The sequence below is a fragment of the Pseudomonas sp. G5(2012) genome (genome assembly GCF_000408945.1).
GTDB classification, from domain to species: Bacteria; Pseudomonadota; Gammaproteobacteria; order Pseudomonadales; family Pseudomonadaceae; genus Aquipseudomonas; species Aquipseudomonas umsongensis.
Genome location: NZ_APIO01000059.1, coordinates 1 through 114,599 on the forward strand (window position 1 = coordinate 1; position 114,599 = coordinate 114,599).

105 protein-coding genes, 4 tRNA genes and 1 pseudogene (1 of these 110 running past the window's edge) are annotated in these 114,599 nt (G+C 59.1%); 50 read left to right on the forward strand and 60 right to left on the reverse strand.

Annotated elements, in window-relative coordinates:
- Positions 1 to 328: 328 nt before the first annotated feature.
- The 6 genes from msrQ to PG5_RS18140 all read right to left on the reverse strand — a co-directional run bounded on the left by msrQ (position 329) and on the right by PG5_RS18140 (position 6,308).
- Positions 329 to 949 (reverse strand): protein-methionine-sulfoxide reductase heme-binding subunit MsrQ, encoded by a 621-nt coding sequence (gene msrQ, locus PG5_RS18115; protein ID WP_042955491.1) that lies wholly within the window; start codon positions 947 to 949, stop codon positions 329 to 331.
- Complete coding sequence (gene msrP / locus PG5_RS18120) at positions 949 to 1,962, reverse strand: protein-methionine-sulfoxide reductase catalytic subunit MsrP (protein ID WP_020798576.1); 1,014 nt, start codon at positions 1,960 to 1,962, stop codon at positions 949 to 951. Before msrP ends, msrQ begins: the two co-directional genes overlap by 1 nt.
- 63 nt (positions 1,963 to 2,025) lie before the next feature.
- Positions 2,026 to 2,883 carry a CDP-diacylglycerol--serine O-phosphatidyltransferase gene (gene pssA, locus PG5_RS18125; protein WP_020798577.1) on the reverse strand — a complete coding sequence of 286 codons (858 nt, stop codon included), beginning with the start codon at positions 2,881 to 2,883 and terminating at the stop codon, positions 2,026 to 2,028.
- A 144-nt stretch (positions 2,884 to 3,027) separates the two neighbouring features.
- Entirely contained in the window at positions 3,028 to 4,044 is a 1,017-nt protein-coding gene (ilvC, locus tag PG5_RS18130; RefSeq protein ID WP_007909969.1) for a ketol-acid reductoisomerase, read from the reverse strand.
- A 45-nt stretch (positions 4,045 to 4,089) separates the two neighbouring features.
- Positions 4,090 to 4,581 carry an acetolactate synthase small subunit gene (gene ilvN, locus PG5_RS18135; protein ID WP_003176102.1) on the reverse strand — a complete coding sequence of 164 codons (492 nt, stop codon included), beginning with the start codon at positions 4,579 to 4,581 and terminating at the stop codon, positions 4,090 to 4,092.
- A 2-nt stretch (positions 4,582 to 4,583) separates the two neighbouring features.
- Positions 4,584 to 6,308, reverse strand: coding sequence for an acetolactate synthase 3 large subunit (locus tag PG5_RS18140; protein WP_020798578.1), 1,725 nt, complete (start codon positions 6,306 to 6,308; stop codon positions 4,584 to 4,586).
- Positions 6,309 to 6,708: 400 nt separating this feature from the next.
- On the opposite strand from PG5_RS18140, the gene PG5_RS18145 reads away from it, so the two are divergent.
- Complete coding sequence (locus PG5_RS18145; RefSeq protein ID WP_020798579.1) at positions 6,709 to 7,131, forward strand: DUF4124 domain-containing protein; 423 nt, start codon at positions 6,709 to 6,711, stop codon at positions 7,129 to 7,131.
- Positions 7,132 to 7,239: 108 nt separating this feature from the next.
- Here the strand turns inward: PG5_RS18145 and PG5_RS18150 are convergent, their stop codons facing one another.
- Genes PG5_RS18150 through mrcB form a run of 3 tightly spaced genes read right to left on the reverse strand, consistent with a single transcriptional unit; the run spans position 7,240 to position 10,665 of the window.
- Positions 7,240 to 7,575 (reverse strand): YqcC family protein, encoded by a 336-nt coding sequence (locus tag PG5_RS18150; protein ID WP_020798580.1) that lies wholly within the window; start codon positions 7,573 to 7,575, stop codon positions 7,240 to 7,242.
- The gene (locus PG5_RS18155; protein WP_020798581.1) at positions 7,575 to 8,324 is read right to left on the reverse strand and encodes a M48 family metallopeptidase; all 750 of its coding nucleotides are present in this window, start codon (positions 8,322 to 8,324) and stop codon (positions 7,575 to 7,577) included. The genes PG5_RS18150 and PG5_RS18155 overlap by 1 nt, the downstream gene beginning before the upstream one ends.
- Positions 8,325 to 8,340: 16 nt before the next feature.
- Positions 8,341 to 10,665 (reverse strand): penicillin-binding protein 1B, encoded by a 2,325-nt coding sequence (gene mrcB / locus PG5_RS18160; RefSeq protein ID WP_033044039.1) that lies wholly within the window; start codon positions 10,663 to 10,665, stop codon positions 8,341 to 8,343.
- A 115-nt stretch (positions 10,666 to 10,780) separates the two neighbouring features.
- Between mrcB and PG5_RS18165 the strand changes: the two genes are divergently transcribed.
- From PG5_RS18165 to PG5_RS18185, 5 genes are all read left to right on the forward strand, one after another.
- Positions 10,781 to 12,337: a bifunctional aminoglycoside phosphotransferase/ATP-binding protein gene (locus tag PG5_RS18165; protein ID WP_020798583.1), complete on the forward strand. Its 1,557-nt coding sequence runs from the start codon at positions 10,781 to 10,783 to the stop codon at positions 12,335 to 12,337.
- A gap of 90 nt (positions 12,338 to 12,427) precedes the next feature.
- Positions 12,428 to 12,772 (forward strand): pentapeptide repeat-containing protein, encoded by a 345-nt coding sequence (locus tag PG5_RS18170; RefSeq protein ID WP_020798584.1) that lies wholly within the window; start codon positions 12,428 to 12,430, stop codon positions 12,770 to 12,772.
- Positions 12,773 to 13,014: 242 nt separating this feature from the next.
- A complete protein-coding gene (locus tag PG5_RS18175) occupies positions 13,015 to 13,287 on the forward strand; it encodes a TfoX/Sxy family protein (RefSeq protein ID WP_007971093.1) in 273 nt (90 codons plus the stop codon).
- A 16-nt stretch (positions 13,288 to 13,303) separates the two neighbouring features.
- Positions 13,304 to 14,113: a Crp/Fnr family transcriptional regulator gene (locus PG5_RS18180; RefSeq protein WP_020798585.1), complete on the forward strand. Its 810-nt coding sequence runs from the start codon at positions 13,304 to 13,306 to the stop codon at positions 14,111 to 14,113.
- A gap of 311 nt (positions 14,114 to 14,424) precedes the next feature.
- Positions 14,425 to 14,742, forward strand: coding sequence for a Rieske 2Fe-2S domain-containing protein (locus PG5_RS18185; protein WP_020798586.1), 318 nt, complete (start codon positions 14,425 to 14,427; stop codon positions 14,740 to 14,742).
- Here the strand turns inward: PG5_RS18185 and sfsA are convergent.
- Both sfsA and PG5_RS18195 read right to left on the reverse strand, forming a co-directional pair.
- Complete coding sequence (gene sfsA, locus PG5_RS18190; RefSeq protein ID WP_020798587.1) at positions 14,739 to 15,452, reverse strand: DNA/RNA nuclease SfsA; 714 nt, start codon at positions 15,450 to 15,452, stop codon at positions 14,739 to 14,741. The genes PG5_RS18185 and sfsA overlap by 4 nt on opposite strands.
- Entirely contained in the window at positions 15,452 to 16,624 is a 1,173-nt protein-coding gene (locus PG5_RS18195) for a pyridoxal phosphate-dependent aminotransferase (RefSeq protein ID WP_020798588.1), read from the reverse strand. Before PG5_RS18195 ends, sfsA begins: the two co-directional genes overlap by 1 nt.
- 333 nt (positions 16,625 to 16,957) lie before the next feature.
- Here PG5_RS18195 and dksA point away from each other — a divergent pair, with 333 nt between their 5' ends.
- The 14 genes from dksA to PG5_RS18265 all read left to right on the forward strand — a co-directional run bounded on the left by dksA (position 16,958) and on the right by PG5_RS18265 (position 36,887).
- Positions 16,958 to 17,401, forward strand: a complete 444-nt coding sequence (gene dksA, locus PG5_RS18200) for an RNA polymerase-binding protein DksA (protein ID WP_008058386.1) — start codon at positions 16,958 to 16,960, stop codon at positions 17,399 to 17,401.
- A 202-nt stretch (positions 17,402 to 17,603) separates the two neighbouring features.
- The gene (gluQRS, locus tag PG5_RS18205; protein WP_020798589.1) at positions 17,604 to 18,500 is read left to right on the forward strand and encodes a tRNA glutamyl-Q(34) synthetase GluQRS; all 897 of its coding nucleotides are present in this window, start codon (positions 17,604 to 17,606) and stop codon (positions 18,498 to 18,500) included.
- 77 nt (positions 18,501 to 18,577) lie between these two features.
- The gene (locus tag PG5_RS34225; protein WP_003176118.1) at positions 18,578 to 18,754 is read left to right on the forward strand and encodes a hypothetical protein; all 177 of its coding nucleotides are present in this window, start codon (positions 18,578 to 18,580) and stop codon (positions 18,752 to 18,754) included.
- Positions 18,738 to 21,692 (forward strand): sensor histidine kinase, encoded by a 2,955-nt coding sequence (locus tag PG5_RS18215; protein WP_162276369.1) that lies wholly within the window; start codon positions 18,738 to 18,740, stop codon positions 21,690 to 21,692. The genes PG5_RS34225 and PG5_RS18215 overlap by 17 nt, the downstream gene beginning before the upstream one ends.
- 22 nt (positions 21,693 to 21,714) lie before the next feature.
- Positions 21,715 to 23,154 carry a sigma-54 dependent transcriptional regulator gene (locus PG5_RS18220; protein ID WP_020798591.1) on the forward strand — a complete coding sequence of 480 codons (1,440 nt, stop codon included), beginning with the start codon at positions 21,715 to 21,717 and terminating at the stop codon, positions 23,152 to 23,154.
- A 699-nt stretch (positions 23,155 to 23,853) separates the two neighbouring features.
- Positions 23,854 to 25,254 carry a polynucleotide adenylyltransferase PcnB gene (locus tag PG5_RS18225; protein WP_020798592.1) on the forward strand — a complete coding sequence of 467 codons (1,401 nt, stop codon included), beginning with the start codon at positions 23,854 to 23,856 and terminating at the stop codon, positions 25,252 to 25,254.
- A gap of 3 nt (positions 25,255 to 25,257) precedes the next feature.
- A complete protein-coding gene (folK, locus tag PG5_RS18230; RefSeq protein WP_020798593.1) occupies positions 25,258 to 25,743 on the forward strand; it encodes a 2-amino-4-hydroxy-6-hydroxymethyldihydropteridine diphosphokinase in 486 nt (161 codons plus the stop codon).
- Between the two features lie 365 nt (positions 25,744 to 26,108).
- The gene (gene panB / locus PG5_RS18235; RefSeq protein WP_020798594.1) at positions 26,109 to 26,909 is read left to right on the forward strand and encodes a 3-methyl-2-oxobutanoate hydroxymethyltransferase; all 801 of its coding nucleotides are present in this window, start codon (positions 26,109 to 26,111) and stop codon (positions 26,907 to 26,909) included.
- Positions 26,906 to 27,766, forward strand: a complete 861-nt coding sequence (gene panC, locus PG5_RS18240; protein ID WP_020798595.1) for a pantoate--beta-alanine ligase — start codon at positions 26,906 to 26,908, stop codon at positions 27,764 to 27,766. Before panB ends, panC begins: the two co-directional genes overlap by 4 nt.
- A 221-nt stretch (positions 27,767 to 27,987) precedes the next feature.
- Positions 27,988 to 29,652 (forward strand): glucose-6-phosphate isomerase, encoded by a 1,665-nt coding sequence (gene pgi, locus PG5_RS18245; protein WP_020798596.1) that lies wholly within the window; start codon positions 27,988 to 27,990, stop codon positions 29,650 to 29,652.
- A 159-nt stretch (positions 29,653 to 29,811) separates the two neighbouring features.
- Positions 29,812 to 31,749 carry an acetate--CoA ligase gene (gene acs, locus PG5_RS18250; protein ID WP_020798597.1) on the forward strand — a complete coding sequence of 646 codons (1,938 nt, stop codon included), beginning with the start codon at positions 29,812 to 29,814 and terminating at the stop codon, positions 31,747 to 31,749.
- Positions 31,750 to 31,786: 37 nt separating this feature from the next.
- Positions 31,787 to 32,656 carry an oxygenase MpaB family protein gene (locus PG5_RS18255; protein ID WP_020798598.1) on the forward strand — a complete coding sequence of 290 codons (870 nt, stop codon included), beginning with the start codon at positions 31,787 to 31,789 and terminating at the stop codon, positions 32,654 to 32,656.
- A gap of 166 nt (positions 32,657 to 32,822) precedes the next feature.
- A complete protein-coding gene (locus tag PG5_RS18260; protein WP_020798599.1) occupies positions 32,823 to 33,839 on the forward strand; it encodes a class I SAM-dependent rRNA methyltransferase in 1,017 nt (338 codons plus the stop codon).
- A gap of 93 nt (positions 33,840 to 33,932) precedes the next feature.
- On the forward strand, positions 33,933 to 36,887 hold the full coding sequence (locus PG5_RS18265; RefSeq protein WP_042955493.1) for a DUF748 domain-containing protein: 2,955 nt from the start codon (positions 33,933 to 33,935) through the stop codon (positions 36,885 to 36,887).
- A 233-nt stretch (positions 36,888 to 37,120) separates the two neighbouring features.
- Here the strand turns inward: PG5_RS18265 and PG5_RS18270 are convergent, their stop codons facing one another.
- Both PG5_RS18270 and PG5_RS18275 read right to left on the reverse strand, forming a co-directional pair.
- The gene (locus PG5_RS18270; RefSeq protein ID WP_020798601.1) at positions 37,121 to 37,474 is read right to left on the reverse strand and encodes a BON domain-containing protein; all 354 of its coding nucleotides are present in this window, start codon (positions 37,472 to 37,474) and stop codon (positions 37,121 to 37,123) included.
- Positions 37,475 to 37,785: 311 nt separating this feature from the next.
- A complete protein-coding gene (locus PG5_RS18275; protein ID WP_020798602.1) occupies positions 37,786 to 38,205 on the reverse strand; it encodes a pilin in 420 nt (139 codons plus the stop codon).
- A gap of 313 nt (positions 38,206 to 38,518) precedes the next feature.
- Here PG5_RS18275 and PG5_RS18280 point away from each other — a divergent pair, with 313 nt between their 5' ends.
- The 5 genes from PG5_RS18280 (at position 38,519) to PG5_RS18300 (ending at position 42,206) form a co-directional block, all read left to right on the forward strand.
- Positions 38,519 to 39,736: a type II secretion system F family protein gene (locus PG5_RS18280; RefSeq protein ID WP_033039523.1), complete on the forward strand. Its 1,218-nt coding sequence runs from the start codon at positions 38,519 to 38,521 to the stop codon at positions 39,734 to 39,736.
- Position 39,737: 1 nt separating this feature from the next.
- Positions 39,738 to 40,610: an A24 family peptidase gene (locus PG5_RS18285; RefSeq protein WP_020798604.1), complete on the forward strand. Its 873-nt coding sequence runs from the start codon at positions 39,738 to 39,740 to the stop codon at positions 40,608 to 40,610.
- Positions 40,607 to 41,230, forward strand: a complete 624-nt coding sequence (gene coaE / locus PG5_RS18290) for a dephospho-CoA kinase (protein WP_042955494.1) — start codon at positions 40,607 to 40,609, stop codon at positions 41,228 to 41,230. The genes PG5_RS18285 and coaE overlap by 4 nt, the downstream gene beginning before the upstream one ends.
- Positions 41,227 to 41,427 (forward strand): DNA gyrase inhibitor YacG, encoded by a 201-nt coding sequence (yacG, locus tag PG5_RS18295; RefSeq protein WP_020798606.1) that lies wholly within the window; start codon positions 41,227 to 41,229, stop codon positions 41,425 to 41,427. The genes coaE and yacG overlap by 4 nt, the downstream gene beginning before the upstream one ends.
- A gap of 218 nt (positions 41,428 to 41,645) precedes the next feature.
- Positions 41,646 to 42,206 carry a hypothetical protein gene (locus PG5_RS18300; RefSeq protein ID WP_020798607.1) on the forward strand — a complete coding sequence of 187 codons (561 nt, stop codon included), beginning with the start codon at positions 41,646 to 41,648 and terminating at the stop codon, positions 42,204 to 42,206.
- Between the two features lie 21 nt (positions 42,207 to 42,227).
- Here PG5_RS18300 and PG5_RS18305 read toward each other — a convergent pair whose 3' ends face one another.
- From PG5_RS18305 to PG5_RS18325, 5 genes are read right to left on the reverse strand one after another with little or no spacing between them, the layout of a single operon-like run.
- Entirely contained in the window at positions 42,228 to 42,545 is a 318-nt protein-coding gene (locus PG5_RS18305; protein WP_033039536.1) for a cytochrome C oxidase subunit IV family protein, read from the reverse strand.
- Between the two features lie 13 nt (positions 42,546 to 42,558).
- Positions 42,559 to 43,263: a heme-copper oxidase subunit III family protein gene (locus PG5_RS18310; protein ID WP_020798609.1), complete on the reverse strand. Its 705-nt coding sequence runs from the start codon at positions 43,261 to 43,263 to the stop codon at positions 42,559 to 42,561.
- 6 nt (positions 43,264 to 43,269) lie between these two features.
- The gene (locus tag PG5_RS18315; RefSeq protein ID WP_020798610.1) at positions 43,270 to 43,962 is read right to left on the reverse strand and encodes a cytochrome c oxidase subunit 3; all 693 of its coding nucleotides are present in this window, start codon (positions 43,960 to 43,962) and stop codon (positions 43,270 to 43,272) included.
- Positions 43,959 to 45,734 (reverse strand): cytochrome c oxidase subunit I, encoded by a 1,776-nt coding sequence (gene ctaD / locus PG5_RS18320; protein WP_020798611.1) that lies wholly within the window; start codon positions 45,732 to 45,734, stop codon positions 43,959 to 43,961. The genes PG5_RS18315 and ctaD overlap by 4 nt, the downstream gene beginning before the upstream one ends.
- Before the next feature lie 48 nt (positions 45,735 to 45,782).
- The gene (locus PG5_RS18325) at positions 45,783 to 47,243 is read right to left on the reverse strand and encodes a cytochrome c oxidase subunit II (protein ID WP_042955495.1); all 1,461 of its coding nucleotides are present in this window, start codon (positions 47,241 to 47,243) and stop codon (positions 45,783 to 45,785) included.
- 180 nt (positions 47,244 to 47,423) lie between these two features.
- On the opposite strand from PG5_RS18325, the gene PG5_RS18330 reads away from it, so the two are divergent.
- Positions 47,424 to 47,765 carry a hypothetical protein gene (locus PG5_RS18330; RefSeq protein ID WP_020798614.1) on the forward strand — a complete coding sequence of 114 codons (342 nt, stop codon included), beginning with the start codon at positions 47,424 to 47,426 and terminating at the stop codon, positions 47,763 to 47,765.
- A 20-nt stretch (positions 47,766 to 47,785) separates the two neighbouring features.
- Here the strand turns inward: PG5_RS18330 and PG5_RS18335 are convergent, their stop codons facing one another.
- Together PG5_RS18335 and PG5_RS18340 are read right to left on the reverse strand one after the other, a co-directional pair.
- On the reverse strand, positions 47,786 to 48,475 hold the full coding sequence (locus PG5_RS18335) for an energy-coupling factor ABC transporter permease (protein WP_020798615.1): 690 nt from the start codon (positions 48,473 to 48,475) through the stop codon (positions 47,786 to 47,788).
- A gap of 76 nt (positions 48,476 to 48,551) precedes the next feature.
- Positions 48,552 to 49,484, reverse strand: coding sequence for a LysR family transcriptional regulator (locus PG5_RS18340; RefSeq protein ID WP_020798616.1), 933 nt, complete (start codon positions 49,482 to 49,484; stop codon positions 48,552 to 48,554).
- Positions 49,485 to 49,604: 120 nt separating this feature from the next.
- On the opposite strand from PG5_RS18340, the gene PG5_RS18345 reads away from it, so the two are divergent.
- Positions 49,605 to 49,847: a DUF2790 domain-containing protein gene (locus PG5_RS18345; RefSeq protein WP_020798617.1), complete on the forward strand. Its 243-nt coding sequence runs from the start codon at positions 49,605 to 49,607 to the stop codon at positions 49,845 to 49,847.
- 13 nt (positions 49,848 to 49,860) lie between these two features.
- On the opposite strand, the gene PG5_RS18350 is transcribed toward PG5_RS18345, so the two are convergent.
- From PG5_RS18350 to PG5_RS18360, 3 genes are read right to left on the reverse strand one after another with little or no spacing between them, the layout of a single operon-like run.
- Complete coding sequence (locus PG5_RS18350; RefSeq protein WP_020798618.1) at positions 49,861 to 51,129, reverse strand: OprD family porin; 1,269 nt, start codon at positions 51,127 to 51,129, stop codon at positions 49,861 to 49,863.
- Between the two features lie 17 nt (positions 51,130 to 51,146).
- Positions 51,147 to 52,364 (reverse strand): benzoate/H(+) symporter BenE family transporter, encoded by a 1,218-nt coding sequence (locus tag PG5_RS18355; RefSeq protein ID WP_020798619.1) that lies wholly within the window; start codon positions 52,362 to 52,364, stop codon positions 51,147 to 51,149.
- On the reverse strand, positions 52,361 to 53,728 hold the full coding sequence (locus PG5_RS18360; protein ID WP_020798620.1) for an aromatic acid/H+ symport family MFS transporter: 1,368 nt from the start codon (positions 53,726 to 53,728) through the stop codon (positions 52,361 to 52,363). The genes PG5_RS18355 and PG5_RS18360 overlap by 4 nt, the downstream gene beginning before the upstream one ends.
- Positions 53,729 to 53,949: 221 nt before the next feature.
- Here PG5_RS18360 and PG5_RS18365 point away from each other — a divergent pair, with 221 nt between their 5' ends.
- From PG5_RS18365 to PG5_RS18380, 4 genes are read left to right on the forward strand one after another with little or no spacing between them, the layout of a single operon-like run.
- The gene (locus tag PG5_RS18365; protein ID WP_003228301.1) at positions 53,950 to 54,576 is read left to right on the forward strand and encodes a DUF1780 domain-containing protein; all 627 of its coding nucleotides are present in this window, start codon (positions 53,950 to 53,952) and stop codon (positions 54,574 to 54,576) included.
- Positions 54,573 to 55,100, forward strand: a complete 528-nt coding sequence (locus PG5_RS18370) for an MOSC domain-containing protein (RefSeq protein WP_020798621.1) — start codon at positions 54,573 to 54,575, stop codon at positions 55,098 to 55,100. Before PG5_RS18365 ends, PG5_RS18370 begins: the two co-directional genes overlap by 4 nt.
- A 52-nt stretch (positions 55,101 to 55,152) precedes the next feature.
- A complete protein-coding gene (locus tag PG5_RS18375) occupies positions 55,153 to 55,326 on the forward strand; it encodes a DUF3094 family protein (RefSeq protein ID WP_020798622.1) in 174 nt (57 codons plus the stop codon).
- Between the two features lie 60 nt (positions 55,327 to 55,386).
- The gene (locus PG5_RS18380; protein ID WP_020798623.1) at positions 55,387 to 56,685 is read left to right on the forward strand and encodes an NAD(P)/FAD-dependent oxidoreductase; all 1,299 of its coding nucleotides are present in this window, start codon (positions 55,387 to 55,389) and stop codon (positions 56,683 to 56,685) included.
- Between the two features lie 195 nt (positions 56,686 to 56,880).
- Here PG5_RS18380 and PG5_RS18385 read toward each other — a convergent pair.
- The 7 genes from PG5_RS18385 to rluD form a co-directional block, all read right to left on the reverse strand.
- Positions 56,881 to 56,957, reverse strand: a tRNA-Pro gene (locus PG5_RS18385).
- A gap of 95 nt (positions 56,958 to 57,052) precedes the next feature.
- A tRNA-Lys gene (locus tag PG5_RS18390) sits at positions 57,053 to 57,128 on the reverse strand.
- Positions 57,129 to 57,133: 5 nt separating this feature from the next.
- Positions 57,134 to 57,210, reverse strand: a tRNA-Pro gene (locus tag PG5_RS18395).
- A 9-nt stretch (positions 57,211 to 57,219) separates the two neighbouring features.
- Positions 57,220 to 57,295: transfer RNA gene (locus tag PG5_RS18400), tRNA-Asn, on the reverse strand.
- A 301-nt stretch (positions 57,296 to 57,596) separates the two neighbouring features.
- Entirely contained in the window at positions 57,597 to 60,161 is a 2,565-nt protein-coding gene (gene clpB, locus PG5_RS18405) for an ATP-dependent chaperone ClpB (protein WP_020798624.1), read from the reverse strand.
- A 263-nt stretch (positions 60,162 to 60,424) separates the two neighbouring features.
- Complete coding sequence (gene pgeF, locus PG5_RS18410; RefSeq protein WP_020798625.1) at positions 60,425 to 61,177, reverse strand: peptidoglycan editing factor PgeF; 753 nt, start codon at positions 61,175 to 61,177, stop codon at positions 60,425 to 60,427.
- Positions 61,174 to 62,136, reverse strand: coding sequence for a 23S rRNA pseudouridine(1911/1915/1917) synthase RluD (rluD, locus tag PG5_RS18415; protein WP_033040377.1), 963 nt, complete (start codon positions 62,134 to 62,136; stop codon positions 61,174 to 61,176). The genes pgeF and rluD overlap by 4 nt, the downstream gene beginning before the upstream one ends.
- A 151-nt stretch (positions 62,137 to 62,287) precedes the next feature.
- Between rluD and PG5_RS18420 the strand changes: the two genes are divergently transcribed.
- The 4 genes from PG5_RS18420 to PG5_RS18435 all read left to right on the forward strand — a co-directional run bounded on the left by PG5_RS18420 (position 62,288) and on the right by PG5_RS18435 (position 66,590).
- Entirely contained in the window at positions 62,288 to 63,310 is a 1,023-nt protein-coding gene (locus PG5_RS18420; RefSeq protein WP_020798627.1) for an outer membrane protein assembly factor BamD, read from the forward strand.
- Positions 63,311 to 63,446: 136 nt separating this feature from the next.
- Complete coding sequence (locus PG5_RS18425) at positions 63,447 to 63,680, forward strand: PP0621 family protein (protein WP_033040380.1); 234 nt, start codon at positions 63,447 to 63,449, stop codon at positions 63,678 to 63,680.
- Positions 63,670 to 65,256 carry a PAS domain-containing sensor histidine kinase gene (locus PG5_RS18430; RefSeq protein WP_020798630.1) on the forward strand — a complete coding sequence of 529 codons (1,587 nt, stop codon included), beginning with the start codon at positions 63,670 to 63,672 and terminating at the stop codon, positions 65,254 to 65,256. The genes PG5_RS18425 and PG5_RS18430 overlap by 11 nt, the downstream gene beginning before the upstream one ends.
- Before the next feature lie 2 nt (positions 65,257 to 65,258).
- Positions 65,259 to 66,590, forward strand: coding sequence for a sigma-54 dependent transcriptional regulator (locus PG5_RS18435; protein WP_020798631.1), 1,332 nt, complete (start codon positions 65,259 to 65,261; stop codon positions 66,588 to 66,590).
- Positions 66,591 to 66,692: 102 nt separating this feature from the next.
- On the opposite strand, the gene thiO is transcribed toward PG5_RS18435, so the two are convergent.
- The 7 genes and pseudogenes from thiO to PG5_RS18470 form a co-directional block, all read right to left on the reverse strand.
- Entirely contained in the window at positions 66,693 to 67,793 is a 1,101-nt protein-coding gene (thiO, locus tag PG5_RS18440) for a glycine oxidase ThiO (RefSeq protein WP_020798632.1), read from the reverse strand.
- A gap of 55 nt (positions 67,794 to 67,848) precedes the next feature.
- The gene (locus PG5_RS18445) at positions 67,849 to 68,250 is read right to left on the reverse strand and encodes a type IV pilin protein (RefSeq protein ID WP_020798633.1); all 402 of its coding nucleotides are present in this window, start codon (positions 68,248 to 68,250) and stop codon (positions 67,849 to 67,851) included.
- Between the two features lie 14 nt (positions 68,251 to 68,264).
- Positions 68,265 to 70,097: pseudogene (locus PG5_RS18450) on the reverse strand (pilus assembly protein); the annotation flags it as partial.
- Positions 70,098 to 70,200: 103 nt separating this feature from the next.
- A complete protein-coding gene (locus PG5_RS18455) occupies positions 70,201 to 70,671 on the reverse strand; it encodes a PilX N-terminal domain-containing pilus assembly protein (protein ID WP_033040389.1) in 471 nt (156 codons plus the stop codon).
- Positions 70,672 to 70,682: 11 nt separating this feature from the next.
- A complete protein-coding gene (locus PG5_RS18460; RefSeq protein WP_020798636.1) occupies positions 70,683 to 71,402 on the reverse strand; it encodes a prepilin-type N-terminal cleavage/methylation domain-containing protein in 720 nt (239 codons plus the stop codon).
- Entirely contained in the window at positions 71,399 to 71,848 is a 450-nt protein-coding gene (gene pilV, locus PG5_RS18465) for a type IV pilus modification protein PilV (RefSeq protein WP_020798637.1), read from the reverse strand. Before pilV ends, PG5_RS18460 begins: the two co-directional genes overlap by 4 nt.
- Entirely contained in the window at positions 71,845 to 72,318 is a 474-nt protein-coding gene (locus tag PG5_RS18470; protein ID WP_020798638.1) for a GspH/FimT family protein, read from the reverse strand. The genes pilV and PG5_RS18470 overlap by 4 nt, the downstream gene beginning before the upstream one ends.
- A gap of 67 nt (positions 72,319 to 72,385) precedes the next feature.
- Here PG5_RS18470 and PG5_RS18475 point away from each other — a divergent pair, with 67 nt between their 5' ends.
- Positions 72,386 to 72,898, forward strand: coding sequence for a GspH/FimT family pseudopilin (locus tag PG5_RS18475; RefSeq protein WP_020798639.1), 513 nt, complete (start codon positions 72,386 to 72,388; stop codon positions 72,896 to 72,898).
- A 4-nt stretch (positions 72,899 to 72,902) separates the two neighbouring features.
- Here PG5_RS18475 and ispH read toward each other — a convergent pair whose 3' ends face one another.
- The 6 genes from ispH to murJ form a co-directional block, all read right to left on the reverse strand.
- A complete protein-coding gene (gene ispH / locus PG5_RS18480) occupies positions 72,903 to 73,850 on the reverse strand; it encodes a 4-hydroxy-3-methylbut-2-enyl diphosphate reductase (protein WP_020798640.1) in 948 nt (315 codons plus the stop codon).
- 163 nt (positions 73,851 to 74,013) lie between these two features.
- On the reverse strand, positions 74,014 to 74,451 hold the full coding sequence (fkpB, locus tag PG5_RS18485) for an FKBP-type peptidyl-prolyl cis-trans isomerase (protein ID WP_173667185.1): 438 nt from the start codon (positions 74,449 to 74,451) through the stop codon (positions 74,014 to 74,016).
- A 7-nt stretch (positions 74,452 to 74,458) separates the two neighbouring features.
- Positions 74,459 to 74,971, reverse strand: a complete 513-nt coding sequence (lspA, locus tag PG5_RS18490; RefSeq protein ID WP_020798642.1) for a signal peptidase II — start codon at positions 74,969 to 74,971, stop codon at positions 74,459 to 74,461.
- The gene (ileS, locus tag PG5_RS18495) at positions 74,964 to 77,795 is read right to left on the reverse strand and encodes an isoleucine--tRNA ligase (protein WP_020798643.1); all 2,832 of its coding nucleotides are present in this window, start codon (positions 77,793 to 77,795) and stop codon (positions 74,964 to 74,966) included. Before ileS ends, lspA begins: the two co-directional genes overlap by 8 nt.
- Positions 77,796 to 78,746 (reverse strand): bifunctional riboflavin kinase/FAD synthetase, encoded by a 951-nt coding sequence (ribF, locus tag PG5_RS18500; protein ID WP_020798644.1) that lies wholly within the window; start codon positions 78,744 to 78,746, stop codon positions 77,796 to 77,798.
- 129 nt (positions 78,747 to 78,875) lie between these two features.
- Complete coding sequence (murJ, locus tag PG5_RS18505) at positions 78,876 to 80,414, reverse strand: murein biosynthesis integral membrane protein MurJ (protein WP_020798645.1); 1,539 nt, start codon at positions 80,412 to 80,414, stop codon at positions 78,876 to 78,878.
- Positions 80,415 to 80,666: 252 nt separating this feature from the next.
- Between murJ and rpsT the strand changes: the two genes are divergently transcribed.
- A complete protein-coding gene (gene rpsT, locus PG5_RS18510; RefSeq protein WP_020798646.1) occupies positions 80,667 to 80,945 on the forward strand; it encodes a 30S ribosomal protein S20 in 279 nt (92 codons plus the stop codon).
- 182 nt (positions 80,946 to 81,127) lie between these two features.
- On the opposite strand, the gene PG5_RS18515 is transcribed toward rpsT, so the two are convergent.
- From PG5_RS18515 to rplU, 5 genes are all read right to left on the reverse strand, one after another.
- Positions 81,128 to 81,592: a CreA family protein gene (locus tag PG5_RS18515; RefSeq protein ID WP_020798648.1), complete on the reverse strand. Its 465-nt coding sequence runs from the start codon at positions 81,590 to 81,592 to the stop codon at positions 81,128 to 81,130.
- Positions 81,593 to 81,603: 11 nt separating this feature from the next.
- On the reverse strand, positions 81,604 to 82,722 hold the full coding sequence (gene proB, locus PG5_RS18520; RefSeq protein WP_033041014.1) for a glutamate 5-kinase: 1,119 nt from the start codon (positions 82,720 to 82,722) through the stop codon (positions 81,604 to 81,606).
- A 137-nt stretch (positions 82,723 to 82,859) separates the two neighbouring features.
- Entirely contained in the window at positions 82,860 to 84,083 is a 1,224-nt protein-coding gene (cgtA, locus tag PG5_RS18525; protein ID WP_020798650.1) for an Obg family GTPase CgtA, read from the reverse strand.
- Between the two features lie 195 nt (positions 84,084 to 84,278).
- Positions 84,279 to 84,536, reverse strand: coding sequence for a 50S ribosomal protein L27 (rpmA, locus tag PG5_RS18530; protein WP_003281574.1), 258 nt, complete (start codon positions 84,534 to 84,536; stop codon positions 84,279 to 84,281).
- 35 nt (positions 84,537 to 84,571) lie between these two features.
- On the reverse strand, positions 84,572 to 84,886 hold the full coding sequence (rplU, locus tag PG5_RS18535; RefSeq protein WP_003176051.1) for a 50S ribosomal protein L21: 315 nt from the start codon (positions 84,884 to 84,886) through the stop codon (positions 84,572 to 84,574).
- 239 nt (positions 84,887 to 85,125) lie between these two features.
- Between rplU and PG5_RS18540 the strand changes: the two genes are divergently transcribed.
- The 3 genes from PG5_RS18540 (at position 85,126) to PG5_RS18550 (ending at position 87,070) form a co-directional block, all read left to right on the forward strand.
- Positions 85,126 to 86,094 carry a polyprenyl synthetase family protein gene (locus PG5_RS18540; protein WP_020798652.1) on the forward strand — a complete coding sequence of 323 codons (969 nt, stop codon included), beginning with the start codon at positions 85,126 to 85,128 and terminating at the stop codon, positions 86,092 to 86,094.
- A 169-nt stretch (positions 86,095 to 86,263) separates the two neighbouring features.
- Positions 86,264 to 86,605, forward strand: coding sequence for a zinc ribbon domain-containing protein YjdM (locus PG5_RS18545; protein WP_020798653.1), 342 nt, complete (start codon positions 86,264 to 86,266; stop codon positions 86,603 to 86,605).
- A gap of 207 nt (positions 86,606 to 86,812) precedes the next feature.
- A complete protein-coding gene (locus PG5_RS18550; protein WP_020798654.1) occupies positions 86,813 to 87,070 on the forward strand; it encodes a hypothetical protein in 258 nt (85 codons plus the stop codon).
- A gap of 124 nt (positions 87,071 to 87,194) precedes the next feature.
- Here PG5_RS18550 and PG5_RS18555 read toward each other — a convergent pair whose 3' ends face one another.
- From PG5_RS18555 to PG5_RS18565, 3 genes are all read right to left on the reverse strand, one after another.
- On the reverse strand, positions 87,195 to 87,812 hold the full coding sequence (locus PG5_RS18555; protein WP_020798655.1) for an FKBP-type peptidyl-prolyl cis-trans isomerase: 618 nt from the start codon (positions 87,810 to 87,812) through the stop codon (positions 87,195 to 87,197).
- Positions 87,813 to 87,933: 121 nt separating this feature from the next.
- Positions 87,934 to 88,224 (reverse strand): DUF6482 family protein, encoded by a 291-nt coding sequence (locus PG5_RS18560; RefSeq protein ID WP_020798656.1) that lies wholly within the window; start codon positions 88,222 to 88,224, stop codon positions 87,934 to 87,936.
- A gap of 135 nt (positions 88,225 to 88,359) precedes the next feature.
- Positions 88,360 to 88,848 carry a TIGR00645 family protein gene (locus PG5_RS18565; protein WP_007970904.1) on the reverse strand — a complete coding sequence of 163 codons (489 nt, stop codon included), beginning with the start codon at positions 88,846 to 88,848 and terminating at the stop codon, positions 88,360 to 88,362.
- Positions 88,849 to 89,007: 159 nt separating this feature from the next.
- On the opposite strand from PG5_RS18565, the gene PG5_RS18570 reads away from it, so the two are divergent.
- Entirely contained in the window at positions 89,008 to 90,837 is a 1,830-nt protein-coding gene (locus PG5_RS18570; RefSeq protein WP_020798657.1) for a hypothetical protein, read from the forward strand.
- A gap of 5 nt (positions 90,838 to 90,842) precedes the next feature.
- Here PG5_RS18570 and PG5_RS18575 read toward each other — a convergent pair whose 3' ends face one another.
- Together PG5_RS18575 and PG5_RS18580 are read right to left on the reverse strand one after the other, a co-directional pair.
- Positions 90,843 to 91,184 (reverse strand): hypothetical protein, encoded by a 342-nt coding sequence (locus PG5_RS18575; RefSeq protein WP_008058253.1) that lies wholly within the window; start codon positions 91,182 to 91,184, stop codon positions 90,843 to 90,845.
- 315 nt (positions 91,185 to 91,499) lie between these two features.
- Positions 91,500 to 93,938 carry a Lon protease family protein gene (locus PG5_RS18580; RefSeq protein WP_020798659.1) on the reverse strand — a complete coding sequence of 813 codons (2,439 nt, stop codon included), beginning with the start codon at positions 93,936 to 93,938 and terminating at the stop codon, positions 91,500 to 91,502.
- A 278-nt stretch (positions 93,939 to 94,216) separates the two neighbouring features.
- Between PG5_RS18580 and PG5_RS18585 the strand changes: the two genes are divergently transcribed.
- From PG5_RS18585 to PG5_RS18600, 4 genes are all read left to right on the forward strand, one after another.
- Positions 94,217 to 94,705, forward strand: a complete 489-nt coding sequence (locus PG5_RS18585; RefSeq protein ID WP_020798660.1) for a DUF3015 domain-containing protein — start codon at positions 94,217 to 94,219, stop codon at positions 94,703 to 94,705.
- Between the two features lie 96 nt (positions 94,706 to 94,801).
- Complete coding sequence (locus tag PG5_RS18590; protein ID WP_020798661.1) at positions 94,802 to 96,655, forward strand: DUF4105 domain-containing protein; 1,854 nt, start codon at positions 94,802 to 94,804, stop codon at positions 96,653 to 96,655.
- A 224-nt stretch (positions 96,656 to 96,879) separates the two neighbouring features.
- Positions 96,880 to 97,236 (forward strand): hypothetical protein, encoded by a 357-nt coding sequence (locus PG5_RS18595; RefSeq protein WP_020798663.1) that lies wholly within the window; start codon positions 96,880 to 96,882, stop codon positions 97,234 to 97,236.
- A 70-nt stretch (positions 97,237 to 97,306) separates the two neighbouring features.
- On the forward strand, positions 97,307 to 97,801 hold the full coding sequence (locus PG5_RS18600; RefSeq protein ID WP_020798664.1) for a GreA/GreB family elongation factor: 495 nt from the start codon (positions 97,307 to 97,309) through the stop codon (positions 97,799 to 97,801).
- Here PG5_RS18600 and gdhA read toward each other — a convergent pair.
- The 3 genes from gdhA to ettA all read right to left on the reverse strand — a co-directional run bounded on the left by gdhA (position 97,798) and on the right by ettA (position 102,803).
- Positions 97,798 to 99,135, reverse strand: coding sequence for an NADP-specific glutamate dehydrogenase (gene gdhA, locus PG5_RS18605; protein ID WP_020798665.1), 1,338 nt, complete (start codon positions 99,133 to 99,135; stop codon positions 97,798 to 97,800). The two genes, PG5_RS18600 and gdhA, sit on opposite strands and share 4 nt — an antisense overlap.
- Positions 99,136 to 99,377: 242 nt before the next feature.
- Positions 99,378 to 100,844, reverse strand: coding sequence for a fibronectin type III domain-containing protein (locus PG5_RS34940; RefSeq protein WP_020798666.1), 1,467 nt, complete (start codon positions 100,842 to 100,844; stop codon positions 99,378 to 99,380).
- A gap of 294 nt (positions 100,845 to 101,138) precedes the next feature.
- Complete coding sequence (gene ettA, locus PG5_RS18615) at positions 101,139 to 102,803, reverse strand: energy-dependent translational throttle protein EttA (RefSeq protein WP_020798667.1); 1,665 nt, start codon at positions 102,801 to 102,803, stop codon at positions 101,139 to 101,141.
- 345 nt (positions 102,804 to 103,148) lie between these two features.
- Between ettA and PG5_RS18620 the strand changes: the two genes are divergently transcribed.
- Positions 103,149 to 106,937: a bifunctional diguanylate cyclase/phosphodiesterase gene (locus tag PG5_RS18620; RefSeq protein WP_020798668.1), complete on the forward strand. Its 3,789-nt coding sequence runs from the start codon at positions 103,149 to 103,151 to the stop codon at positions 106,935 to 106,937.
- Between the two features lie 251 nt (positions 106,938 to 107,188).
- Positions 107,189 to 108,442 (forward strand): serine hydroxymethyltransferase, encoded by a 1,254-nt coding sequence (gene glyA, locus PG5_RS18625; RefSeq protein WP_020798669.1) that lies wholly within the window; start codon positions 107,189 to 107,191, stop codon positions 108,440 to 108,442.
- 122 nt (positions 108,443 to 108,564) lie between these two features.
- Here glyA and PG5_RS18630 read toward each other — a convergent pair whose 3' ends face one another.
- On the reverse strand, positions 108,565 to 108,804 hold the full coding sequence (locus PG5_RS18630; RefSeq protein ID WP_020798671.1) for a hypothetical protein: 240 nt from the start codon (positions 108,802 to 108,804) through the stop codon (positions 108,565 to 108,567).
- Between PG5_RS18630 and PG5_RS18635 the strand changes: the two genes are divergently transcribed.
- The 3 genes from PG5_RS18635 to PG5_RS18645 all read left to right on the forward strand — a co-directional run bounded on the left by PG5_RS18635 (position 108,803) and on the right by PG5_RS18645 (position 111,602).
- A complete protein-coding gene (locus tag PG5_RS18635; RefSeq protein WP_020798670.1) occupies positions 108,803 to 110,116 on the forward strand; it encodes a C4-dicarboxylate transporter DctA in 1,314 nt (437 codons plus the stop codon). The genes PG5_RS18630 and PG5_RS18635 overlap by 2 nt on opposite strands.
- A gap of 66 nt (positions 110,117 to 110,182) precedes the next feature.
- Positions 110,183 to 110,887 (forward strand): FadR/GntR family transcriptional regulator, encoded by a 705-nt coding sequence (locus PG5_RS18640; protein ID WP_020798672.1) that lies wholly within the window; start codon positions 110,183 to 110,185, stop codon positions 110,885 to 110,887.
- Positions 110,888 to 110,912: 25 nt separating this feature from the next.
- Entirely contained in the window at positions 110,913 to 111,602 is a 690-nt protein-coding gene (locus tag PG5_RS18645) for a GntR family transcriptional regulator (RefSeq protein WP_020798673.1), read from the forward strand.
- Here PG5_RS18645 and yjiA read toward each other — a convergent pair.
- The 3 genes from yjiA to PG5_RS18660 all read right to left on the reverse strand — a co-directional run.
- Entirely contained in the window at positions 111,599 to 112,570 is a 972-nt protein-coding gene (yjiA, locus tag PG5_RS18650; RefSeq protein WP_020798674.1) for a GTPase, read from the reverse strand. The genes PG5_RS18645 and yjiA overlap by 4 nt on opposite strands.
- A 163-nt stretch (positions 112,571 to 112,733) precedes the next feature.
- Positions 112,734 to 112,931 (reverse strand): YbdD/YjiX family protein, encoded by a 198-nt coding sequence (locus PG5_RS18655; RefSeq protein ID WP_008058222.1) that lies wholly within the window; start codon positions 112,929 to 112,931, stop codon positions 112,734 to 112,736.
- Between the two features lie 15 nt (positions 112,932 to 112,946).
- On the reverse strand, positions 112,947 to 114,599 hold the 3' portion of the coding sequence (locus PG5_RS18660) for a carbon starvation CstA family protein (protein WP_020798675.1). It continues 414 nt past the right edge of the window; the window shows 1,653 of its 2,067 coding nt (coding positions 415-2,067); its start codon lies off the right edge, out of view — the gene reads right to left on this strand; the stop codon is at positions 112,947 to 112,949.

Below are 114,599 nucleotides of genomic sequence, written 5' to 3' on the forward strand. Positions count from 1 at the left end.
GCGGTTGGTTAAGATCTTTCGTCTCAACCGAGGCGCGCATTCTACAGCAGCCTCATTTGCTGTCAAGTGATATTTTTCAGAAGCTTTCAAGGAATCCTTAACAACTTCAACCACTTGCGCTTCAGATCTCTCATCAGCGGGAGGCGAATTCTACAGCGTTACACGCTGCTGTCAACACCTCTTTTTCAACGTCCTTGGCGCTTCGATGAACTGAAGCAACCTGCTGCCGAAAACTTCGTAACTCATTGTTTACCAAGGAGTTTTCCGTTTCGACTGCGCCGGAAGTGGGGCGAATTATAGGCTTCCAGAATCTGCCGTCAACCACTAATTACGCCTTTTTGGCAGAAGTACCCTTTTTAGCGATCAGGCGCGGGATTCGACGAGCCAGCGGCGGTAGCCTGAGCACTAACAGCAATGCGCCTATAGATGCATAGATCGACCACTCCTTAACATCGGCGCGCACGATCCAGAGCATATGCAGCAATCCGAGCACGAGAACCAGATAAGCCAAGCGATGCAGCTTCTTCCAAAGAACTCCCATACGTCGTTGGCTGTATCGATTGGACGTGCAAGCCAACGACAGCAAACACAAAAAACCCAATGCCCCGACAATGATGTACGGTCGCTTGCGCAATTCGACACCTAGCTGCGACCAGTCAAATCCAAGGATGAACGCCAGGTAGGCGCTCAAGTGCAGAACCACGTAAGCGAAACACCACAATCCCAATTGCCGCCGGACCGCTATCCACACCGCCCAACCCGTGAGCTTTTGCAGCGGCGTCATACTGAGCGTGATGAGCAACAGCACAAGCGCCCCTAACCCCAACCGATCAACCAGCACCTTGCCGGGATCAGGCCCCAGCGCATCCTGCCAGGCCTGGTACAACCAAAGCAGCGGCCACACCATTGCACAAATGAAAACCGCTGTACGCCAGAGCGGATATCGCATCAATAATTCTTCCGCAAATCGAGCCCTGCATATAAAGAAGCGACTTCATCCGCATAACCGTTGAATATCAGCGTGTCACGCACATTGGGCTTGAACAGGCCGCTCGGCAGTCGGCGCTCGCGAGCCTGGGTCCAGCGCGGGTGGTCAACCGTAGGATTCACGTTCGCGTAGAAACCGTATTCATCCGCGGCAATACTCTGCCAAGTGGTTTTAGGCTGTTCGCTCACCAGGCTTATCCGCACGATGGACTTGATGCTTTTAAACCCGTACTTCCATGGCACGACCAAACGCAAAGGCGCCCCGTTCTGGTTCGGCAACTCACGCCCGTACATCCCCACCGCCAGTATTGCCAGCGGGTTCATGGCTTCATCCAATCGCAGCCCTTCTACATAAGGCCAGTCGATCAAGGCGAACCCGGACCGCTGTCCAGGCATGCTCTTTGGATCCTGCAGGGTTTCGAAGCGTATGAATTTGGCGCTTGACGTGGGCTCTACCTGGCCAAGCAGCGCCGAAATGGGGAAGCCGATCCATGGAATCACCATCGACCACGCCTCAACGCAGCGCAAACGGTAAATGCGCTCTTCCAACTGATAAGGCTTCATGAAGTCTTCCAGAGCATACCGCCCAGGCTTACCCACCTCCCCGTCCACGACCACGCTCCAGGGTTCGGTTTTCAGCGCACCGGCGTTGGCAGCCGGGTCACCCTTGTCAGTGCCGAACTCATAGAAGTTGTTGTAATGCGTCGCGTCCTTGAACGGTGTGATCGCCTCATCCTTCACGCTGACGGCACCCCATCGAATCGAGGGAAGCTTTTCGCCAAACCAGGAGGGTGCCTTGCCAGGCTCGACACCCGGGTATCGCGCCGCTTCATCGGCCACCGCCCACCGCGGCAGACTGCTCACCGCCAATCCGGTTACGGCAGCACCCAATACATTGCGTCGAGAAAGATAGAGAGATTCAGGCGTGACGTCCGACTCATGGCAGTCGGACGCTTTTGGGACTTTGATCAGCATGGCTACTCCGCAGCATTGGAGAACAGGCGCACCAACAGACTGCGGAGTATGAGGGAAATTACATCACTCGGCGCTTTTACGCCGACGAAGATGTAACAGGTATTGGACTGGACCAGATGCGGCGTAGGCGAGGAACACCAGGAGCAGGATGCGCGGCGGATCACTGAATACGACGGCAAACACCAACACCACAGCAAGGATCGCCACAAACGGAACGCGCCCTTTCAGGTCCAGCTCCTTGAAGCTGTTGTACTTGATGTTGCTGACCATCAGCATGCCAGCCGCCGCCACCATCAGCGCAACCAGGAAGGACATCTTGGAACCCTGGATGCCGTAATCACTGAACGCCCAGACAATACCGGCTACGACTCCCGCCGCAGCCGGGCTGGCGAGACCGATGAAATAACGCTTGTCGGCAGTACCGACCTGGGTGTTGAACCGTGCCAGGCGCAACGCCGCACCCGCGACATAGATGAAGGCGACCATCCAGCCGACCTTGCCCATGTCACCAAGCGCCCAGCCGAAGGCGAGCAACGCCGGTGCCACGCCAAAGGCGACCATGTCCGACAGCGAGTCGTACTCGGCGCCAAAGGCGCTCTGGGTATTGGTCATGCGGGCAACGCGGCCGTCAAGGCCGTCGAGCACCATCGCCACGAAAATCGCGATGGCGGCGAACGCAAAATACTTGCTCGCACCAATCGAATCGCCGGCACTCAAGGCACTCTGGGCGCTCATCGAGTTGATGATGGAATAGAACCCTGCGAAGAGATTCGCAGTGGTGAACAGATTCGGCAGAAGATAGATACCACGATGCCGGACTTTACGGCCGTCAGCGTCATGCCCTTCTTCGATGTGCTCATCGATGGGCAGAAGGCTTTCGGCGTCAGAAGCCTGCTTTGGCTCTTCGGGACGTTCGCTCATGGACATTACCTTGCAACGGGGTGGAAAGTTTCGACAGGTGTCTGGGACGACGGTTCGACCGCAAACGATGCAGCTTTATACCAGAACCGATCACCCAAACGAAAAAACGCGGCCTAAGCCGCGTTTTTCGTACAAGTAATCGACTTAGTTCTTGGCTTTGTCGACGATCTTGTTGGCACCGATCCAAGGCATCATGGAGCGCAGTTGCTCGCCGATGACTTCGATACCGTGCGCGGCGTTATTACGACGCTTGGCGGTCATCGAAGGATAGCCGGTAGCGCCTTCGCTGATGAACATCTTGGCGTATTCGCCGTCCTGAATGCGTTTCAGGGCGTTGCGCATGGCCTGACGGGATTCGGCGTTGATCACTTCCGGGCCAGTCACGTACTCGCCGTACTCGGCGTTGTTGGAGATCGAGTAGTTCATGTTGGCGATACCGCCTTCGTACATGAGGTCCACGATCAGCTTCAGTTCGTGCAGGCATTCGAAGTAGGCCATTTCCGGCGCGTAGCCAGCTTCAACCAGGGTTTCGAAACCAGCTTTTACCAGTTCAACGGTACCGCCGCACAGAACGGCTTGTTCGCCGAACAGGTCGGTTTCAGTCTCGTCCTTGAAGGTGGTTTCGATGATGCCGGTACGACCGCCACCCACGCCAGCAGCGTAGGACAGTGCTACGTTTTTAGCGTTGCCGGATGCGTCCTGGTAGATCGCGATCAGGTCAGGGATACCGCCGCCTTTGACGAACTCGGAACGTACGGTATGACCTGGTGCCTTCGGCGCGATCATGATCACGTCGAGGTCAGCGCGCGGCACAACCTGGTTGTAGTGGATCGCGAAACCGTGGGAGAAGGCCAGGGTGGCGCCTTTCTTGATGTTCGGCTCGATTTCGTTCTTGTACAGGGAAGACTGGAACTCGTCCGGGGTCAGGATCATGACCAGGTCGGCAGCAGCAACAGCGGAAGCAACGTCAGTCACTTTCAGGCCGTGGGCTTCAGCCTTGGCAACAGTGGCCGAGCCTTTGCGCAGGCCAACAGTCACGTCAACGCCGGAATCTTTCAGGTTGCACGCTTGAGCGTGGCCTTGGGAGCCGTAACCGATGATGGCAACTTTCTTGCCCTGGATGATCGACAGGTCGCAGTCTTTATCGTAGAAAACTTTCATGAATTTCCCCTATATCAGGCCGTTCAGGCCATTCGCTAATTTGGTTTAGATGCTGAGTACTTTGTCGCCGCGGGCAATACCGGTGACGCCACTGCGGACGGTCTCCAGGATCGAGGCGGTGCCAATGGACTGGATGAAGCTGTCGAGCTTGTCGCTGGTACCGGTCAATTGAACGGTATATACGCTGGCACTGACATCGACGATCTGTCCACGGTAAATATCGGTGGTGCGCTTGATCTCGGCGCGCTGGGCGCCGGTGGCCTTGACCTTGACCAGCATCAGTTCGCGCTCGATGTGAGCACTTTCCGACAGGTCGACCAATTTGACCACTTCGATCAGCTTGTTCAGGTTCTTGGTGATCTGCTCGATGACTTCATCGTGCCCGACAGTGGTCAGCGTCAGACGCGACAGGGTCGGGTCTTCGGTGGGGGCCACGGTCAGGCTTTCGATGTTGTAGTTGCGCTGCGAGAACAGGCCGACAACACGAGACAAAGCGCCAGGTTCGTTTTCCAGAAGCAAGGAAATAATGTGCCGCATGATTAAGTACGCTCCGTCTTGCTCAGCCACATATCGCGCATGGAGCCGTCTTTGATCTGCATCGGATAGACGTGCTCGCTGGTGTCGACCGAAATATCGATTACCACCAGGCGATCTTTCATGGCGAACGCCTCTTCCATCTTCGACTTCAAATCTTTCGAATCAGTGATGCGCACGCCAACGTGGCCATAGGCCTCCGCCAGCTTGACGAAATCAGGCAGCGATTCCATGTAGGAATGAGAGTGACGGCTGCCGTAGCTCATGTCCTGCCATTGGCGAACCATGCCCAGTACACCGTTGTTCAGGATGACGATCTTGACCGGCAAACCGTATTGCAGGCAGGTCGACAATTCCTGAATGTTCATCTGGATGCTGCCCTCGCCCGTTACGCAGGCGACGTCATCATCCGGAAAGCTCAACTTGATACCCATGGCCGCAGGGAAACCGAAGCCCATCGTGCCCAGGCCACCGGAGTTGATCCAGCGGTTCGGCTTGTTGAACTTGTAGTACTGCGCCGCGAACATCTGGTGCTGACCCACGTCGGAGGCTACAAAGGCATCGCCCTTGGTCACTTCGCACAGGGTTTCAATCACCGCCTGCGGCTTGATGACACTGCCGTCGCCCTTGTCATAAGGGAACAGGCCGCGGTCACCGCGCCACTCGTCGATCTGCTTCCACCAGCTGGCCACGGACTCCTTGTTCGGGGTCTCGCCGATTTCCTTGAGGATCGCGACCATTTCGGTCAGGACGCTCTCGACCGGACCCACGATAGGCACATCGGCCTTGATGGTCTTGGAGATCGATGCCGGGTCGATGTCGATGTGGATGATCTTGGCGTTCGGGCAGAACTTCGATGCACCGTTGATGACGCGGTCGTCGAAGCGTGCGCCGACGGCCAGGATCACGTCAGCATGGTGCATCGCCAGGTTGGCGGTGTAGCTGCCGTGCATACCCAGCATGCCGATGAACTGACGGTCGGTACCAGGGTAACCGCCCAGGCCCATCAGGGTGTTGGTCACTGGCAGGTTGAGCATCTTCGCCAACTCGGTGAGCGGCGCGGAACCACCACCCAGGATGACGCCACCGCCCGAATACAGCACAGGCCGCTTGGCCGCCAGGAGCATTTCTGCCGCCTTGCGGATTTGCCCCGAGTGGCCGCGAACGGCCGGGCTGTAGGAGCGCAGCTTGGCTTTTTTCGGGAAGACGTATTCGAACTTCTCGGCCGGGTTGGTCATGTCTTTCGGAATGTCGACAACGACCGGACCAGGACGACCGGATTGCGCCAGGTAGAACGCCTTCTTCATGACTTCCGGGATTTCCGACGCATGCTTGATCATGAAGCTGTGTTTCACGATCGGCCGGGAGATACCGATCATGTCGGTTTCCTGGAAGGCGTCGGTACCGACCATGGTGCTAGGCACCTGGCCAGAAATCACCACCATCGGAATGGAGTCCATGTAGGCCGTGGCGATACCGGTGATGGCGTTGGTCGCGCCCGGGCCGGAGGTCACCAGTACCACGCCGGCTTTACCGGTGGCACGGGCGTAGCCGTCAGCCATATGGGTCGCGGCCTGCTCGTGACGAACCAGGATGTGAGTCACTTCCGGTTCTTTGAACAAGGCATCATAGACATGAAGAAGAGCACCACCCGGGTACCCGTAGATATACTTGACGCCTTCGTCGCGCAAAAAGCGGACGAGCATCTCACCGCCAGATAAAAGCTCCACGTTGTTCACCTCTAAAACGCCAGAATACCGTCCACGAAAAGGGGGACGGGTCTTAATAGGTTTACTTCCCAGCAGAGCATGAGCGACGGTGGTCGCCGACTACGTCAGCACTGACTGAGCAAGTATTGGGATCGTCCCAAGTGTTGCGGGCCTTTCCCACCCAGCGCGAGGTAACGCGTTGCGGGTGTAACAGGTCGGCGCGGATGTGCGCCTCATGATCTGCTGAGTGGGTCTGCTTCTGGCAGTCCCTCTACAGCGGACTTTGGATTCTTCTGTTTCGTCCCTTGCAAGTCAAGTCGTCTATGAGCTTTATTCTACTAACCACATGAGAACGCAAGAAAAAACCTGTAAACCCCCTGCGTGTTAGCTTCAATTGCGCAACTTTTGACAAGGAATTGGCATGCGTACGCACTTCCTCATCGCCGGCCTGATGCTCGCCCTTAGCCCGATGTGCATGGCCGCGCAGATTTACCAGTGGGTCGACGCCCAGGGCGTTACCCATTTCGATGCTCAACCGCCTCGGGATCAGCCTGCCACTACCATCGTTACGCCCGCCTCACAGCCTGGCAGGTCGGGCACTGGCGCCCGCAACGGTGCAATTGGCGACCAACAAGCCATCGACAAATCGGTGAAGAAGCAGGTGAGCGAGCAACAGAACCAGCTGAAGGTCTTCTGCGAACAGGCACGAACCAACCTGGCGCAGCTACAGAATAATCCGCGCTTGAGAGAGCAAGTGGATGGCCAGATGCGGCGTATTGACGACTCCCAGCGTCAGGAGCGCATCGATGAAACGCAAATGCAGATTGCGGATAACTGCATGTAGGAGCCCGTAGGAGCTGTCGAGTGCAACGAGGCTGCGATCTTTTTTTGAAAGCAAGATCAAAAGATCGCAGCCTCGTTGCACTCGACAGCTCCTACAGGGGATCGCAGCTCAGCGCGAGGCGGTGATCAGTTGATCGAACTCTTTGAGCAAAGCCTGCAGCTGCCGATCCTTGCCCTGGACATTGCGCTGGGCGAAGACCATTTCAGCCATCTCCTGAATCCCCGATGCATTCGGCAAGGGCAGATCCTGCTCCAGGATTGCTTTCATGCGCGGCAGGAAGATCCATTGCAGCCACTGCTCGAAGTCCAGCGTATCAACTGAAAACGGCTCGACGCTGGACAGCGCTTCAGCGGATGGCGCGACCTCGTCCCACCACCCTTGCACCCGCAATTCGCGTTCGATCAGCAGCAGTTGATCGGCAATCTTCGGAAACCGTACATCCATCACGAAGTAACCTTGGCTTTCTGGCGAGCCAAAGCGGCGCCCGCCGAATCACCCTGCTTCTCGCGCGCTTGGGCAATCAGCTCCCAAAGGCTGGCCTGCAGTGCCGGACGCCCGTTGGCGAAGGTCAGGCCACGGCGAGCAAATTGCTCGGCCTGCGGCGCATCACCTTGGGCCATGCGCACCTGCGCCAGGCGATAGAGCACTTGCGGCTCACGCGGGGCGACACGCTGGGCGCGCTCGAGGCTGGAAGAAGCGCCATTGAGATCGCCGCCGGCCTGTTGCTGCTGAGCGGTGGTTAATAATGCCAGCACCGGCCCGTCCAGTTGCTCGTCGGCGGACAAGCCACCGGAAGTGGCCGACGGAATCCCGCTCGGTGTCGAGGGCATGCTGTAGCTGCCTTGATTGACCGGTGCGGACTGAACCGGCGACGTATCGATCGGCCCGGGCGTAATCGGGCCCGGGGTTATTGGTCCCGGAGTAATCGGAGTCGTGCTGATCGGTGCCGACGTCACCGCACCACCACCCGGCACCATCACGACAACACCAGTATCGCCTTGTGGAATCTCCTGGGCCTGGGGTTGCACAGGACGCTTTACCGTCGTCTGACGGTAGCCGCCGTTCGCCGATACGCGCTCGCTATTGGAGACCTTGGTGCCGGAGTCCACCACCGGAATCGAGCCGCGCTGTACCGAAGAACAACCGCTGAGCAAAGCCACGGCGGTAATCGCTGGAATCAACCACTTGTTCACTTGAAACCCTCTTTGCTTAATTCATCCAGCCCTTGACCCAATCCATCACCGTTTCACCGTTGATCGGGCTTTCGCCACCACAAGCGGGACCGGGAGGCGGTTCGCTGCCGCGAATATACGGCATCTGCACGGCGCCGGGGCAACCGGCGTCGGAGCCTTGGCCGGTTCGCGAATCGACCCAGGCCTGAACGATATTATCCGGCTGCGGCATGTCCAGCGGCAACGGGTCGGCCTTGCGCATGAAGCTGGTCCAGACCTGCAACGCACCGGTGGCACCCGTGAACGGTGTCTTGCCGTTGTCGTCGCGTCCCAACCAGACCACCGCCAGCAAGTCCTGACTGAAACCTGCGAACCAACTGTCTCGCGAGTCGTTACTGGTGCCGGTCTTGCCGGCCAGGGTCAAGGTCTTTGGCAACACGTTGTAGACCGAGCTGCCGGTACCTTCACGCATCACGCGCTGCATGGCGCTCTGGATCAGGTAGATCGACGCGGGGTCGAAACGCTGCTGGATCTGGAACGGATAACGCTTGAGCGGCTCGCCTTCCGCCGTCAGGACGCTACGGATCCCGCGCATCGGCGTATTGAAACCGCCATTGGCGAGCGTCTGGTACATGGTCGCCACTTCGATCGGGGTCATGCCGCCAGCGCCCAGCAACATCGACGGGAAGGCCGGAAACTCGCGACTGACACCCAGGCGCCCAAGAGTCTTGAGGACATTCGGCACACCCACGGCCAGGCCCAGGCGTGCGGTCGACAAGTTGTAGGAGTGCGCCAGCCCTTGGTAAAGGAAAACCGTGCCGTGGGAACGGCGATCATAGTTCTGCGGTTTCCAGACCTGGCCGTCGGCGCCCTTGACCGAGAAGTAGTCGTCCGACAGCCAACTGGTCAATGTGTACTGGCTCGGTTTTTCCAGCGCCGTCAGGTAAACCGCCGGCTTGATCAACGAGCCGATCGGCCGCACCGCGTCCAGCGCCCGGTTGAAACCGGCAAAGCTGGCCTGGCGACTGCCGATCATGGCCTGCACCTCGCCGGTTTCCGGATTGGTCACCACCATCGCCGCCTCGACCTCATCCGAGCCCTTGCGACCGGACAGGCGCTTGAACGTGTCGTTGACCGACGCTTCGGCCTTCATCTGCAGGATCGGATCGAAGCTGGTGAAGATCCGCAGCCCCTCCTCGGTCAAGTCTTCGTCGCGGTAGTCTTCACGCAGCTGGCGCTTGACCAGGTCAAGGAAGCCAGGGAACGAGCTGTCCGCCAGACTGCCGCGCTTGGTCACGCCCAACGGCATTTTTTTCGCCGCTTCGACTTGCTCCGCCGTGGCGACACCCTGCTCCTGCAGCACATCGAGCACCAGGTTACGCCGCTCAAGTGCACGCTCCGGATACCGGCGCGGGTTGTAGGAGGACGGCCCCTTGACCATGCCGACCAGCAAGGCCACCTGATGCAGCTTGAGCTCGGCCAGAGGCTGACTGAAGAAGAACTGGCTGGCCAGGCCGAAACCGTGCACCGCGCGTTGACCGTCCTGACCGATAAACACTTCGTTGAGGTAAGCCTCAAGGATCTCACGCTTGTCGTAGTGCAGTTCCAACAGCAACGCCATCATGGCTTCGGTCAGTTTGCGGGTCAGGCTGCGCTCGTTGGTCAGGTAGAAGTTCTTGACCAGCTGCTGGGTCAGGGTACTTCCCCCCTGACGCATGCGACCCGACGAGCCGTTGACCCAGATCGCCCGGGCAATCGACTTCGGCGAGACACCAAAGTGGTGATAGAAATCACGGTCCTCGACCGCGACCAGGGTCTCGAGCAAATACGGCGGCACCTGATCGATCTTGATCAGGATCCGGTCTTCGAGGTTTTTCGGGTACAGGCCACCGATCAGCAGCGGTTCCAGACGCACCACCGACAGTTTCGAACCCTTGGCCGCCGACAGCTCGGCCACGTAGTCGCCCGAGAAGCGCACACGCACCGGTTGCGCTTGCTCCATGCCTTCATAGAACTGGAAGCCACGGGTATTCAGATCGACGGTATTGCCGTTGACGGAAGCCGCGCCCGGACCGTTGGCCACGCTTTCACGGCGATAACCCAAGGCATCGAGCTCGGTGAGAAAATCGTCCCTGCTCAACTTTTGTCCGACGAACAGCTCGAGCGGACGTGCGTAGACCTTGGCCGGAATCATCCAGCGCTTACCGGAGAACTTCTCCTGCACGATGGCATCGAGGTAAACGGCGAACCCGGCCAGCACCACAAGGCCGACCAGGCTGAGTTTAAGGGCCCAGCCAAGCCAGGGCCGCAGGCCTCTGGAGGGGGGATTCTTTGGGGTACGGGGGGATCGAGTACGAGTCATGGCGGCGGATTATACGCACTTTATTCATAGTCAACAGGAGGCCCGCGAGTTTGCGTTAGGCTGGCTAGACGCCATAATGACGACCTGAATTTTTTCCGACTCTTAAGGATCGCCTGTGAGCCAGTCCCTGATCGCCGCCCTGCAAAACCCGGCCCTCTACCCGCATCCTGTAGATGGTTTCAAGGTCATCGAGACCCACATTTCCTGGGTCGTGCTTACCGGCCCCTTTGCTTATAAAGTGAAGAAGCCGATGAACTTCGGCTTCCTCGACTTCACCACCCTCGAGGCTCGGAAGCACTTCTGCGCAGAAGAGCTGCGCCTGAACCAGCGCCTGACCCAGGATCTTTATCTCGAAGTGTTACCGATCACCGGTAGCGCCGAAGCACCGCAACTGGGCGGCGAGGGTCCAGCCATCGAGTACGCGCTGAAAATGCGCCAGTTTGATCAGGACGGATTGCTCAGCACTCTGCAAGCCAATGGCGAACTGACACCGGCGCACATCGACCAGATGGCTGAACAGATTGCCCGCTTCCATCTGGACGCACCGCGAGTGCCGGCAGAACACGAAGCCGGGACCGCAGACAGCGTCATGGCCCCTGTACGGCAGAACTTCGAGCAAATTCGCCCCTTCCTCAGCGACAAGGCCGACCTGCTGCAACTGGACGCCCTGCTGGCCTGGGCTGAAAGCAGCTTCGAGCGTCTCAAGCCACTGTTTGCCCAACGCAAGGCCGAGGGCTTCATTCGCGAATGCCACGGCGACATCCATTTGGGCAACGCTACCGTGATCGACGGCCGCGTGGTGATCTTCGACTGCATCGAGTTCAACGAACCGTTCCGCTTCACCGACGTGTACGCCGACACCGCCTTCCTGGCGATGGACCTGGAAGACCGCGGCCTGAAGTGCCTGGCACGTCGATTCATCAGCCAATACCTGGAGCTGACCGGCGATTACCGTGGCCTGGAACTGCTGAACTTCTATAAAGCCTACCGGGCGCTGGTGCGCGCCAAGGTTACTCTGTTCAGCATGCCGGCCGAGGCCACTGCGGTGCAGCGCGCCACGACACTGCGCCAATACCGCAACTACGCCAACCTGGCGGAAAGCTACAGCACCATCCCGTCCCCCTTCATGGCCATCACCCACGGCGTTTCCGCCGTTGGCAAAAGCCACGTGGCCATGCGCCTGGTCGAAGCACTGGGGGCGATTCGCCTGCGCTCCGATGTCGAACGCAAACGCCTGTTCGGCGAGCAAACCGTCGCCAATGACCTGCAAGCCGGCATTTATAGTGCCGATGCCAGTGTCGCGACCTACCAGCGTTTGCATGAAATTGCCGGGCTGATCCTGCACGCCGGGTTCCCGGTGGTGGTCGATGCCACCTACCTCAAGCATGAAGAGCGCGACAAGGCGGCGAAAGTGGCCGAAGCGACCGGCGCGCCGTTCCTGATCCTTGACTGCAATGCACCCCAAGCAGTGATCGAGAGTTGGCTGGCCCTGCGCCAGGCAGACAAAAAGGATCCGTCCGACGCCACCCTGGCCGTAATCGAAGCCCAGCAAGCCAGTCGTGAAGCATTGACGCCCGCAGAAATCCTCTGCAGCAAACGCGTGCAGACCAACGAAAGCGGAACCCTCGACACAGTCGTAGAACAGATTCGCCAGCGCCTGCCCGGCCTGTAAGGAGCATTTGAGCCGTGAAGCCTGATCCGGCTTCACGGCCTTCAAACAGTGGCACTATACTGGCGTCATAAATCCAACAGGTGACGTGACATGAGCCAGCCGAAACTGCTCGACTCCCCGCTGTATGCCTTGCTGCATAAAGACGACATCACCGGTTTTAACAAAGAGCGCCCCAAACAGGGTCCTATCGACATGATCGGTGGTGATTTCCGCGGCCTCGACCTGCGCGAACTCAACGCCGAGGGCATCGACTTCACCGACGCCTATTTTCGCTCCGCCGATCTGCGCGGCATCGATTTTCGCAACGCTTCGCTCGAAGGTGCGAGCCTGGCCCACGCACAGATTTCCGGCGCCTATTTCCCAGTGGAGCTGAGCGCGGACGAAATCCTGATGTCGATGAACTTCGGTACGCGCCTGCGTTATCGCACCCGCTGACCGCCAGTCTGAATTGACAAGTCCAGCGCCCTGACATTGCGCTGAATTTTGGGCAGTATTGCCTGAAAACTTGGCAAATTGATCGCTTTTCTCACCTTTTCCTTGCTTTTGGCAGCATCACAGCCAGCGGCCTCTTAGAAGCTTTTGCGTCAAAAACGAGCAAACAATCACGCTTTTCCTACTGATGGCTACACTCCTCAGAAGCTTGCCCATGCACCATTCGGCCATCGCAAGGAGGCTTGATGAATGATGAACTGCAACACCTGAAGAATCTTGGCAAGACGTCGGCGCAATGGCTGCATGCCGTGGGCATCCACAGCGCCTCGGACTTGCGTCGCCTGGGGGCGGTGGATGCTTATCGAGCCGTGCGCACGCGCGGGTTCCGGGCGTCCAAGGTGTTGTTGTACGCGATCGAAGGCGCCTTGATGGACGTGCACTGGAATGACATCCCCGCCGAACGCAAGGAAGCCTTGAACAAACAACTCGAAGCCATCTCGTCACGCCACAAGAATTGAACGAGTACCGCTCGCCATGTACTTACTTGGGGAACAACCGGCCTACGCCGAAACACTGATCACTCGCCTGCAGAACATTCCCGCCCGGCTGTTGCAGGGTTTGACACCGAGCGGGCCCGCCGTCGAATTTTCCGCCATCGACGACCTGGCCGCCGTTTTGCCCGCCGATCAACTGTTCATGCTGGATGACGGCCGGCTGCATGGATGCATCGACGATCGCGCACTGTTCTACCTGCAGCATGGCGATCTGATCGGCCTGCGCCAGGACGCGGGATTGCCGCGCTGTCGCTTGTGCAGCAAGACGCCCCTGGCGCTGACACCCTACCTTCGATCGCAGGTGTTCCAGCACATCTATGCCGACCCGACCCGCTCGGAGCTGTTCCTGCAGTACATGGCGGGCCAGACCGCCCTGCTGTCCGATGCCGTGGCGCGCCTCAAGCAACCGGAGTTTCGCGCCACCAACGGCTTCCAGCGAGTTGCCAGCGGCGAAATCCTGATCCATCAGGGCGATGAGGCGGACCATGTGTTCGTGATCATCGACGGCCATGCCGAAGCGTTTGTCGATGGGGTGAAGGTGGGCGACGTGCCCAAGGATGAGATTTTCGGCGCCATGGCCGTGTTTACCGGGGAGAAACGCAACGCAACGGTCATCACCAGTGAACCCTGCACCCTCATGCGCATTCCCAAGGATCAGTTCTTGAGCCTTACCCAGAGCAATCCGAAGATTGCCAACAGCCTGATAGAGAGCATGGCCCGGCGTATCGACCTGCTGAATAAACAGGTTACACAGTTGAGTGCACTGAAAACGACAGGCAGAGCTCAGTGAATACAAGGACTTGGAACCATCGTGCGACAGGAATCAGGTAAATGGAAATCACCTGTTGACTTGGTAATGAGAATCGATATGATTATCACAACTGGTCGCGAGACTGGTCGATATTCTGAAAAGCCCTTGGTTCGGACTCTCAGATTATCTCCTCATCAGGCTAATCACGGTTATTTGACCCGGCTCTTGCCGGGTCTTTTTTTGCCCGCGGGAAAGTCGCGCAACGCTGCAGCCAGTATCCTGAGCATCTGAAACGGGTTTGCATTGGGCAACTCAGCTATTTGGTCAGTGCTTGCGACCTGAGGATCAGCATGAAATTTCTGTGTACCGGCATTGAACTGGCCGACGCCAGCAGCCGCGGTTTCAACCTCGACGGCCAGAAGTTGTTCGCCGTACGCCGGGGTGGCCAGGTCTACGTCTACATCAATCGCTGCCCGCACCGTGGCGTCGGACTCGAATGGACCCCTGACCAATTCCTCGACCCCAGTAACAGCCTGATCCAGTGCGCCACCCATGGCGCCCTGTTCCTGATCGAGGACGGCGAATGTGTCGCCGGCCCTTGCGCAGGACAATCGCTGACCCGTGTCGATTGTCGCGAAGACGCACAAGGCATCTGGGTCAGCCTCTAACCGCCGAGCAATACTTCAAGACGCCGGTCCACCACCATCTCCTCATGGGTCAGGCGAACACCGTAGGCCAACACTTCAACCCCGCACGCCACGGCCTCACGCAAGGCCTGTGCGTAGGCTGAATCGATTTCTTGCGCCGGACGCACCGCTTCGATGCCGCTGAGATTGACGCAATACAATTGCACCGCACGAATCCCGTCCCGAGCCAGATGGGCCAACTCCCGCAAATGCTTGGCCCCGCGCTGGGTCACCGCATCGGGGAACGCCGCCACAGCCGTGCCTTCATAGCCCAGGGTGACACTTTTTACTTCCACGTACGCGTGCCCGCTCGGGTACTCGAGGCGGAAATCGATGCGACTGCTTTCCTGACCGTAAGCGACTTCGCGCTTGAGCTCGGTGAAGCCGTTCAACTCGGTGATCACCCCCGCTCGCAACGCCTCTTCGATCAAGCCATTGGCCCGCCCGGTATTCACGCAGAACAAGCGCCCTTGCGGGGTTTCGCCGACTTCCCAGGTGCCGGGCAACTTGCGCTTGGGGTCATTGGAGCGACTGAACCAGACCTGCCCGCCTTCGACCTGACAATTGAGCATCGAGCCCGTGTTAGGGCAATGAATAGTCAGCAACTCACCATCGACGGTTTCGATATCGGCGAGAAAACGCTTGTAGCGGCGAATCAGCCGACCTTCTTCGAGTGGGGGATGAAAACGCATCAGCCTTGCCAGCTCCGCAAGCCACGCCCGATACGCTCCACCGCTTCCTGCAAGCGCTCAAGGTTTTGGGTGTAGGCAAACCGCACATGATGCCCGGCCTGATACCGGCCGAAGTCCAGCCCGGGCGTAATCGCGACATGCTCGGTTTCGAGGAAATGACGGCAGAACGCGAAGGCATCGCCGCCGAACTTGCTGATATCGGCATACAGGTAGAACGCGCCTTCCGGCTCGACGGCGATACCGAAACCAAGCGCTCTCAAGGCAGGCAGCAGGTAGTCGCGACGACGACCAAATTCGGCGCGACGCTCTTCCAGGATCGCGATGGTCGCCGGTTCAAAACAGGCCAACGCCGCGTGCTGGGCCATGCTAGGCGCGCTGATATAGAGGTTTTGCGCGAGCTTTTCCAGCTCACTCACCGCCGCATCCGGCGCTACCAGCCAGCCAAGACGCCAGCCGGTCATGCCGAAATATTTAGAAAAACTATTCAGCACAAAGGCGCTGTCGTCGACTTCCAGCACGCTGGCCGCATCGGTGCCGTAGGTCAGGCCGTGGTAAATCTCGTCCACCACCAGGTGACCGTGGCGCTGTTTGATGGCCTGGGACAGTTGCGCCAGCTCGTCGCGGGTGAGGATCGTACCGGTCGGGTTGGCCGGTGAGGCCACCAGTGCGCCCACACTGTCCTGGTCCCAATGCCGCTCAATCAGATCCGGCGTCAGTTGATAACGCACGTCCGGCCCCACCGGGACTAGCTGCGCGGCGCCTTCCACCAGGCGCAGGAAGTGCCGGTTGCACGGGTAACCCGGGTCGGCGAGCAGCCAGTGCTTGCCCGGATCGACCAACAAGGCACTGGCCAGCAGCAACGCACCGGAACCGCCGGGCGTGATGAGGATGCGTCGCGGGTCGATGTTCAAGCCATGACGCTGCTGATAAAAGCCCGCAATAGCCTCGCGCAGCTCGGGGATTCCGCGCGCGGCGGTGTAACGCGTCTTGCCCCCCTCCAGTGCCGCCTGTCCGGCGCGGATGATCGGCTCGGCGGTTGTGAAGTCCGGTTCGCCGATTTCCAGGTGGATCACATCGTGACCTGCAGCCTGCAATTCATTGGCCCGCGCGAGCAACGCCATGACATGGAAAGGTTCGATTGCGCGACTGCGGGCACTGTAGGACTGAGCCATTGGCCTTCCTTCAACAGGGAAAAGAACCAATTCTACCCAAGCGCAGGAACGAGCGAGAACCTAAAGCGGTCAGAGGCCTTATGACCCAGGCACAAACGAACTGAGCGAGTGCCCGGGGTTTGACTAAAATCATTAATTGAGCAGGGTTCCAGAGCCACCAGGCAACGCTTTGCCATCATTTGAAAGCGCCGCAGGCCGCGGCCTCGACATCCGGGAGTAGCGCGGTCTGATTTGATCTGGTAAGTTCGCCCGCTTGCAGCCGCAGGGCCGGCAGGTGCCGGTGATGGAGCAATCCTGCGCAGATGGATTACAAGAGTAGAGGCGGTCTATTTCATGTCCACCCAAGCAAAGCAACAAGCGAATCAGGCGATCAGCGGCTTCGAGCCCTATGTTCAGAAAGCTGGCGAAGAGTACATGGGCGAGCCCATGCGCAAACACTTCACCAAGGTTCTGAATCAGTGGAAAAAAGAGCTGATGGAAGGTGTCGACAAGACTGTGGACCACATGAAGGACGAAGCGGCCAACTTCCCTGACCCGGCAGACCGTGCCAGCCAGGAAGAAGAGTTCGCTCTCGAGCTTCGAGCCCGCGATCGTGAGCGCAAGTTGATCAAGAAGATCGACAAGACGCTTCAGTTGATCGAAGACGAAGAGTACGGCTGGTGTGAGTCCTGCGGCATCGAGATCGGCGTCAAGCGTCTTGAAGCACGCCCTACCGCTGACCTGTGCATCGACTGCAAGACTCTGGCGGAAATCAAGGAAAAGCAAGTCGGCAAGTAATATCGACTTGAGTAAAGAACGGAGCGTGCGAACGCTCCGTTTTTGTTTCTGACGTATGCTTCGACAGGAAACCTGTGGGAGCGAGCCTGCTCGCGAAGGGGCTTCCAGGCCCAATATTGATGCAGGCTGACACTCAGCTTTCGCGAGCAGGCTCGCTCCCACATGGGACTTGCGCACGACCGGACAACGTAACATTGCATTCATGACCGCCATCACCTCCCCCACCTACATCGGCCGCTTCGCCCCCACGCCCAGTGGTCACCTGCACTTCGGCTCGCTGGTTGCTGCATTGGCCTCGTACCTCGACGCGCGCTCGGTGGGTGGGCGCTGGTTGATGCGCATGGAGGATCTCGACCCGCCCCGCGAAGAGCCCGGCGCTCAGGCCGCAATCCTCAAGGCACTGGAGAGCTATGGTTTCGAGTGGGATGGCCAGATGGTGCGCCAGAGCGACCGTCACGATGCCTATGCCCAAGTGCTCGATCGCCTGTTCAGCCAGGGCCTGGCCTACGCCTGTACCTGCTCGCGCAAACAACTGGAGCCGTACCACGGCATCTATCCGGGGTTGTGCCGCAATGCCGGACACGGCACCGAAGATGCCGCCATTCGCATTCGCGTCCCCGAACTTGATTACCACTTCATTGATCGGGTGCAAGGCGAGTTTCACCAGCATCTGGGCCGGGATGTCGGTGATTTCGTGATTCGCCGGCGCGACGGGCTCTATGCTTATCAACTGGCGGTGGTGCTGGACGATGCCTGGCAAGGCATCACCGACATCGTGCGCGGTGCCGACCTGCTCGATTCCACGCCGCGCCAGCTCTACCTGCAGGAGCTTCTCGGCCTGCGCCAGCCGCGCTACTTGCACATCCCGCTGATCACCCAGCCCGATGGCAACAAACTCGGCAAGTCCTACCGTTCGCCGCCGCTCACCGCAGATCAGGCTACGCCGTTGTTGTTGCGAGCCTTGCGCGCCCTGGGACAAAAACCCGGTGCCGAACTGGCCTACGCCAAGCCACGGGAAGTGCTGGATTGGGGCATTGCCCACTGGGATGCCCGGTTGATCCCGCGCACACTGAGCCTGCCCGAGGCGCAGCTACAGTGATCGTGCTTGCAGTGGCGCGCCCATCCGTTACCATCGCCGCACGTTTTCGGGCACGGGCATAAAAAAGAGAGGCCGGGATGTACATCTATCGCTTGGTCCTGCTCCTGGTAGTGGGGATTTATCTGTTTTCCCCGGCCATCATGGATTGGTGGATCGACGCCACCGGCGCCTGGTATCGCCCTTATCTGCTCTGGCTGATCCTGATCGTCGTGACCTTCATCCTGCAGAGCCAAAAAGATGCCGATGAGCTTTAGCCTGACCCAGATGATCCTGATCAGCGCCGCGTACCTGGCGGTGCTGTTCGGCGTAGCCTGGGTCAGCGAACGGGGCATGATCCCGCGGGCGATCATTCGCCACCCGCTGACGTACACCTTGTCCCTGGGGGTCTACGCCAGTGCCTGGGCATTTTATGGCACCGTGGGCCTGGCCTATCAGTATGGCTACGGCTTCCTGTCCAGCTACCTGGGTGTTTCCGGCGCGTTTCTGCTGGCGCCGGTGCTGCTGTATCCAATCCTGAAGATCACCCGAACCTATCAGCTGTCATCCCTGGCCGATCTGTTCGCGTTCCGCTTTCGCAGCACCTGGGCCGGCGCGCTGACCACGATTTTCATGCTGGTCGGGGTATTGCCCCTGCTGGCGCTGCAGATCCAGGCAGTCGCCGACTCCATCGGCATCCTCACCCGCGAGCCGGTACAGCATCGCGTGGCGCTGAGTTTCTGCGCACTGATCACGCTGTTCACGATTTTCTTCGGCTCCCGGCACATCGCCACCCGGGAAAAACATGAAGGCCTGGTGTTCGCGATCGCCTTCGAGTCGGTGATCAAGCTGATCGCCCTCGGCGGCGTCGGCCTCTATGCGCTGTATGGCGTATTCGACGGCCCGCAACAACTGGAGTTGTGGCTGCTGCAAAACCAGACCGCCCTGGCCGCGCTGCACACGCCACTGCAGGAAGGCCCTTGGCGCACGCTGTTGCTGGTGTTCTTCGCTTCGGCGATCGTCATGCCGCACATGTACCACATGACCTTCACCGAAAACCTCAATCCGCGCTCGCTGGTCAGCGCGAGCTGGGGCTTGCCGCTGTTCCTGCTGCTGATGAGCCTGGCAGTGCCGCTGATTCTCTGGGCCGGCCTGAAACTCGGCGCCACCACCAACCCGGAATATTTCACCCTGGGCATCGGCATCGCGGCCAACAGCAAGGCCCTGGCACTGCTGGCCTATGTCGGCGGCCTGTCTGCGGCCAGCGGCCTGATCATCGTCACCACCCTGGCCCTGTCGGGCATGGCCTTGAACCACCTGGTGCTGCCGCTGTACCAGCCACCGGCTGAAGGCAACATCTACCGTTGGTTGAAGTGGACCCGTCGCGCCCTGATCGTCGCCATCATCATGGCCGGCTACGGTTTCTACCTGCTGCTGGGTGCGGAGCAGGACCTGGCCAACCTCGGCATCGTCGCCTTCGTGGCCACGCTGCAGTTCCTGCCGGGCGTGCTGTCGGTCCTGTATTGGCCGACCGCCAACCGTCGCGGCTTCATCGCCGGGCTGCTGGCGGGGATCCTGGTGTGGCTGGTGACCATGTTGCTACCGCTGGTCGGCAACCTGCAGGGCTTCTACATACCGTTGTTGAACATGATCTACGTGCTCGACGACACCAGTTGGCACATGGCTGCGATCGCCTCCCTGGCCGCCAACGTACTGATGTTCACCCTGATTTCGCTGTTCACCAATGCCAGCACTGAAGAGGCCAGCGCCGCCGAAGCCTGTGCCGTGGACAACGTGCGCCGCCCGCAACGCCGGGAGCTGCACGCCGCCTCGCCCCAGGAATTCGCCACTCAGCTGGCCAAACCGCTGGGAGCCAAGGCTGCGCAGAAGGAAGTCGAACAAGCCCTGCGCGATCTCTACCTGCCCTTCGACGAGCGTCGACCGTACGCCTTGCGCCGCTTACGCGACCGGATCGAAGCCAATTTGTCCGGCCTGATGGGGCCAAGCGTGGCCCAGGACATGGTCGAGACGTTCCTGCCCTACAAGGCCGGCGGCGAAAACTATGTCACCGAGGACATCCACTTCATCGAAAGCCGCCTCGAGGATTACCATTCGCGCCTGACCGGCCTGGCCGCCGAACTCGATGCCCTGCGCCGCTATCACCGCCAGACCCTGCAGGAATTGCCGATGGGCGTCTGCTCGCTGGCCAAGGACCAGGAAATCCTCATGTGGAACAAAGCCATGGAGGAGTTGACCGGCATCGCCGCGCAGCGCGTGGTCGGTTCGCGCCTGAGCACCATTGCCGATCCATGGAAAGAATTGCTGCAAGGCTTCATCAATGTCCCGGATGAGCATTTGCACAAACAGCACCTGGCCCTTGACGGCCAGACCCGCTGGCTGAACCTGCACAAAGCGGCGATCGACGAACCCCTCGCACCGGGCAACAGTGGCCTGGTGCTGCTGGTGGAAGACCTGACCGAAACCCAGATGCTCGAAGACAAACTGGTGCACTCCGAGCGCCTGGCCAGCATCGGTCGCCTGGCCGCGGGCGTGGCCCACGAAATCGGCAACCCGATCACCGGTATCGCCTGCCTGGCGCAGAACCTGCGCGAAGAGCGCGAGGAAGACGGCGAACTCAAGGAAATCAGCGGGCAGATCCTCGAACAGACCAAGCGCGTCTCGCGCATCGTCCAGTCGCTGATGAGCTTTGCCCATGCCGGCAGCCACCAGCACAGCGACGAGCCCGTCTGTCTGGCGGAAGTGGCCCAGGACGCCATCGGCCTGCTGGCCCTGAACCGGCGCAATTTCGAAGTGCAGTTCTATAACCTGTGCGATCCCGACCACTGGGTCGAAGGCGATCCGCAGCGGCTCGCCCAGGTATTGATCAACCTGCTCTCAAACGCCCGCGACGCCTCGCCTCCCGGCAGCGCGGTGCGGGTCAAGAGCGAAGCCGGCGAACACACGGTCGACTTGATCGTGGAGGACGAAGGCAGCGGCATTCCATCGAGCATCATGGATCGATTGTTCGAACCCTTCTTCACCACCAAGGACCCGGGTGAAGGTACCGGCCTGGGCCTTGCACTGGTCTATTCCATCGTTGAAGAGCATTATGGACAAATCACCATCGACAGCCCGGCTGATGTTCAGAGCCAACGCGGCACCCGTATCCGGGTGACCTTACCGCGTCATGTCGAAGCGACGTCCGCTGTGAACTGAGACCGTCGAGAGTATCGAATCAATGCCGCACATTTTGATCGTCGAAGACGAAACCATTATCCGCTCCGCCTTGCGCCGCCTGCTGGAACGTAACCAGTACCAGGTCAGCGAAGCCGGTTCAGTGCAGGAAGCACAAGAACGCTTCACCATTAACACGTTCGACCTGATCGTCAGTGACCTGCGCCTGCCGGGCGCGCCGGGTACCGAGTTGATCAAGCTTGGCCAGGGCACTCCGGTGCTGATCATGACCAGCTATGCCAGCCTGCGCTCGGCGGTGGATTCGATGAAAATGGGCGCGGTGGATTACATCGCCAAGCCTTTCGACCACGACGAAATGCTCCAGGCCGTCGCGCGCATCCTGCGTGACCGGCAAACGGCGCAAGCCAGCGGCGAACCGGTCGTTGGCAAAGTCGCCAACGCTGCCGCCAAAGCCGGTAGCGACAACAGTAACGGTGAAATCGGCATCATCGGCTCGTGCCCACCGATGCAGGACCTGTATGGCAAGATCCGCAAAGTCGCGCCGACGGACTCCAATGTGCTGATCCAGGGCGAGTCCGGCACTGGTAAAGAACTGGTGGCGCGCGCCCTGCACAACCTTTCCAGGCGGGCCAAGGCGCCGATGATTTCGGTGAACTGCGCAGCCATTCCGGAAAGCCTGATCGAGTCCGAACTGTTCGGCCACGAGAAAGGCGCATTCACTGGCGCCAGCGCTGGACGTGCCGGCCTTGTGGAAGCGGCGGACGGAGGCACCTTGTTCCTCGATGAAATCGGTGAGCTGCCACTGGAAGCCCAGGCGCGCCTGCTGCGCGTGCTGCAGGAAGGTGAAATTCGCCGAGTGGGTTCGGTCCAGTCGCAGAAAGTCGATGTGCGCCTGATTGCTGCAACCCACCGCGATCTCAAGAGCCTGGCGAAGATCGGCCAGTTCCGTGAAGACCTGTATTACCGGCTTCACGTGATTGCCCTGAAACTGCCAGCCCTGCGCGAGCGTGGCGCGGACGTCAATGAAATCGCCAATGCGTTCCTGGCGCGCCAAAGCGCACGAATCAACCGGACAGACCTGAAGTTCGCCCCGGACGCCGAGCAAGCCATTCGTCATTACTCGTGGCCAGGCAACGTTCGCGAGCTGGAAAACGCGGTCGAGCGCGCCGTCATCCTGTGCGAGAGCCCGGAAATTTCCGCCGAGCTGCTGGGCATCGACATCGAACTGGGCGACCTGGAAGACGACGAGTTCATCGGCCTGCCTCCGCAACAAGGTGGCAGCAACGCCGGCAACAATAACCATGAGCCGACCGAAGACCTGTCCCTGGAAGACTACTTCCAGCACTTCGTGCTCGAGCATCAGGATCACATGACCGAAACCGAACTGGCGCGCAAACTGGGGGTCAGTCGCAAGTGCCTGTGGGAACGCCGTCAGCGCCTGGGCATCCCGCGGCGCAAGACTGGGGTACCAAGCGAGAGCTGAACGCCGCCTGTCTCATGTGCGGGTAACACATGATTTTGTGAAAAAACTGTTACCTCAGGTTTTTCACGTAACAGAACCGGGGCTTACGGTAACGAAGCCCCGGTTTTTTTTGGCCCTTGTTGACCCCCTCGACGCACCTAACCCCTTGTTTTACTGGGGTTCGCAAAAGTTGGCACGCACCCTGCTATATGTTTGGTACAAGAACAATAACAAGCAACGAACAACACAATAAAAATAAGACGAATCGACTCACGCACAATAAAAACAAGACGGCGAGAGGCGCAGCTAACTGATTCTTTTGGAGAGGCGTTGTATTTGGGGCTTGCCCCACGACCAGGCCGAGAACAACAAAAAACTGTCTTAAGACAGAGCCTGAACTGGTTGGATCGCAAGATCACTGCAGCACAGCGACCAAAGCAATCCGTTTGCTCTTGGCTCCCGATTGGGAGGGTCATGAAGGAAAGCTTCATGACAAGGGCACTCAACAAAAACAAGAAGCCCGAAACCAATAACAAAAATAGAGCATGCAACTACTTCTTGGGGAGCTTCGGCTCCCCTTGTGGTTTCTGCGATTTGGAAACCTGCCTACACCTCAAATCTGCTGTGTCCTACACCATCCCCCGACTAAATGCTAGAATCCCCGCCCATCATGCGGTCATTCTTCGTTTTGGCCGAACATTCCTTCAAACAGTGCATCCCATGCTGAAGAAGCTGTTCCAGTCATTCCGTACTCCCCTGCGTCGTACGCAACACATTCGCAGCACGCCTGAAGTGCTCAACAGCGGTCAACATTCGCTGCAAAAGGCGCAATTCAGCCGTTACGCGGTGAACATCGTCGAACGCCTACAGGGCGCCGGGTACCAGGCCTATCTGGTCGGCGGCTGTGTGCGAGACATGCTGCTCGGCATCACGCCGAAAGACTTTGACGTCGCCACCAGTGCCACACCCGAACAGGTACGGGCAGAATTCCGTAATGCACGGATCATCGGCCGCCGGTTCAAACTGGTACACATCCACTTTGGCCGCGAAATCATCGAAGTCGCGACCTTCCGCGCCAATCACCCGCAAAACGACGAAGAGGAAGACACCAATCAATCTTCGCGCAACGAAAGCGGGCGCATCCTGCGCGATAACGTCTACGGGACCCTGGAAGAAGACGCCCAACGTCGCGACTTCACCATCAACGCCCTGTATTACGACCCGGTCAGCGAACGCATTCTCGATTACGCCAACGGCGTACACGACATTCGCAACCAACTGATCCGCTTGATTGGCGACCCCAAGCAGCGCTACCAGGAAGATCCGGTGCGGATGCTGCGGGCCGTGCGTTTTGCCGCCAAGCTGAATTTCGGCATCGAAAAACACAGCGCCACGCCTATCCGCGAGCTGGCCCCCATGCTGCGCGAGATCCCGTCAGCCCGCTTGTTCGAAGAAGTGCTCAAGCTGTTCCTGTCCGGTCACGCCGCTGACACTTTTGAAATGCTGGTCGACCTGCAATTGTTCGATCCACTGTTCCCGGCGAGCGCCGAGGCACTGGAATACAACCCGACCTATACCCATACCCTGATCAGCGAAGCCCTGATCAACACCGACCTGCGTATCAAGCAGAACAAACCGGTGACCCCGGCGTTCCTGTTTGCCGCCCTGCTCTGGCCTGCCCTGCCGGCGCGCGTATTGCGCCTGCAGGACCGTGGCATGCCGCCAATTCCGGCGATGCAGGAAGCGGCTCACGAACTGATTGCCGAGCAGTGCCAGCGCATCGCGATCCCGAAACGCTTCACCATGCCGATCCGCGAGATCTGGGACATGCAGGAGCGCCTGCCACGGCGCAGCGGCAAACGTGCCGACCTGCTGCTGGACAATCCGCGATTCCGCGCCGGCTACGACTTCCTGCTACTACGCGAAAGCGCGGGCGAGCAGACCGATGGCCTGGGCGAATGGTGGACGGACTACCAGGACGCCAACGACAGTGAGCGGCGCGACATGATTCGCGACCTCAGTGGCAAGGACGACGGCACCGGCGGCCCACGCAAACGTCGTCGCAGCGGCGGCGCCAAGCGCAAGCGTTCAGCAGACGCTTCGAGCACCACGGGCGAGTAATCCATGGAACGCATCTACATCGGCATGGGCAGCAACCTCGTTGACCCCGCCGAACAGCTGCGCAGCGCCACCCTGGCGCTGGCACAGTTGCCGCAATCGGAACTGGTCGGGGTTTCAGCCTTCTATCAAAGCGATTCGTTGCTCCCTGGCCAACCGCGCTACACCAACGCGGTTGCCGCTCTCGACAGCACTCTGGCACCGCTTGAGCTGCTGGACGCCTTGCAATCCATTGAAAACGACCAAGGCCGCGAGCGCCTTGAGCGCTGGGGGCCGCGCACCCTGGATCTCGACATCCTGCTGTTCGGTGACCGCCTGATTGACGAGCCTCGCCTCAAAGTCCCGCATTACCATATGCACGAGCGGGCCTTTGTGCTCTATCCATTGGCAGAATTGGCCCCTGTGGATCTGCGCCTGGCTGATGGCCGCAGCCTGGCAGAATTGCTCAATGCGTGCCCGTTCGTCGGCCTGGAACGCCTGGCTACAAATTGACACAAACCCCCTGTGGGAGCGGGCTTGCTCGCGAATGCGGTGTGTCAGTCGAGATCAATTTTGTATGACACACCGTATTCGCGAGCAAGCCCGCTCCCACATTGATTTGCGTCGAACAAAAGGTCCAAGGCTGCTGAAACGCATCAGTCCCAGCGGTAACACCCTCCTCGTAACAATGCGGTAACACACGCAATTGACTTCCCACGTTCTCCTCACGACTATAGGCGTCCCGCTGCCGCCATCACGGCATCAAGGGCGCAATCCAGGCCTTAAAAGCACGACAGAAGACCGTGCGCCTGTATTTAACGAAGAATCACGCGCGTTACTCGCAGTAGTTTCCACAGCGCCTGAATGAGGAACTTTTCATGCCAGCCATCACCCTGACCACTCTGCAAGGTCTCAAGCACAAAGGTGAAAAAATCACCATGCTGACCTGCTATGACGCAACCTTCGCCCACGCCTGCAACCAGGCCGGTGTCGAAGTGCTGCTGGTGGGCGACTCCCTCGGCATGGTTCTGCAAGGTCATGACAGCACCCTGCCAGTGACCACCGCCGAAATGGCTTACCACGTGGCGGCCGTCAAACGCGGTAACACCGACGCCTTGATCCTTGCCGACTTGCCCTTCATGGCCTACGCCACCACGGAACAGACCATGACCAACAGCGCCCTGCTGATGCAGTCCGGCGCTCACATGATCAAGGTCGAAGGCGCATTGTGGTTGGCGGACTCGATCCGCCTGCTGGCGGAACGAGGCGTTCCGGTCTGTGCCCACATGGGCCTGACCCCGCAATCGGTGAACATCCTCGGTGGCTACAAGGTCCAGGGTCGCAATGAAAACCAGGCGCGGCAGATGCGTGCCGATGCCATTGCCCTGGAGCAGGCCGGCGCGGCGATGTTGCTGCTCGAATGCGTGCCCAGCGAACTGGCCGCAGAAATCACCCAGGCCGTGAACATTCCGGTCATCGGGATTGGCGCCGGCCACCACACCGACGGCCAGGTACTCGTGCTGCATGACATGCTGGGCCTGTCCATTACCGGTCGCGTCCCCAAGTTCGTGAAAAACTTCATGACCGGCCAAACCAGTATTCAGGCCGCCTTGAGCGCCTATGTCAGCGAAGTCAAGGCGTCGACTTTCCCTGGCACCGAACATGGATTCTCTGCATGAACACCGTCAAAACCGTCCGCGAACTACGGGCCGCCGTGGCCCGTGCCCGCGGTGAAGGCAAGCGCATCGGCTTCGTGCCAACCATGGGCAACCTGCACAGCGGTCATGTCGCACTGATCACCAAGGCCACCCAACGGGTGGATTTCGTGGTTGCGAGCATTTTCGTCAACCCGTTGCAGTTCGGTGCCGGCGAAGACCTCGACAAATACCCGCGCACCCTCGCCGCCGATCAGGAAAAACTCCTTGAAGCGGGCTGCGACCTGCTGTTCGCGCCAACCGTTGAAGAGATGTACCCCGACGGCATGGCCGGACAGACCCGCGTCAGCGTCCCGCAACTTTCCGAAGGCCTGTGCGGCGCCAGCCGTCCAGGGCATTTCGAAGGTGTAGCAACGGTGGTCAGCAAGCTGTTCAACATGGTCCAGCCGGACCTGGCGATCTTCGGCCAGAAAGACTTCCAGCAACTGGCGGTCATTCGCGCGCTGGTGCATGACCTGAACATGCCGATCCAGATCATCGGCGAGCCGACGGTACGGGCGGCCGATGGCCTGGCACTGTCATCGCGCAATGGCTTCCTCACCGAAGACCAGCGCGCCGTGGCACCGGTGGTGTATCGCACGCTGAGCGAGATCGCCGAAGCGATCAGGCAGGGTGAGCGTGATTACCCGGCCCTGATCCGCACCAAGCTGCAACAACTCGAAGCGGCGGGCCTGCGCCCCGACTACCTGGAAATTCGTCATGGTATGAGCCTGCGCCCGGCAACCCCGGAAGATCGCGACCTGGTCATCCTGGTGGCGGCGTTCCTGGGGACGACGCGCTTGATTGACAATTTGCACCTGAACCTCGACACCCCCGCCTGAATTCCCCCCCACAACGCCCCCACGACTGCGCCGGTATAAAAAAGTACCGGTCGCAGGTCCGACAAAGCCAAGACAGATCGTCTCTCTGGGTTTACTGTTACCGGCCTGCGCTATTTAATCGTGTGCACGCAGGCTAACCGGATACCACTCAGACGGTGGTCAGGACATTCCGGTATTTTCAGTGTCTTAAAGGCAGTTCAAGTAAAAGGAAACCCGCAGCGATGGCGTACTACCGCACCCCCCACGACGTGACCGCCCTGCCCGCCTGGCAAGCGTTGAAAGACCACCGCCAGGCCATGCAGGATTTCAACATGCGCGAGGCGTTCAACGCCGACCCGCAGCGTTTTACCCAATTCACTCTCAGTAGCTGCGGCCTGTTTCTCGACTATTCGAAAAACCTGATCAACGCCCAGACCCGTGACCTGCTGGTAGGCCTGGCCGACGAAGTCGACCTCAAGGGCGCGATCAAGGCGCTGTTCGATGGCGAAATCGTCAATGCCTCCGAAGGACGCCCCGCCCTGCACACCGCCCTGCGTCGCCCGGTTGGCGACAAGTTGTCGGTCAACGGCGTCAACGTGATGCCTGAAGTACACAAGGTGCTGAACCAGATCACTGACCTGGTGGGCCGCATCCACGACGGCCTGTGGCGCGGCTACTCCGAAAAGCCGATCACTGACGTGGTCAACATCGGCATCGGCGGTTCGTTCCTCGGCCCCGAGCTGGTGTCCGAAGCCCTGCTGGCCTATGCCCAGAAAGGCGTGCGCTGCCACTACCTGGCGAACATCGATGGCAGTGAGTTCCACGAACTGGCGCTGAAACTGCGCGCCGAGACCACCTTGTTCATCGTCTCGTCGAAATCCTTCAACACCCTCGAAACCCTGAAAAACGCCCAGGCCGCACGCGCCTGGTACCTGGCCCAAGGTGGTTCGGAAGCCGAGTTGCATCGCCACTTCATTGCGGTATCGAGCAACAACGCTGCCGCCGTGGCGTTCGGCATCCGCGAAGAAAACATCTTCCCGATGTGGGACTGGGTCGGCGGGCGTTACTCGCTGTGGTCGGCCATCGGCCTGCCGATCGCCCTGGCCATTGGCATGTCGAACTTCAAGGAACTGCTGTCCGGTGCCTACACCATGGACCAGCACTTCCTCAACACCCCTTTCGAACAGAACATGCCGGTGCTGCTGGCCCTGCTCGGCGTCTGGTACGGCAATTTCTGGGGTGCGCAAAGCCACGCGATCCTGCCGTACGACCACTACCTGCGGAACATTACCAAGCACCTGCAACAGCTGGACATGGAATCCAATGGCAAGAGCGTGCGCCAGGACGGTACGCCCGTCAGCACCGATACCGGCCCGGTGATCTGGGGCGGTGTAGGCTGCAACGGCCAGCACGCTTACCACCAGTTGCTGCACCAGGGCACCCAACTGATCCCGGCCGACTTCATCGTGCCGATCGTCAGCTTCAACCCGGTGGCCGACCACCACCAGTGGCTGTATGCCAACTGCCTGTCGCAAAGCCAGGCGCTGATGCTCGGCAAGACACTGGCCGAAGCCCAGGCCGAGCTGCGTGACAAAGGCATGAGCGAAGAACAGGTGCAGAGCCTTGCGCCGCACAAGGTGATCCCGGGCAACCGTCCGAGCAATACCCTGGTGGTCGAGCGTATCAGCCCGCGGCGCCTGGGTGCGCTGGTGGCGATGTACGAGCACAAAGTCTTCGTACAAAGCGTGATATGGGGCATCAACGCCTTCGACCAATGGGGTGTGGAGTTGGGCAAGGAGCTGGGCAAAGGCGTCTACAACCGCCTGGTCGGCAGCGAAGAAACCCCGGCTGACGACGCGTCTACCCAGGGCTTGATCAACTACTTCCGCGGGCGTCACCGCGGCTGATCTGACACCGTTCCTGCGGGGAACTAACCTTGTAGGAGCTGCCGCAGGCTGCGATCTTTTGATCTTCTAAAAGCAAAGTCAAAAGATCGCAGCCTTCGGCAGCTCCTACGAGGGTCGCGCAGCTCCCCTCTTGTCGCCAAACAAGAAGAAGGAACCGTCATGTTCGATATCAGCACGTTCCCCAAAGCCGATGCCGTGCGCCGGGCTGCACAATTGAGTCAGGACGACTATCACCGCCTGTACCGCGAATCCATCGAGCACCCCAGCACCTTCTGGGCCGAACAAGCCACCCGCTTCCTCGACTGGAGCACACCGTGGCAAACCGTCCAGCGCTACGATCTGAAAACCGGTGAAGCCCATTGGTTTGCCGGCGCCAGGCTGAACGTCAGCTACAACTGCATCGACCGTCACCTGGCAACACGCGGCGATCAGACCGCGATCATCTGGGAAGGCGACGACCCCGCCGAATCCACGCAAATCACCTACAAGAAGCTTCACCATTACGTCTGCCGCCTGGCCAACGTGCTCAAGAGCCGTGGCGTGAAGAAAGGCGATCGTGTATGCATCTACATGCCGATGATCCCTGAAGCCGCCTACGCCATGCTCGCCTGCTCACGCATCGGTGCAGTGCATTCGGTGGTGTTCGGTGGCTTCTCGCCGGATTCGTTGCGCGACCGGATCCTCGACGCCGACTGTCGCACAGTGATTACCGCCGATGAAGGCGTGCGCGGAGGCAAGTTCGTGCCGCTCAAGCACAATGTCGACAAGGCGCTGCAAAGCTGCCCGGATGTCAGCACCGTGGTCGTGGTGGAACGGACCCAGAACCCGGTGAACTGGGTCGAGGGCCGGGATCTCTGGTATCACCAGGCACTGCGTGACGTCGGCGACGACTGCCCGCCCGAGCCGATGGACGCCGAAGACCCGCTGTTCATCCTCTACACCTCCGGCAGCACCGGTAAACCCAAAGGCGTGCTGCACACGACGGGGGGCTACCTGCTGCAAGCGGCAATGACCTTCAAATATGTCCTGGACTACCGCGATGGCGAAGTTTTCTGGTGCACCGCCGATGTCGGCTGGGTCACTGGCCACAGCTACATCGTCTACGGGCCCCTGGCCAATGGCGCCACCACCCTGATCTTCGAAGGCGTGCCGAGCTACCCGAGCACCTCGAGGTTCTGGCAGGTGATCGACAAGCACAAAGTGAATATCTTCTACACCGCCCCCACCGCATTGCGCGCTCTAATGCGCGAGGGCGCAGAACCGTTGCAGGAAACGTCCCGCTCCAGCCTCAGATTGCTCGGCACCGTCGGTGAGCCGATCAATCCGGAAGCGTGGGAGTGGTACTTCAATGTCGTCGGCGAACAACGCTGCCCAATTGTCGATACCTGGTGGCAGACCGAAACCGGCGGCATCATGCTCAGCCCGCTGGTCAGTGCGCAACGGATCAAACCAGGCTGCGCGACACAACCGATGTTCGGCGTGCAGCCGGTGTTACTGGACGAACATGGCAAGGAAATCAAAGGCGCCGGGAGCGGCGTGCTCGCCCTGAAATCAAGCTGGCCAGCGCAGATCCGCAGCGTCTATGGCGATCCGCAACGGATGGTCGACACATACTTCAAGCCCTACCCCGGCTACTATTTCACCGGCGATGGCGCCCGCCGCGACGAAGACGGTGACTACTGGATCACCGGGCGCATCGACGACGTCATCAATGTCTCCGGGCACCGCATCGGCACTGCCGAAGTGGAGAGCGCCCTGGTGCTGCACGACAGCATCGCCGAAGCCGCCGTGGTCGGTTACCCCCATGACGTCAAGGGCCAGGGCATCTACGCCTTCGTCACTCCCATGAACGGTGTCGAGCCCAACGAAGAACTGAAGAAAACCTTGCTGGCCCACGTCAGCAAGGAGATTGGCAGCTTCGCCAAGCCCGACCTGATCCAATGGGCGCCGGCCTTGCCGAAAACCCGTTCGGGCAAGATCATGCGGCGCATTCTGCGTAAGATTGCCTGTAACGAACTGGACAGCCTGGGAGATACCTCGACTCTGGCCGACCCGAGCGTGGTCCAGGGCTTGATCGACAAGCGCCTGAACCAATAACGTACTGCCGCCGCCTACGGAAAATCACCGGGACACCATGGAATTCATTCGCAGCCGTATCGAAACCCAGATCATGAGCCTGACCGGCCTGTCCCTGGGCAAGCTCGACCTGGAAAACCCCAAGGGCGATCCTGGGCTGTTCGGACCGGATTCAGTGAGCTGGCAAGTCCACGCCGACTTCAGCAGCATGTTGATCGGCGGTATCAGCGCCCTGATGCTGCAAGCGCTGCACCCGCTGGCCTTGGCCGGTGTGTGGGACCATTCGAATTTCCGCGAGGATATGCTCGGTCGCTTGCGCCGCACCGGGCAATTCATCTCCGGCACCACCTTCGGCTCACGACAGGACGCCGACTGGCTGATCGAAAAGGTGCGCACCATCCACCTGCAAATCACCGGCACCGCGCCCGATGGCCGGCCCTATGCCGCCAGCGATCCCGACCTGCTGACCTGGGTGCACGTCGCCGAGGTCAGCAACTTCCTAGCAGCGCACCTGCGTTATCGAAATCCGCAGCTGTCCCTGGCCGATCAGGATCGTTATTACGCAGAGATCGCACTAGTGGCCGAGCGCCTGGGCGCCCGCGACGTGCCGCGCTCCCGGCAGGAAATTGCCGCTTATCTTGAACGCGTTCGCCCGCAACTGTTGTGCGACGAACGCAGTCGTGAAGTACTTCGACTGTTGTTGAACGCCCCCTCCCCCAGCCGTTTGGCCCGGCCTTTCGGCGGGTTGATGATGCAGGCCGGGATCGACCTGCTGCCAGATTGGGCCAGTGACATGCTCGGTGTGAGCCAGGGGCCGCTGCAACGCAAACTGATCCGCGCCAGTGTCAATCGCAGTGCGCCGATGCTGCGCTGGGCGGTGCGCAATGGCTCGGTGCATCGTGCGAAACGGCGTATGGGCCTGTCGTAGGAGCGAGCTCGCGATGGACTTGAATACTGCGCGGAGTGTCAGGCACCCAGCGTCATCGTTGACGATCATCGTCGGAACGCCGCCCGGAGCATGCTCGCTCCTACAAGTGCTACTGCGCTCAAGCTGTTAAACTCCCGCGCCCAATTCCTCCTGCAAGGCGCCCAGCATGTCTTCCTTGAATCAGGCGCTGCGCGCCGCCCTTGAACATCGCCAGGACCTGCTGGCCGAGTTGCACAGCCAGGGCACCGACTGCTATCGCCTGTTCCATGGCAGCCAGGAAGGCGCCGGAGGGCTGACGATCGACCGCTATGGCCCACAACTGATGGTGCAAAGCTTCCATCAGTCGCTGGACCGCGAGGCGTTGCTGCACTTGCATGAAATCGTCAATCAATACCTGGGGCTGGAAACCCTGCTGGTCTATAACGACCGCTCCCGTGGCAACTCGCGCATCGACCGTGAAGACACCGTCTACCGTGCCGAAGAAGCCGCACTGCAAGACCTGGTTGGCCACGAGTGGGGCTTGAATTACCGGGTACGCGGGCGCCATGCCGGGCAAGACCCGCTGTTGTTCCTCGACCTGCGCAACACCCGTGGCTGGGTCAAGGAGCACAGCAAGAACAAGCGCGTGCTGAACCTGTTCGCCTACACCTGCGGGGTCGGCCTCAGCGCCGCAGCCGGTGGTGCCAGCCAGGTGTGCAACCTGGATTTCGCCGAAGGCAACCTGGCGGTCGGGCGCGAGAATGGCTTGCTCAACCCGCAACTGCCGACCATGGAGTTCATCCAGTCCGACTACTTCCCGGCCATTCGCCAGTTGGCCGGCCTGCCCATCAGCCAGCGTCGCGGGCAGAAACTGCCGAGCTATCAACGCCTGGAACAGCGCCAGTACGACCTGGTGCTGCTCGATCCGCCTGCCTGGGCCAAGAGTGCTTTCGGCACCGTCGACCTGCTGCGCGACTACCAGAGCCTGCTCAAGCCGGCATTGCTGACCACCGCAGACAATGGCGTGCTGATCTGCTGCAACAACCTGGCAAAGGTCAGCATGGACGACTGGCGCGAGCAGGTCTTGCGTTGCGCCGAGAAGGCCGGCCGTCCGGTACGCGAGTGGACCGTCATGAAACCGGGCGCCGACTTCCCGTCGATGGATCAGCAGCCGCCCCTGAAAACCCTGATTCTGCAGCTCTGAAAGTCGCCGTTGTTTTCAGATAAATCCTGCCCGATGTAAGGACTTCGGAACCGAAATCGCGTGCCATACTCCAAGGCACTCCGATCCAGACAGATGAAGCCATACATGTACAAAGGATTGATTCGCGCCATCGGCGCCTTGTTGACTGCTCTGGCCCTCTACAGTCTGCTGGGCTTTCTCATTTTGCCCGGCATCGCGTTGCGCGTTGCCAACCAGCAACTGGCCAACTACGCCACGACGCCCGCCAAGATCCAACGGATCGAACTCAACCCGTTCAGCCTTGAAGTAACCCTTTGGGGCCTGAACATTGGCGAGCCCGGCAAGGAGCAGGTCGGCTTCGAGCGCCTGTACGCCAACCTGCAACTCGACAGCCTCTGGACCAAAGCGCTGCACCTGTCGGATATCGAGCTGGAAAAATCCAAGACCGAGGTGCTCTTCGGCAAGGACGGCAAGCTCAACCTGATCGGGTTGTTCAAATTGCCGGCCAGCGAGCCGACACCCGTCGACCCTGACGCCAAGCCATTCCCGCTGCGCATCGACCGAATCAAACTGGTGGATGGATCGCTGCACTTCAAGGATGCACGCCCCAGCGAAGCCATCGAATTCCTCTACGACAAGCTCGATTTCGAACTCAAGAACCTCAGCACCCTGCCGGAAGACAGTGCCAACATGACGCTGGTGGCAATTGGTCCCAACGGCGGTCAGATCGACTGGACCGGCAACTTCAGCCTGATCCCACTCGCCTCCGAAGGTAAGCTGAAAATCACCGACGGCAAGATGAAAGCTTTCTGGCCCTATGTGCGCGACGCCGTGCCGCTGGACCTCGAAAGCGGCGTAGTCAGCCTCAGTACCGATTACAAACTCAACCTGTCCAAGCAAACCGAACTGCTGCTAAACAATGTCGCGGTCAGTATCGCCCCCTTCGCGATCAAGGCCCCGGATGGACGGCCGCTGGCGAGACTCGAACGCCTGGACATCAGCGAAACCACTGTCGACCTGGCCAAGCAACAAGTGGTGGTCGGCAAGATCCGCAGCCACAAGCTGGAAACCTGGGCAGCCCTGGAAGCCGACGGGCAACTCGACTGGCAGAAACTGTTCGCCAGCCAACCGTCCAAACCAGCGGCCAAGGCCAACGCCGAACCGCCGAGCACCCCGGCGGCGGCCGATTCGCCGAAACCCGAACCCGCGACGCCAGGCAAACCGTGGCAAGTGCTTCTCAATGATGTGCAATTGCGCGATTACAAAGTGCATCTGGCGGACCGCAAAGCACAACCTGCGGTGGAACTGGAACTGAGCCCGCTGAATCTCGACTTACAGAAGTTCGACAGTCTCAATGGCTCGCCCTTCCTCCTCAAGCTCGACACCGGCGTAGGCAAACAGGGCAAGCTCACGGCCGATGGCGAGGTCAACCTGGCCCCAGTCAGCGCCCGACTCAATGTACAGACCAAGGACATCGACCTGCGCGTCGCCCAGTCCTACATCAGCCCGTTCATTCGCCTGGAACTGCGCAGTGGCATGCTCGGCAGCGACCTGGCGGTCAACCTGAAAAGCACCGATCCGCTGGTGCTCAGCGTCACCGGCCGCGCCCAGGTCGATCAATTGCATACCCTCGACACCCTGAAAACCCGCGACTTTCTCAAGTGGCAACAATTGGTGGTAGAAGGCCTGAACTACCAACACGGCGACAGCCTGTCGATCGACAAGATCAATCTGCTGCAACCCTATGCGCGCTTCATGATCAACGATGACCGGACCACCAACATCGATGACCTGCTGATCCCGCAACCGGCCGACGCCGGCGCCAAGCCCGCCGCCGCCAAACCCACCGCCAGCAAGGACAAGCCCCTGGGCATCCACATCGGCGGCATCGCCATCAACGACGGTTCTGCGAACTTCGCCGACTTCAGCCTGACCCCGAACTTCGCCACCGCCATTCAGCAGCTCAACGGTTCGATCGGCACCATCGACAGCCGTCAGGCGAAACCGGCCAGTGTCGACATCAAAGGCAAGGTTGACCGCTATGCACCAGTGACCATCAAAGGCGCGGTCAACCCGTTCGACCCGATGGCCAGCCTCGACATCGCCACCAGCTTCAAACGCGTGGAACTGACCACATTAACCCCCTACTCCGGCAAGTTCGCCGGTTATCGCATCCGCAAGGGCCGACTCAACCTCGATCTGCATTACGTGATCGTCAAGGGCCAGCTCAAGGCTGAGAACAAAGTGGTGGTCGAACAGTTGCAACTGGGCGAAAAGGTCGACAGCCCGGACGCCGTGAGCCTGCCATTGAAACTGGCCATCGCCTTGCTCAAGGATGTCGATGGCAAGATTTCCATTGAACTGCCGGTGAGCGGTGACCTGAACAATCCACAATTCAGCGTGATGCCGATTGTCTGGCAGACCCTGCGCAACCTGATCGTCAAGGCCGCGGCCGCGCCGTTCAAACTCATTGGTGGCCTGGTGGCCGGTGGTGGCTCGCAAGACCTGGGCACCGTGGCATTCGCCCCGGGGTCAAGCGAACTGAACAAGGACGCTGAAGCGGCACTGGTCAAACTGTCCCAGGCCCTGAAGGAACGTCCGGCCCTGCGCCTGGAAATCGAAGGCACTGCCGCCAAGAGCAGCGACGGCCCGCTGCTCGCCGAGCAACGCCTGGAACGGGAATATCAGTACAACTACTACAAAATGCTCCAGCGCCGTGGCGACAAGGTTCCGGCCAAGGCAAATTTGCTGGAGGTACCCGATAGCGAGAAAGGTCCGCTGCTGGAAGGGATCTACCGCACACGCCTGAAGGTCCAGCCACCTGCTGAATGGAAAGACCTGGGCAAAGAAGAACGCACCGCGAAAATGCGCGAGCAGGTGATCCAGTTCTGGAGTTCCAGCGAAGTGCTGTTGCGTGAGCTGGGCCAGGAACGCGCCAGCAGCATCAAGGACTATCTGGTCGATAAAGGCCAGCTCGCCGATGACCGTGTGTACTTCATCGATGCCCAGTTGGGCGAAGCGGAAAAAGACGGCAAGGTCGTTACGCCCCTGCATCTGGACGCCGAATAACGGCAACAGCAAAAGATCGCAGCCTTCGGCAGCTCCTACTGGTCTACACAAACCCATGTAGGAGCTGCCGAAGGCTGCGATCTCTGCTTTGAATAGAACAGGCCCCGACACGAATGCCAGGGCCTGTAATGGCCACATCCTTGTGGCCGGTCGCATGAACTATCAGGTTGCGGCAGACGTATGACTCAGCCCGTCTGCCGCGCCTTCTCCCAGTCCAGGCGAGAAGTCTTGCCTTACTCGGCTTTCAGGCCGTCAGCGGAGACCGCCTTGACGCCTTTGATTTTCTTGGTGATCGCCACGGCGGTGGCTTTCTGTGCATCCGTTACAGCAACGGTGGACGACAGGGACACAACACCTTTGTTGGTTTCCACTTTGATATCGGTACCTGGAATCCCTTTTTCGGTGACCAGGTCTGATTTGACTTTGGTAGTGATCCAGGTATCGGAAACATCCTCTTTCGCTTCGGTCATTTCACCGGCGGCCAGCATAATCGGGCCTTGTGTGGCCTGAGCCTGGGCAAATGCAGCGTTGGCCATGGTCAGGGTCAGCGCGGTAGCAGTAGCGGCAGCAATAGCGAACTTCTTCATACGAGTAACTCCTGTTTTTCTGGAAAGTCTGCTGGTTAGCTTGTCAGCAGGGTTACCAGAGATATTGCGAACGCTGTGCCAACTTTGAAACAGACAACAATTACTTATAAATCAATTGCTTATAAAAACAGTCATTTTTCACAATCATGCAAAATGCATGAGTTGGAAATTATCTACATGCAAGTTGCGGGTTTTAAAGAAGGCCTAAGGCCATGAATTGTTGGAAGTTTTCTCAATTACTCGAAATTTCTGAACGGCGAGCAAAAAAATACCCCGCACTGAGCGGGGTATCGGGCAAACAAGCGTATGGATCAGGCTTTTGGCTCAACGCCCTTGCAGCCTTTCGGCGCGTACTCCTGTTCGACACCGGTGGTGCACGTCCAGCCAGTCAACGAGCGGGTCAAGGTAATGGTTTTATTCAACACCTGCGCCGGAGCATTGAGGATTGTGCAACCAATCGTGCCAGTACCTTCTGCTGCTTTGCCCACTGCGGTCGTGGCGCAGTTGGACGTGGTGGCGGAGCCGCCCACCTGCGTCAGGTCCGGATCTGTTCCTTGGTTCATCAGGTCTTCAAACGCCACCTTCAATGCTGAAATCTCGGCCAGACCTGCCGTGACCTTGGCCCGCGCCTGGTACTTGGAGTAAGCAGGGATCGCAAACGTCGCCAGGATCCCGATGATCGCCACGACTATCAGCAACTCGATCAGGGTAAAGCCTTTTTGATTATTCAATGACAGCCTCCGTGCATGAGTCGAAATCTCATGATCTGCACCTGCTGCAGCACAGCCCATGCCAAGCCCGGCGTACCTTGTTCGCGGGGTGCAATCGTTGCCACGAAGCCCTTCCTACCCCCAGGAACCGCACTATCTGACACTTTTTGTCACCTCAAGACCGCAGGTTTTGTTCCCCCGCTTGACTAGGCTATAAGTCTTCAATTGCTTGCGCCCGGAACCCCGAGGAACGCATCGGCACATTCACGATCTATGAGGCGGTCGATTGCAATCAATGCAACGGCGGTTATAACCGGGTCAGCAAGGACTGAACATGGCAGTCAAGGCAGCAAGAACCAGTGTGTACACCTGGGAAGGCACAGACAGGAAAGGTACGAAGGTGACGGGCGAATTGAGCGCCCAGAACCCGGCAATGATCAGGACGAAATTGCGCAAGCAGGGCATCAACCCCGGCAAGGTGCGCAGGAAAACCACGTCGATTTTCAATCTGGGCAAACGTATCAAGGCCCAGGACATCGCCCTCTTCACCCGGCAAATGGCAACCATGATGAAAGCCGGCGTGCCGTTGTTGCTGTCTTTCGACATCATCGGTGAAGGCTTCGATAACCCGGCCATGCGCAAGCTCGTTGATGAGGTGAAACAGGAAGTGGCGGCGGGCAATAGCTTCGCCACCGCCCTGCGTAAAAAACCGCAATATTTCGATGAGTTGTACTGCAACCTGGTAGACGCCGGGGAGCAGGCTGGCGCGCTGGACACGCTGCTGGAACGGGTGGCGACCTACAAGGAGAAAAGCGAAAGTCTCAAGGCGAAAATCAGGAAAGCCATGACCTACCCGCTGATCGTGGTGTGTGTTGCGATCATCGTGACTGGCATCCTGCTGGTCGAGGTGGTGCCGCAATTCGAATCGGTGTTCAAGGGCTTTGGCGCTCAATTGCCGTCCTTTACCTTGATGGTCATCGACCTGTCGCAATTCATGCAAGCATGGTGGTGGATGCTGCTGGGCGTACTGGTCACGGCTGCTTTCGCTGTACGCCATGCCCTGAAAACCTCGCAAGGTTTTCGTGACCGAATGGACACCTGGCTGCTGAAACTGCCGCTGGTGGGGACCTTGATGTACAAGTCCGCCGTGGCCCGTTTCGCCCGCACGCTGTCGACGACCTTCGCCGCTGGCGTGCCGCTGGTCGAGGCCTTGGAATCGGTGGCCGGCGCCACCGGCAACATCGTGTTCAAACGCGCGGTGTTGCGCATCCGACAGGACGTTGCGACGGGTATGCAGCTGAATTTTTCCATGCGCACGTCCGGTATTTTCCCGAATATGGCCATTCAGATGACCGCCATAGGCGAGGAGTCGGGCGCACTCGACGACATGCTCGACAAGGTGGCAGGTTTCTACGAAGACGAGGTCGACAATATGGTCGACTCCCTCACCACCCTGATGGAACCGTTCATCATGGTGGTGCTGGGTGTTATTGTCGGCGGCCTGGTGGTCGCAATGTACCTGCCCATCTTCCAACTCGGCTCAGCGATCTGACATGCCCTTGAACGATATGCTTACCCACTACCCACTGGCTTTCGTCGTCATCGCCGGGGTGGTCGGCCTGCTGGTCGGCAGCTTCCTCAACGTACTGGTGTGGCGCCTGCCGAAGATGCTTGAGCGCGAGTGGCGCGTGCAGGCCCATGAGATCCTCGGGCTGCCCGGCGAAACGTCGCTGCCGACTTTCAATTTGATGCTGCCGCATTCCCAGTGCCCACATTGCGGCCACCGGATTCGCGCCTGGGAAAACATTCCAGTGTTCAGCTTCATGTTCCTGCGCGGGCGCTGTTCCGCCTGCGCAACGCCGATCAGCAAACGCTATCCATTGACTGAGCTGGCCTGCGCCCTCCTGTCGGCGTTCATTGCCTGGCACTTCGGCTTCGGCTGGCAAGCCGGCATGGCAATGCTCCTGACCTGGGGCTTGCTGGCCATGAGCCTGATCGACGCCGAGCATCAACTATTGCCCGATGTACTGGTGCTACCGCTGATGTGGCTGGGGCTGATCGTCAACAGCCTCGATCTGTTCGTCCCATTGCCTGAAGCGTTATGGGGTGCAATTGCCGGCTACATGGCGCTGTGGACGGTGTTCTGGGTGTTCAAGCTGATCACCGGCAAGGACGGCATGGGGCATGGGGATTTCAAGCTGCTGGCGATGTTTGGCGCCTGGGGCGGTTGGCAGATCCTGCCGCTGACGATCGTCTTGTCATCCCTGGCGGGTGCGATCATCGGCGCGATTTACCTGCGCCTTCGCAAGGCACAAACAGCGACGCCTATCCCTTTTGGCCCCTATCTGGCCATTGCCGGCTGGATTGCCTTGCTCTGGGGTGGTCAAATAACCGCCTTCTATTGGCAGTTTGTCGGTCTGAAATGAATAACCCTGTGGAAAAACCCTGGATTCTCGGCTTGACCGGCGGCATTGGCAGCGGCAAAAGTGCGGCGGCCCAACATTTCATCGACCTGGGCGTGCATGCGGTCGATGCCGATCATGCCGCTCGCTGGGTGGTGGAACCCGGTCGGCCGGCGCTGGCAAAGATTGCCGAACACTTCGGTCCGGGGGTGTTGCAAGCCGATAGGCAACTGGACCGCGCCGCGTTGCGTAAACTGATCTTCGAAGTACCGGAGCAACGCCTCTGGCTGGAAGCCTTGCTGCATCCGCTGATCGCCGAAGAGATTGCCCATCACCTGGCGCTGGCAAAATCACCTTACGCGATCCTGGTTTCGCCACTGCTGATTGAATCCGGCCAGTACGCCATGACCCAACGGGTCCTGGTGATCGATGCCCCCGAACAGCTGCAGATCGAACGCACCCTGCGGCGTGACCAGACCAGCGAACAGCAGGTCCAGGCGATCCTCAAGGCCCAGTCCAGCCGTCAGGAGCGCCTAAGCCATGCCGACGACGTAGTGGTCAACGACCGCGACCTCGCCTGGCTGCACAGCGAGGTCGAACGCCTGCATCACTTTTACCTTACTTTGCGTGGAGGCCAGTCATGAGCCAGATTTCAACCGTCGAATGCCCAACCTGTGGTGCCCCTGTCGAATGGAGCCCCGAGAGCAAATTCCGGCCGTTCTGCTCGGACCGGTGCAAGCTGATCGACCTGGGCGCCTGGGCGTCGGAAGAGCACAAGATTCCAGTGGCCCCGGATGCCGAGGACGAAATGTTCAGCGGCGATTTCGACCCGCGCCACTGATCCGGATCATCAGGGGCCTGGCCTGTGCCAGGGAGTGAGCCAGGCCTTGACTTTTAGAGCTTGCGCCCCGAAATCCGGCTTATTAGCGAATGCTATACTTCTCTCGAATTGCATGAATGTGCAACGTTCCCCACGGGTACCGTTACCGACGGCAAAATCTCGGTTATTGGCTGCAGGACAAAGGAGGTTCACCGCCAACACGAGATGGGAGGTGTGGCATGAATCGACACTATTACATCAGTGACAATCTCGACGATCTTGAAGCCGTTGAAAATGAGCTGGAAGCCAGCGGCATCAATTCCGAACAAATTCATGTGCTCAGTGAACAGGTTGCTGATGTTGAACAACATCACCTCCACGAAATCAGCTCGTTAATGGAACAGGACGCCGTTCACTCTGGTGAGATTGGTGCGGTGGTCGGTATCCCACTCGCAGCAGTGGTCCTGGGTGGCGCCTATTGGATGGGCTGGACCGAATCCGCCGCAGGCTGGACACCCTTCGTCTTCCTTGCCGTGGTTGTTTTGGGCTTCTGCATCTGGGAAGGCGGCTTCTTTGGATTCCAGGTGCCGAACTCTCACTTCCGCAATTTCAAGCAGGCGGTGCATGAGGGCAAGCACATCTTCTTCGTGGATGTTGAGCCGAATCAGGAAACGGTACTGGACCAGGTCATCGGACATCATCCCATGCTGGAAATCGCTGGCACGGGAGCGGCAGCACCCCACTGGACAGTAGCCTGGCAGCACAAATGGCATCAGTTCAAGCGAGTGATATCAGGTTAACTGCCGAAGACTGATGGCCGCTTATTGGCCAAAGAAGATGACCCGACTGAGGAAAATATAATCCGCCTCGGTGGCCATCAGTCCGACGAGCACCAGCAGACACAACGGTGGCACCAATATGGCGTAGACCAGTGCCAACCGTTCCCAAGCCATGTGCATGAAGATGGAGACGATCAAGCCTGCCTTCAACAACATGAACGTAATAATCAGGGCCCACCTGAGATAGCCGTGAAAATGGAAATAGTCGACAAGGTACGAGAGTGTGCTGAGGACAAATAACAGCCCCCAAATTTTCAGGTACAAACTGATTGGATGTTGCTGACCTTGAGCATGCGCCATCATCCGCGCTCCTCTACCATAAATAGAAGAAAGCAAAAATAAACACCCACACCAAATCCACGAAGTGCCAATAAAGCCCGGCTATCTCGACATTCTGATAGTTGCCGGAGCGCTCATAATCTCCCCGCCATACCTTCATCGCCACAATGCTGAGGTAGATGGCGCCGATGGATACATGCAGTCCGTGAAAACCGGTAATCATGAAAAAGCTGGCACCAAATTGAGCCGCCCCCATGGGGTTTCCCCAAGGGCGCACCCCTTCTGCGATGAGCTTGCTCCATTCAAAGGCCTGCATGCCGACGAAGGTCACCCCCAAGGCAGCGGTCGCCAGCATCAGGGCCGTGGTTTTCACGCGATCACGGCGATAGGCGAAATTGACGGCCATGGCCATGGTGCCGCTGCTACTGATCAGCACAAAAGTCATGATGGCGATCAGGATAAGCGGGATTTCCCTACCGCCGATCGTCAATGCAAACACTTCACTGGGATTGGGCCAGGCGTCGGTGATGGTCATGCGTACCGACATGTAGCCGGTCAAGAAACAGGTGAATATGAACGTGTCGCTCAGCAGGAATATCCACATCATCGCCTTGCCCCAGGGGACCTGTTTGAAGGCGTCTTTATCCGAGGCCCAGTCGCTGGCGATGCCCTGCCATCCCGGTGCAGGCAACGGGCTTGTTGGATCCGACTCGACTGGGGCTTGTGGATGCGCTGCCATGGTTTTTCACCTCAGGCCGCAGAGTCTGGCGATGGTTTCATAGGTTTGCGGCGTGCTGGTCAGTAGCGCGAACAGCACGAACCAAAGACCCAATAGGTAGTGCCAATAGATGGCACAGAGCTCTACGCTGGCGCTGAGTTGCGGCAACGGCACCTGACGCAGGAACTTGCCGACGGTCCTGCCCCAGGCCACCAACCCGCCCAACAGGTGGAGGCCGTGCACGCCAGTCAGCAGGTAGAAAAAACTGTTGGCTGGGTTACTGGCGACAAAGTAGCCCCAGGCGACGAACTGCTGCCAGACCCAGAGTTGCCCCGCCAGAAAGGCAATGGCAAATCCTCCCCCTACTACAAAAGCAATGACCGTTGCGTCCATTCGAGCCCGGCGGGCGGCCATGCGCGACCACTGCAGAGAGATGCAACTCAATACCAGAAAAGCCGAATTCACCCACAATTGCCAAGGATTGGCCAACGGCGCCATGGGCTCTGTCAGGGGTAGCCAGTCGGCCATTTGCGAGCGGGCGATAAAGGCGAGCAGGAAGAGAAAGAACAGCGAGCTCACTACTGCCAGAAACAGGCGCAGGCCGGTTTTTGCAACGTGGCTTCTATCGGCACCCTCGCCGGCCTGAATACCTTCAGGATCGCGATTCCAACTGCCGCCGGGGTCAGCGCCATCGGCATTTCTCAATAGCAGTCTGTTCATGTCTTGACGTCCGCTATCCTGGTGCCCTCGCTGCGTTGCCGCATTTGCTCCAGTTCCTCGGCGGAGACCGTTTGCGGCACGAAATCCTGGTCTATCCCTGGCACACTGTAGTCATAGGGCCAACGATGCACGACTGGCAGTTTCTCGCCCCAGTTACCGTGTACCGGCGGTGTGTCCGGTGTTTGCCATTCCAGACTGGCCGCGCCCCAGGGGTTACTGCCTGCGGGTTTACCCTTGAATACACTCCAGGCCATGTTGAACACGAACAGCAGTTGGGAAACACCGACGGTCAATGCAACCACCGTAATGAAGGCATTCAACTCGTGCGCCGACTGTGGAATGAACGCGTAGTTGTCATAGGCGTAGTAGCGGCGCGGCATCCCCTGGAAGCCCAGATAGTGCATAGGGAAAAAGATCGCGTAGGTGCCCAGAAAAGTTATCCAGAAATGCAACTTGCCCAAGGTGTCGTTAAACATGCGCCCGGTGACTTTCGGGAACCAATGGTAAATGCCGCCGAACACCACCAACACCGGTGCGACCCCCATGACCATATGGAAGTGGGCGACGACGAAATAGGTGTCCGAGAGCGGAATATCGACGATCACATTACCCAGGAACAATCCGGTCAGGCCGCCGACCAGGAAGGTGACGATAAAGGCCAGGGCAAATAGCATCGGTACGGTGAGATGGATGTCGCCCCGCCACAGGGTCAGTACCCAATTGTAGACTTTCAGTGCCGTCGGCACGGCGATGATCAAGGTGGTGACGGCGAAGAAAAAGCCAAAGTAGGGGTTCATGCCGCTGACATACATATGGTGCGCCCAGACCACAAAGCTGAGTACGCCGATCGCAATGATGGCCCACACCATCATTCGATAACCGAAGATATTTTTACGCGCATGGGTGCTGATCAGGTCGGAGACCAGGCCAAACGCGGGGAGCGCAACGATGTAGACCTCCGGATGGCCGAAGAACCAGAACAGGTGCTGGAACAATATCGGGCTGCCGCCCTGGTGATCGAGTTGCTGCCCCAGCGAGACCATCGCCGGCATGAAGAAACTGGTGCCCAGGAGTTTGTCGAACAGCATCATGACCGCACTGACAAACAACGCCGGGAACGCCAGCAAGGCCATGATCGAGGCCATGAAGATGCCCCACACCGAAAGCGGCATGCGAAACAACGTCATACCGTGCGTGCGCGCCTGCAACACCGTGGTGACATAGTTCAATCCACCCATGGTGGCGGCGACAATAAAGATCGCCAATGAGATGAGCATCAGCACGATGCCCCACTCGAACCCAGGTGTGCCCTGGCTGATCGACTGCGGCGGATAAAGCGTCCAGCCCGAACCGGTGGCGCCGCCCGGGACAAAGAAACTGGAAAGCAACACCACTACCGCCAACAGGTAGAACCAGTAACTGAGCATGTTGACGTAGGGGAAGACCATGTCGCGGGCGCCCACCATCAACGGGATCAGATAGTTACCGAAGCCCCCCAGAAACAAGGCCGTCAGCAAGTAAATGACCATGATCATGCCGTGCATGGTCATCGCCTGATAGTAAGTACTGGCATCCATGAACGCCAAACTGCCGGGGAAGCCTATCTGCATGCGCATCAAGCCGGACAACACCACGGCGATAAGCCCCACGAACAGCGCCGTCAAGGAATACTGGACGGCGATGACCTTGTGGTCCTGACTCCAGATGTATTTGGTCAGGAAACTCTTGGGTTCGTGCAGTGCTTCTGTTTCGGCTTGCTCCGCATAAGCCATCACGTCATCCTCCTGTCGAAGTTTCAGTGCATTCCTGGCTGTTTACGGCTACTTCCCTGGTTGCGCCTTGCTCGCATCGGCATTGGCTTTGGATTTGATAAGGGCGATCAGTGCGTTCAACTCCTGATCAGTCGGCGTAAAGGCCGGCATGACGGCGGCATAGCCTTTGACGATCCTGGCGCCGGGATTGAGGATCGAATCCTTTAGATAACCCTCGTCGACCTTGATACTCGATCCGTCGGCAAGCGTCACTGTCGAGTCATACAGGCCCTGCCAGCTGGGGCCGACACCCTTGCTGCCATCGACGCTGTGGCAGGCCAGACAGCCGAGCGACTCGGATAGCCGCTGCCCCTGAGTCGCCAAGTCGTCCCCCCTGTCCAGCTTTTCGCTGGCAGAAGGTTCCTGCTGCGCGCCGCCCAGTGATTTGATCAGGGCGACGACAGCCGTCAGCTCATCGTCATTGAGAGTATAGGCCACCATCACCGGCGGGTAGCCCTGCACCAGACGGGCCTGCGGCTTGAGAATCGACTCTTTCAGGTAAGCCTCATCGACCAGCGCACTGCTGCCGTCGGCAAACTGTTCAGTGCGACCGTACAGCCCCTTCCAGGTCGGACCAAGACGGGTACTGCCATCCTGGCTATGGCAGGCACTGCAGCCGTATTGTTCGACCAACTGGCGACCTTTTTCCAGCACGCTGTCCTGACCTGGTTTCGCAGTGCTCACCAAGGTCTGCGCAAAGGTCGGTTGGCCGCTCAGCCATTGATCAAAGGCGCCCTGCTCCTCCACGATCATCTGGCCGCGCATGTTGTAATGGCCTACGCCACAAAACTCAGCGCACAGGACCTCATATTTGCCGGTTTTAGTTGGAGTAAACCAGAAGTAAGACACCATCCCTGGCACCATATCCATCTTGCTGCGAATTTGCGGGATATAGAAATCATGCAACACATCTTTAGAACGAAGTAAAACTTTTACCGGCCTATTCAGCGGCAATCGGATTTCATTATTTTTTATAAGTATATCGTCCTGTCCGGCAGGGTCCTTGGGATCAATGCCGAGGGGATTGATGGCATCGACAAACTTGATATCCGACCTACCCAGCTTCCCATCCTGCCCGGGAAAACGATAGGTCCACTGCCACTGTTGAGCAACGACTTCAAGTTCATAAGCCTCTTTCGGCACCCGGATGAACTCGTTGTAGACAACCAGGCCTGGCGCCAACATGGCGGCGATACCGATCGAGGTCACTACAATCAACCAGAACTCCAACTTTTTACTTTCCGGCTGGTAGTGCGCCCTGGCGCCTTCCTTATGGCGATACCGCATTATGGCGACTGCCATGAACACCGTAATGGCGATGAAAAATATTCCGCTAATGATCAAAGTAATGAACAGTGTGGTGTCTATTGATCCCCAGTTGGAAGCGGGCGGTGCTGCATGCCAAGGCGCTAGTACATGAAAGAGCACTGAGGCAATAACGATTAGAATCAAGATAATTGCTATCGCCATTTCTCTTCATCCTATTCCTGTTGTTCGTTGGTTATGCGCAAGCATCGCCACTGACGTCCAGGCACGACAGGCAACTACCACCCGTGGTGGTAAAGTCATTGCAAAGTATAGGTCGGCAAGCGAAACCCGGTTGGCGGCTATACTCAATTGCAGTCCAGCAGCCCCGATGGAGGATTCGTCATGAGTGACCTGACGCTCGAAGGCAGGTGGAAACCCAGCGCCGACCAAAAATCCGAACCAATAGGTGAGATACGTTTTTACGTCGACGGCCCTCTTCATCTACGGCTGGAGGAAGCGGAAGAACGCTTGCAGAAGACCCCTGGGTTGAAAGAAGTCATGGTCGATGTCGACATGGACACATTGAACCTGGTCTTGCCAGAGGGTTACGGCCCCTTGTCCGACTGTCAGATGCGCGTGTATTTGCACTACGAGCGTGGTCAGTTCCATCTGGTCGGACACCGGGCGAGCGATGGCAGCCTGATCTATTCCAACGTGGTTCTGATTGATCAATTGATCGATTGAAACGGCGGATTTGAAAGGACTCAAGACTTGGGATCGTCGTCCTTCCAGGGCGCCGAGAGGTAGCGCGTGCGATTGAAAGTTTCGAGCCACTCGGGTGAGAACACCACCAGCGCGCTGACCACCATGCCGTTGATGAACGCCTCCGGAAAAATGAGCAGCCACAGGTAGCCGATGAAGTCTTCGAGCCAGTAAGGCATGGCAAAACGCTCGTCGTACCACAACAATGTCAGCGATAGCACCAGGCACAGCAACGCTGTAAGGGCTGCGGCGAAAAAACCGGAAACGAAGATGTACACGAAGGGATTTCTGGGCTGCGCGCGCTCCACCAGAATCGCACAGCATTCGGTGATCAACACTGGCAATAAAATAAACAGCGCGCCATTGACCCCCATGGCCACAAGGTCCTGACGGCCCAGCAGCACCAGTCCCGTCTGCGCCACCAATCCACCGACGATCGCCAGCGGCCAGTCGAGCAACAGCGTCACCGCGGTCATGCCGATGAAGTGATAAGACACGCCGGTATCGAAATCGCGCCGCACCAGCCACAACGCAAAGAGCGCAAACACCGTGCCGAACAGCAAGTGCTGGCGACGGCTGTCGCTGAACAGCTCGACCCAGGACACTCGCGCAACGGCCCAGATCAGCACCGGCACATAGATCAGCCACCCCACCGTGAGGGTTTCAGGTGACAGCAACTCGGCACCGATCATGACAGGACACACTCCCTTGGCTTGCCAATAGAGAACAGGCCTTCAGTCTACACCGCCCTTTGCCGCCCCCTCGACTTCATGCCCAATGCCGGGGATCGTTAATCACCGCTTCATGTTCGGCGAACAGCTTGGGCAGCTCAGCCTTGAGAAAATCCACCCACGTACGAACCTTGGCATCGAGAAAGCGTCGCGACGGATACACCGCATACACATTGCGTTGACGCGGCCGATAGTCCGGTAGCAAACGCAACAAGGTGCCATCGCTCAAGGGCCGCGTGGCGGTGTAGAACGGAATCAGGCTGATGCCCATGCCGGCTTCCGAAGCCTTGACCATCGACTCGGCAACATTGCACTGAAAAGTCCTGGACGGGCTGACCGCATGCTCGCCCTCCTCGTCCTGAAACACCCACTGATCGCTGTACAACGGGTCGAGCATGCGCAAGCACTGATGATCGTCCAGCACCCGCGGATGGTCCGGCACACCCCGGCGTTGCAGGTATTGCGGGGAAGCACAGGGCACGCTGTAGAACTGCCCGACGGCCTGGGCGACCAATTGCGAATCGGCCAGTTCGTGGGCAGTCGAAATCACCACGTCGTGCCCTTCCTCCAACGGATCGGGATTGCGCTGCGACAGGGTCAGCTCGAACACCACATCGGGATAAAGCTCGCTGTAGCGAGCAATCAGCGGCGTGATCAGCACCCCCAGGCCGTTCATGCTATGCACCCGCAACCGACCGCTTGGCTTGAGATGCGCACCGCGAGCCTCTGCGGTCGCCTCCTCCATTTCCTCAAGTATCAGACGACTGCGCAGCAGGAATCGCTCGCCGGCCTCGGTCAGGCTCAAGCGCCGTGTGGTGCGCTGCAGCAGGCGGGCTTGCACGTGCTGCTCCAAGTCCGCGACCAGGCGCGAGACTTGCGCGGTGGACAACTCCAACGCATCGGCGGCGGCGGTGAAACTTGCGCAGTCGACGACACGGACGAACACGCGCAAGTTGTTAAGCAAATCCATGAGCCCTCCAGGCTGGGTGACTGTTACGTTTCATGTAAGGCTGTATCAGGCGTTCGCCCCTTTATCCAGCGGTGGCAAAGACTAGACTTTACCCATCGAATCCACATGGAGCTCGCCATAATGAAAACCTTGATCAGCCTGATTCTGACCCTCGTCGCCACCTCGGCCATGGCCGCTGAAAACGAGCCCCTCGCTGTCCTGTACAACCCGGCGCAGCCGCTGGATATCGCCAAGGTGGTTTCGGTGTCAGACACCGCGACCGCGTGCGGGGTTGTACCAGCGACCATGGTCTATGTCGATCATCAGGGCCAGACCCGCCGCGTGACGTACAACGTCATCGGTGATTGCACCAGCAGCCTGTGATCCGCCATGGCAATTAAAGCAGCGTCCAGGTGTAACTCAGGATCAAGCGGTTTTCATCGATATCACTGCGGTAGTTGGAACGCGCCATTGCATTGCGCACACGGATACCGAGGCCCTTGAGGCTGCCGCTCTGCAGCACATAGCCGATGTCCAGGTCACGCTCACGATCCTTTCCCTCATAGCCCTTGCCGGTATCGACATTGTTGCCGCTGATGTAGCGCAGGGTGCTGGTCAACCCCGGTACTCCCAGGGCCGCAAAGTCATAGTCATAACGCGCCTGCCAGGAGCGCTCGTCGGTGGAGGCAAACTCGTAGGTCGGTACTTCGTTGCCCAAGGGCGAAATGTTGGCAAATACCCGCGGGAAGGCACTGTCTCCGAACATGCCCTGATAGCCGACATAAAAAGTGTGACCGCCGCGCTTGGCCGACAGCAGCGAAAAGAATGCCTGGTTGTCGATATTGCCCAGCAATTTCTTGCCGTCCTCGCGCGAATCGAAGTAACCGAGGTTCGCCCCCAATATCCAGTCGCCCGTCGGCTGGCTGTGCTTGAGCCCCAGGAAGCGCTGGTTGTAGATATCTTCCAGCTGCCCGTACCAGGCGCTGACCGAGCTGCGTTTATCGTTGAAGGCGTAATCGGCCCCGGCAAAGTTGAAACCGTCACTGCTGACTTGACGCTGCGGCACATGGCCGAGCATGGCTTGCATCTTTTCGTCACCGGCTTCGTTGCGCAGGCTGGTCGAAATCAAATGGCCGGCCTGCAATGTCAGGCCATTGATCTCATTGGAGCTGATACTTGCCCCCTGATAGCTGGGCGGTAGCAGCCGGATATCACTGAACACCAGCACCGGCAGGTTGGGTTGCAATTCACCCGCCTTCAGTTCGGTTTTGGAGTAGCGCACCTTCAAGGCGCCCTCCAGGCGGCTGTAATCGTTCGCCGCACGCCCGTCATCCTGCACCGGCAGCAAACCGGTATTGACCCGGTCCGGGCTGCTGTCGAGCTTGAGGCCGAGCAGGCCGATGACATCCACGCCGAAGCCGACGGTGCCCTGGGTATAACCGGATTTGACGTTGAGAATGAATCCCTGCGCCCATTCCTCGGCCTTCGATTGTTGATTGGCCCCGACGATGTCGGAATAGTCCCGGCTGAAGTAGTAATTGCGCGCTTGCAAGGTGGCCGTGGTGTCTTCGATAAAACCACTCTCGGCGGCCATCGTGCCGGTGGAGAAACTCGAGACGACAGCCATGGACAACACTGAACCGGTTGTTGGGAGAATCTGTTTCATCGTTTTTTCTCTTATTTTTATTGATCGACAGGTTGAAGTGCTTCTGCAGTGGACTCACTGCGCGAGACGGAGCGGCGGGCGTTCAATATCAAGTGGGTGGCCATGCCGAAAATCAGTCCCCAAAAAGCCGCGGACAACCCAAACAGCGACATACCCGAGGCTGTGGTGAGAAAGGTCACCAGCGCGGCTTCGCGATCGGTTGGCACCGCCATCGCGCCCGCTAGCGCTCCAGCAATCGCAGCGAACAGCGCCAATCCGGCGAGGGCCGCGATCAGTTCCTTGGGGAATGCCGAAAACAGTGAGACCAGGGTGGCGCCGAAGATCCCCAGCACCAGGTAACACAGGCCACCCATCACCCCGGCCACGTAACGCTTGCCAGGGTCTTCGTTGGCTTCGCGGCCAGTGCAAATAGCCGCGGTAATCGCTGCCAGGTTCAGCCCGTGGCAACCGAACGGTGCCAGCAGGGCCGTGCCCAATGCGCTGCTGGCGATGATCGGGCCCGATGGCGTGGCGTAACCACTGGCGCGCAGCACCGCCATGCCAGGAACGAACTGGCCAGTCAGCGCCACCATCACCAGCGGCAAGGCGATGTTCAGCGTCGCGCTGAGGCTGAACGCCGGAGTGATCCACACCGGCGTGGCCATACCGACGACCAACGCCTCGCCATGCAGATCTCCGGCGAGCAATGCCATCGAGCAGCCCACCAGCAGGACCATCAGCACCGCATAACGCGGCATCAGTCGTTTGCAGATCAGGTACGTGGCAAACATCGCCAGCACCAGCAACGGCTTACCCTGCAACGAGACAAACAACCCGGTGCCGAAGCTGAACAGAATCCCCGCCAGCATCGCTGCCGCCACCGCTGCCGGCAGCTTGCCGATGATCCGGTCGAACGCCCCCGACACCCCGACCAGGAAAATGATCAGGCTGCTGACCAGATAGGCGCCCACCGCTTCCGGCAAGGAGATCCCTGGCAACAGCGCCACGAGCAACGCCGAACCAGGTGCCGACCACGCGATGATCACCGGCACGCGGTAACGCAAACTCAGACCGATGCCAAGCACGGCGCTGCCGATGGAAATCGCCCAGACCCACGACGACAGCACTTCGCGCGACAGGTGCGCTGCCTCGGCGGCCTGGAAAATAATCACCAGGGGGCCGGCGTAGGAAATCACGGTGGCGATGAACCCGGCGACGGCCGCAGACAGGGAAAAATCCCGCAGCAAGGTTTTCATGAAGCCTCGCCGACAGCTCCGCCAGACGAGCCCTGCTGATCATCCAACAGGGATTGTCGGGCACTGCGCCGACTGCTGATGGCGAACACCGTCATGGCAATGGCGGCAATCGCACCAGGCAAAGCAAACGCCATGAAGTTCAGTTGTAGCGGCAGGCTGATCCCGAGCAAAGCGCCACCCAGCAGTGGTCCGACGATCGCACCATTGCGCCCGATGCCCGAAGCCCAGCCAAGACCGGTGGACCGAATGTTCATTGAGTAGAACTGGGCAGCGCAGGCGTAAAGCAGAATCTGCGAGCCGATGGTGGTGGCACCCGCGACAGCGATCAGCAAGTACAACACCGGCATCGGACTATTGAAGCCCAACAGGGTGATCGACACCGCCGCCATGGCAAAGAACACCGATAGCACACGCGGCAGATTGAGCTTGTCACCCAGCACACCGCCGCCAACTGCGCCGAAGATCGCGCCGAAATTCAGCACCAGCAGGAACGACAGGCTCGAGCCCAGGCTGTAACCGGCGTTGGCCATCAGTTTCGGCAGCCAGGAGCTCAAGGCGTAGACCATCAGCAGGCAGCAGAAAAACGCCAGCCACAACATCAACGTACGCAGTGCACGGCCCTCGCGGAACAACTGCAACACCGGGGTCCCGGTGCCCTTCACTTCACTCATGTGCAACTGGTCATCGGCCTCTGCGACGTAGGCCGGGTCGATCCGCTGGAGAATGTTGCGAGCTTCGTCATTGCGCCCCTGGCGCAGCATGAACCCCACTGACTCGGGCAGGAAATACATGATCAGCGGCAACAGCAGCAACGGCAGGACCGCCACATAGAACACCGACTGCCAGCCGAAACTCGGGATCAGCACTATACCCAGGCCGGCGGACAGCATGCCGCCCACCGAGTAGCCGCTGAACATGATCGCTACCAGGGTGCTACGGATTTTTTTCGGCGCGTATTCGTTCATCAACGCCACGACATTGGGCATCACGCCACCAATGCCCAGTCCGGCAATGAAGCGGCAAAGACCAAACTCAGTGGGGTTTCGGGCGAACCCGTTGAGCACGGTGAAACCACTGAAGAGCATCACGCAGATCGTGATGGCTTTCTTGCGGCCGATCCTGTCCGACAGCGGACCGAAGAACAGCGCACCGAACATCATGCCGAACAGTGCATAGCTGCCCAACGCCCCCGCTTGCAGAGGGCTGAGCCCCCACTCTTTCATCAGCATCGGCAAGACCACGCCGTAGATCACCAGATCGTAACCGTCGAAAATGATGATCAGGGCACACCAGAACAGCACCATCCAGTGGAAGCGGTTGAACCGAGCATTGTCGATAACCTCATGTACGTCGATCTTGCGCATGGCATTCATCTCTTGTTGTTGTTTTTTTCAGGAGCAGCGGAAGCACGGCTCACGTCCGTACAGCCGAGGGTAGAGTCAACAGGCTCGGGTCAATATCCGCATCGCGCAGACCACTATCCGTTTTGTGCAGCGCCCTGAACCGGGCTGGGAGGCGCGCGCAATTGCCCCTCTCCGATAAACTGTCTTCTTTACAATCGCATTTGAGCGCTAAGCTTGGGCGTATGGATGATTCAGATTACTTACGCCTGCTGACCATTGCGGCCGAGCAAGCCAACGCGTTCCTGTCCAATGCCCGCAAATGGGAGCGCGAGCGTTGGGTCTGCCAACGCCTGCTGCAAGGCTTGAACATTCCCTACCGGGCCGACGAATTTGCTCCGGCGGGAGAACCGCCGGACGTGTTGTTTCGCGACGCCAATTTCGAGGTGTTCTTCGTGCTCGACGAGGGCCGACGCCTCAATGATGAATGGCGCGACGAATTGCAGAGGCGGCGCAGTGCGTTCTCCCTGAGCCAGCTGGTACGGCGCGAAGCCAAGCCCCGCCGCATACCGGCCAACGAGTTCTTGTTGCGGCTGGCGCCGACCTTGCGCAAAAAAGCACACAACTACAAAGAGCGCGGCATGGACCTGGGCGAGCTGGACATCATTGCCTTCGCCAGCCTCAAGCGTGAAGTGCTGGACCTCAACAGTCATTTCCCACCGCCCACCGAATACCTGCGCCAGGGCTGGCGCTCGCTGTCACTGGTGGGCCCGACCTTCGCCCGCGTGCTGTTCGCTCATCCCGATGCGCCGGATTTCCTGCGCAGCAACCTGGGACGCAGCATCGTGTTCGACGTCGGGATCAGCCTGTGAGCCCATTGCAGGAACTGATTGCCGAAGTACCGCAGATCGGCCGCGTTCGCTGGATTGGCGTGCGCCCGGAACGTCACGTGCCAATGATCGAACTGGATGCCGTGGAAGCGCGACTGGAGGCCGGCTTGACGGGCGATCGCGCCCGCCCCGGCGTGCGCAATGCGCGGCAGGTGACGCTGATTCAGTGGGAGCATCTGGCAGTGATCAGTTCGCTGATGGGCCGCCCGGACGATCAACCGGTCAAGCCTGAAGATTTGCGGCGCAACCTCGTTATCAGTGGCATCAACTTGTTCAGCCTCAAGGGCCGGCGTTTCCGCATCGGCCAGGCGATTTTCGAAACCACTGGCTGGTGCCAGCCCTGCGCACGCCTGCAGAACAACCTGGGCCCGGGGACCTTTCAGGCCGTGCGCGGGCATGGCGGAATCACCGCCCGAGTGCTACAAAGTGGCATCATTCGCCTGGACGACAGGGTGAGCGTCGAGCCCCTAACTGACAGCGGCTATGCTCCGTTCAACGTTCGTTGAGTCTGCCTGTAGCTTCTTCACCTTCAGCAACGTCTACCTGACGAGGCCTTTTATGACCAGCCGCCTGAACCCCGAAGACCAAAAGCATGTCGAAGCGTATCTGCAACTGTCCCAACACCAAGTCGAGCGCCGGCCTTTCCGGCCGTGGATGCTCCTTGTGCTGGTATTGGCAGTGACCATTGGCCTGGGCCTGTTGAGCCGACTTATCAGTTACCTGACGCTATGAGCTGCTTGGCGCTCGCTCGGGTAATTGCACCGATTTCTTTTAGCCTTGCGAGATATCCCCATGACTCATCGTATTGTCATCGTTGGCGGCGGCGCCGGCGGTCTGGAGTTGGCTACCCGTCTGGGTAAGACTCTGGGCAAACGCGGCACGGCCAGCGTGATGCTGGTCGACGCGAACCTGACCCACATCTGGAAACCGCTGTTGCACGAGGTCGCGGCCGGGTCGTTGAACTCGTCCGAAGACGAACTCAACTATGTAGCCCAGGCAAAATGGAACCACTTCCAATTCCAACTGGGGCGCATGAGCGGGCTTGATCGCGCCAATAAAAAAATCCAGTTGGCCGCCACTTATGATGACGCCGGCCTGGAACTGGTGCCTGCCCGGGAAGTGCCTTACGACTCGTTGGTGATTTCCGTCGGCAGCACCACCAACGATTTCGGCACCCAGGGTGCAGCGCAGCACTGTCTGTTCCTGGATACCCGCAAACAGGCCGAGCGCTTCCATCAGCAGTTGCTCAACCACTACCTGCGCGCCCATGCGGGGCAGACCGACAAGGTCGAGCAGATCAGTGTCGCCATTGTCGGTGCCGGTGCCACCGGGGTCGAACTGGCCGCCGAACTGCATAACGCAGCCCATGAACTGGCGGCTTATGGCCTGGATCGGATCAAACCGGAAAACATGCACATCACCCTGATCGAAGCCGGGCCTCGCGTGCTACCGGCCCTGCCGGAACGAATCGGCGGCCCGGTGCATAAAACCCTGGAAAAACTCGGGGTCAATGTCATGACCAACGCCGCCGTCAGCGAGGTGACGGCCGACAGCCTGATCACCGTAGATGGCAAAGTGATCAACGCCAGCTTGAAAGTCTGGGCCGCCGGGATTCGTGCGCCAGGGTTCCTCAAGGACATCGATGGCCTCGAAACCAACCGCATCAATCAACTGCAAGTGCTGCCGACCCTGCAAACCACTCGTGACGAGAACATCTTCGCCTTCGGTGACTGCGCGGCCTGCCCGCAACCGGGCACTGATCGCAATGTGCCGCCACGCGCCCAGGCGGCGCATCAACAGGCGTCGTTGCTCGCCAAGTCACTGAAACTGCGGATCGAAGGCAAGCCTCTGCCTTCTTACAAGTACACCGATTACGGATCGCTGATCTCGCTGTCGCGTTTTTCGGCTGTGGGTAACTTGATGGGTAACCTGACGGGTAGCGTCATGCTGGAAGGTTGGCTGGCGCGGATGTTCTACGTGTCGCTGTACCGCATGCACCAGATGGCGCTATACGGGCCATTTCGCACTGCGATGCTGATGCTGGGCAGCAAGATTGGGCGCGGGACAGAGCCGCGCCTGAAATTGCACTGATCAAGCTGCTTTCTGTAGGAGCGAGCATGCTCGCGAAGAACCTGAGAGCGCCGCGTTAAACCAGAAACGCTGCGTTTTCGTTAACGATCTTCGCGAGCATTCGAGCGTCGACCGGCTGCTCCTACAGTTGATCCGCGGCAAGCAATTAGCAGGCAAAAAAAATCCCCGTATCTTTCGATACGAGGATTTTTAATATGGTCGGGGTAAGGGGATTCGAACTCCTGACATCCTGCTCCCAAAGCAGGCGCGCTACCGGACTGCGCTATACCCCGGTAAAAAAAAGGCACCTTTGAAAGGCGCCTTCTGCGAACAGAGCTTTTGGCGTCTGATCTTAAGATTTGATTCCAGCGTTAACTGGTTTCAAAAATGGTGGGTCGTGTGGGATTCGAACCTACGACCAATTGGTTAAAAGCCAACTGCTCTACCAACTGAGCTAACGACCCAAAAATGGTCGGGGTAAGGGGATTCGAACTCCTGACATCCTGCTCCCAAAGCAGGCGCGCTACCGGACTGCGCTATACCCCGGTTTGAAATTGGCTCCGTGACCAGGACTCGAACCTGGGACCCAATGATTAACAGTCATTTGCTCTACCGACTGAGCTATCACGGAACTACACATTTCAATTTACAACTGTGAAGCTTTACTGCGTTCTCTTCAACCCGTTTGCATCGCTGCGTTCGTGTGTCTGAGGCGCGCTATTCTACAATCTCTACAACCTCTGTCAACCCCCTAAATTGCTTTCAAGTTAATGATTTGCAACTTATTTTCGATTCCTGCTTGGGGAGCAGAAACCCTGGCGGGTGACTTACTGCGGGGCGCACTTTACAAGCCTTTTCCTTAGAGTTCAACAGCCTAGATGAAAAAAAGGCCTCGCAATGCGAGGCCTCTTCAATTTTGCCGCCGATCTGGATCAGACGAAGACGATTTCGTCGTTCTCCACCACGCCATGGGCCGTGTCTCCCGGCATGAATCGACCGAAAAGGATCAACTGCGCCAGCGGGTTCTCGATCCAGCGCTGGATCGCTCGCTTGAGCGGCCGTGCGCCGTATACCGGGTCGTAGCCCACCGCGATCAGCTTGTCCATGGCTTCTGGGCTCAGCTCCAGCTTCAGCTCCCGCTCGGTCAGGCGACTGCGCAGGCGACCCAGCTGGATCTCGGTAATGCCAGCGATCTGATCCCGCGCCAAAGGCTCGAAGATCACCACTTCGTCGACCCGGTTGATGAACTCCGGCCGGAAGTGGGTGGAAATCGCGTCCATCACCGCCGCACGCTGGGCCTCGCGATCACCCACCAGCTCCTGGATCTGCACCGACCCCAGGTTGGAGGTCATGACGATCACGGTGTTCTTGAAGTCCACCGTACGGCCATGGCTGTCGGTCAGGCGACCATCTTCCAGCACCTGGAGCAAGATGTTGAACACGTCCGGGTGCGCCTTCTCGACTTCATCCATGAGGATCACCGAGTAAGGCTTGCGGCGCACCGCCTCGGTCAGGTAACCGCCCTCTTCATAACCGACGTAGCCCGGTGGCGCACCGATCAGGCGAGCCACGGAATGTTTCTCCATGAACTCGGACATGTCGATCCGCACCATCGCCTCTTCGGTATCAAAGAGGAATTCGGCCAGCGCCTTGCACAGCTCGGTTTTACCGACACCGGTCGGGCCGAGGAACATGAAAGAGCCGCTCGGGCGATTAGGGTCGGACAACCCGGCACGGGAACGCCGAACCGCGTTGGAAACCGCCACCACCGCTTCATCCTGGCCGATCACACGTTGGTGCAACAGGCTTTCCATCTTCATCAGTTTTTCGCGCTCGCCCTCGAGCATTTTCGACACGGGAATGCCGGTCCATTTCGACACGACTTCAGCAATTTCCTCTTCGGTCACCTTGCTGCGCAGCAGCTGGTTCTCGGGTTTGCCATGCTGGTCGACCATTTGCAGGCTGCGTTCCAGGTCCGGGATCACCCCATACTGCAATTCGGCCATGCGGTTCAGGTCGCCTTTGCGGCGGGCTGCTTCCAGCTCCTGACGTGACTGTTCGATCTTCTGCTGGATCTGCGCCGAACCCTGCACCTCAGCTTTTTCCGAGTTCCAGATTTCTTCGAGATCCGAGTACTCACGCTCGTGACGGGCAATTTCTTCCTGGAGTTTTTCCAGGCGTTTTTTCGCCGCATCGTCGCTTTCTTTCTTCAGCGCCTGGGATTCCACCTTCAGCTGAATCAAACGGCGCTCCAGGCGGTCCAGCACCTCCGGCTTGGAGTCGATCTCCATGCGGATGCGGCTGGCGGCCTCGTCGATCAGGTCGATGGCCTTGTCCGGCAATTGCCGGTCAGTGATGTAGCGATGGCTGAGCTTGGCCGCCGCAATGATCGCGCCGTCGGTGATCGCCACCTTGTGGTGGACCTCGTAGCGCTCCTTCAGGCCACGCAGGATGGCGATGGTGTCTTCTTCGCTCGGCTCGTCCACCAGCACTTTCTGGAAGCGTCGCTCCAGGGCGGCGTCCTTCTCGATGTATTGGCGGTACTCGTTGAGCGTGGTCGCACCGACGCAGTGCAACTCACCGCGTGCCAGGGCCGGCTTGAGCATATTGCCTGCATCCATCGAGCCCTCGCCTTTACCGGCACCGACCATGGTGTGCAGCTCGTCGATGAACAGAATGATCTGCCCTTCCTGCTTCGACAGCTCGTTGAGCAACGCCTTCAGGCGCTCTTCGAACTCGCCACGGTATTTGGCACCGGCGATCAGCGCCCCCATGTCCAGGGACAGCAGGCGCTTGCCCCTGAGGCCATCAGGCACCTCACCGTTGATGATGCGCTGGGCCAGGCCTTCGGCGATGGCGGTTTTACCGACGCCTGGCTCACCGATCAGCACCGGGTTGTTCTTGGTGCGACGTTGCAGGACCTGGATCGTGCGGCGAATTTCATCGTCACGGCCGATCACCGGATCAAGCTTGCCCTCCTCGGCACGCTTGGTCAGGTCGATGGTGTACTTGTCCAGTGCCTGACGCGCTTCCTCGTGGTTGGGGTCATTGACCGCCTCGCCACCACGCAGGTTGTTGATCGCATTTTCCAGGGCTTTCTTGCTCACGCCCTGGCCGAGCAAAAGCTTGCCGAGCTTGCTGTTCTCGTCCATGGCGGCGAGCAGCACCAGCTCACTGGAAATGAACTGGTCGCCCTTCTGCTGGGCCAGGCGATCGGCTTGATTGAGCAGGCGCGCCAGATCCTGCGACATGTTCACGTCGCCGGTGGGATTCTGGATTTTCGGCAGCTGGTCGAGCTCTTTGGTCAGCTCTTTACGCAAGCTGTTGACATCGAAGCCCACCTGCATCAGCAGGGGCTTGATCGAGCCACCCTGTTGTTCGAGCAGGGCTTGCATCAAATGCGCCGGTTCAATGGCCGGATGATCGAGACCGACAGCCAGGGATTGGGCGTCGGACAAGGCTAACTGCAATTTGCTGGTTAAACGGTCTATACGCATGGGTCACCTTCCTTTTGAGCAGGTCGGACCTATAAAACATCCTGAATGAAGAAACCTGCCAGATACCACAATAGATGCGGTCGATTCTGGGAGTTTCAAGCGTTGTGATGTTGATGCAGGTCAGAGAAGTCTAGCCTGGTGCCCTGCCTCGCAAATACGTTCCTCTTTTGACGAGTGGCTGTTGCTGTCAGGCAAGGCGCCGCGACGAGTCATAGCCCGCTATGGCGAGGAGCGGCAACGCAGCATGACGGCAACAGACGCCGTCAAAAAGGAACAGTATTTGTGAGACAGGGCACTTGAAGCCAGATCAGGGAGGCAAAGCGGCCGGTGCGCGACGCACGGCGATAAGAAAAGAAGCGCGGATCGGTCACGGTACAGAAACCGCCGCCGTAAACAGCGGTTACACCACGAGCCGCCAGACGCAAACGCGCCAGCATATAGATGTCGGCCATGAACTTGCCGGGGTTTTGGCTTGGCACAAATGCCTGGGCGGCTTCGGGCAATTGCCCGACGAAGGTTTCGCGCACTTCCGGGCCGACTTCAAACGCTTGCGGGCCAATGGCTGGGCCGAGCCAGACCAGGACCTCGGCAGGCGCAACAGCCAGACTGTCGAGCGTGGCTTCCAGCACACCGGCCGCCAGCCCGCGCCAACCGGCATGGGCTGCGGCAACGCGGGTACCGGCACGGTCGCAAAAAAGCGCAGGCAGGCAGTCGGCAGTCATCGCCGCACAGGCAATGCCCGGCGTTGAAGTCCAACTGGCGTCAGCAGTCATCACCCGGCTCGGGTCCGCATGGGCCACGACGATGCCGTGAACCTGCTGCAACCAGGCCGGTTGAATGGAGAAGTGATCAGTAAGGCGACGGCGATTTTCGGCGACAGCTTCGGGGCTGTCGTCGACATGATCGCCAAGATTGAGGCTGTCGAACGGCGCCAGGCTGACGCCGCCCGCACGGGTGGTCACACAGGCTTTGACCCCGGCCGGCGCGGGCCAGTCAGGAATCAGCCAGTCACTCATCCGACAAACGCCTCGCGATCTTGCTTGAGCAGGGTCAGCAACCAGACAAAGTCTTCCGGCAGCGGCGATTCCCAGCTCATACGGACACCGGTCGTCGGATGGTCCAGCTCCAGGAACCGTGCATGCAGTGCCTGACGCGGGAAGTTCTTCAACGATTCAACCATGGTCGGGTTGGCTGCCGGCGGAATCCGGAAACGACCGCCATAGGCAGGGTCTCCGACCAACGGGAAGTTGATGTGCGCCATGTGCACGCGAATCTGGTGCGTACGACCGGTCTCCAGCTTCACCCGCACGTGGGTGTGGGAGCGGAAACGCTCGAGCACGCGGTAATGGCTGACGGCCTGCTTGCCACCTTCCATCACGGCCATGCGCTGGCGTTGCTGGCCATGGCGACCAATGGGCGCGTTGATCTTGCCACCCGCCGTCACCACGCCGATCACGATGCACTCGTAGATCCGGCTGACGCTGCGACTCTGCAACTGTGTCACCAGCTGCGTCTGCGCCTGGATGGTCTTGGCCACCACCATCAGGCCGGTGGTGTCCTTGTCCAGGCGATGCACGATCCCGGCGCGGGGCACATTGATGATGTCCGGCACGTGATGCAGCAAGGCGTTGAGCAAGGTGCCATCAGCGTGGCCAGCAGCCGGGTGAACCACCAGGCCCGCGGGCTTGTTGATCACCAGGATGTCGTCGTCTTCGTAGACGATGTCCAGCTCGATGTCTTGAGCGATCCATTCGCCCTGAGCTTCCTGCTCGGCGGTGAGTTCAAGAATGGCGCCACCGTGAACGATGTCTCGCGGGCGGATAACCGCCCCATCCACAGTCAGGCGGCCGTCTTTGATCCAGGCGGAAAGGCGCGAGCGCGAGTGCTCAGCGAATAGTTGTGCGGCGACTTGATCGAGGCGTTGGCCGCCCAATTCGGACGGCACCTCTGCGCGAAGTTCAATTTTATCGGACATGCTCGGACTGGGCGTCGGCACAGCCTTTGGTTTCGGCTGCGCGCTTGTGGTTAAATACGGCGTCTTTTGCCCCGAGGCTATTCAACGGGGCGCTCATCATAACAGGACGGCCTCGCCCAAGACAGCGGCCGTCATAGGGACGCAAGCCGCCATGCAAGTGAAACACCTGCTGCTGATCGCCATCCTCGCATTGACCGCTGCTTGCTCTTCGAAGGAAGTCGTAGACGAAAACCTGAGCGAAGTCGAGTTGTACCAACAGGCTCAAGCCGATCTGGACAATAATAGCTACACCAGCGCCACTGCCAAGCTGAAGGCTCTGGAATCGCGCTATCCGTTCGGCCGCTATGCCGACCAGGCTCAGCTGGAACTGATCTACGCCAACTACAAGAACGCCGAACCGGAAGCCGCCAAGGCAGCTGCCGAGCGCTTCATTCGCCTGCACCCACAGCATCCGAATGTCGATTACGCCTACTACCTCAAGGGCCTGACTTCTTTTGACCAGGACGTTGGCCTGCTGTCGCGTTTCCTGCCGCTGGACATGACCAAGCGTGACCCGGGTGCCGCCCGCGACTCCTACAACGAGTTCGCCCAGCTGACCAGCCGCTTCCCCAACAGCCGTTACGCGCCGGATGCCAAGCAGCGCATGATCTACCTGCGCAACCTGCTGGCAGCCTACGAAATCCACGTGGCCGACTACTATCTGACCCGCCAGGCCTATGTGGCTGCCGCGAACCGTGGCCGCTACGTGGTGGAAAACTTTCAGGAAACCCCTGCAGTCGGTGACGGCCTGGCAGTGATGACCGAGGCCTACCAGCGCCTGCACCTGGACGACCTGGCGGCCACCAGCCTCGAAACCCTGAAGCTCAACTACCCGAACCACCCAAGCCTGGTGGACGGTCAGTTCGTGCCATCGGTTGCCGAAGCCGACAACCGTTCGTGGCTGAGCAAGGCTACCCTGGGCCTGATCGAATCCCGTCCACCGCTGCCACCGGGAGAAACCCGCGCCAACCAGGACGTGCAGAAGCAGTTCCAGGACGCCAAGGACGCGATTCCCAACGAGCTCAAGCCTAAAGACAGCAGCGGCGATGTGATCGAGGAAGAGGACCACGAGGCAGAGGGCAACAACGAAGACCGCTCGTGGTTCAGCTACATGACCTTCGGCGTGTTCGACTGATACGACCGACGGTGCAGGAAGGGAGACTCTCGAGTCTCCCTTTTTTATTGCGCCGTTTTTATCCAGCGCGAATACGCTGTGCGCCTGCCATGTCCTTGGCTAAACTGGCGGTTCATCCGTCATATAGCAGCTCACCATGCTTCGTTTATTATTCTGGATCGCCGTGATTGCCGCCGCTGTGTGGTTCTGGCGCAAGTACAAGGGCCAGGCGTCTGCACCCAAGTCCTCCGCCGAGCTGGAAGCAGCCCCCATGGTCCGCTGCGCCCATTGCGGCGTGCACCTGCCCCGCGATCGTGCACTGCGCCTTCAACAACAGTGGTATTGCAGCCAGGCTCACCTGGAGCAAGGCCCCGGTCCTAGTGATCGCTGAGACGTCCAGTCCCGGCGAAAAACAGGCCCAGCGACTGCTGCGTCTCTATCACCTCTACCGTTTAAGCATCGGCATCACCTTGGTATTGCTGATTTCCAGCAACCTGGACAACCGCTTGCTTACGGCCGCCAATGACGACCTGCTGCGCAGTGGCAGCTGGTTGTACCTGGTGCTGAATATCCTGCTGGCAGTCTTCTTCCAGAGCACCCGACGCCCGACGCAACTGCTCAGCCTGGCTCTGGTCGACGTCCTGCTGCTTTGCGGGTTGTTCTACGCCGCTGGCGGAGTGGCCAGCGCTATTGGCAACTTGCTGATCGTCTCGGTGGCCATCAGCAATACCTTGTTGCGAAAACGCATCGGCTTGCTCATTGCCGCCATCAGCACACTTGGCATCCTGGGTTCAAGCTTCCTGCTGAATGTCAGCCATCGTGCCAATCCCAACGATTATTTGCAGGTCGGCACGCTTGGCGTGCTGTGTTTTGCCGCGGCGCTGCTGGTACAGGGCCTGATCCGACGACTGGAAGTCAGCGAAACCCTGGTGCAACAGAAGGCCAGCGAAGTGGTTGGCCTGGAAGCCCTCAATGCACTGATCCTGCAACGCATGCGTACTGGCATCCTGGTGCTTGATGACCAATGGCGCGTGCAACTGGCCAATCATGGCGCCTTGACCCTGCTGGGCTGCGAGCGCCTCGAAGGCCAACGAATTGACGAACATGCACCTGCCCTGGTCGAGCGCCTGCAACTGTGGATCAACAATCCGACGCTGCGCCCGCAAAGCCTGAAAATCGCCCGTAGCGGCCTTGAACTACAGCCAAGCTTCATCGCCCTGTCCTCCAGCCCACACCGCCAGACCCTGGTCTTTCTCGAAGACCTCGCACAGATCACCCAGCAGGCTCACCAACTGAAGCTCGCCGCCCTGGGTCGCCTGACCGCCGGTATTGCCCATGAAATCCGCAATCCGTTGGGCGCCATCAGTCACGCCGCGCAGCTATTGCGAGAATCGGAGGAACTGAATGCCGCGGACCGGCGTCTGACGCAGATTATTCAAGACCACTCTCAGCGCATGAATCGGGTTATCGAAAACGTCCTGCAATTGTCCCGCCGCCAGCAAACCGCGACCCAACGACTCGACCTGAGGCCTTGGCTGGAACAGTTCGTGGCGGCAACCCGCGACCAGGCGAGCGAGCACCAGAAAATCCATCTGCGTATTGCGCCCGGTGACTTCGAGACCTTGATGGACCCGAACCAGCTGGAGCAGATTCTCGACAACCTGATAGGCAATGCCTGGCGCCATAGCGCCCTGGACCACGACCCGGCGCAGGTCTGGCTTGAATTGTTCACCGATCCCGAAAGCCAGCTTCCGGTCCTCGAAATCCTCGACGACGGCCCCGGAGTGGCCCCGGATCATCAAGCACAACTGTTTGAGCCCTTCTTCACCACCAGCCAACAGGGCACTGGCCTGGGGCTATACCTGTCACGTGAGCTGTGCGAGAGCAACCAGGCTCGCCTGGACTTCAAACCACGCCAAGGCGGCTGCTTTCGCATCACCTTTGCTCACGGACGCAAACAAGGTTGAACATGAGCCCACGGAAAAAAGTTCTGGTCGTCGACGACGAACCGGACATCCGCGAACTCCTGGAAATCACCCTGGGACGAATGAAACTCGACACTTACAGTGCCCGTAACGTTGGCGAGGCCTTGGCCCTGCTCCAGCGCGAGACGTTCGACCTGTGCCTGACCGACATGCGCCTGCCGGATGGCAGCGGCCTTGAGCTGGTGCAACACATCCAGCAACGCTATCCACAGATTCCGGTGGCCATGATCACCGCCTATGGCAACCTCGATACGGCGATCAATGCGCTGAAGGCCGGCGCTTTCGACTTCCTGACCAAGCCGGTGGACCTGACCCGCTTGCGGAAACTGGTCACCAGTGCCTTGCTGTTACCCGCCCCTGGGACCACCATCGATCGCCGCTTGCTAGGCGACTCGCCGCCCATGCGCAATCTGCGCCAGCAGATCGACAAGCTGGCCCGCAGCCAGGCTCCGGTGTACATCAGTGGCGAGTCCGGCAGTGGCAAGGAACTGGTCGCCCGCCTGATTCATGAGCGAGGACCACGGGCCAACCAGCCCTTTGTCCCGGTCAATTGCGGCGCGATTCCGACGGAGCTGATGGAAAGCGAGTTTTTCGGCCATCGAAAAGGCAGCTTCAGCGGCGCCATCGAGGACAAGCCCGGATTGTTCCAGGCGGCCCACGGCGGCACCCTGTTTCTCGACGAAGTGGCAGACCTGCCTCTGCCCATGCAGGTCAAACTGCTGCGGGCGATCCAGGAGAAAGCCGTACGCAGCGTCGGTGGGCAACAGGAGAGGGTAGTTGATGTGCGCATACTGTGCGCCACCCACAAAGACCTTGGCGCCGAAGTCGCCGGCGAACGTTTTCGCCAGGATCTGTACTACCGCCTGAACGTGATCGAACTACGCGTGCCACCGTTGCGCGAACGCCGTGACGACATCGAGCCGCTGGCCTGCCATGTGCTCAAGCGCCTGGCTGCAGACACCGGGCAGCCCGCGGCAAAACTCCACCCCAATGCCCTCGACGCCCTGAAAAGCTACCGTTTTCCGGGCAATGTGCGGGAGCTGGAGAATATGCTCGAACGCGCTCACACCTTATGCGAAAACAACCGGATCGAGGCCAGCGACCTGCGCCTGGCCGAGGGCAACTGCTCCGCCGAAGGGGGCGTGCCGGACCTCACGCAGATCGATAACCTGGAGGCGTACCTGGAAAACGTTGAGCGCCAACTGCTTCTCCAGGCCCTGGAAGAGACCCGCTGGAACCGCACGGCGGCGGCTCAGCGGTTGAATTTGTCGTTTCGGTCGATGCGCTACAGGCTGAAGAAATTAGGGTTGGATTGAGGGCCTCTTCGCGAGCAGGCTCGCTCCCACAGTTGATCGCATTCCATTGTGGGAGCGAGCCTGCTCGCGAAGGTCATCTAACAGACGCCAGATCTTTCCAGGTTAGATCCGCCCGGCCGGCGCATAGGGTGCCGGATCAATGATCGGCGCCCTGCCCAACATCACATCAGCGAACAACTGACAGGACGCCGGCGCCAGTACCAGCCCGTTACGGTAGTGCCCGCAATTGAGCCATAGGCCATCGAACCCCGGCACCCGGCCAATGTAGGGAATGCCCTCCGGCGAACCTGGCCGCAATCCTGCCCAATGTCCCACCACCTCGGCGTCGGCCAACGCCGGGATCAATTCCACGGCCGAAGCCTTGAGGCTCTCGAGTGCCGACTCGGTAGGCGTCTTATCGTAGCCTTCATGCTCCAGGGTGCTGCCAATCAGGATGTGCCCATCGCGCCGCGGTATTGCATAACGCCCTTTGGCCAGCACCATGCTCGGCAGGAAATCCGCCGCGCACTTGTAGAGGATCATCTGTCCTTTCACCGGTTCGACCGGCAGCTCAAGGCCCAGGCTCTTGAGCAAGTCGCCGCTCCAGGCGCCAGCGGTAAGAACCACTTGATCGCCATGAATCGCACCGGCGGAGGTCTGCACACCGACTATTTTTTCGTCTTGGGCAATAAACCCGCTGACTTCGCATTGCTCATGAATCGTCACGTTCGCCAGCGCCTGCAATGCCGCCTTGAGCGACTTAACCAGCCGTGGGTTGCGCACATTGGCGACGTTGGCCATGTAGATCGCTCGGGAAAAGCCGCCACCGAGCACCGGCACCGCATCGTGGGCCACCGAGATATCCACAGCCCGCAGTGGCCGGCCCTCGCTCGCGGCCCAGGCCAGCGCCTCGGCTTCATCGTCCAGGTCCAGCCAATACAGGCCCGTGGTATGCACCTCGGGATCGATCCCGGTAGCAGCGAACAAGCGCTCGCCCAGCTGTGGATAAAAATCCTGGGACCAATGCGCCAGCGCGGTAACCGCAGGGCTGTAGCGCCATGGATAGAGCGGAGAAACGATGCCGCCGCCCGCCCAGGACGATTCCTGGCCAACGCTCGACCGGTCCAGCAGCACCACGCTCTGCACCTGGGACGCGAGATTGAATGCCGTCAGCAGGCCGATTACCCCACCACCGACGATCACCACTTGCTGTTGCCTGGTCATGTTCTGATCCAACCATTAAATAGACAAAGGCGCAAAGGGCGCCCGAAAAGGAAACTCAGCGACCCCAGCAATCCTTGGTGGTCAGGCCGGCCGTGGCATTGACCATCGCGCGCGTCCCCGCATTGGTGATGGTGAAATCACCGCACTTGTCATTGGCCATGCTGGTGCCAGGCTTGCGCACCGCCGTCAGCAAGAAGGTCTGGTCGGTCAGAGTCGGCGTGATGGTGTAGTAGTCATTTCCGGCGCTGAGACCCGGGACACCGCTATAGACGTTTTTCTGTGAATAGAAACGCTCAAGGATCTGCGCCTGCTCGGAAAGCAGACCGGCCACTTCGGTGCGGCGCCCCTTATTGAGGTATTCGGTGAAGCTCGGCATAGCGATGGTCATGACAATCCCGATGATCGCAATCACGATCATGATTTCGATCAGGGTAAAACCGCGGTTGGATCTGTGCATGCCTCAACTCTCGCTTACTGTATTTGTCGCCACATGATGCGACGGCTGCCGCCGCCGGATTTTTCCACCAGCGTGGAGATACCGCCACTGGAATCGTTCACGATCTTGCGCGTCGCGCCATTGACGATGGCGTTCAAAGCCGGAATGCCGCCGGTAAAGACCACGCCGCTGGACAGCGTGTCGGTGCTGTCGATCACTGCGTCGCCGTTACTGTCGAGCACCGCGTAATTGAGCATCTTACCGCTGAACGCATCGAGTTCGACCAGTTTGCCGCTACCAGAGCTGGCGCAAGGTAGCGTGGTATCCACGCTTGCCGTGGTGAAGACGATCCGCCCGAGCACCAGGCTGGCCTGGTTGAGCACCCGCTCACCGGTCAGCGTGCTGTTATACAGCAGCGGCAAGTACCAGCCCTTTTTCGCCGGGTAGGTCACCTCGTTCTGGCTGGTAGTGATCAACTGCCCCGAACTTCCCGAAAGCACCCCGGTCACGGCCTGAGCCTGCAGACTGGCGGTGGTGATTTGTCCGGAGCCCCCGTTCGCGTCCCACACCGCGTAGAACGCCTGCAGGTCCTTGTTGGTCTTGTCTGCCGCCTCGTTGAGTTTTCCAGTGCCGAAAAACACCAACTTGCCACCCAGGGCGTTGTCCGCCAGCAATGGCTGCGCGGTGATTGGCTGGGTAGCGCCACCGGCTGTGGTAAACAACGGCTGGCCGGCAAATGCCAGGCCCCAGGCATCCGGGGTGGTGCCACTCAGGTCAAACTTCCAGAGCCGTCCCTTGAGATCGCCGCCATAGGCTGCCTGCACCACGTTCTGCGAGTTCACCTTGAGTTTCACCGAAGACAAGCCGTTAGTGGTTTCGCTGCTGTCGATCACGACTTTCCTGATCAGGCTGCCGTCACGAATGTCCACCACGTACAACGCCGCTACCCCTGAATTGCTGCCGTAGCCGTTGGCAATGAACGCCGCCCACCGCCCATCCGCCAAGCGTGCCACCTCCGGACGGGCGTAGGCATAACCCAGGTCATTGAACGCGTTCGCCGCACTGGCAGTGACCGGCGCGCTGATTTCCCACAAGGCCTTCATGACATTGCCCGCCGACGCGTCGAACAACTGCAGCGCATAGAAGGTTCGCCCGCCCGCCCCCGTTCCGCCCAGTGCGAGGGTTTTCCAGGCACTGTTGAGCTGAGCATCGAACACGCCCACCTGCCCATCCACCAGAAACTTGTGGCTGACACCGTTGATGTAGGCGTTATCGGCGATGTAACGCAAAGACGGCAGTACGCTGGAGGGCATGTAGGCGTAGCGCCGGGCACCGTTGCCGGTATTGATGACGCTGACGAAACCATCGTTGGCGTTGACCACCAGACTCGCACTCATGTTGACCGCCTTGATCGCCAGGTAAGCGCTATAGCCGGTGTCCCCCGACAAGTCCGATGCGGTTTGATCCGAAGGTGCCGCCAGGACCAGCGGTGAGTTGATGATATCGCCCAGCAACACACTGCGCGCCTTCAGGCCAGCCTTGTTGGTGCCCTTGCTCCACTCCACCAGATCGCTGCCCGTGATATCGCCGGGCAAGCCCTGGTTGAGAACGGCTTGCTGGGTCGTGGAAAAATTGGCGAAGGCCAATGGCACGACGCTGTTGCTCTGGTTGTTCCATGATTGATAGGTCGGTGCCGTAGCGCCCGGCACGATGGTGTTATCGGTGGACCACAGCACCGACGCGGTGTTGACCGCGCCACTGGCGGTGAGGCCGTAGGCCTTGATCGTGCCACGCCAGTCCTTGGGGTCGTAGCGGGTCTGGAAATAGCGGGTGGCGCTGGCGACACCACTGCCGCCGGAGCCGGCGGCGCACAACAAGGGTGAATCCGAGGGCGTGAAGGCACCGGCGGGAGCTGCCAGGAACAAGGCGCAAAAGACCCCGCTCAACAATCTCCACCGCTGCGTGCGGTTATCAATATTTCGCATAAATGCTCTCCACCACACTGCGTGAGCTGCCCGCAATGCCCACGGCGGTGACCCGGTACAAGGTCACCGAGGTGTTACTCGGCACGTTCACCGCGGCCAGGCTGGTGCCAATGTTCTGCACGCCATAGAAGCCGGCGCCCGACGCGATCCAGGTCACCCCCGAGGTGGAGTTGAACCCGGCCGACTTGAGAGTCGTCGATTCGGCAGGCGGTGCGCACCGGAACGTGCCGCTGCACACCGGCAACGAATAACTGTCGAGCTGAACCGCGCTTTCGCCTACGCGCAACACCGCTTCGGCAGCCTGGAATGACTGGTTGCGCAAGCTCAGGCTACCGGCCATTTTTTCCTGCAGCGTGGCGTTTTGCATCGACGAGATGCCGATCAGCGTCAGCAGTAACAGGAACACCAGGCTGACCAGCAGCGCCATGCCGCGCTGGCAACCAGGGGACACACGCATCGGCCCGCCCTTCATGGCAGGCGGTTGCGCAAGGCGGCAACCACGTTGAAGGTTTGGTCGCTCACCCGGTGGTTCGGGTCCGTGAGTGTCAGGTTCAGGCGTACGCTACGGATGCGCGCCGGGTCCGACGGGTTGCTGCTGTAACTGGACACCGCCGAATCGGCAGCCGAGCTGGCGAGGCCGAAGCTCACGTCGAAGGCACTGACGTTATCCACCAGCACTTGCTGGAGCGGTTTCGGCGTCTCCCTACCGGCACCCAACGTCAGCTGACCGTTCTTCAAGCTGTAGATCAATCGCCGGATAGGAAATGCCAGTTGCCCCGTGGCAGGTGTGCGCAGGTCGGAGTAAGCCGTCGCACTGCTTCGACAATCGGAAACCACCGTCCAGGCCGGGGTCCCGCCATTGCTGCCGACATCCGCCGTGACCAGGATTAGCTTGAGACTGGCGTTGTCCCAACTGATCGGTTTTATCTGGCTGGCAGCGAAATCACCCTCTTTGCTGGCATCGGTGATCGTCCCCAGGCAGCCGAACATGCCGACCATGCGGATTTCCTGGATCATCTTGCTCAGCACAAAGCGCGCGTCCTCCTGCATGGCTGCGGCGGCATTCTGGCTGATGTAGGTGTTTTTTGCGGCGATGAACACCTGCACCACACCCAGTACCACCACGAGGCTCAACGCCAGGGCAATCAGCAATTCGATCAGGCCGAACCCGCGATTGGAGCGGCTCATGGCGTGGTCACCGGGTCGGTGGTGGCGCGGCTTGTGAGGACGAAACTGCGCCTTGAGTTCGCGCTGTTGGCGGCCCGCGAGTCGTCCCAATTAATGGTGATGGTGTACACCCGCTGGCTCAGGGAGATGGTGCCGGTCGCCGTGGCACCACCGAAATTGACGATGTTATGGGTGAAATCGTAGAGATCCTGGTCCCGGGCGACGTTGAGATTGCCTGAGGTCGGCGGTGTCACGGTGTAATCGGCGGCGGCATTGGCGCGAATGCGGTCCAGCATGTCGTAGGCGATAAAACTGGCCTGGCTGGTCATGCGCGCACTGTCAGTGTATTTCAAGGCATTCAATTGAACGGCGGCCGCGCCCAACAGCCCCACGCCCAGAATCAGCAACGCCACCAGCACTTCGATCAACGTCATGCCCTCCTGGGCACGCTTGCTCCATGGCCTCATCCGCAATTTCCACCCAATAGAATTCGTCCGTTCAAACACACATTCAGCATCCTGCTTTGCGTTCCGAGCACATAGCTGATCACCACTGCCGTGGAGGGTGACGACAGCCCGCCCAAATTGTTGAAATCGATGGCCGACACTCCCGAGGTTAGCGTCAGAGTCGCACCGCTGCTGATCGGTGGAACAACCCGCAATACATTCGCCGGGGTGCCCGTACCGTCATAGACCGACAACTCCCCCGTCCACACGTCCCCACCCGCCGTAGGTCGTACCCGAATGGTCACGCCGCGATCGATGGCTTCGAGTCGGGCGAAGTTGAGGCCACGTTGCAGATCCCTGATCTCGGTGTCGGCCTTGGTGCTTTGCGACGAACGGATAAACGCCGGGACCACCAGGGTGATCAGGGCCAGGAAAATCGCCAACGCAACCAACAACTCGATCAACGTGAAACCTTTTGTACGATGATCCATCGTTGCTCTCTACTGCCGTCGGCTATACCTGCTCCACGCGCTAGAACATTCCAGGGAGGAAAATCTCATGCGTGAGCAAGGTTTCAGTCTGATTGAATTGCTTATGGGACTCGCGATTCTCGGGATTGTTCTGCAACTGGTCAGTCCGGCATTCGCTGCGCTGACAGAATCGAACCATCGCAAGGAAGCGGCCAAGTCACTGGTCAGCGGTCTGCGCAGTGCAAGGAGCGAAGCGGTATCGCGCGGTCAGGTCGTCGTCGTTCACGGCATAAATGATGACTGGAGCCAGGGCTGGCGAATCATTCTGGATGTCAGCGGCAAGGGGCACGACGACCCTGGAAATCCGCTGCTGATAGAGCGTCGCAGCGGCATTGGCGTGGCTATTTTCGGCAACCAGTATGTCAGGACTGCCGTACGTTTCGGCCCAGGGGGTGAGCCGGTGTCCGGAGGTTTCCAAGCAGGGACATTGCATGTTTGCGCTGCACGCGAAGCGCAAAGCCAGCACCAGGTGGTGCTGGCCTCGAACGGTCGCATCAGCCTGCGCAGTGAAAAAACCGCGCAGGCGTTATGCGCAACCTGAAGGGTCAGAGCAGCGAACGGACCCGGAGTTCTTTTGGCATGGAGAACGTGATGTTCTCTTCACGCCCGGCCAACTCATCGGCACCGGTAGCACCCCAGGCCTGCAATTGCTGAATCACGCCGCGCACCAGGACTTCCGGAGCAGAAGCGCCAGCGGTGATACCGATCCGCTCGACACCGTCGAACCAACTCTTGTCGAGGTCCTCGGCACCGTCGATCAGGTACGCCGGGGTTGCCATGCGTTCTGCCAGTTCACGCAGGCGATTGGAGTTGGAGCTGTTCGGGCTACCGACCACCAACACCACATCACATTCGTCGGCCAATTGCTTGACCGCGTCCTGGCGGTTTTGCGTGGCGTAGCAGATGTCGTCCTTGCGCGGGCCGCCAATGGCCGGGAACCGAGTACGCAGGGCGTCGATGACGCGACTGGTATCGTCCATGGACAAGGTCGTCTGGGTGACGAACGCCAGTTTATCCGGGTTGTTCACCTGGAGTTCGGCGACGTCCTTTTCGTCTTCGACCAGATAGATCGCCCCACCGTTGCTGCCATCGTACTGGCCCATGGTGCCTTCGACTTCCGGGTGACCAGCGTGACCAATAAGGATGCACTCACGTCCATCGCGGCTGTAGCGGGCGACTTCGATATGCACCTTGGTGACCAGCGGACACGTGGCGTCGAACACTTTCAGGCCACGGCCGGCGGCTTCAGTACGTACGGCCTGGGACACGCCGTGGGCACTGAAGATGACGATCACATCGTCCGGCACCTGATCCAACTCTTCGACGAAGATCGCCCCGCGGTTACGCAGGTCTTCGACGACGAACTTGTTGTGAACCACTTCGTGGCGCACATAGATCGGCGGCCCGAAAACCTCCAGGGCGCGATTGACGATTTCGATCGCCCGGTCCACGCCGGCGCAGAAGCCACGGGGGTTGGCGAGTTTGATTTGCATGCTGTGCCTCGTGTCTTGCGCGCAAGAAAAAGCGAAAACTGTAGAAACCTACTGTGGGAGCGAGCCTGCTCGCGAAAGCGGTGTGTCAGACGACATCAATGTTGAATGTCTGTCAGCCTTCGCGAGCAGGCTCGCTCCCACATTTTTGACCGTGTTCGGTCAGTTACAGCGCTTTGACGGAAATGATTTCCACGTCAAAGGTCAGGGTCTTGCCCGCCAGTGGATGGTTGAAGTCGATGGTCACTTGCGTGTCATCGAACTCTTTGACCACACCCGGCAATTCAGTATTGGCCGCATCGTTGAAGATCACCAGCAAACCTGGCGACAGGTCCATGTCCTGGAACTGTGAGCGCGGGATGATCTGCACGTTTTGCGGGTTGGGCTGGCCGAACGCGTTTTCCGGCTCGATGCTCAGGGTACGCTTGTCGCCCGCCTTGAAACCGAACAACGCCACTTCGAAACCTGGCAACAGGTTGCCGTCACCGACCTTGAAGGTCGCCGGGGCCTTGTCGAAGGTGCTGTCCACCGTGTCGCCGTTCTCCAGGCGCAATGCGAAATGCAAGGTGACTTCCGTGTTCTGGCCGATGCGTTGCTCAGCCAATACCTGTTCAGTCATGAACGGTTTCTCCGGTCTTTTTACTTTTGAACATATCCAGTGCCAGCATTACAGCACCAACCGTGATTGCACTGTCGGCAAAGTTGAAAGCCGGGAAATACCAGCGATTCTGCCAATGCACCAGAATGAAATCGATCACATGGCCCAAGGCTATGCGGTCATACAAATTGCCCAGCGCGCCACCCAGCACCAACGCCAACGCGATGGCCACCCAGGTTTCGTTACGTCCCAGACGCTTTAGCCACACCACCAGCACGGCACTGACCACCATCGCGATCAGGGCAAACAACCAGCGCTGCCAGCCGGAGCTGTCAGCCAGGAAGCTGAATGCCGCGCCGGTGTTGTAGGCCAGGGTCCAGCTGAAGTAATCGGGGATCACCACGATTTGCTGGTACATCTCCAACGAGCCTTCGAAGTAGAACTTACTGGCCTGGTCGATGACCAGGACCAGCAAACTCAACCAGAGCCAGCCCAGCCGCCCAAAACGGCCAACGGCATTAGGCATAGTGACGAACCTCGCCCGCGCCGCTGATGTTGTCGACGCAACGACCGCAGATTTCCGGATGCTCCGGGTTCACGCCGACGTCTTCACGGCAATGCCAGCAACGGGCGCACTTGGCGAAGGCCGACTTGACGATTTTCAGCTTCAAGCCGCTGACTTCGGTGACTACCGCGTCCGCTGGCGCCTGAACAAAAGGTGCAACGCTGGCGGTGGAGGTGATCAGGACGAAACGCAGTTCGTTGCTCAGCTTGGCCAGGTCGGCGCTCAGCGCGTCTTCGGCGAACAGCGTCACTTCGGCTTGCAGGTTGCCACCGACGGCCTTGGCCGCGCGCTGGATTTCCATCTCTTTGTTGACCGCGACCTTCACTTCCATGATGCGGTCCCAGTAGGCGCGACCCAGCTCGAAGCCTTCCGGCAGTTCGCTCAGGCCTTCGTACCAGGTGTTGAGCATGACGGACTCGTTGCGCTCGCCCGGCAGGTATTGCCACAGCTCGTCGGCGGTAAACGCCAGGATCGGGGCGATCCAGCGCACCAGCGCTTCGGAGATGTGGAACAGCGCGGTCTGGCACGAACGACGGGCCTTGCTGTCGGCACCCGTGGTGTACTGGCGGTCCTTGATGATGTCCAGGTAGAAACCGCCCAGCTCCTGCACGCAGAAGTTGTGGATCTTCGAGTACACGTTCCAGAAGCGGTATTCACCGTAGTGCTCTTGCAGCTCACGTTGCAGCAGCAGGGTGCGATCCACGGCCCAACGGTCCAGTGCCAGCATTTCTTCGGCCGGCAGCAGGTCGGTGGCCGGGTTGAAGCCGGTCAGGTTCGAGAGCAGGAAACGCGCGGTGTTACGGATACGCCGGTAGGCGTCCGCACTGCGTTGCAGGATCTGCTCGGACACTGCCATTTCACCGGAGTAGTCGGTAGAAGCGACCCACAGGCGCATGATATCGGCACCCAGGGTGTCGTTGACCTTCTGCGGTGCAATGACGTTGCCCAACGACTTGGACATCTTGCGGCCGGACTCGTCAACGGTGAAACCGTGGGTCAGCAGCTCGCGATACGGCGCGTGGTTGTCGATGGCGCAACCGGTCAGCAGCGACGAATGGAACCAGCCGCGGTGCTGGTCCGAACCTTCCAGGTACAGGTCGGCGCGTGGACCGCTTTCGTGGCCCATCGGGTGCGAACCGCGCAGGACGTGCCAGTGGGTGGTACCCGAGTCGAACCAGACGTCGAGGGTGTCGCTGATCTTGTCGTACTGTGGCGCTTCATCGCCCAGCAGCTCGGCGGCGTCCAGCTTGAACCAGGCCTCGATGCCTTCGACTTCGACGCGCTTGGCAACTTCTTCCATCAATTCGACGGTGCGTGGGTGCAGTTCGCCGCTTTCCTTGTTCAGGAAGAACGGGATCGGCACACCCCAATTGCGCTGGCGGGAGATGCACCAGTCCGGACGGTTGGCAATCATCGAGTGCAGTCGCGCCTGGCCCCAGGCCGGTACGAACTGGGTTTCTTCAATGGCTTTGAGCGAGCGCTGGCGCAGGGTGTCGCCGGTGGTTGGCTGCTTGTCCATGCCGATGAACCACTGCGCGGTGGCACGGTAGATCAGCGGAGTCTTGTGGCGCCAGCAGTGCATGTAGCTGTGTTCGATGATGGTCGTGTGCAGCAGCGCGCCCACTTCGGTCAGCTTGTCGACGATGGCCGGGTTGGCCTTCCAGATGAACTGGCCGCCGAAGAATTCCAGCGAGGTCGCGTAGACGCCGTTGCTTTGTACCGGGTTGAGGATGTCATCGTTGACCATGCCGTATTTCTTGCAGGTCACGAAGTCGTCCACACCGTAGGCCGGGGCAGAGTGAACCACGCCGGTGCCGGCGCCCAGTTCGACATAGTCAGCCAGGTAGACAGGCGACAGGCGGTCGTAGAACGGGTGGCGGAAGTTGATCAGTTCCAGCGCTTTGCCCGAGGCAATCGCGATGACCGAACCTTCCAGGCTGTAGCGTGCCAGGCATGACTCGACCAGCTCTTCAGCCAACACCAGCAGTTTGTCGCCGACATCGACCAGGGCGTAGTTGAATTCCGGGTGGACGTTCAGCGCCTGGTTGGCCGGGATGGTCCACGGGGTGGTGGTCCAGATCACGATCGACGCGGGTTTGTCCAGCGAAGGCAGACCGAACGCGGCAGCCAGCTTGGCTTCGTCGGCAATCGGGAATGCCACGTCGATGGTCGAGGACTTCTTGTTCTCGTACTCGACTTCCGCCTCGGCCAGGGCCGAACCGCAATCGAAGCACCAGTTCACAGGCTTGAGGCCCTTGAACACGAAACCGCCCTTGACGATTTCGGCGAGGGCACGGATTTCACCGGCCTCGTTCTTGAAATCCATGGTCTTGTACGGGTTGGCGAAGTCGCCCAGCACGCCTAGACGGATGAATTCGGATTTCTGCCCTTCGATCTGCTCGGTGGCGTAGGCACGGCACAGTTCGCGGGTCTTGTCCGCGCCCAGGTTCTTGCCGTGGGTCACTTCGACCTTGTGCTCGATCGGCAGGCCATGGCAGTCCCAACCCGGAACATAAGGCGCATCGAAGCCCGACAGGGTCTTCGAACGAATGATCATGTCCTTCAGAATCTTGTTCAGTGCGTGACCGATGTGAATCGTGCCGTTGGCGTATGGAGGACCGTCGTGCAGGACGAACTTCGGACGATCCTTGCCAATCTCGCGCAACTTTCCGTACAGGCCAATGCTGTCCCAGCGCTGCAGAATCTGCGGTTCGCGCTGAGGCAGGCCGGCCTTCATTGGGAAGGCGGTGTCCGGAAGGTTTAGCGTGGCTTTATAGTCGGTCATTTAAGGCTCTTCATTAGCGATTGGCGCTAGGTGCGACAGGGCACGGGCGGCGGCGACATCCGCATTGATCGCCGTCTTAAGCGCCTCCAGAGAGGCGAAACGCTGCTCTTCACGCAGCTTTTGGTGGAAAACCACCGTCATACGCCGGTCATACAGATCGCCGGCAAAATCTAAAAGATGTACTTCGAGGTGGGCTCTGCCATCTCCCTGGACCGTGGGTCGAACGCCGATATTGGCGACGCCAGGCCAGGTCTTGCCGTCCAGGTCGATACTGACCAGATAAACCCCGGTCAGCGGCACGCGACGACGCTTGAGCTGGATATTGGCGGTGGGCGTACCCAACTGCCGGGCCAGCTTCTGGCCATGCAACACGCGACCGGCGATCCGGTATGGACGGCCCAGTAAACGCTCCGCGAGGGCGAAATCAGCAGCGGCCAGCGCATTACGCACCTGGGTGCTGCTGACGCGAATGCCATCGAGCTCGACGGTTTGCGCCGCTTCGACGGTGAAACCCTGCATGACGCCAGCCTGTTGCAGGAAATCGAAATCCCCTGCCCGGTCACAGCCAAAACGGAAGTCGTCGCCGACTTCAAGGTGCTGCACGCCGAGACCGTCAACCAGGATGGTTTCGACGAACTCACTGGCGCTGAGCTTGCTCAGGCGCTGGTTGAATGCCAGGCACAGGACTCGGTCGACCCCTTCGGCAGCCAACAGCTGCAGCTTGTCACGCAGCCGGGCCAGACGCGCTGGCGCCGTGTCAGGGGCGAAGAATTCCCGGGGCTGCGGCTCGAAAATAACCACGCAGCTGGGCACGCCCAACTCGAGCGCACGCTCGCGCAGCCGCGCCAGGATAGCCTGGTGGCCACGGTGTACACCGTCAAAGTTGCCAATAGTGGCGACACAGCCCCGATGCTGGGGGCGCAGATTGTGGAGGCCTCGAACCAGCTGCATAACGCGCTTCTTGCTCATAAAGTGGTCGATTATAACCACACCCGGCGGCCGACGACAGGCAACACCGTATCCCAAAGTAATCGAGCCGACAAAAACGCCGACTCGCCCATGTTTATCGAGGCCCTGGCTTTAGCCAAGCGCCTTGCGATTGAAGTCGCGCAACCTGAAGCCCATCAACACTAACATGCCGAAATAAGCCACCACACCGGCGATGACCAAAGCGCCCAGGCGCAGGAACCGCTCAAGCATCTGCCCTTCGCCCCAGGCGGGCATGAAATGCATCCCCGCCAGCAGCACAGCGGACATCACCGTCACCGCGACCACCAGCTTGAAGCCAAACTTCGCCCAACCCGGTTGCGGCTGGTACATCTGCTGCTTGCGCAGTTGATAGAACAGCAGCCCGGCATTCAGGCAGGCACCGGCACTGATGGCAAGCGCAAGGCCGGCATGGGCCAGCGGGCCGATCAACAGCAGGTTGAACAACTGGGTGACCACCAGGGTGAAAATCGCGATTTTTACCGGCGTGCGGATGTTTTGTTGCGCATAAAAGCCTGGCGCCAGTACTTTGATCACGATAATCCCGAGCAAACCGACAGAGTAGGCAATCAGCGCACGCTGGGTCATGGCCGCGTCATGGGCATCGAACTGACCGTACTGGAACAGTGAAACCGTCAGCGGCTCGGCCAGAATCCCCAACGCCAGGGCACAAGGCAATACCAGCACGAAACACAGGCGCAGGCCCCAATCGAGGATTCGCGAATATTCCTGGCGGTCCTGGCTGGCGTAGGTCTTGGCCAGGGTCGGCAGCAGAATCGTGCCCAATGCCACGCCCAGCACACCGGACGGCAACTCCATCAGGCGGTCGGCGTAGTACATCCAGGACACCGAGCCGGCAACCAGGAAGGACGCAAAGATGGTGTTGATGATCAACGAGATTTGACTCACCGACACCCCGAGAATCGCCGGCAGCATCTGCTTCATCACCCGCCAGACGCCGCTGTCGCGCAAACTCAGGCGCGGCAGGACCAGCATGCCGATTTTTTTCAGGTGTGGCAGTTGGTAAAGCAACTGCGCCAGACCGCCCGCCAGCACCGCCCAGCCCAGCGCCATCACCGGCGGATCGAAGTACGGCGTCAGGAACAGCGCAAAGATAATCATGCTGACGTTCAGCAGGGTCGGCACAAACGCCGGCACAGAAAAGCGGTTCCAGGTGTTAAGGATCGCGCCAGCCAATGAGGACAGGGAAATCAGCAAGATGTACGGAAAGGTCACTCGCAGCAAGCTGGTGGTCAGCTCGAACTTCTCCGGCGTATTGGTGAAACCCGGCGCGGTCACCCAGATGACCCAGGGGGCGGCAAGCATGCCCAACGCCGTGACGAGCGCCAGCACCAGTGTCAGCAGGCCAGAAACATAGGCAATGAAGGTTCGCGTCGCCTCATCGCCCTTCTGGCTTTTGTATTCGGCCAGAATCGGTACGAATGCCTGGGAAAACGCCCCTTCGGCAAAAATCCGCCGCAACAGGTTGGGCAACTTGAAGGCGATGAAAAAGGCGTCGGTCGCCATTCCCGCGCCGAATGCACGTGCAATAAGGGTGTCACGAACAAACCCCAAAACCCGGGAAAGCATCGTGATAGAGCTGACAGCGGCCAACGATTTGAGCAGATTCATTAAAAGAGTTCGTGCCTGTCGATAAACAGCAGGCGAACTACGCGCCTACTTATGCGATACTCCGCGCCGCAACAGCACAGAGCCAAAGCTCGCGAGTTTACAGGTCGCACGCTGGAAAGAAATATCCAGAGGTGTTGCACCTACCACTTAGCGGAACGTTTCAACCGCCCTTGACAAGACCTCAACTCATCGGCATGATTCGCGGCCTATTTTGTTTGCTATTTCCTAAAAAGTCTTTCGAGGAGCTCGACGGTGGCCAACTCACCTTCCGCCAAAAAACGTGCAAAACAGGCTGAGAAGCGTCGCAGCCACAACGCCAGCCTGCGTTCCATGGTTCGTACCTACATCAAGAATGTAGTTAAGGCCATCGACGCAAAAGACGCTGAAAAAGCTCAAGCTGCTTACGTTCTGGCTGTGCCAGTTATCGACCGTATGGCCGATAAAGGCATCATCCACAAGAACAAGGCTGCTCGTCATAAGAGCCGCCTGAATGGCCACGTAAAGGCCCTGAACGTTGCCGCTGCTGCCTAAGCGACTCGTTCATTAAAAAACCGACCTCAGGGTCGGTTTTTTATTGCCTGCGATTTGATGAACACACAAAACAATTGTGGGAGCGGGCTTGCTCGCGAAAGCGGCGCATCAGGCGACACCTGCATCGACTGACACTGCGCTTTCGCGAGCAAGCCCACTCCCACACTTGGATTTTCGTTTACTTATTGAGCGCTCGCCCAAGGCAAAATCGGAATCGCTGTCACCGCACTCTGCGGACTGCCCTCGATCAACCGATCGCTGTACACCAGATACACCAGCGTATTGCGCTTCTTATCGAGGAATCGCACCACCTGCATGGTCTTGAACACCAGGGAGGTACGCTCCTTGAACACCTCGTCACCGTCCTTGAGCTCACCCTTGAAGCTGATGGGCCCGACCTGACGACAGGCAATGGACGCCTCGGCACGATCCTCGGCCAATCCAAGCCCACCCTTCACACCCCCGGTCTTGGCGCGCGACAGGTAGCACGTCACACCCTCGACCTTGGGATCGTCAAACGCCTCGACCACGATGCGATCGTTCGGGCCGACAAACTTGAACACCGTCGACACCTGGCCAATTTCCTCAGCCGACGCCAGCAGCGGCATCGCCAACAGCAACCCCAACAATCCTTTTGCCATGCGCATCAGGTATTCCTTCAGACCAGAATCAGATTATCGCGATGAACCAGTTCCGGTTCCGCCATATAACCCAAGAGACCGACAATCGCCTCAGACGACTGACCGATGATTTTTTGTGCTTCCAGCGCACTGTAGTTGGCCAACCCACGGGCAATTTCACGACCGTCTGGCGCCACGCACACCACCATTTCGCCGCGACGGAAGCTACCCTGGACCAATTTGACCCCAACCGGCAGCAGGCTCTTGTTACCTTGGGACAACGCCGTCACCGCACCCGCGTCCAACACCAGGGTGCCACGGGTTTGCAGATGCCCGGCCAGCCACTGCTTGCGTGCCGCCAGCATGCCGCGCTCAGGCGAGAGCAAGGTGCCAATGCGCTCACCCGCCTTAAGGCGATCCAGAACGCGCTCCAGTCGACCACCCACGATGATCGTATGCGCACCGGACCGCGCCGCCAGGCGTGCCGCGCGCAGCTTGGTTTGCATGCCACCGCGTCCCAGCGCTCCACCGGTACCGCCTGCCACCGCGTCGAGCGCCGGATCATCGGCACGCGCCTCGTAGATCAGCTGGGCATCTGGATTGTTGCGCGGATCGGCATCGAACATGCCATCGCGATCCGTCAGGATCACCAGCAGGTCAGCCTCGACCAGGTTAGCCACCAGCGCCGCGAGGGTATCGTTGTCGCCGAAACGGATTTCGTCGGTGACCACAGTATCGTTCTCGTTGATCACCGGAATGACCTTCAACTCGACCAGCGCACGCAAGGTGCTGCGGGCGTTCAGGTAGCGCTTGCGGTCGGACAGGTCATCGTGCGTCAGGAGAATTTGCGCAGTGTGTCGACCATGCTCGGCAAAGCTCGACTCCCAGGCCTGCACCAAGCCCATCTGGCCGATTGCAGCAGCGGCCTGGAGCTCGTGCATCGCACTGGGTCGCGCGGTCCAGCCCAGACGGCTCATGCCGGCCGCCACCGCCCCGGAGGACACCAGCACCAACTCGACACCCGCCTCATGCAAGGCCACCATCTGTTCAACCCAGACACCCATTGCCGCGCGATCCAGGCCCTTGCCGTCCGCTGTCAGCAAAGCGCTGCCGATCTTCACGACCCAACGCTGCGCACCTGTCACCTTGCTCCGCATCATCTTCAACCTTAGCTTGAGGGCAGCGCGACCTGGCACTGCCCGTGACGTTATTCGTGGTTATTCGTGACCAACGATCGATTTCCAGATACTAAAACGCCGCTCGATTGAGCGGCGCTTAAGTTTATCGCAACGAATCAGTCACGCACGTAAATGATTTCCGGACCGTCTTCGTCATCCACATCTTCTTCGTCCCAATCATCGTCGCCGATGTCGTGGACCGACTTCACGCCGCTACGACGCAAGGCACGCTGATCGTCCAGCGCCTGCAGCTGGGCACGGGCTTCGTCTTCGATGCGCTGATCGAGATCGGCCAGCTCTTCCTTGTAGGCCGGGTCATTGGCCAGGCGATCGGCACGATCTTCCAGGTAACGCATGATGTCGTGACACAGACGCTCGGTGTTCTGCTTGGCGATGGCCGAGATCACGTAGACCGGACCGGTCCACTCCAGGCGATCGACGATTTCCTTGACCCGCTCATCGTGCTCTTCTTCAAGGATCTGGTCGCACTTGTTGAGGATCAGCCAACGATCACGTTCAGCCAGGGACGGGCTGAACTTGGTCAGCTCGTTGACGATGACCTCGGCAGCGTCCGGAGCACTGGTGTCATCCAGCGGCGCCATGTCGACGAGGTGCAGCAGCAGGCGGGTACGCGACAAGTGCTTGAGGAAACGAATCCCCAGGCCGGCGCCGTCGGAAGCACCTTCAATCAGGCCCGGGATGTCCGCGACCACGAAGCTTTTCCAGCGATCGACGCTGACCACACCCAGGTTTGGCACCAGAGTGGTAAACGGATAGTCGGCGACTTTCGGCTTGGCAGCGGATACCGAACGGATAAAGGTACTTTTACCAGCGTTCGGCAAGCCCAGCAGACCCACGTCCGCCAGCACCTTCATTTCCAGCTTGAGGTCACGCTGCTCGCCCGGCTTGCCCGGCGTAGTCTGGCGTGGCGCACGGTTGGTACTGGATTTGAAACGGGTGTTACCCAAACCGTGCCAACCGCCATGTGCCACCAGCAGCTTCTGGCCAGCCTTGGTCAGGTCACCGATCACTTCCTGGGTAGCGGAGTCGATCACGGTGGTGCCGACCGGTACGCGCAGCACCAGATCCTCACCCTTCTTGCCGGTGCAGTCGGTGCTGCCACCATTGGAGCCACGCTCGGCATCGAAGTGCCGGGTGTAACGATAGTCGACCAGGGTGTTGAGGTTTTCGTCGGCGATCATGTAGACCGAGCCGCCGTCACCACCATCACCACCGTTCGGACCACCGTTTTCGATGAATTTTTCGCGACGGAAACTCATGCAGCCGTTACCGCCGTCGCCAGCCTTTACTCGGATCGATACTTCATCAACAAACTTCATAACACAACGCCTCTCGCCATACGGACGAGCCGAAAAACACTAAGACATAAGACTCTTGCAAAAATGAGCGCAGCGACTCCAATCAACGACCGCTAAAACCAGCGCCGGCAGCCCATACAAACAGTTTTGCAAGAGACTCACCCCACAAACGAAAAAGCCCCGTCGCGAGACAGGGCTTTTCCAGCGATCGCGCGATTAAGCCGCGACTACGCTCACGTAACGACGACCGAAGGCGCCTTTTACTTCGAACTTGATCACGCCTTCGACTTTAGCGAAGAGAGTGTGATCTTTACCCATGCCAACGCCGTAGCCAGCGTGGAATTGGGTGCCGCGCTGACGCACGATGATGTTGCCTGCTTTGATAGCCTGGCCGCCATACATCTTCACGCCAAGGCGTTTGGCTTCTGAGTCGCGACCGTTACGGGTACTACCACCAGCTTTTTTGTGTGCCATGAGTTCAATTCTCCTAGTGAGGAATTAGGCTGTAATTAAGCCTGAATACCGGTGATTTTGATCTCGGTGTACCACTGGCGGTGGCCCATACGCTTCATGTGGTGCTTACGGCGACGGAACTTGATGATGCGGACTTTATCGTGACGACCTTGGGAGATCACTTCAGCCACAACGGTAGCGCCAGCAACAACTGGAGCGCCGATATTCACGTCGTCACCGTTGGCAACCAACAGAACGCGATCAAAGGTAACGGATTCGCCGGTAGCGATTTCCAGTTTTTCGATCTTCAGGTATTCACCTGGGGCGACTTTATACTGCTTGCCGCCAGTAACGATTACTGCATAAGACATGGTATTTCTCCGATAATCCTGCTCACCCAGCTCTTTATAAGAAGAGGTATTGGCTGGCATGGCTGCATGGGGCTGGAGGCCCGCTTGCAATTGCGTAAGGCAGGTGCTGCCCAGGAAGTTCAGGGTGCGCGATTGTACGCAAGGCACGAGCGCCTTGCAATAGGCCGTCCATCGCGCCTTGACACCTGCTGGCGTGGGTCCTAGCATGCCGCGCAACCCTTCTGGAGCAACTGTCGCTGATGCAACCCCAAGCTTTCTACCGCGCGGTGGCGGACGATTTTAGCGCCGTCGACGGCATCATCAAGAAGCAGCTGACTTCCCGAGTGCCGCTGGTATCGAAAATCGGCGATTACATTACCTCGGCCGGCGGTAAACGCCTGCGTCCGTTACTGGTGCTGCTGTGTGGCAAGGCCCTCGGCCGCGAAGGCGACGACCTGCGCCTGCTGGCCGCCACCATCGAATTCCTGCACACCGCTACCCTGCTGCATGACGACGTGGTCGACATGTCCGGCATGCGCCGTGGCCGTTCGACGGCCAATGCCATGTGGGGCAACGCGCCGAGCGTGCTGGTGGGCGACTTCCTGTATTCGCGCTCCTTCGAAATGATGGTCGAGCTGGGCTCCATGCCGGTGATGAAGATCCTTTCGCAAGCCACGCGCATCATCGCCGAAGGCGAAGTGTTGCAGCTGTCGAAGGTCCGCGATGCCAGCACCACCGAAGAAACCTACATGGAGGTCATCCGCGGCAAGACCGCGATGCTCTTCGAAGCCTCGACCCACAGTGCGGCAGCCCTGGCCGGCGCGACACCTGAGCAGTGCGAAGCGCTGCGCACCTTCGGCGACCATCTGGGCGTGGCCTTCCAACTGGTCGACGACCTGCTGGACTACAAAGGCGACGCCGAGACCCTGGGCAAGAACGTCGGTGACGACCTGGCCGAAGGCAAGCCCACCCTGCCGCTGATCTACACCATGCGCGAAGGTACGCCGGAGCAGGCAGCCCTGGTGCGCAAGGCGATCCAGAAAGGCGGTATCGAAGACCTGGAAAACATCCGCGAAGCTGTGGAAGCCTCCGGCTCACTGGATTACACCGCCCAGCTCGCCCGCGACTATGTGGCCCGTGCGATCAAGTGTCTCGACGCGCTGCCCGCCAGCGAATACCGCGATGCACTGGTTGAATTGAGCGAGTTTGCAGTCGCCCGCACACACTGATCTGCACTTGTAGGAGCCGGCTTGCTGGCGATTGCATCACCACGGTGTTCCTGACACACCGAGTTGGATGCATCGCCAGCAAGCCGGCTCCTACAGGTCCCACCCCCTCTCTCACCTAAAACCCTATATAATGTGCGCTTTTTAGCGATCCTGAATCCAAGGAGCCTTAGTGAGCACGTTGCCACCCTGCCCGAAATGCAATTCCGAATACACCTATGAAGACGGCGCCCAGCTGATCTGCCCTGAGTGCGCCCACGAATGGTCCGCCAGCGGCGAAGCCGAAGCTGTGTCCGATGATGCAGTGAAAAAGGATTCGGTGGGCAATGTCCTGCAGGACGGCGACACCATCACCGTCATCAAGGACCTCAAGGTCAAGGGCACGTCGCTGGTGGTCAAGGTGGGCACCAAGGTCAAGAACATCCGCCTGTGCGATGGCGATCACGACATCGACTGCAAGATCGACGGCATCGGCCCGATGAAGCTCAAATCTGAATTCGTCAGAAAAGTCTGATTCAGCTGTACGCCACCCCGCGTCCTGACGTGGGGTGGTGCTTCGCCCTCCCCGCCTCGCCCAATGAACCCTCGCAATAGCCAAACGCCAGCCGTTTTGACCTTACGCAATCTTTACCCAGAAAAATCACGGATCAGCCAATAGGCCCTTGCTATTTATTGAATACGAATTATTCTCATTGAACCCCATCAATGGAGATGAGAACCCATGACTTATTTGATCGATGCCTGGCTGGACCGTCCACACCCCTACCTCAGGATCCTGCATCGGGAAACCGGGGAAGTCTGTGCAGTGCTGGAAGAAGAAGCCTTGAACGAACTGCAGGATCAGGGTGACCTGGACGTCAACGGCTTGAGTTCCAGCGAGCCGGTGGTGCTCAAGGAAGTGGTGAGAAACCTGTTTCTGTTCTGCTATGCCCGGGCATTGCGCCCGACCAATGAACTGCATCACAAGATAGAACTATGAGAAACGCAAACCCTTGTAGGAGCGAGCATGCTCGCGATGGACTCAAGGACACCGCGCTCATTCAGAATGCACGCGTTATCGTTCACGCCCATCGCGAGCATGCTCGCTCCTACAGGGTCAGGTATTACAGAACGTCCAGCAGCTCGACGTCGAACACCAGTACGCTGTGCGGCGGAATGCTGCCAACGCCTTGAGCGCCGTAAGCCAGTTCGCTCGGCACATACAGACGCCATTTGCTGCCGGCATTCATCAGTTGCAGGGCTTCGGTCCAGCCAGCGATCACGCCACCGACCGGGAATTCCGCAGGCTCGCCGCGCTCGTAGGAGCTGTCGAACACGGTGCCGTCGATCAGGGTGCCGTGGTAGTGGGTACGCACGGTATCTTCACGGGATGGCTTGGCGCCTTCACCGGCGGACAGTACTTCGAACTGCAGGCCGGAAGCCAGGGTGGTGATGCCGTCACGCTTGGCGTTTTCAGCCAGGAAGGCCAGGCCTTCGCCAGCGGCTGCTTCAGCCTTGGCTGCAGCTTCGGCCTGCATGATTTCGCGAATTACCTTGAAGCTTGCAGACATTTCTTCCTGGCCAACACGGCTTGGCTTACCGGCAAACGCGTCGGTCAGGCCTGCCAGGATCGCGTCCAGGCTAACGCCCGGTGGCGGGTTGTCGCGCAGCTGGTCGCCCAGCTGACGGCCGATGCCGTAGCTGACGCGGGTTTCGTCGGTGGACAGATTTACTTCGGACATGACACTGCTCCGCTGTGCGGACGGCTCGGGAACTGGCCGTGCGTGCACAGCGCGTCCCGGAGCGCCCGGAACCAAAAGGGCCAGCAGACTAGCACAGATGTCATGCCATTGATGAGGGACGTCAGGCGATCGGCACCTTCAGGTTTTCCTCCACATCGGCAACCAGCCCGCACATCTCGTCATGCACGACGGTGTGGACAAGGTTGAAGTGCAACTTGGGAAAGGAGCGTAGCACCTCGCGTGCATGTTCCACCGAGCGCAACTGCATCGTGTGACCTGGCGCATCACTCAATGGATACGCCGCTCCGTGCATACGCGCCTCAAGCAGGTAAATGCCTCCTTCCATGGAGATCAGGTTCAACTCATCGACCTTCCCGGCGACGGCATAGGCATTCAACTCTTGCAGGTTCATGAGCGCACCTCACGCAGTGACGAGCCAACACCCTTACAGGGATATGCCTCGGCGCATCAAAGCACAAGCCATAAACGACGCCGCCCGTCTGTTTTGCAACAGACGGGCGGCGCATAACAACAGGACAGCCGTTGTTTAGTGCTTGGTCACTTTATCCAGGTAACCCATGGCAAATGCGGACACCACAAAGGTCATGTGAATGATGACATACCACTGCAAATGCTCGGGATCGACGTTCTTGGCGTCCATGAAGATACGCAGCAGGTGGATCGACGAGATCGCCACGATCGACGCGGCCACCTTCATTTTCAGCGACGAGGAGTCCATGGTGCCCAACCAGTTGAGCTTCTCCTTGCTGTCGTCGATGTCCAGTTGAGACACGAAGTTCTCGTAGCCGGAAATCATCACCATCACCAGCAAACCGCCTACCAGCGCCATGTCAATGAGCGACAGCAACACCAGGATCAGGTCCGATTCGGCCATCGAGAAGACGTTGGGGATAACGTGGAAGACTTCCTGGAAGAATTTCAGTGCCAGTGCCAACAGCCCGAGGGATAAACCGAAGTAGATCGGCGCCAGCAGCCAGCGCGAGGCGTACATTGCATTTTCGATAAAGCGTTCCATTGAATCTCACAGGCGGACTTGAAATGGCCGTGAGTATAACAGCCGTCTGTAATACCCAGAAACCATTGGGAAATCCGCTACCTGCGTGTGTGTATCAAATTTTTTCTGCTAGTGTCCAAACCATTGACAGCAAAATGACATCGGACAGGAAGACTGGAAATGGATGGGCGATTGCCATTAACGAGTGCCGGGATTTTCATGGCCCTGCTGATCAGCGCCTGCTCGCCCAGCGACGAGAAACGGCAGGTCAGCCTTGAGGAAAAGACTGCGCAGTTCGAGAAGTCCCTGGATGCCATCGAGGACCCGAAACTCAAGGATGCGGTGGCCGAACTGGGCGGTTCGCTTTTGCTGCTTGAGCGCGCGCAACTCAAGCTCGACAGCAAGCCCGTGGAAACCGAATACGGTGAAGACGCCCTCGCCGTGCTCAAGCACTACCCAACGCCACAGGCCCTGGTTGACACGTACATCAATGGCCTTTTCGTCCTGCACAAGGACTCCAGCTCCGACTACCTGACGGACCTGCAACCGGTGTTCCCCTTCAACTTCAGCATCCCGGCGGCGTTTCTGTTTCCCCATGGCCTGCAATGGCAGTCGGTCACCCTGAGCAACAAACGGGTTATCGCCTTCCAGCCGGAATGGTCGGAAACCGACCCGGGCATTCAGTTGAGCCCATCGAGCTCCAACGTGACCAACCCTGACGACCTGACCGTGACCTATCCGTTCATTGAAGGACTGGACGTCGATATCAAGAATCAGCCACAACCGGTGAGCCTGCAAGGCACGGTGGAAGTCATTGCACCGCGCCGGCTCTACAGCTTCGACCTGACGAAAAAGGACATCGGCCAGACCCGCACCAACGACAATTTGAGCGTCACCTTGGTGAAACTTGGGGACAACTACGCCGAAATCGAGTTCAGCAATAGCGAGCCGCCAGCCCCCGAGATCGCCGAAACACCGTTGAATCCGCTGATTGTCCAGGCCAGGGATACCACCGGGCAGTTTCTGTCGCGCTCAGGCTCGATCAATGAGAATGCCGCGCAAATTGCCTTCTACCAGAAACAACTGGCGAAGTTGCAGCAACAGAAACTCTGGAGCGAGTCGCTGGAAAAACAGCTCAATGAAGAGCAGCGAACCTTCGAGAAACAACAGAAACGCCACTACTCCAAGGTGTATTTCAACGGGACCATCGAAACCCTTGAAGTCAGCCTGCTGGATTTCTCCGGCGTTACGGTGACTCGCAAGGACCTGGACCTGCCGGTACGCCGCTTCGACCGCCATACCACGGCGAAAACCATCCAGCCGCTGAGCTTGCCGGTGGTAGTCTACGACGACAATGCCCCGACCTGGCTCAAGGGCGCGACCTTGACCCCTGAGCAGTTGAAAAAAGGCGTCAGGATCACTCAATCGGTCGAGGATCCCAGCGCTGCGCGCGTCGAGTTCACTCACCTGCGCAGCTTCAATGATGAATTGCTCGGTAGCTCTTTCAACCCGGGCGATAGTCCGGTCAGCTTCTTCACCGAAGACAGCAGCGGCAAGCGCGATGGGTCGATCGAATTGCCACCAGAGGCGTATGAGGTCGACCCCCTGGGCGGCACGATCACCTACGACCTGAACCTGTTTCCACAGACACCCGCCTTTGTGGTTGGCTCCATCCCGCTGTTTCTGGCCACTGTCGAAAAGCAGACGTTCGATGCCCATCAATTGCCCAAGGGTCTTGAACTCAAAGGCAATGCGCTGGTGGTGGATTCGAAAGTGTTTCCCGATCCGGACTGGCGTTTTTTTGCCAAGGATGACAGCGGCAATTACCTGAAGGAAATTCTTGCGGTCAGCCATGACGCGAGCACAGAAGGCCCCGCGTTATTCGCCGTGCATTACTTCTACGGTCAACCCACGCGCCTGGAAACCTATCAACGAACTGACCTCGCCACCGTGCAATATGGTTTTGAGGTCAAGCTCGACAAGGCTGACATGTCCAGCCAGGCCCAATAGCGCTGTCAGTGCTCGGGCCGGAACTCGAAACCACCCACGCTACGACAACGACCACCGTTGATTTCCCGCAACTGGGCTTGCAGATGCAGGCACCAGATCTGCGGGTCATCGGCCAGTTCATAGCCGTGCAGGGTCAGGCTTTCAACGATGGTATCGAGGATGGACTCAGCCACAAAAGGGCCATGGAACGGGCCTTGGGCTTTGATGGCTGAAGGTTGTTCACCGGCCATTCCGGCGGCGAAGAGTAAGGTCCACATCCCCGTATCGCCCGCCAGGGGGCGGATGGCGCATTCGATACGAGTCACAAGACCTAGACATTGACGAGTGAGGCAGAGGTTGCGCGGCATGGCGGCGACCCTCGGTAAATCCGGTATTCAGCCTCCACGGGGAGGCTGTCTCGATCCAGTGATACTGTCGATATCCTTGAGCAGAGAATAGAGGAAAAGTTTGACTAGTACGTCAAGTAAGACCAGAAGGCGCCGAATGGTCACTGTGTGAATATTGGCGCCAGAGTGATGGCACTTTATTGCGATTCACAAGCAAATGTGGGAGCGAGCCTGCTCGCGAAAGCGGACGATCATCCAACATCAATGCTGAATGAAAATCCGTCTTCGCGAGCAGGCTCGCTCCCACAGTGGATCGGGGTGAAGCTCAGGTTTTTGTCAGGCCGGCTTGGCCTCCACCAGCGCCTCCACAGCCATTTCCTTCTCTGCCTCTTTCAGGTCATCTTCGCTGATCATCTCCGCGATCACCCGCAAGCGCTCCACCACCCGTGCGTTGACGCTACCTTCAGGGAACTCGCCATTTTCATCCGGCTCGCCCGCCGGCTCACCCACCAGCAGGCTCAGCGCCTCGTCGGCCTGACGCACGGCGTAGACGTGGAACTGACCGGCGCGCACAGCGGCCAGCACTTTCTCGTCAAGCATCAGCGTGGCAACGTTGGCATGGGGAATGATTGCTCCCTGTTCGCCCGTCAGTCCGCGCGCTTCACAGAGACGGAAGAACCCCTCGATTTTCTCGTTGACGCCGCCCACGGCCTGCACTTCACCGAACTGGTTGATCGAGCCGGTAATCGCAAAGCACTGCTTGAGCGGGGTTTTCGACAAGGCCGAGATCAGGGTGCACGCCTCGCCCAGGGAAGCACTGTCACCATCGACGTAGCCATAGGACTGCTCCAGCGCAATGCTCGCGGAGATCGCCAGCGGAAACTCCTGGGCGTAACGGCTGCCCAGGTAACCGGTGAGAATCATCACCCCTTTGGAGTGGATGGGCTGACCGAGGTTGACCTCACGCTCGATGTCGACGATACCGCTGCCACCGGGATACACCGTGGCGGAGATCCGCGCCGGTACACCGAAGGCCGAGTCGCCGACTTCCAGCACCGTCAGGCCGTTGCACTTGCCGACCGCGGCGCCCGCGGTGTCGATCAGGATGATCCCCGCCAGCATGTCATCGAGAATGCGCGCCGACACACGTCCAGTACGGGTGGCCTTGGCCTTGAGTGCCCGCTCGATGTGACCGGCATCGGTCATTTCATCCGAGGCCAGGTGACGAATGAAATCCGCCTCGCTGACCAGCTGGAACAGATCACCGATGCGTGCCGACAACCGCCCCTGATGCTCGGCCAGGCGTGCGCTGTAGGTTGCCAGGCGCGCCACCGCATCGGCGGTCAACGGCGCCATGCCCTCCTCGGAAGTACGGGTCTTGAGCAACTGGGCGAACTGTTCCAGGCTCTCGTCGACCATCGGAATGTCTTCATCGAAATCCACCAGGACGCGAAACATCTCCTGGAAGTCCGGATCGAGGTCCTGCAGCGTGTAGTAGAGCTGGCGAGCCCCGATGATGACGACTTTGACCTGCAATGGAATGTGCTGCGGCGTCAGGGTGACGGTTGCGAAACGACCCATCTCGCCCAGTGGCGATTCCATTTTCAGTTTGCGCGATTGCAGGGCGCGCTTCAGCGCATCCCACACGAACGGCTCGCTGAGCATTTTATCCGCTTCGAGGATCAGGAAACCGCCGTTGGCCCGGTGCAGCGCACCCGGCCGCAGCTGCCGATACGTGGTATAGAGCGCGCCCTGGTCGGTGCTGTATTCGATGCGGCCGAACAGGTTCTCGTAGGTCGGATGCGGCTCGAACACCACAGGGGCACCACCACTGGCGGAATGCCCGACCACCAGGCTCGGCGCGTATTGCTCCTCCAGCAGCTTGCGGGCGACTGCATCGGTCTTGCTGTCGTCGACCAGTTGCTCGACCACGGTCTTGAGCAAATACACCTGCATCGCTTGCAGGTACCCGCACACCGCCGCGTTCTCGGCGTATTTCTCCGACAACGGCGACAGCAAAGGCTGCAGGGCCAGGGTGATGGTTTCTTCGTTCAGATGGCGCAGCTGATTGCTCGACTCGCGCTTCCATTGCGGCAGGCTGGCGAGTTCCTCGTTCAGGCGCTCTTCGAGGTTGGAAATATCATCGTGGAAGCGATCGCGCTCGGCTTCCGGCAATTGGGCGAATTCGGCCTCATCCAACGCCTTGCCTTCAAGCATCGGAGTGAATGCGATATTGCTGGCATCGCGATAGAGCGCGACGTCTTTCTCCAGCGCCAGGCGCTCGATCACATCCAGTGCCTTGTCATAGCGCTGATTGAAGGCGCGGTCGATGGCGCTTTTTTTCTGCTGGTAGGACGGGTGCTCGAACACCGCCGGAAAGGTCGCCAGCAGGTTGTCGATCAAGCCGTTGATATCACAGATGAAGGCACCGGCGGTGCCCGATGGCAACTCCAGGGCACGCGGTTCGCGCGGCTCATCGAAATTATTGACGTAGACCCAGTCCGCCGGGGTCTGCAGGCGTTTGCCTTCGGCTTTCAGGTAGCGTTTGACGAAAGAGAAGCGACCGGTGCCAGGCTCGCCCATGACGAATACGTTGTAACCGGGGCGTGGCATGGCCACACCGAACTGCAAGGCTTCGACCGCACGTTCCTGGCCAAGCACACCGCGAAAGGGCTCCAGATCATTGGTGGTAGAGAAGCTGAACTGTTCAGCGGAAAACGGACGGGTCAGCGCTTCAGGCGCTAGACGCAAGCTGGCAGCAACAGGATCAGGCATCGGGCTTCCTTACAATCAGGCGGGGCAGATAGCGGCATTCTGGCGCCGCCCATGCCTGACTGGCAAGGAGCGCCTAAGGCCAAAACGTAGTCAAGGCCAAAGCCCGGCGTTGAGCGGCGCCAAATCAGCGTTTTCAACGAATATTTGGCAAAAAATCACGGAACCCCTTGATCATGCCTAAACTCCAAACTGCGCGACTGGATTAATAACCAGTCCACACTGGCGAGATAGGCGCCAGAACCCTTGTCCATTGGTTTGCACATAAAGAGAACAAAGCTATGAAACGGATTCTTCTTGGTACTCTCTTCACCGCGGTATCCATCAACGCCATGGCTCAGGCGCCAGGCGGCCCGGATTGCGGTTGGGGCAACATGCTGTTCGAAGGTCAGCGTGGCACCCCGGCTCACTTCCTGGCATCCACCACCAACGGCACTTCCGGCAACGCAACATTTGGTATGACTTCCGGTACCAACGGTTGCTCGACCAACGCGTCGCTGACCTATGGCGGCAAATCCTGGTTTGCCATGAATGGCATGATGAACGAGCTGTCCGAAGATATGGCTAAAGGTCAGGGCGAAGCGCTGACCACCTACGCCGTGGTACTGGGCGTGGCGCCGGAAGACCGTGCGCACTTCGCCGCCGTCACTCACGAGCACTTCCAGCAGATCTTCAGCAAAGCTGATGTGACCGCGGAAGATGTGCATACCAACACCCTGGCCGTTCTCAAGAGCGATCCTCGCCTGGCCAAGTACGCCACTCAGGCTTAAGCTCCAGCGCACCCCGCTTCTTTCGGGAAGCGGGTTTATTTTTTGGACCTGCCCCCTCCTTGGGTCTTTGTTTTTTTCCTGTTTAAGTTGCTGATTATGTTCAAACGCCTTGCCTGGCTGGCGCTCTGTGTCTGCGCCCCGCTGTCCGCCGCGCCTCACATCGATCCACAACGTTTGCAGCAACTGGCCAACGACCCCTTTTGGATCTCCCTGGGCCATTACGAAACCGCCAAGCTCGGTGGCTGGCGTAGCTATGTCAGCGACAAGAAATTTTTTCTTGCCGCCGATGGCAACGAACACCCGGACCGTGAACTGGCGGCCACCGTGCAAGCCTTGTACGCCCCGGCCACTTCCGGCGAACAGCATGCGCAGTGCGTCTACCCGGCACGAACCCGCTGGCTCAAGGCGCAGCTCAACCTGACCGACCTGCCGGCTTTGGACTGCGCCGAGTTCAATCAATGGTTCAAGGACGTTTCGCCCCACAGCGCGGTGATGATCTTCCCGGCGGCCTACCTGAACAGCCCGTCATCGATGTTCGGCCACACATTGCTGCGCATCGATCAGGCCGACGTGCAAAACGACAAGACCTCGCTGCTCAGTTACGCGATCAACTTCGGCGCCTACATCGAGGGTTCCGACAACAGCATCCTGTACGCCTGGAAAGGCTTGATGGGGGGCTATCCGGGGCTGTTTGCGCTGGTGCCTTACCAGGAAAAGCTCTCGGAATACCGCAGTCTCGAAAACCGTGACTTGTGGGAGTACCGCCTGAACCTGACCCAGCAGGAAACGGCGCGCATGGTCGAGCACGTCTGGGAACTGAAACAGATTCAGTTCGACTATTTCTTCTTCGACGAAAACTGCTCCTATCGCCTGCTGGAACTGCTGCAAGTGGCGCGTCCGAGTCTGCGCCTGACCGAGCAATTCCCACTGACAGCCATTCCCACCGACACCGTCAAGGCCGTAAAAGAGGCCGGGCTGGTGGAGTCCATCCAGTATCGTCCGTCTCGCGAACGGGAATTGCTGAGCCGAGCCGAGACACTGACCGATGAAGAACAACAGTGGGTACTGAAGGTCAGCGCCGACCAGAATCAATTGCAAACGCCCGAATTCAAGGCGCAACCCCGTGACCGCCAGGCGCTGATCATCGATGCGGCCTACCGCCTGGAACGCTATCGCGCCAACGGCCAGGAGCGAGATCCGCAGCGGGCCCAGCGCAGCTTTGAGTTGCTGCGGGCGATCAACCGCAATCCCGCCCCAGAACTGGACATCCCGCAGCCTGGCCTGCCCGAGGACGGCCATGAGTCGCGCACCTGGCAGGCCGGTCTGGGCACCCGTGGCAACCGCGCCTTTGGCGAGTACGGCTTGCGCATGGCCTATCACGATCTCAATGACAACGCCGAAAGCTTCCCCCTCGGCGCACAGATCGAGATCCTGCAATTGAAACTGCGCCAGTACGAAGGCAATGACTGGCAAGTGCAGCAACTGGACCTGGCGACCATTCGCTCCCTGACCCCGCGCAATGAGTTGCTGCAACCGTTGTCGTGGCAGGTCACTGGTGGCCTGGAGCGAGTGCCGGGCAAGCATGACGATGAAACCCTGGTCAGCCACGTCAATGGCGGCGGCGGCGGAACCTGGCAACTGGGCGACGACATGCTGGGGTTCGCCCTGGGTACCGTGCGCGTGGAGCACAATAATGACTTCGCCGAATTCATATCGCCGGCAGCAGGTTTCAACACCGGCCTGCTGTGGAAAAACCCGCTGGGCAATCTGAGCCTGGAGGCAAAAGGCGATTTCTTCACCAATGGCGAAGTGCGCCGTAGCCTGAGCCTGAACCAGCAGTGGGAATTGTCGCGCAACCTCGGTTTGCGCCTGAGCGCCCAGCGCGAGTTCAGCCACCTGGCCACGCCTGAGAATGAAGTGATGCTAGAGGTGAAGTGGTATCACTACTGACCAAAATGCACCGATCCACCCTGTGGGAGCGAGCCTGCTCGCGAATGCGCACTGTCTGCCGACATCGATGGCGGCTGATCCACCGCCTTCGCGAGCAGGCTCGCTCCCACAGGGGGGTGGGGGTTGTGGTGTTGAATGGATTTTTCACAGGCCTTCCACAAACACCTGACGAACCCGCACCTAGACTTCCCTTATAGGCCGTTAAACGGCCCCGGGAGTCCGAGATGTGGCGTTGCGCAGGTGTGTTGAGTTTGTTGATGTTGATCGCTGGTTGCCAGACAACCCACGAAGATCTGATCGCCAAGGGTTATCCACCGGCATTCGCCGACGGGTTCGATGATGGGTGCAGCAGTGGTCGACAGGCCGCCGGGGCCATCACCGGCGAGTTTCGAAAAAACGTCCCGCGCTACCTGAAGGACAAGAATTACGCCGAAGGCTGGAGCGATGGTTTCCGTCAGTGTCAGGCCATGCGCGAAAACGAGGATCGTGAGAGCTATCGCAACAGTCACCTCAATGAACGGGACAAAGCCTGGGAGCAACAGAAGGATCAGGATGCCGCTCGAGCCTATCGCTCGCCATGAGTCGCTTTCAGACATCCTGTGCAACCAAATGCCTGCGAGCATGGCCCAAACCCTATAACGGGAGAAAACCATGAGCCGGGCATTCGTCAATGAAGATAACGCCGCTGCGCAAGCCGATCAGCCAGTCGAACGGCAGGTCAGCGCGCAGCCCAACTACGTCACACCACAGGGCCTGAAACTGCTGCAGGCCAAGGTTGGCGAACTGCAAGCCCTGCACGCCGCGCAGTCTGCGGAGGGCGATCAGGCCGACAAGCAGCGCCTGGCCGACCTGGAGCGCGACCTGCGTTACTTCAAGCAACGCCTGGGCAGCGCCCAGGTCGTACCAGTCGCCACGTCCACCGAAAAAGTGCAGATCGGCAGCCGAGTGACCTACGCCGATGAACATGACGCCGAGCACCGAGTGCAACTGGTGGGCGAAGATCAGGCCGATGCCGCTCATGGCCTGATCAATTGGGCATCACCGCTGGGTCGGGCGCTGCTCGGGGCGCAACTCGGTGACGAGGTGCTGTGGCAACGCCCGGCCGGCGATCAAACGATCGAGATCATTCGTATCGAACCGGGTTAAACCACACCTTGGGCCAGCATCGCGTCGGCGACTTTGACAAAACCGGCGATGTTCGCGCCCTTGACGTAGTTGACCTGGCCATTCTCCTCACCGTAATGCACGCAAGCGTGATGGATCGACTGCATGATGGCGTGCAGCTTGCTGTCCACCTCACCGCCAGTCCATAGCAAACGCATGGCGTTCTGCGACATCTCCAGACCGCTGACAGCAACACCACCGGCATTGGACGCCTTGCCCGGCGCGAACAGGATGCCTGCTTCGATAAACAGGTCCACGGCTTCGAGGGTGGTCGGCATGTTCGCCCCTTCCGCCACACAGAAGCAGCCATTGCGCAGCAACGCCTGTGCCGCCTCGGCATCCAGTTCGTTTTGCGTGGCGCACGGCAGCGCGATGTCGCAGCTCAGCCCCCATGGGTGCTGGCCAGCCAGGAACTCCAGGCCAAATCGACCCGCCAGTTCGCTGATGCGTCCGCGCTGCACGTTCTTCAGCTCAAGCAGCGCCTGCCACTGCTCTTCGGTCAGCCCGCTCTCGCAGTACAGCGTGCCTTCGGAGTCAGACAGCGAAATAACCTTGCCGCCCAGGTCCATGACCTTGCGCGCCGCGTACTGCGCAACGTTGCCAGAACCCGAGATCGCCACACGTTTGCCTTCGACGGTTTCACCGCGACGCTTGAGCATTTCCTCGGCGAAGTACACGCAACCGAATCCGGTGGCCTCAGGGCGAATCAGGCTGCCGCCATAGCTCGGACCCTTGCCGGTCAACACGCTGGTGAACTGGTTGCTAAGGCGCTTGTACTGACCGAACAGGAAGCCGATCTCGCGGGCACCGACGCCGATATCGCCGGCCGGCACGTCGACATCGGCGCCAATGTGGCGATACAGCTCACTCATGAAGGCCTGGCAGAAGCGCATGACTTCGGCGTCGCTTTTGCCTTTGGGGTCGAAATCGGAACCGCCTTTGCCGCCACCCATGGGCAACGACGTCAACGAGTTCTTGAAGGTCTGCTCGAAGGCCAGGAACTTCAAGACGCCCAGATTCACCGACGGATGGAAACGCAGGCCGCCTTTGTACGGGCCAATGGCGCTGTTCATCTGGATACGGAAACCGCGATTGACCTGCACCTTGCCGTGATCGTCGACCCAGGACACGCGGAACACGACAGCTCGCTCCGGCTCGCAGATGCGCTCCAGAATGCCTGAGGTCAGGTAATGCGGATTGGCTTCGAGAAAGGGCCACAGGCTACGCAAGACTTCCTCGACGGCCTGGTGGAATTCAGGCTGGTCCGGGTCGCGCTTTTTCAGCCGGGCAAGGAAGGATTCGACAGATTCGATCATGGAAAAGTCTCGGCAAATTATTGTCGTTGGAAGAAATTGGGCCGGACTTTAACAAACGAAACGCGCACAGGAATAGAGCAGAATGTCGCATTTATGAAATTAAATGGTGCTCAAGATATAAAATAATCGATTTTTGAGCACTCCATGCACCATAAAAGGGACCTACTCCGCAAGGCTTGCACCAGCATGCACCCTGCGCATAAAAGCCCTGATGCGCCAGCATCAGGGCTTGGTTGAAGAGGTCAAGCCAATAGGGCCGAACCGCCACGTTTCCCCGGAAGAGGAATACCCAGTGCAGGATATTGAACAGATACGCGATCTGACTCATTCCCGGAACCATCCACCGCCCTTACGCTAAACGTATATCGCGTACCTGGTTCCAGCCCGGTAACAGCAAATTCGGTCTCTCTCGTACGCCCCGACTCTATACCGCCCTGTTCGACGATATAAGTAATATTGCCAGAGCTGTCATACGACGGCTCCCACGTCAAGGTTAGGCCAAGATCAGTGGTTCGAAGATTCGAGGGGTCTGTAGGCGAGGTAAAGTCCGGAAAACTAACCTTGACACAAACAGGCTCCGAGTAGCGAGATGACTCATCGTAAGTTCGAATGCAGTAAACGTGCTCTCGTCCTTCCTGTGGATCTGTATCGGTAAAGGGGGGCGAAATTGGTACCTCGAGGAGCTGGCCATCTCGACGCAGTTCATATCGAGGCACACCAGTTTCTACTTCACCGCCGTACCAATAAAATGAAACCTGACTCGCCGTGTGATTAAAAGGCTTAAAATAGGTCGGAGGCGTTGGCGTGAATCGAGACCCTACGGAAGCTGAAAATCCTGAAAGTTGGTTTTTTGCAGGAAAATTAACTTCCCCAACGTTAAATGGAATACCAACCTTGGGGTATTGAACAAAAACCCGATTTGATTCATTGCCCGTAGGATCGAACGCAGTTACACCAAACTCGTAGCGTTGACCTGGAACCAGACCGGCAATAGCAAACTCAGTATTTATAGTTTCCCCTAATTTATGATCAACTCCCTGATCGACCCGATAGGTAACATGCCCTGAGCTGTCACTGGATTCATCCCAACTGAAGATAAGCCCTAAATTGGTGGTTCTCAGATCAGTAGGCACTGTCGGTGCGGTAAAGTCTTCGAACTCGACATCGACACAAATGGGATCGGAAAAGTTAAATTCCTCATCATACGTACGCATGCAGTATTTATGAACTCGCCCTTGCTCTGGAGTGGTATCTTTATAAGGAGGATGGCGTGGCACTTCCATCAAATCATTATCACGCCTTAGTTCATAGCGTGGCTCACCACCGTCGACTGCACCGTCCCCCCAGAACAAACTAACCTCAGACGAAGTTTGATTGAAAGCCTCAAGAAATGACGGAGGACTCGGTTTGTGCCTGGCGGTGGTAACAGGCACACTTTCACCTTCAGGGCTGCCCGGACCATGCGTTTTAGGATGCACAGAAAAAACATAAGGCGTCTTGGATGTCAGCCCGGTAAATTCATAAGACCCTCCGCCACTATACTGGCCCACACGAGTACTGCCTTTATATAAGTAAACACCTTCCCAGTACCCATACACCTGCCAGCTTATCCGACATGTCGTAGCAGTAATATTAGAAGCCTGGATCTTAATCAAAGGATCAGGAATCGGACTTGCTTTAGGAAGCAAAGGTAAATTTGAAATTCTCATTATAATCACCGGAGAGAAAGCGAATTAGTGTTAAACCACATAAGCGAGTATAAACAGTAATTTCACGTCCACCACTAGCAGAACTACTAGGTTGCAATCTCTAAACAGCTTCTTTCCGGCTTTCTTCAATACCTAAACATCGCACCGACTTAAAATCACTGTACTGTCTCGTTTTGCCAGGAAGGATCTGAATCGAGCGTTACAATCCTCCGGCCAGAAATAAAAATGCCAGTCAGCATGACTGACTGGCATTGGCCCGAAGGCACCGCTTTTTTTCAAACCACCAACCCGAAATCAGGCCAGTTTTTTGTGCCGTACCCGATGTGGTTGGGCAGCGGCTTCGCCAAGACGCTTTTTGCGGTCGGCTTCGTACTCGGTGTAGTTGCCTTCGAAGAACACCGCTTGCGAGTCATCTTCGTACGCCAGGATGTGAGTCGCGACGCGGTCAAGGAACCACCGATCGTGAGAGATCACAATGGCGGCGCCCGGAAAGTCGAGCAGGGCTTCTTCCAGGGAGCGCAGGGTTTCGACGTCGAGGTCGTTGGACGGTTCGTCGAGCAGCAGGACGTTGCCGCCCTCTTTCAGGGTCAGCGCCAGGTGCAAGCGACCACGCTCACCACCGGAGAGGTCCTTGACGAACTTCTGCTGGTCGCCGCCCTTGAAGTTGAAGCGGCCGACGTAGGTGCGCGACGGAATCTCGTAGTTACCAATGCGGATCTGGTCGGAACCATCGGAGATTTGCTGGAACACGGTCTTGCTGCCGTCCAGGTCTTCGCGGCTCTGGTCCACGCAAGCCAACTGCACGGTTTCGCCGACTTCGATGCTGCCCGAATCCGGTGTTTCCTTGCCCATCAGCATGCGGAACAGGGTCGACTTACCGGCACCGTTACCGCCGATCACACCGACGATGGCGCCTTTAGGCATGGAGAACGACAGGTTGTCGATCAATACGCGATCGCCGTAGCCCTTGGTGACGTTCTTGAACTCGATGACCTTGTCGCCCAGGCGTGGACCCGCCGGGATGTAGATCTCGTTGGTTTCGCTGCGCTTCTGGAATTCCTGCGATTGCATTTCCTCGAAGCGTTGCAGACGTGCCTTGGATTTCGACTGGCGGGCCTTGGCGCCTTTGCGCACCCACTCCAGTTCTTCCTTCATGGCTTTTTCGTGAGCCGACTGCTGCTTGGATTCCTGGGCCAGACGATCGGACTTGGCTTCCAGCCAACCCGAATAGTTGCCCTCGTACGGAATGCCCGCGCCGCGGTCGAGTTCCAGGATCCAGCCAGCGACGTTGTCCAGGAAGTAACGGTCGTGCGTGATCGCGACCACGGTGCCCGGGAAGTCGTGCAGGAAGTGCTCCAGCCACGCAACGGAATCGGCGTCCAGGTGGTTGGTCGGTTCGTCGAGCAGCAGCATGTCTGGCGCGGACAGCAGCAGGCGGCACAGGGCCACACGACGCTTTTCACCACCGGACAGGTGTTCTACTTTTGCGTCCCAGGCCGGCAGGCGCAGCGCGTCGGCGGCGACTTCCAGCTGGCGCTCCAGGTTATGGCCATCGCTGGCTTGCAGGATGGCTTCGAGCTTGGCCTGTTCGGCAGCCAGCTTGTCGAAGTCGGCATCCGGGTCGGCGTAGGCCGCGTAGACCTCGTCCAGGCGCGCCTGGGCGTCCTTGATCACGCTGACCGCTTCCTCGACCACTTCACGCACGGTCTTGGTCGGGTCCAGTTGTGGTTCTTGCGGCAGATAGCCGATGTTCAGGTCCGGCATCGGACGGGCTTCGCCGTCGAACTCGGTGTCGACGCCAGCCATGATTTTCAACAGGGTGGACTTACCCGAACCGTTGAGGCCGAGTACCCCGATCTTGGCGCCCGGGAAGAACGACAAGGAGATGTTTTTCAGGATTTCCCGCTTCGGCGGAACAACTTTGCCCAGCCGATGCATGGTGAATACGTATTGAGCCATGGAGAACCTAGGGTCAGTGACTGATGAATGAATAGAGCGCAGGCGATGCCCGGCCAGACCATGCGCGACGTACGCTTGACGAGGTCAATGCGCAGGCGCTGAAAAAAGTCTGATTCTAGGAGCTGGAACGCTCCCGCGTAACCGGCAAAGCTACCTTAATGACAGATGGCAGTCCAGCCGAGCGGGACTGGCACTTCGCCACAACTCAAGGCATGCTAGCCGCCCTTCGGGCGTCCGACTTATAGTGCACGTCGCGCCAGTCCAGCCAAACCGCAGGATTACAGTTTGTCCAGTGTCCCTCCGTCCCTGATCCCCCGTGCACCGACTGTTGCACCCGGCTCGCCCATGCACGGCACACTCAAGGGCGCTATGGCGATGCTCGTGTTGCTGCTGCTCGCCTTGTTGTGCTGGCAACTGCTCGATCAGCTTCGGGAAACCCAGAAGATCCAACGCCAGGCGACCATCGACCACACCGCCGACCAGGCCGCACAAGTCAGCCTGAACATGGCGCTCAACGCCCAGATCGCCCTCAACCTGCTACCGATTGTCGAGCAGCCGCAAAGAGCTGACGAGCTGCAGGACCTGCTGCGCAAACTGCAAAAGTCCTTGCCGGAGCTTTCGAGCCTGGCACTGCTCAGCCCTTCGGGAAGAATCCTCAGTGACACGGCCGGCACCAGCGACGATGCAGACTATCTGGGAGAGCTGGTCCGACGCAGTCGCGCCCAACCCCACTACTACAGCAACGCCATCGACGGCTCGCGGGTGTATCTGCTGCTACATCAAGCCAGCGGCAGCAATCGCGGCTATTGGGCCTTGCGCTTCAAGCCGACGTTTTTCACCTCACTGACCCATCTGAACGAAACGGGCACTGCCCCGCTGTGGCTGGTGGAAAATCGCTTCAATCACCAGATCCTCAGCCGCGACGAGGCATTGCCGCAGGTCAACCCAGGCACCTTGACCCAGGACGATGTGGCCAACAGCGTGCTGACCGTCGCGCTGAGCAGCAGCGACTGGCAACTACGTGGACTGTTCGATCGCCAGCGAGTGCTCGAAGAACTGCTGCCGGCTTTCATTGGCAAATGCCTGCTATGCCTGGCTTTTTCCATGCTGCCGTTCATCGTCCTGCTAAACATGCGCCGTCGGCAGCGCCAGCTGCACGAAGGTCGCCGACGCTACCAGGAAATTTTCGAAGGCTCCGGCGTGGCATTGTGCGTACTCGACATGTCTGGCCTGCGGAGCGTGTTTGACAAGGCCCAGCTGCTGAGCGACGAGCAACTGCAAGCATGGCTGGCGGTTGCGCAACAGCGCCGGCAGCTGTTGCAGGAGCTGCGCATTACCGAAGTCAATCAGGTCGCCCTACAGCTGCTTAACGTCGATACCTGTGAACACGTCTGGAGACTGTTGATCGATGGCAATCCTGTAGAGGGCAGTGCCATCGGCAATCAGGTGCTCGAAGCGGTGCACAGGCAACAGCAACAGCTCGAACTGGAAATCAAACTCCAGGACGCCTCGGGTCGTGACCAGCATCTGTGGCTGGTGTTGCGTCTGCCGCAGAACCCTGACGACTTCAAGGCGGTGATCCTGAGTATCACCGATATCACCAGCCGCAAGCTCATCGAGCTGTCGCAGCAGGAGCGCGAACGTTTCTGGTCTGACGTCGTGCGGACCGTGCCCGATCACCTTTACGTGCAAGACGTGATCAGCCAGCGAATGATCTTCAGCAACCACCATCTGGGCCAAACGCTGGGCTACAACCGCACCGAACTGCAGCAGATGGGCGAGTACTTCTGGGAAATCCTCCTGCATCCCGACGATGCCGATTACTACCACAGGTCGCGCCAGACCCAGCGGCAAGGCGGCTACAGCCAATTGATGCAATGCCAGTTGCGCTTTCGCCACCGTGACGGGCAATGGCGGCGTTTCGACATTCGCGAGCAGGCACTGGCACGGGACAAGCACGACCAGGTCACCCGCATCATCGGCGTGGCCAAGGACGTAACCGAACAGATCGAGGCCAGCGAGTCGCTGCGCGACAGCGAGCAGCGCTACCGCATGCTCGCCGAAAGTATCAGCGACGTGATTTTTTCCACCGACAGCCGCATGGCACTCAACTACGTAAGCCCTTCCGTGCAGGGGGTACTGGGCTACGAAGTGGAGTGGATTTTCCAGAACGGCTGGCAATCGACCATTGCCAATCCGCAGCAGTTGAGTGGCATCTATAGCCTGATGGATCGCGTCAGCAAAGCGCTGGATAAACCTGAACAGCTGGCCCTTCTGCGCAGCCAGGTGCAAACCCAACTATTCCTGTTCGACTGCCTGCGCGGCGATGGGCGCAAGATTCCTATCGAGCTGCGACTGGTCCTGGTCTGGGACGAACACGGTGCATTCGAAGGCGTGCTGGGCGTCGGTCGCGACATCAGCCAGCAACGCCGGGCCGAGAAAGACCTGCGCATGGCCGCCACGGTATTCGAACACTCGACCTCGGCGATCCTCATCACCGACCCGGCCGGTTATATCGTCCAGGCCAATGAAGCCTTCAGCCGTGTCAGCGGTTATGCCGTGGAACAGGTACTCGACCAGTTGCCCAACATGCTCACCGTCGATGAGCAGCAGGAAGCTCATTTGCGCTACGTGCTCAAGCAACTGAACCAGCACAGCACCTGGGAAGGCGAAGTGTGGCTGCGTCGGCGCAATGGCGAGCATTATCCGGCCTGGGTCGGCATTACCGCGGTTCTGGACGACGAAGGCGACCTGGCCAGCTACGTGTGTTTCTTCAGCGATATCAGCGAACGCAAGGCCAGTGAACAACGGATTCACCGCCTGGCCTATTACGACGCCCTGACCCACCTGCCCAACCGCACACTGTTCCAGGATCGCCTGCACACGGCGTTGCAGGCGGCTGAACGGCAGAAGTCCTGGGTGGTGTTGATGTTCCTCGACCTGGACCGCTTCAAGCCGATCAACGACTCCCTGGGCCATGCCGCCGGTGATCGCATGCTCAAGGAAATGGCCACGCGCCTGCTCGGTTGCGTCGACGACGACGACACGGTCGCGCGCATGGGCGGCGATGAGTTCACCTTGCTCCTGCAACCGCGGGCCAACCGGGAAATCGCCTTGACGCGGGCGATTCACGTGGCGGAGCAGATCCTCGCCAGCCTGGTCAAACCCTTCGTACTCGAAGGCCGTGAGTTCTTCGTCACGGCCAGTATCGGCATCGCCTTGAGTCCGCAGGACGGCAATGAACTGAGCCAGTTGATGAAGAACGCCGACACCGCGATGTACCACGCCAAGGAGCGCGGCAAGAACAACTTCCAGTTCTATCAGGCGGACATGAACGCCAGCGCCCTGGAGCGCCTCGAACTGGAAAGCGATTTGCGACATGCCCTGGAACAAAACGAATTCGTGCTGTACTACCAACCGCAGTTCAGCGGCGATGGCAAACGCCTGACCGGCACCGAAGCCTTGCTGCGCTGGCGTCATCCGCGCCGTGGACTGGTACCACCGGGAGATTTCATTCCGGTGCTTGAAGAACTCGGACTGGTGGTGGACGTCGGGGATTGGGTGATCAGCGAGGCCTGCCGCCAGCTCAAGACCTGGCATCAGGCCAAGGTGCGCGTGCCGAAGGTGTCGGTGAACATCTCGGCACGGCAATTCTCCGACGGCCAGCTTGGCACGCGGATCGCCAACATCCTGAAGGAAACCGGCCTGCCGCCGGCGTGCCTGGAACTGGAACTGACCGAAAGTATCCTGATGCGCGAAGTCAGCGAAGCCATGCAGATTCTCGCCGGGTTGAAAAACCTTGGCCTGAGCATCGCGGTCGACGACTTCGGTACGGGCTACTCATCGCTCAACTACCTCAAGCAGTTCCCGATCGATGTACTGAAAATCGACCGCACCTTTGTCGACGGCCTGCCGTCGGGTGAACAGGATGCGCAGATTGCCCGGGCGATCATCGCCATGGCCCACAGCCTTAACCTGGCGGTGATCGCCGAGGGCGTGGAAACCCAGGAGCAACTGGATTTCCTGCGTGAACACGGTTGCGATGAGGTCCAGGGTTACCTGTTTGGCCGGCCGATGCCGGCCCACACCTTTGAAGGGCAATTCAGCAATGATGCCCTCTTCATGTTCGACTGACATTGTGTGGTGACGCGGGCGGTCCCTTCGCGAGCAGGCTCGCTCCCACAGGGTTTCTTGGGTGTACACAAAATTATTGAACGCTCAAGATCCACTGTGGGAGCGAGCCTGCTCGCGAAGAGGCCGGCCCATTCACCGCTGATCCCGTCATGAAGCCCACTTGTCTGCGACATGATGTCGTTTCATATGCCTTCCAAAAGCCATTGGGTTAGAATGCCCCCCTTTTCCGCCCCCGATCCTTGAGGACCGCCATGTTCAGCCGTGATTTGACTATTGCCAAGTACGACGCCGATCTCTTTGCCGCCATGGAGCAAGAAGCTCAGCGCCAGGAAGAGCACATTGAGCTGATCGCTTCGGAAAACTACACCAGCCCTGCGGTGATGGAAGCTCAAGGCTCGGTATTGACCAACAAGTACGCCGAAGGCTACCCGGGCAAGCGCTACTACGGTGGTTGCGAGTACGTTGACATCGTCGAGCAGCTTGCAATTGATCGAGCCAAAGAACTGTTCGGTGCCGATTACGCCAACGTTCAACCGCACGCCGGTTCGCAAGCCAACAGCGCCGTTTACCTGGCCCTGCTGTCGGCTGGCGACACCATCCTGGGCATGAGCCTGGCCCACGGTGGTCACCTGACCCACGGTGCCAGTGTTTCGTCCTCCGGCAAGCTGTACAACGCCATCCAGTACGGCATCGACGCCAATGGCCTGATCGACTACGACGAAGTCGAGCGCCTGGCCGTTGAGCACAAGCCGAAAATGATCGTGGCCGGTTTCTCTGCCTACTCGCAGATCCTCGACTTCCCACGCTTCCGTGAAATCGCCGACAAGGTGGGTGCCTACCTGTTCGTCGACATGGCCCACGTGGCCGGTCTGGTCGCCGCTGGCGTCTACCCGAACCCGGTGCCATTCGCTGACGTGGTGACCACCACCACCCACAAGACCCTGCGCGGTCCACGTGGCGGCCTGATCCTGGCTCGCGCCAACGCCGACATCGAGAAGAAGCTGAACTCCGCGGTATTCCCGGGTGCCCAGGGTGGCCCACTGGAGCACGTGATCGCCGCTAAAGCGATTTGCTTCAAGGAAGCGCTGCAACCTGAGTTCAAGGCTTACCAGCAACAAGTGGTGAAAAACGCCCAGGCCATGGCCAGCGTGTTCATCGAGCGCGGTTTCGACGTGGTTTCCGGCGGTACTGAAAACCACCTGTTCCTGCTGTCGCTGATCAAGCAGGAAATCTCCGGTAAAGATGCCGACGCCGCCCTGGGCAAAGCGTTCATCACCGTGAACAAGAACTCCGTGCCAAACGACCCTCGCTCCCCGTTCGTCACCTCCGGCCTGCGCTTCGGCACTCCGGCTGTGACCACTCGCGGCTTCAAGGAAGCAGAGTGCAAGGAACTGGCCGGCTGGATCTGCGACATCCTGGCAGACCTGAACAACGAAGCGGTGATCGATGCCGTTCGTGAGAAGGTCAAGGCTATCTGCAAGAAGCTGCCGGTATACGGCGCTTAATTGCACCGCTAAACCGCGGTCAAAAAAACCGGCCAGAGATGGCCGGTTTTTTTTGTCCGTCATAAAGATCAAAAGATCGCAGCCTTCGGCAGCTCCTACAGAGGTAGCGTAATTTCGCGAAATCACAGGTGTACGCAGGTTCCGTAGGAGCTGCCGAAGGCTGCGATCTTTTGATTTTCAATAGGATCGGCACAACTGGTCAGACCGGTCATGCCAATTTTACGATTTCCCCTTGTAATCTTGAAAAAACCCAGCGTAGACTGCGCCTGCACTGGACATACCGGTAAGACCACAATAATTAAGTCCTGAATCTGATGCGCGACGCGCACGGCAGCCAGGACACCGACCAGGATTCCTCCCATGCTCAGATGGTGCTCGCGTTCAATCTTCCTCCAAGTGGTTCTCGGACTGGTGCTCGGCATCGTCTGCGGGCTGACCCTTCCCGAATATTCCGCTCAGCTCAAACCACTTGGTGACGGTTTTATCAAGCTGATCAAAATGCTCATCGGCCTGATTGTGTTCTGCGTAGTGGTTAGCGGTATCAGCGGTGCCGGCGACCTTAAGAAGGTCGGCCGCATCGGCCTGAAATCAGTGATCTACTTTGAAATCCTCACCACCATTGCGTTGGTGATCGGCCTGGTATTCGCCTTCACTACTGGAATCGGCAGCGGCGCGAACATTCATCTGGATCAGCTTTCTGCCGCAGACATGGGCGATATCGCCCAACGTGGCCAGCACATGCACACCACCACGCAGTTCCTGATGGACCTGATCCCGACCTCTGTAATAGGTGCCTTCGCAGACAACAATATCCTGCAAGTGCTGCTGTTTTCGGTGCTGTTTGGCAGTGCGTTGAATCTGGTGGGCGAAGCCGCCTCCGGTATCTCGCGACTGATCAATGAACTCAGCCACGTGATCTTCCGCATCATGGGCATGATCGTGCGACTGGCGCCGATCGGTGTGTTCGGCGCAATCGCCTTCACCACCAGCAAATATGGCCTGGATTCACTGCAGCACCTGGGTAGCCTGGTCGGTTTGTTCTACCTGACCTGCGTGGCCTTCGTCGCGTTGATTCTAGGCCTGGTGATGCGCCTGTCCGGCCTGCGGATGTGGCCGCTGCTCAAGTACCTGCGCGAAGAACTGTTGATCGTCATGGGGACCGCTTCGTCCGATGCCGTGCTACCACAAATCATGCGCAAGCTGGAGCATCTGGGCATCGGCAGCTCGACGGTTGGGCTGGTGATTCCAACCGGGTATTCATTCAATCTCGACGGTTTTTCGATCTACCTGACCCTGGCCATTGTGTTCATCGCCAATGCCACCGGCACGCCGCTGGCGATGACCGACCTGCTAACGATTCTGCTGGTCTCACTGATCACCTCCAAGGGCGCGCACGGCATTCCGGGTTCGGCGCTGGTAATTTTGGCAGCCACCCTGACGGCGATTCCGGCGATTCCGGTGGTGGGCCTGGTATTGGTGCTGGCAGTGGACTGGTTCATGGGCATCGGACGGGCGCTGACCAACCTGATCGGCAATTGCGTGGCGACCGTGGCCATTGCTCGCTGGGAAAAGGACATCGATGTGCAGCGGGCGAACAAGGTGCTTTCCGGCCAGGTGGGTTATACCTTCCAGCCGAGAAAACCGGTGACCCCGGCCCATCAGCAGGAATTTTGAACAAACGTCGTGCCTGCTTTCGGGCAGGCACGGCCAACAACGCTATAGATGCTCATGGAGCAAACAGTGATTACCTCATCGACCGTTGTAAATTCAGTCGTAGAAAAGCTTCGGGCCGCACTGGCCCGCGGTCAGTGGCGCTCCGGCGAAATGCTCCCGGGGCAGCGTGAACTGGCCGAACAACTGGGCATCAGCCGCCCGAGCCTGCGCGAAGCCGTCATCGTCCTGGAAACCCTCGGCCTGGTGCGCTCCATGCCGGGCAAAGGCGTGGTGGTGCTGGACGCGAATCTCAGCGACAGCCAAAGCCACGACAGCGCAGTGGCCGGGGCGAGCCTGGAAGACGTTTTGCAACTTCGCTACACCCTTGAGCCATTTATCGTCGGCCTGGTGGCGCAATCCATCAGCAGCAAGGAAGTCGGGCAACTGCGCCTGACCCTGATGGACATGCGTGAAGCCCTGGAAGCCAATGACAGCGAGGCCGGCGTGAATGCCTACATCGCGTTCCATGAAGAGCTGTTCACGCTGACGTCGAATCCGATTTTCCAAAGTGTGGTCCAGCAGACCAGCAATGCCCTGAAGCAGAGCGCCGACGTGTTGCGCAACTCCCCGGAACACCTCGCTGAACGCCTTGAAGAAAACGAGGCGGTGGTGCGCGCGATCCGCAGCAAGAACAGCGCCCAGGCCAGCGCCGAGATGCGCCGGCACATTTTGCGCGAAGGCCGGCGCATGGGCATCGAACTGAATATTCCGGACGACAACCTCGGCAGTTGAATCCGTTTCAAATTGGAGACAGGCCATGAACAGCTTCGCCTCGCCACAGACTCTTGTTGCCCTGCCCTTTGCCCCGGCGGTAGAGGATCTGTACTCACGGGTGCTCGATGCCATTCTCGAACAGCGCCTCGACACCACCAGTCGCTTTACCGAAGAAAGCCTGGCGCAGGTGTTTGGTGTTCGACGCAGCGACATTCGTGGCGTGCTGACGCGACTCTCCCACCAGCAAGTCATTGTCCTGCGAGCCAACCACCGTCCTCGCGTCGCGCAGCTGAATGTAGAGCAAACCCGGCAGGCCTTGCACGCCCGGCGACTGACCGAACTCATGCTGGTGAGGCTGGCCTGCCAGCGCCCCTGCCCGCTTGTCCTGGAGCGCCTGCGGACACTGGTCGATAACGAGCGCCAATGCACCGAGCGAGGCCCAGCGATTCGTTTGTCAGGGGAGTTTCATCTGCAATTGGCAGAGATGGCGGGTAACGCACCTCTAGCGCATTTTCTCAGCAGCCTGGTGCCACTGGTCTCGTTGGCGATTGCTCAATTTGATGTTGCGTTGGAGGACTATTGCGCGTGGCATCTGCATGAGCAAATAGTGGATGCGTTAACGCGCAGGGACGCCGCGAAGGCAGTTATGTTACTGGACCGACACCTGGATCATCTGGAAGCGGTATTGCTGAACGCTCAACCGCTCTGCAGCCAGAAGCGTGTTGCCGGTTAACTCGCCGCTACTCGCGCGAAACCTTGGCGAATCTTTTCCTGCGGCAAATCATCGGCAATGAACACGATCACGCTTTCCCGGGTTTCATCGGCCGCCCACTCCGTGTCCCAGTCGAAACCGTAAAGCTTCAACACGCCCTGAAACACCATGCGCCGCGGTTCGCCGAGGATGTTCAACACGCCTTTGTAGCGCAGCAGTTGCTTGCCGTGGTCCTCCAGCAGTTCGTTCATGAACTCGCTGAGTTTGTCGATATCCAGCGGTTTTTCGGTGCGCAACACCAGGCTGGAAATACGGTCGATGGACGGGGCCTGGCTCACTGGGCGCAAACTCACGCCGCCGCCCAGATCGGCGTTGAGATTGAACCCACGCACATCAAGCAGTTCGGCCAGATCGATGTTGCCGTGGTCGACCACACGGATCGGCGCACGCCGGTTGATACGGGTCAGGCGTTCACTTAACGCCGTGAATGCAGTTTCGTCCACCAGATCACGCTTGCTTACCAACAGCCGATCGGCGAAACCGATCTGCGCCTGGGCGATGGTCTGGGTCAGGTGCTGTTCGGCGTGTGCCGCGTCCACCAACGTGATGATGCCGTCGAGGATGTAGCGCTCGCGCAGCTCCTCGTCGATGAAGAACGTTTGTGCCACCGGAGCCGGGTCGGCGAGGCCCGTGCATTCGATCACCAGGCGATCAAAGGCGATCTCGCCGCTGTCGAGGCGTTCGAGCAGCAGGTACAAGGCCTTGGTCAGGTCGGTGTGAATGGTGCAACAGACGCAGCCGTTGGCCAGCGTCATGACCTGTACCGGTTCGTCGCCCAACAGCTGGGTGTCGATACCGGCGTCACTGAATTCGTTTTCGATCACGGCGATTTTCAGGCCGTGCTCGGCTTTGAGCAGGTAGCGCAACAGCGTGGTTTTACCTGCGCCGAGGAAGCCGCTGAGGATCGTGACCGGGATTGGAGAGGACACGCTAAATCTCCTGTCGTAATGAAATGAAAGAAAAACACAAAACAGATGTGGGAGCGGGCTTGCTCGCGAAGAGGTCGTGTCAGTCGACATGAATGCTGAATGACACACCGCTTTCGCGAGCAAGCCCGCTCCCACAGGGTATTGCGTCAACCTGGCTGTTTAATCAACAGCACTTCGGCCCACCCTTGCCACCGTAGCGAGCCTCTTGGCGCTCGCGAAAGAACGCCTCGTAGCTCATCACCGGTTTGTCCGGGTGCTTGCTTTGCATGTGCTCGACGTAATTGTCGTAGTCGGGCATGCCGACCATCAGGCGCGCAGCCTGACCGAGGTATTTACCGAGGCGACTCAGGTCATTGAACATGCTGCAGTCCTCTGGTTATGCATCCGGCAGCGCCTGGAACGGCGATTCTTTATCCGTACGCTCTTTTTTACCCCAGGCGGCAATACCAACCTTGAGCGCATAGAACAGGATGCTGAACACCACGAACAGGAACAGCGCGGTCAGCGTGGCGTTGGTGTAGGCGTTGAAGATCACGTGCTGCATCTGAGTGATGTCCTTGGCCGGGGCGAGGATCTGGCCATTGGCCAGCGCATCGCTGTATTTTTTCGCCAGCGACAGGAAGCCGATGGCCGGGTTGGCGTCGAACAGCTTGATGAAGCCAGCGGTGGTGGTGCAGATGAGCAACCACACGGCAGGCAGCATGGTGACCCAGACGTAGCGCTGGCGCTTCATCTTGATCAACACCACGGTGCCGAGCATCAGCGCGATACCGGCCAGCATCTGGTTGGAAATGCCGAACAATGGCCACAAGGTGTTGATGCCGCCCAGCGGATCGATCACGCCCTGGTACAGCAACCAGCCCCACATGGCCACGCAACCGGCGGTGGCGAGGAAGTTGGCTGCCCAGGACTCGGTACGTTTCAGCGCCGGCACGAAGGAACCGAGCAAGTCCTGAAGCATGAAACGCCCGGCACGGGTACCGGCGTCCACCGCGGTCAGGATGAACAGTGCTTCGAACAGGATCGCGAAGTGGTACCAGAACGCCATGGTGTTTTCACCCGGCAGCACACTGTGCAGGATCTGCGCGATACCCACGGCCAGGGTCGGCGCACCGCCGGCACGGGCCAGGATGGTGCTTTCACCGATGTCCTTGGCCACCGCTTGCAGGGCTTCGGGAGTAATCGCAAAACCCCAGTTGCTGACCGTGGTCGCCACGGCCACCACATCACCGCCGACCACGGCCGCCGGGCTGTTCATGGCAAAGTACACGCCTGGCTCGATCACCGAGGCCGCGACCATGGCCATGATCGCCACGAAGGACTCCATCAGCATGCCGCCGTACCCGATGTAACGGGCGTTGACCTCGTTATCCAACAGCTTCGGCGTGGTGCCCGAGGAAATCAGTGCATGGAAACCCGAGACCGCGCCACAGGCAATCGTGATGAACAGGAACGGGAACAGACCGCCCTTCCAGACCGGCCCCGTGCCATCGATGAACTGGGTCAGCGCCGGCATTTTCAGCTCAGGCATGGTCACCAGGATACCAATGGCCAAGGCGACGATGGTACCGATCTTGAGGAAGGTCGACAGGTAGTCACGCGGAGCCAGGATCAGCCAGACCGGCAAAGAGGCTGCCACGAAACCGTAACCAATCAGCATCCAGGTGATCTGCACACCGGTGAAGGTAAAGGCCTTGGCCCACACCGGGTCTGCGGCGATCTGCCCACCGAGCCAGATCGACCCCAGCAGCAACAGCACGCCGATAACCGAAATTTCGCCGATGCGACCCGGGCGGATGTAGCGCATGTAGATGCCCATGAACATCGCGATCGGGATGGTCGCCATCACCGTGAAGATCCCCCACGGGCTCTCGGCCAGGGCCTTGACCACGATCAGTGCCAGCACCGCGAGGATGATGATCATGATCAGGAAGCAGCCGAACAGCGCGATGGTGCCGGGGATGCGGCCCATTTCTTCGCGGACCATGTCGCCCAGGGAGCGACCGTTGCGGCGGGTGGACATGAACAG

Excerpts from the sequence above, each read along its gene's own strand:
- msrQ (WP_042955491.1), bottom strand. The coding sequence starts at position 949 with ATGCGATATCCGCTCTGGCGTACAGCGGTTTTCATTTGTGCAATGGTG.
- msrP (WP_020798576.1), bottom strand. The coding sequence starts at position 1,962 with ATGCTGATCAAAGTCCCAAAAGCGTCCGACTGCCATGAGTCGGACGTC.
- pssA (WP_020798577.1), bottom strand. The coding sequence starts at position 2,883 with ATGAGCGAACGTCCCGAAGAGCCAAAGCAGGCTTCTGACGCCGAAAGC.
- ilvC (WP_007909969.1), bottom strand. The coding sequence starts at position 4,044 with ATGAAAGTTTTCTACGATAAAGACTGCGACCTGTCGATCATCCAGGGC.
- ilvN (WP_003176102.1), bottom strand. The coding sequence starts at position 4,581 with ATGCGGCACATTATTTCCTTGCTTCTGGAAAACGAACCTGGCGCTTTG.
- PG5_RS18145 (WP_020798579.1), top strand. The coding sequence starts at position 6,709 with ATGCGTACGCACTTCCTCATCGCCGGCCTGATGCTCGCCCTTAGCCCG.
- PG5_RS18150 (WP_020798580.1), bottom strand. The coding sequence starts at position 7,575 with ATGGATGTACGGTTTCCGAAGATTGCCGATCAACTGCTGCTGATCGAA.
- mrcB (WP_033044039.1), bottom strand. The coding sequence starts at position 10,665 with ATGACTCGTACTCGATCCCCCCGTACCCCAAAGAATCCCCCCTCCAGA.
- PG5_RS18170 (WP_020798584.1), top strand. The coding sequence starts at position 12,428 with ATGAGCCAGCCGAAACTGCTCGACTCCCCGCTGTATGCCTTGCTGCAT.
- PG5_RS18175 (WP_007971093.1), top strand. The coding sequence starts at position 13,015 with ATGAATGATGAACTGCAACACCTGAAGAATCTTGGCAAGACGTCGGCG.
- PG5_RS18180 (WP_020798585.1), top strand. The coding sequence starts at position 13,304 with ATGTACTTACTTGGGGAACAACCGGCCTACGCCGAAACACTGATCACT.
- PG5_RS18185 (WP_020798586.1), top strand. The coding sequence starts at position 14,425 with ATGAAATTTCTGTGTACCGGCATTGAACTGGCCGACGCCAGCAGCCGC.
- sfsA (WP_020798587.1), bottom strand. The coding sequence starts at position 15,452 with ATGCGTTTTCATCCCCCACTCGAAGAAGGTCGGCTGATTCGCCGCTAC.
- PG5_RS18195 (WP_020798588.1), bottom strand. The coding sequence starts at position 16,624 with ATGGCTCAGTCCTACAGTGCCCGCAGTCGCGCAATCGAACCTTTCCAT.
- dksA (WP_008058386.1), top strand. The coding sequence starts at position 16,958 with ATGTCCACCCAAGCAAAGCAACAAGCGAATCAGGCGATCAGCGGCTTC.
- gluQRS (WP_020798589.1), top strand. The coding sequence starts at position 17,604 with ATGACCGCCATCACCTCCCCCACCTACATCGGCCGCTTCGCCCCCACG.
- PG5_RS34225 (WP_003176118.1), top strand. The coding sequence starts at position 18,578 with ATGTACATCTATCGCTTGGTCCTGCTCCTGGTAGTGGGGATTTATCTG.
- PG5_RS18215 (WP_162276369.1), top strand. The coding sequence starts at position 18,738 with ATGCCGATGAGCTTTAGCCTGACCCAGATGATCCTGATCAGCGCCGCG.
- PG5_RS18220 (WP_020798591.1), top strand. The coding sequence starts at position 21,715 with ATGCCGCACATTTTGATCGTCGAAGACGAAACCATTATCCGCTCCGCC.
- PG5_RS18225 (WP_020798592.1), top strand. The coding sequence starts at position 23,854 with ATGCTGAAGAAGCTGTTCCAGTCATTCCGTACTCCCCTGCGTCGTACG.
- folK (WP_020798593.1), top strand. The coding sequence starts at position 25,258 with ATGGAACGCATCTACATCGGCATGGGCAGCAACCTCGTTGACCCCGCC.
- panB (WP_020798594.1), top strand. The coding sequence starts at position 26,109 with ATGCCAGCCATCACCCTGACCACTCTGCAAGGTCTCAAGCACAAAGGT.
- panC (WP_020798595.1), top strand. The coding sequence starts at position 26,906 with ATGAACACCGTCAAAACCGTCCGCGAACTACGGGCCGCCGTGGCCCGT.
- pgi (WP_020798596.1), top strand. The coding sequence starts at position 27,988 with ATGGCGTACTACCGCACCCCCCACGACGTGACCGCCCTGCCCGCCTGG.
- acs (WP_020798597.1), top strand. The coding sequence starts at position 29,812 with ATGTTCGATATCAGCACGTTCCCCAAAGCCGATGCCGTGCGCCGGGCT.
- PG5_RS18255 (WP_020798598.1), top strand. The coding sequence starts at position 31,787 with ATGGAATTCATTCGCAGCCGTATCGAAACCCAGATCATGAGCCTGACC.
- PG5_RS18260 (WP_020798599.1), top strand. The coding sequence starts at position 32,823 with ATGTCTTCCTTGAATCAGGCGCTGCGCGCCGCCCTTGAACATCGCCAG.
- PG5_RS18265 (WP_042955493.1), top strand. The coding sequence starts at position 33,933 with ATGAAGCCATACATGTACAAAGGATTGATTCGCGCCATCGGCGCCTTG.
- PG5_RS18270 (WP_020798601.1), bottom strand. The coding sequence starts at position 37,474 with ATGAAGAAGTTCGCTATTGCTGCCGCTACTGCTACCGCGCTGACCCTG.
- PG5_RS18280 (WP_033039523.1), top strand. The coding sequence starts at position 38,519 with ATGGCAGTCAAGGCAGCAAGAACCAGTGTGTACACCTGGGAAGGCACA.
- PG5_RS18285 (WP_020798604.1), top strand. The coding sequence starts at position 39,738 with ATGCCCTTGAACGATATGCTTACCCACTACCCACTGGCTTTCGTCGTC.
- coaE (WP_042955494.1), top strand. The coding sequence starts at position 40,607 with ATGAATAACCCTGTGGAAAAACCCTGGATTCTCGGCTTGACCGGCGGC.
- yacG (WP_020798606.1), top strand. The coding sequence starts at position 41,227 with ATGAGCCAGATTTCAACCGTCGAATGCCCAACCTGTGGTGCCCCTGTC.
- PG5_RS18300 (WP_020798607.1), top strand. The coding sequence starts at position 41,646 with ATGAATCGACACTATTACATCAGTGACAATCTCGACGATCTTGAAGCC.
- PG5_RS18305 (WP_033039536.1), bottom strand. The coding sequence starts at position 42,545 with ATGGCGCATGCTCAAGGTCAGCAACATCCAATCAGTTTGTACCTGAAA.
- PG5_RS18310 (WP_020798609.1), bottom strand. The coding sequence starts at position 43,263 with ATGGCAGCGCATCCACAAGCCCCAGTCGAGTCGGATCCAACAAGCCCG.
- PG5_RS18315 (WP_020798610.1), bottom strand. The coding sequence starts at position 43,962 with ATGAACAGACTGCTATTGAGAAATGCCGATGGCGCTGACCCCGGCGGC.
- ctaD (WP_020798611.1), bottom strand. The coding sequence starts at position 45,734 with ATGGCTTATGCGGAGCAAGCCGAAACAGAAGCACTGCACGAACCCAAG.
- PG5_RS18325 (WP_042955495.1), bottom strand. The coding sequence starts at position 47,243 with ATGGCGATAGCAATTATCTTGATTCTAATCGTTATTGCCTCAGTGCTC.
- PG5_RS18330 (WP_020798614.1), top strand. The coding sequence starts at position 47,424 with ATGAGTGACCTGACGCTCGAAGGCAGGTGGAAACCCAGCGCCGACCAA.
- PG5_RS18335 (WP_020798615.1), bottom strand. The coding sequence starts at position 48,475 with ATGATCGGTGCCGAGTTGCTGTCACCTGAAACCCTCACGGTGGGGTGG.
- PG5_RS18340 (WP_020798616.1), bottom strand. The coding sequence starts at position 49,484 with ATGGATTTGCTTAACAACTTGCGCGTGTTCGTCCGTGTCGTCGACTGC.
- PG5_RS18345 (WP_020798617.1), top strand. The coding sequence starts at position 49,605 with ATGAAAACCTTGATCAGCCTGATTCTGACCCTCGTCGCCACCTCGGCC.
- PG5_RS18350 (WP_020798618.1), bottom strand. The coding sequence starts at position 51,129 with ATGAAACAGATTCTCCCAACAACCGGTTCAGTGTTGTCCATGGCTGTC.
- PG5_RS18355 (WP_020798619.1), bottom strand. The coding sequence starts at position 52,364 with ATGAAAACCTTGCTGCGGGATTTTTCCCTGTCTGCGGCCGTCGCCGGG.
- PG5_RS18360 (WP_020798620.1), bottom strand. The coding sequence starts at position 53,728 with ATGCGCAAGATCGACGTACATGAGGTTATCGACAATGCTCGGTTCAAC.
- PG5_RS18365 (WP_003228301.1), top strand. The coding sequence starts at position 53,950 with ATGGATGATTCAGATTACTTACGCCTGCTGACCATTGCGGCCGAGCAA.
- PG5_RS18375 (WP_020798622.1), top strand. The coding sequence starts at position 55,153 with ATGACCAGCCGCCTGAACCCCGAAGACCAAAAGCATGTCGAAGCGTAT.
- PG5_RS18380 (WP_020798623.1), top strand. The coding sequence starts at position 55,387 with ATGACTCATCGTATTGTCATCGTTGGCGGCGGCGCCGGCGGTCTGGAG.
- clpB (WP_020798624.1), bottom strand. The coding sequence starts at position 60,161 with ATGCGTATAGACCGTTTAACCAGCAAATTGCAGTTAGCCTTGTCCGAC.
- pgeF (WP_020798625.1), bottom strand. The coding sequence starts at position 61,177 with ATGAGTGACTGGCTGATTCCTGACTGGCCCGCGCCGGCCGGGGTCAAA.
- rluD (WP_033040377.1), bottom strand. The coding sequence starts at position 62,136 with ATGTCCGATAAAATTGAACTTCGCGCAGAGGTGCCGTCCGAATTGGGC.
- PG5_RS18420 (WP_020798627.1), top strand. The coding sequence starts at position 62,288 with ATGCAAGTGAAACACCTGCTGCTGATCGCCATCCTCGCATTGACCGCT.
- PG5_RS18425 (WP_033040380.1), top strand. The coding sequence starts at position 63,447 with ATGCTTCGTTTATTATTCTGGATCGCCGTGATTGCCGCCGCTGTGTGG.
- PG5_RS18435 (WP_020798631.1), top strand. The coding sequence starts at position 65,259 with ATGAGCCCACGGAAAAAAGTTCTGGTCGTCGACGACGAACCGGACATC.
- thiO (WP_020798632.1), bottom strand. The coding sequence starts at position 67,793 with ATGACCAGGCAACAGCAAGTGGTGATCGTCGGTGGTGGGGTAATCGGC.
- PG5_RS18445 (WP_020798633.1), bottom strand. The coding sequence starts at position 68,250 with ATGCACAGATCCAACCGCGGTTTTACCCTGATCGAAATCATGATCGTG.
- PG5_RS18455 (WP_033040389.1), bottom strand. The coding sequence starts at position 70,671 with ATGCGTGTGTCCCCTGGTTGCCAGCGCGGCATGGCGCTGCTGGTCAGC.
- PG5_RS18460 (WP_020798636.1), bottom strand. The coding sequence starts at position 71,402 with ATGAGCCGCTCCAATCGCGGGTTCGGCCTGATCGAATTGCTGATTGCC.
- pilV (WP_020798637.1), bottom strand. The coding sequence starts at position 71,848 with ATGAGGCCATGGAGCAAGCGTGCCCAGGAGGGCATGACGTTGATCGAA.
- PG5_RS18470 (WP_020798638.1), bottom strand. The coding sequence starts at position 72,318 with ATGGATCATCGTACAAAAGGTTTCACGTTGATCGAGTTGTTGGTTGCG.
- PG5_RS18475 (WP_020798639.1), top strand. The coding sequence starts at position 72,386 with ATGCGTGAGCAAGGTTTCAGTCTGATTGAATTGCTTATGGGACTCGCG.
- ispH (WP_020798640.1), bottom strand. The coding sequence starts at position 73,850 with ATGCAAATCAAACTCGCCAACCCCCGTGGCTTCTGCGCCGGCGTGGAC.
- lspA (WP_020798642.1), bottom strand. The coding sequence starts at position 74,971 with ATGCCTAATGCCGTTGGCCGTTTTGGGCGGCTGGGCTGGCTCTGGTTG.
- ileS (WP_020798643.1), bottom strand. The coding sequence starts at position 77,795 with ATGACCGACTATAAAGCCACGCTAAACCTTCCGGACACCGCCTTCCCA.
- ribF (WP_020798644.1), bottom strand. The coding sequence starts at position 78,746 with ATGCAGCTGGTTCGAGGCCTCCACAATCTGCGCCCCCAGCATCGGGGC.
- murJ (WP_020798645.1), bottom strand. The coding sequence starts at position 80,414 with ATGAATCTGCTCAAATCGTTGGCCGCTGTCAGCTCTATCACGATGCTT.
- PG5_RS18515 (WP_020798648.1), bottom strand. The coding sequence starts at position 81,592 with ATGCGCATGGCAAAAGGATTGTTGGGGTTGCTGTTGGCGATGCCGCTG.
- proB (WP_033041014.1), bottom strand. The coding sequence starts at position 82,722 with ATGCGGAGCAAGGTGACAGGTGCGCAGCGTTGGGTCGTGAAGATCGGC.
- cgtA (WP_020798650.1), bottom strand. The coding sequence starts at position 84,083 with ATGAAGTTTGTTGATGAAGTATCGATCCGAGTAAAGGCTGGCGACGGC.
- rpmA (WP_003281574.1), bottom strand. The coding sequence starts at position 84,536 with ATGGCACACAAAAAAGCTGGTGGTAGTACCCGTAACGGTCGCGACTCA.
- rplU (WP_003176051.1), bottom strand. The coding sequence starts at position 84,886 with ATGTCTTATGCAGTAATCGTTACTGGCGGCAAGCAGTATAAAGTCGCC.
- PG5_RS18540 (WP_020798652.1), top strand. The coding sequence starts at position 85,126 with ATGCAACCCCAAGCTTTCTACCGCGCGGTGGCGGACGATTTTAGCGCC.
- PG5_RS18550 (WP_020798654.1), top strand. The coding sequence starts at position 86,813 with ATGACTTATTTGATCGATGCCTGGCTGGACCGTCCACACCCCTACCTC.
- PG5_RS18555 (WP_020798655.1), bottom strand. The coding sequence starts at position 87,812 with ATGTCCGAAGTAAATCTGTCCACCGACGAAACCCGCGTCAGCTACGGC.
- PG5_RS18560 (WP_020798656.1), bottom strand. The coding sequence starts at position 88,224 with ATGAACCTGCAAGAGTTGAATGCCTATGCCGTCGCCGGGAAGGTCGAT.
- PG5_RS18565 (WP_007970904.1), bottom strand. The coding sequence starts at position 88,848 with ATGGAACGCTTTATCGAAAATGCAATGTACGCCTCGCGCTGGCTGCTG.
- PG5_RS18570 (WP_020798657.1), top strand. The coding sequence starts at position 89,008 with ATGGATGGGCGATTGCCATTAACGAGTGCCGGGATTTTCATGGCCCTG.
- PG5_RS18575 (WP_008058253.1), bottom strand. The coding sequence starts at position 91,184 with ATGCCGCGCAACCTCTGCCTCACTCGTCAATGTCTAGGTCTTGTGACT.
- PG5_RS18580 (WP_020798659.1), bottom strand. The coding sequence starts at position 93,938 with ATGCCTGATCCTGTTGCTGCCAGCTTGCGTCTAGCGCCTGAAGCGCTG.
- PG5_RS18585 (WP_020798660.1), top strand. The coding sequence starts at position 94,217 with ATGAAACGGATTCTTCTTGGTACTCTCTTCACCGCGGTATCCATCAAC.
- PG5_RS18590 (WP_020798661.1), top strand. The coding sequence starts at position 94,802 with ATGTTCAAACGCCTTGCCTGGCTGGCGCTCTGTGTCTGCGCCCCGCTG.
- PG5_RS18595 (WP_020798663.1), top strand. The coding sequence starts at position 96,880 with ATGTGGCGTTGCGCAGGTGTGTTGAGTTTGTTGATGTTGATCGCTGGT.
- PG5_RS18600 (WP_020798664.1), top strand. The coding sequence starts at position 97,307 with ATGAGCCGGGCATTCGTCAATGAAGATAACGCCGCTGCGCAAGCCGAT.
- gdhA (WP_020798665.1), bottom strand. The coding sequence starts at position 99,135 with ATGATCGAATCTGTCGAATCCTTCCTTGCCCGGCTGAAAAAGCGCGAC.
- PG5_RS34940 (WP_020798666.1), bottom strand. The coding sequence starts at position 100,844 with ATGAGAATTTCAAATTTACCTTTGCTTCCTAAAGCAAGTCCGATTCCT.
- ettA (WP_020798667.1), bottom strand. The coding sequence starts at position 102,803 with ATGGCTCAATACGTATTCACCATGCATCGGCTGGGCAAAGTTGTTCCG.
- PG5_RS18620 (WP_020798668.1), top strand. The coding sequence starts at position 103,149 with ATGCACGGCACACTCAAGGGCGCTATGGCGATGCTCGTGTTGCTGCTG.
- glyA (WP_020798669.1), top strand. The coding sequence starts at position 107,189 with ATGTTCAGCCGTGATTTGACTATTGCCAAGTACGACGCCGATCTCTTT.
- PG5_RS18635 (WP_020798670.1), top strand. The coding sequence starts at position 108,803 with ATGCTCAGATGGTGCTCGCGTTCAATCTTCCTCCAAGTGGTTCTCGGA.
- PG5_RS18630 (WP_020798671.1), bottom strand. The coding sequence starts at position 108,804 with ATGGGAGGAATCCTGGTCGGTGTCCTGGCTGCCGTGCGCGTCGCGCAT.
- PG5_RS18645 (WP_020798673.1), top strand. The coding sequence starts at position 110,913 with ATGAACAGCTTCGCCTCGCCACAGACTCTTGTTGCCCTGCCCTTTGCC.
- PG5_RS18655 (WP_008058222.1), bottom strand. The coding sequence starts at position 112,931 with ATGTTCAATGACCTGAGTCGCCTCGGTAAATACCTCGGTCAGGCTGCG.